111 protein-coding genes, 1 other RNA gene, 3 pseudogenes and 3 riboswitches (2 of these 118 running past the window's edge) are annotated in these 115,343 nt (G+C 39.6%); of the genes and pseudogenes, 38 read left to right on the forward strand and 77 right to left on the reverse strand.

What is annotated here, in order from left to right; genetic code table 11:
* Nucleotides 1–95, forward strand: the 3' portion of a protein-coding gene (gene ttcA / locus L5B83_RS08055; RefSeq protein ID WP_265778101.1) for a tRNA 2-thiocytidine(32) synthetase TtcA. Its footprint begins 856 nt before the window's first position; 95 of the gene's 951 nt are visible here — the last part of the coding sequence; its start codon lies beyond the left edge, outside the window; the stop codon is at nucleotides 93–95.
* Nucleotides 96–196: 101 nt separating this feature from the next.
* Here ttcA and L5B83_RS08060 read toward each other — a convergent pair whose 3' ends face one another.
* From L5B83_RS08060 to L5B83_RS08080, 5 genes are all read right to left on the reverse strand, one after another.
* Nucleotides 197–700: a C40 family peptidase gene (locus L5B83_RS08060; RefSeq protein WP_265778102.1), complete on the reverse strand. Its 504-nt coding sequence runs from the start codon at nucleotides 698–700 to the stop codon at nucleotides 197–199.
* 69 nt (nucleotides 701–769) lie between these two features.
* Nucleotides 770–1,066 carry an integration host factor subunit alpha gene (locus L5B83_RS08065; RefSeq protein ID WP_103855875.1) on the reverse strand — a complete coding sequence of 99 codons (297 nt, stop codon included), beginning with the start codon at nucleotides 1,064–1,066 and terminating at the stop codon, nucleotides 770–772.
* 4 nt (nucleotides 1,067–1,070) lie between these two features.
* Entirely contained in the window at nucleotides 1,071–3,458 is a 2,388-nt protein-coding gene (gene pheT, locus L5B83_RS08070) for a phenylalanine--tRNA ligase subunit beta (RefSeq protein ID WP_265778103.1), read from the reverse strand.
* Between the two features lie 31 nt (nucleotides 3,459–3,489).
* Nucleotides 3,490–4,479 carry a phenylalanine--tRNA ligase subunit alpha gene (pheS, locus tag L5B83_RS08075; RefSeq protein ID WP_250350258.1) on the reverse strand — a complete coding sequence of 330 codons (990 nt, stop codon included), beginning with the start codon at nucleotides 4,477–4,479 and terminating at the stop codon, nucleotides 3,490–3,492.
* A 75-nt stretch (nucleotides 4,480–4,554) separates the two neighbouring features.
* The gene (locus L5B83_RS08080) at nucleotides 4,555–5,253 is read right to left on the reverse strand and encodes a TIGR01621 family pseudouridine synthase (protein ID WP_265778104.1); all 699 of its coding nucleotides are present in this window, start codon (nucleotides 5,251–5,253) and stop codon (nucleotides 4,555–4,557) included.
* Between the two features lie 34 nt (nucleotides 5,254–5,287).
* Here L5B83_RS08080 and cls point away from each other — a divergent pair, with 34 nt between their 5' ends.
* Entirely contained in the window at nucleotides 5,288–6,751 is a 1,464-nt protein-coding gene (cls, locus tag L5B83_RS08085; RefSeq protein WP_250350260.1) for a cardiolipin synthase, read from the forward strand.
* A gap of 36 nt (nucleotides 6,752–6,787) precedes the next feature.
* Complete coding sequence (locus L5B83_RS08090; RefSeq protein ID WP_265778105.1) at nucleotides 6,788–7,441, forward strand: histidine phosphatase family protein; 654 nt, start codon at nucleotides 6,788–6,790, stop codon at nucleotides 7,439–7,441.
* A gap of 176 nt (nucleotides 7,442–7,617) precedes the next feature.
* Here L5B83_RS08090 and L5B83_RS08095 read toward each other — a convergent pair whose 3' ends face one another.
* The 7 genes from L5B83_RS08095 to rlmE all read right to left on the reverse strand — a co-directional run bounded on the left by L5B83_RS08095 (nucleotide 7,618) and on the right by rlmE (nucleotide 14,153).
* A complete protein-coding gene (locus L5B83_RS08095; protein WP_265778106.1) occupies nucleotides 7,618–7,776 on the reverse strand; it encodes a hypothetical protein in 159 nt (52 codons plus the stop codon).
* A 53-nt stretch (nucleotides 7,777–7,829) separates the two neighbouring features.
* Complete coding sequence (gene dapD / locus L5B83_RS08100) at nucleotides 7,830–8,657, reverse strand: 2,3,4,5-tetrahydropyridine-2,6-dicarboxylate N-succinyltransferase (protein WP_265778107.1); 828 nt, start codon at nucleotides 8,655–8,657, stop codon at nucleotides 7,830–7,832.
* Nucleotides 8,658–8,771: 114 nt separating this feature from the next.
* Nucleotides 8,772–9,626, reverse strand: a complete 855-nt coding sequence (kdsA, locus tag L5B83_RS08105; RefSeq protein ID WP_265778108.1) for a 3-deoxy-8-phosphooctulonate synthase — start codon at nucleotides 9,624–9,626, stop codon at nucleotides 8,772–8,774.
* A gap of 21 nt (nucleotides 9,627–9,647) precedes the next feature.
* Nucleotides 9,648–10,466: a SirB1 family protein gene (locus L5B83_RS08110; protein WP_250350190.1), complete on the reverse strand. Its 819-nt coding sequence runs from the start codon at nucleotides 10,464–10,466 to the stop codon at nucleotides 9,648–9,650.
* Complete coding sequence (gene prmC, locus L5B83_RS08115) at nucleotides 10,466–11,374, reverse strand: peptide chain release factor N(5)-glutamine methyltransferase (protein WP_265778109.1); 909 nt, start codon at nucleotides 11,372–11,374, stop codon at nucleotides 10,466–10,468. The genes L5B83_RS08110 and prmC overlap by 1 nt, the downstream gene beginning before the upstream one ends.
* Before the next feature lie 149 nt (nucleotides 11,375–11,523).
* The gene (ftsH, locus tag L5B83_RS08120; protein ID WP_265778407.1) at nucleotides 11,524–13,431 is read right to left on the reverse strand and encodes an ATP-dependent zinc metalloprotease FtsH; all 1,908 of its coding nucleotides are present in this window, start codon (nucleotides 13,429–13,431) and stop codon (nucleotides 11,524–11,526) included.
* A 92-nt stretch (nucleotides 13,432–13,523) separates the two neighbouring features.
* Complete coding sequence (gene rlmE, locus L5B83_RS08125) at nucleotides 13,524–14,153, reverse strand: 23S rRNA (uridine(2552)-2'-O)-methyltransferase RlmE (protein ID WP_250350188.1); 630 nt, start codon at nucleotides 14,151–14,153, stop codon at nucleotides 13,524–13,526.
* A 117-nt stretch (nucleotides 14,154–14,270) separates the two neighbouring features.
* Here rlmE and yhbY point away from each other — a divergent pair, with 117 nt between their 5' ends.
* On the forward strand, nucleotides 14,271–14,567 hold the full coding sequence (gene yhbY / locus L5B83_RS08130) for a ribosome assembly RNA-binding protein YhbY (protein WP_103852935.1): 297 nt from the start codon (nucleotides 14,271–14,273) through the stop codon (nucleotides 14,565–14,567).
* A gap of 31 nt (nucleotides 14,568–14,598) precedes the next feature.
* On the opposite strand, the gene greA is transcribed toward yhbY, so the two are convergent.
* The gene (gene greA, locus L5B83_RS08135; protein WP_265761879.1) at nucleotides 14,599–15,075 is read right to left on the reverse strand and encodes a transcription elongation factor GreA; all 477 of its coding nucleotides are present in this window, start codon (nucleotides 15,073–15,075) and stop codon (nucleotides 14,599–14,601) included.
* Between the two features lie 189 nt (nucleotides 15,076–15,264).
* Here greA and dacB point away from each other — a divergent pair, with 189 nt between their 5' ends.
* Nucleotides 15,265–16,707, forward strand: a complete 1,443-nt coding sequence (dacB, locus tag L5B83_RS08140) for a serine-type D-Ala-D-Ala carboxypeptidase (RefSeq protein WP_265778110.1) — start codon at nucleotides 15,265–15,267, stop codon at nucleotides 16,705–16,707.
* Nucleotides 16,708–16,710: 3 nt separating this feature from the next.
* Complete coding sequence (locus L5B83_RS08145) at nucleotides 16,711–17,505, forward strand: MOSC domain-containing protein (RefSeq protein WP_265778111.1); 795 nt, start codon at nucleotides 16,711–16,713, stop codon at nucleotides 17,503–17,505.
* Between the two features lie 74 nt (nucleotides 17,506–17,579).
* Here the strand turns inward: L5B83_RS08145 and L5B83_RS08150 are convergent, their stop codons facing one another.
* The 4 genes from L5B83_RS08150 to L5B83_RS08165 form a co-directional block, all read right to left on the reverse strand.
* Nucleotides 17,580–17,936, reverse strand: coding sequence for a type II toxin-antitoxin system PemK/MazF family toxin (locus L5B83_RS08150; RefSeq protein WP_265761876.1), 357 nt, complete (start codon nucleotides 17,934–17,936; stop codon nucleotides 17,580–17,582).
* Nucleotides 17,936–18,208 carry an AbrB/MazE/SpoVT family DNA-binding domain-containing protein gene (locus L5B83_RS08155; protein ID WP_265761875.1) on the reverse strand — a complete coding sequence of 91 codons (273 nt, stop codon included), beginning with the start codon at nucleotides 18,206–18,208 and terminating at the stop codon, nucleotides 17,936–17,938. The genes L5B83_RS08150 and L5B83_RS08155 overlap by 1 nt, the downstream gene beginning before the upstream one ends.
* Nucleotides 18,209–18,356: 148 nt before the next feature.
* The gene (locus L5B83_RS08160) at nucleotides 18,357–19,226 is read right to left on the reverse strand and encodes a pirin family protein (protein WP_265778112.1); all 870 of its coding nucleotides are present in this window, start codon (nucleotides 19,224–19,226) and stop codon (nucleotides 18,357–18,359) included.
* A gap of 69 nt (nucleotides 19,227–19,295) precedes the next feature.
* Nucleotides 19,296–19,535 (reverse strand): DUF896 domain-containing protein, encoded by a 240-nt coding sequence (locus L5B83_RS08165; protein WP_265778113.1) that lies wholly within the window; start codon nucleotides 19,533–19,535, stop codon nucleotides 19,296–19,298.
* Between the two features lie 151 nt (nucleotides 19,536–19,686).
* On the opposite strand from L5B83_RS08165, the gene L5B83_RS08170 reads away from it, so the two are divergent.
* Both L5B83_RS08170 and L5B83_RS08175 read left to right on the forward strand, forming a co-directional pair.
* Nucleotides 19,687–20,568 carry a LysR family transcriptional regulator gene (locus L5B83_RS08170; RefSeq protein WP_265778114.1) on the forward strand — a complete coding sequence of 294 codons (882 nt, stop codon included), beginning with the start codon at nucleotides 19,687–19,689 and terminating at the stop codon, nucleotides 20,566–20,568.
* 101 nt (nucleotides 20,569–20,669) lie between these two features.
* On the forward strand, nucleotides 20,670–21,620 hold the full coding sequence (locus L5B83_RS08175) for a lactate/malate family dehydrogenase (protein ID WP_265778115.1): 951 nt from the start codon (nucleotides 20,670–20,672) through the stop codon (nucleotides 21,618–21,620).
* 78 nt (nucleotides 21,621–21,698) lie between these two features.
* Here L5B83_RS08175 and ilvN read toward each other — a convergent pair whose 3' ends face one another.
* The 3 genes from ilvN to L5B83_RS08190 all read right to left on the reverse strand — a co-directional run bounded on the left by ilvN (nucleotide 21,699) and on the right by L5B83_RS08190 (nucleotide 25,698).
* Nucleotides 21,699–22,190, reverse strand: coding sequence for an acetolactate synthase small subunit (gene ilvN, locus L5B83_RS08180; protein ID WP_250350177.1), 492 nt, complete (start codon nucleotides 22,188–22,190; stop codon nucleotides 21,699–21,701).
* Complete coding sequence (locus L5B83_RS08185; protein ID WP_265778116.1) at nucleotides 22,190–23,908, reverse strand: acetolactate synthase 3 large subunit; 1,719 nt, start codon at nucleotides 23,906–23,908, stop codon at nucleotides 22,190–22,192. Before L5B83_RS08185 ends, ilvN begins: the two co-directional genes overlap by 1 nt.
* A 266-nt stretch (nucleotides 23,909–24,174) precedes the next feature.
* Nucleotides 24,175–25,698 carry a Na+/H+ antiporter NhaC family protein gene (locus L5B83_RS08190; protein WP_265761871.1) on the reverse strand — a complete coding sequence of 508 codons (1,524 nt, stop codon included), beginning with the start codon at nucleotides 25,696–25,698 and terminating at the stop codon, nucleotides 24,175–24,177.
* Between the two features lie 96 nt (nucleotides 25,699–25,794).
* Nucleotides 25,795–25,970: riboswitch (Lysine riboswitch) on the reverse strand.
* Between the two features lie 276 nt (nucleotides 25,971–26,246).
* Between L5B83_RS08190 and L5B83_RS08195 the strand changes: the two genes are divergently transcribed.
* Together L5B83_RS08195 and purU are read left to right on the forward strand one after the other, a co-directional pair.
* Complete coding sequence (locus L5B83_RS08195) at nucleotides 26,247–26,651, forward strand: H-NS family histone-like protein (protein WP_265778117.1); 405 nt, start codon at nucleotides 26,247–26,249, stop codon at nucleotides 26,649–26,651.
* A 75-nt stretch (nucleotides 26,652–26,726) separates the two neighbouring features.
* The gene (gene purU, locus L5B83_RS08200) at nucleotides 26,727–27,563 is read left to right on the forward strand and encodes a formyltetrahydrofolate deformylase (protein WP_265778408.1); all 837 of its coding nucleotides are present in this window, start codon (nucleotides 26,727–26,729) and stop codon (nucleotides 27,561–27,563) included.
* A gap of 42 nt (nucleotides 27,564–27,605) precedes the next feature.
* Here purU and L5B83_RS08205 read toward each other — a convergent pair whose 3' ends face one another.
* Nucleotides 27,606–29,720, reverse strand: coding sequence for a TonB-dependent receptor (locus L5B83_RS08205; protein ID WP_265778118.1), 2,115 nt, complete (start codon nucleotides 29,718–29,720; stop codon nucleotides 27,606–27,608).
* A gap of 146 nt (nucleotides 29,721–29,866) precedes the next feature.
* Here L5B83_RS08205 and L5B83_RS08210 point away from each other — a divergent pair, with 146 nt between their 5' ends.
* The gene (locus tag L5B83_RS08210; RefSeq protein WP_250350171.1) at nucleotides 29,867–30,379 is read left to right on the forward strand and encodes a PepSY-associated TM helix domain-containing protein; all 513 of its coding nucleotides are present in this window, start codon (nucleotides 29,867–29,869) and stop codon (nucleotides 30,377–30,379) included.
* Nucleotides 30,380–30,426: 47 nt separating this feature from the next.
* Here L5B83_RS08210 and hemA read toward each other — a convergent pair whose 3' ends face one another.
* The gene (gene hemA, locus L5B83_RS08215; protein ID WP_265778119.1) at nucleotides 30,427–31,731 is read right to left on the reverse strand and encodes a glutamyl-tRNA reductase; all 1,305 of its coding nucleotides are present in this window, start codon (nucleotides 31,729–31,731) and stop codon (nucleotides 30,427–30,429) included.
* Between the two features lie 145 nt (nucleotides 31,732–31,876).
* Nucleotides 31,877–32,578, reverse strand: coding sequence for a hydroxyacylglutathione hydrolase (gene gloB / locus L5B83_RS08220; RefSeq protein ID WP_265778120.1), 702 nt, complete (start codon nucleotides 32,576–32,578; stop codon nucleotides 31,877–31,879).
* Nucleotides 32,579–32,595: 17 nt separating this feature from the next.
* On the opposite strand from gloB, the gene L5B83_RS08225 reads away from it, so the two are divergent.
* The 4 genes from L5B83_RS08225 (at nucleotide 32,596) to nrdB (ending at nucleotide 37,053) form a co-directional block, all read left to right on the forward strand.
* A complete protein-coding gene (locus L5B83_RS08225) occupies nucleotides 32,596–33,333 on the forward strand; it encodes a class I SAM-dependent methyltransferase (protein WP_265778121.1) in 738 nt (245 codons plus the stop codon).
* A gap of 102 nt (nucleotides 33,334–33,435) precedes the next feature.
* Nucleotides 33,436–35,205, forward strand: a complete 1,770-nt coding sequence (gene ycaO / locus L5B83_RS08230) for a 30S ribosomal protein S12 methylthiotransferase accessory factor YcaO (RefSeq protein ID WP_265778122.1) — start codon at nucleotides 33,436–33,438, stop codon at nucleotides 35,203–35,205.
* Between the two features lie 135 nt (nucleotides 35,206–35,340).
* Nucleotides 35,341–35,772, forward strand: a complete 432-nt coding sequence (locus tag L5B83_RS08235; RefSeq protein ID WP_265778123.1) for a YhcB family protein — start codon at nucleotides 35,341–35,343, stop codon at nucleotides 35,770–35,772.
* 150 nt (nucleotides 35,773–35,922) lie between these two features.
* Nucleotides 35,923–37,053 carry a class Ia ribonucleoside-diphosphate reductase subunit beta gene (gene nrdB, locus L5B83_RS08240; RefSeq protein WP_265778124.1) on the forward strand — a complete coding sequence of 377 codons (1,131 nt, stop codon included), beginning with the start codon at nucleotides 35,923–35,925 and terminating at the stop codon, nucleotides 37,051–37,053.
* A 201-nt stretch (nucleotides 37,054–37,254) separates the two neighbouring features.
* On the opposite strand, the gene L5B83_RS08245 is transcribed toward nrdB, so the two are convergent.
* The 8 genes from L5B83_RS08245 to ribH all read right to left on the reverse strand — a co-directional run bounded on the left by L5B83_RS08245 (nucleotide 37,255) and on the right by ribH (nucleotide 41,923).
* The gene (locus tag L5B83_RS08245; protein WP_265761866.1) at nucleotides 37,255–37,479 is read right to left on the reverse strand and encodes a helix-turn-helix transcriptional regulator; all 225 of its coding nucleotides are present in this window, start codon (nucleotides 37,477–37,479) and stop codon (nucleotides 37,255–37,257) included.
* Between the two features lie 82 nt (nucleotides 37,480–37,561).
* On the reverse strand, nucleotides 37,562–37,810 hold the full coding sequence (gene yfaE, locus L5B83_RS08250; RefSeq protein ID WP_250350163.1) for a class I ribonucleotide reductase maintenance protein YfaE: 249 nt from the start codon (nucleotides 37,808–37,810) through the stop codon (nucleotides 37,562–37,564).
* Nucleotides 37,811–37,983: 173 nt separating this feature from the next.
* The gene (gene dapB / locus L5B83_RS08255) at nucleotides 37,984–38,796 is read right to left on the reverse strand and encodes a 4-hydroxy-tetrahydrodipicolinate reductase (protein ID WP_265778125.1); all 813 of its coding nucleotides are present in this window, start codon (nucleotides 38,794–38,796) and stop codon (nucleotides 37,984–37,986) included.
* 12 nt (nucleotides 38,797–38,808) lie between these two features.
* Entirely contained in the window at nucleotides 38,809–39,444 is a 636-nt protein-coding gene (locus L5B83_RS08260; protein WP_250363084.1) for a LysE family transporter, read from the reverse strand.
* Nucleotides 39,444–39,953, reverse strand: coding sequence for a phosphatidylglycerophosphatase A family protein (locus L5B83_RS08265; RefSeq protein WP_250350160.1), 510 nt, complete (start codon nucleotides 39,951–39,953; stop codon nucleotides 39,444–39,446). Before L5B83_RS08265 ends, L5B83_RS08260 begins: the two co-directional genes overlap by 1 nt.
* A gap of 6 nt (nucleotides 39,954–39,959) precedes the next feature.
* Nucleotides 39,960–40,985 carry a thiamine-phosphate kinase gene (thiL, locus tag L5B83_RS08270; RefSeq protein ID WP_265778126.1) on the reverse strand — a complete coding sequence of 342 codons (1,026 nt, stop codon included), beginning with the start codon at nucleotides 40,983–40,985 and terminating at the stop codon, nucleotides 39,960–39,962.
* A gap of 21 nt (nucleotides 40,986–41,006) precedes the next feature.
* Nucleotides 41,007–41,435, reverse strand: coding sequence for a transcription antitermination factor NusB (gene nusB, locus L5B83_RS08275; RefSeq protein WP_265778409.1), 429 nt, complete (start codon nucleotides 41,433–41,435; stop codon nucleotides 41,007–41,009).
* Between the two features lie 14 nt (nucleotides 41,436–41,449).
* Complete coding sequence (gene ribH / locus L5B83_RS08280; protein ID WP_265778127.1) at nucleotides 41,450–41,923, reverse strand: 6,7-dimethyl-8-ribityllumazine synthase; 474 nt, start codon at nucleotides 41,921–41,923, stop codon at nucleotides 41,450–41,452.
* Nucleotides 41,924–42,229: 306 nt separating this feature from the next.
* Between ribH and L5B83_RS08285 the strand changes: the two genes are divergently transcribed.
* Nucleotides 42,230–43,441 carry an aromatic amino acid transport family protein gene (locus L5B83_RS08285; RefSeq protein WP_250350485.1) on the forward strand — a complete coding sequence of 404 codons (1,212 nt, stop codon included), beginning with the start codon at nucleotides 42,230–42,232 and terminating at the stop codon, nucleotides 43,439–43,441.
* 188 nt (nucleotides 43,442–43,629) lie between these two features.
* Nucleotides 43,630–44,535, forward strand: a pseudogene (locus tag L5B83_RS08290) (bifunctional metallophosphatase/5'-nucleotidase); the annotation flags it as partial.
* Nucleotides 44,536–44,611: 76 nt separating this feature from the next.
* Here L5B83_RS08290 and L5B83_RS08295 read toward each other — a convergent pair.
* From L5B83_RS08295 to L5B83_RS08345, 11 genes and pseudogenes are all read right to left on the reverse strand, one after another.
* Nucleotides 44,612–44,894, reverse strand: a pseudogene (locus L5B83_RS08295) (IS1595 family transposase); the annotation flags it as partial.
* 62 nt (nucleotides 44,895–44,956) lie between these two features.
* Complete coding sequence (locus L5B83_RS08300; RefSeq protein WP_265778128.1) at nucleotides 44,957–46,414, reverse strand: aminoacyl-histidine dipeptidase; 1,458 nt, start codon at nucleotides 46,412–46,414, stop codon at nucleotides 44,957–44,959.
* 45 nt (nucleotides 46,415–46,459) lie between these two features.
* Complete coding sequence (locus L5B83_RS08305; RefSeq protein WP_265778129.1) at nucleotides 46,460–47,923, reverse strand: peptide MFS transporter; 1,464 nt, start codon at nucleotides 47,921–47,923, stop codon at nucleotides 46,460–46,462.
* A 278-nt stretch (nucleotides 47,924–48,201) separates the two neighbouring features.
* Nucleotides 48,202–48,969 carry an ABC transporter permease gene (locus tag L5B83_RS08310; protein WP_265778130.1) on the reverse strand — a complete coding sequence of 256 codons (768 nt, stop codon included), beginning with the start codon at nucleotides 48,967–48,969 and terminating at the stop codon, nucleotides 48,202–48,204.
* On the reverse strand, nucleotides 48,969–49,886 hold the full coding sequence (locus L5B83_RS08315; protein ID WP_265778131.1) for an ABC transporter ATP-binding protein: 918 nt from the start codon (nucleotides 49,884–49,886) through the stop codon (nucleotides 48,969–48,971). The genes L5B83_RS08310 and L5B83_RS08315 overlap by 1 nt, the downstream gene beginning before the upstream one ends.
* Nucleotides 49,887–49,986: 100 nt before the next feature.
* A complete protein-coding gene (locus tag L5B83_RS08320) occupies nucleotides 49,987–50,523 on the reverse strand; it encodes an elongation factor P hydroxylase (protein WP_265778132.1) in 537 nt (178 codons plus the stop codon).
* A gap of 370 nt (nucleotides 50,524–50,893) precedes the next feature.
* Nucleotides 50,894–51,760 (reverse strand): protease HtpX, encoded by an 867-nt coding sequence (gene htpX / locus L5B83_RS08325; RefSeq protein WP_265778133.1) that lies wholly within the window; start codon nucleotides 51,758–51,760, stop codon nucleotides 50,894–50,896.
* A gap of 93 nt (nucleotides 51,761–51,853) precedes the next feature.
* Nucleotides 51,854–52,504 carry an IS1595-like element ISHpa1 family transposase gene (locus L5B83_RS08330; protein ID WP_194752148.1) on the reverse strand — a complete coding sequence of 217 codons (651 nt, stop codon included), beginning with the start codon at nucleotides 52,502–52,504 and terminating at the stop codon, nucleotides 51,854–51,856.
* An 81-nt stretch (nucleotides 52,505–52,585) separates the two neighbouring features.
* Entirely contained in the window at nucleotides 52,586–53,650 is a 1,065-nt protein-coding gene (dinB, locus tag L5B83_RS08335; protein WP_265778134.1) for a DNA polymerase IV, read from the reverse strand.
* A gap of 128 nt (nucleotides 53,651–53,778) precedes the next feature.
* Nucleotides 53,779–55,089, reverse strand: coding sequence for an NCS2 family permease (locus tag L5B83_RS08340; protein WP_265778135.1), 1,311 nt, complete (start codon nucleotides 55,087–55,089; stop codon nucleotides 53,779–53,781).
* A 202-nt stretch (nucleotides 55,090–55,291) separates the two neighbouring features.
* The gene (locus tag L5B83_RS08345; RefSeq protein WP_265778137.1) at nucleotides 55,292–56,266 is read right to left on the reverse strand and encodes an oxidoreductase; all 975 of its coding nucleotides are present in this window, start codon (nucleotides 56,264–56,266) and stop codon (nucleotides 55,292–55,294) included.
* A 73-nt stretch (nucleotides 56,267–56,339) separates the two neighbouring features.
* Between L5B83_RS08345 and ybaK the strand changes: the two genes are divergently transcribed.
* Complete coding sequence (gene ybaK, locus L5B83_RS08350; protein WP_250363029.1) at nucleotides 56,340–56,822, forward strand: Cys-tRNA(Pro) deacylase; 483 nt, start codon at nucleotides 56,340–56,342, stop codon at nucleotides 56,820–56,822.
* 61 nt (nucleotides 56,823–56,883) lie between these two features.
* Here the strand turns inward: ybaK and fabA are convergent, their stop codons facing one another.
* The 4 genes from fabA to L5B83_RS08370 all read right to left on the reverse strand — a co-directional run bounded on the left by fabA (nucleotide 56,884) and on the right by L5B83_RS08370 (nucleotide 60,156).
* The gene (gene fabA, locus L5B83_RS08355) at nucleotides 56,884–57,417 is read right to left on the reverse strand and encodes a bifunctional 3-hydroxydecanoyl-ACP dehydratase/trans-2-decenoyl-ACP isomerase (RefSeq protein WP_250363030.1); all 534 of its coding nucleotides are present in this window, start codon (nucleotides 57,415–57,417) and stop codon (nucleotides 56,884–56,886) included.
* A 262-nt stretch (nucleotides 57,418–57,679) separates the two neighbouring features.
* Nucleotides 57,680–59,443, reverse strand: coding sequence for a Lon protease family protein (locus tag L5B83_RS08360; RefSeq protein WP_265761903.1), 1,764 nt, complete (start codon nucleotides 59,441–59,443; stop codon nucleotides 57,680–57,682).
* Nucleotides 59,444–59,708: 265 nt separating this feature from the next.
* Nucleotides 59,709–59,927 (reverse strand): hypothetical protein, encoded by a 219-nt coding sequence (locus L5B83_RS08365; RefSeq protein WP_265778138.1) that lies wholly within the window; start codon nucleotides 59,925–59,927, stop codon nucleotides 59,709–59,711.
* A gap of 4 nt (nucleotides 59,928–59,931) precedes the next feature.
* Nucleotides 59,932–60,156: a hypothetical protein gene (locus L5B83_RS08370; RefSeq protein ID WP_265778140.1), complete on the reverse strand. Its 225-nt coding sequence runs from the start codon at nucleotides 60,154–60,156 to the stop codon at nucleotides 59,932–59,934.
* Nucleotides 60,157–60,420: 264 nt separating this feature from the next.
* On the opposite strand from L5B83_RS08370, the gene matP reads away from it, so the two are divergent.
* Nucleotides 60,421–60,870: a macrodomain Ter protein MatP gene (gene matP, locus L5B83_RS08375; protein ID WP_250350231.1), complete on the forward strand. Its 450-nt coding sequence runs from the start codon at nucleotides 60,421–60,423 to the stop codon at nucleotides 60,868–60,870.
* Between the two features lie 50 nt (nucleotides 60,871–60,920).
* On the opposite strand, the gene rnpB is transcribed toward matP, so the two are convergent.
* Nucleotides 60,921–61,306, reverse strand: an RNA gene (rnpB, locus tag L5B83_RS08380) — RNase P RNA component class A.
* Between the two features lie 122 nt (nucleotides 61,307–61,428).
* Here rnpB and L5B83_RS08385 point away from each other — a divergent pair.
* Complete coding sequence (locus tag L5B83_RS08385) at nucleotides 61,429–62,364, forward strand: KpsF/GutQ family sugar isomerase (protein WP_250363033.1); 936 nt, start codon at nucleotides 61,429–61,431, stop codon at nucleotides 62,362–62,364.
* 4 nt (nucleotides 62,365–62,368) lie between these two features.
* The gene (locus L5B83_RS08390) at nucleotides 62,369–62,917 is read left to right on the forward strand and encodes a KdsC family phosphatase (RefSeq protein ID WP_250350229.1); all 549 of its coding nucleotides are present in this window, start codon (nucleotides 62,369–62,371) and stop codon (nucleotides 62,915–62,917) included.
* A 115-nt stretch (nucleotides 62,918–63,032) separates the two neighbouring features.
* Here the strand turns inward: L5B83_RS08390 and cdd are convergent, their stop codons facing one another.
* Nucleotides 63,033–63,941 carry a cytidine deaminase gene (cdd, locus tag L5B83_RS08395; RefSeq protein ID WP_265778141.1) on the reverse strand — a complete coding sequence of 303 codons (909 nt, stop codon included), beginning with the start codon at nucleotides 63,939–63,941 and terminating at the stop codon, nucleotides 63,033–63,035.
* A 242-nt stretch (nucleotides 63,942–64,183) separates the two neighbouring features.
* The gene (locus L5B83_RS08400; protein WP_265778142.1) at nucleotides 64,184–65,083 is read right to left on the reverse strand and encodes a LysR family transcriptional regulator; all 900 of its coding nucleotides are present in this window, start codon (nucleotides 65,081–65,083) and stop codon (nucleotides 64,184–64,186) included.
* Nucleotides 65,084–65,233: 150 nt separating this feature from the next.
* On the opposite strand from L5B83_RS08400, the gene L5B83_RS08405 reads away from it, so the two are divergent.
* Both L5B83_RS08405 and L5B83_RS08410 read left to right on the forward strand, forming a co-directional pair.
* Entirely contained in the window at nucleotides 65,234–66,301 is a 1,068-nt protein-coding gene (locus tag L5B83_RS08405; protein WP_265778144.1) for an alpha/beta hydrolase, read from the forward strand.
* Nucleotides 66,302–66,321: 20 nt separating this feature from the next.
* Complete coding sequence (locus L5B83_RS08410; protein WP_265778145.1) at nucleotides 66,322–67,179, forward strand: aldo/keto reductase; 858 nt, start codon at nucleotides 66,322–66,324, stop codon at nucleotides 67,177–67,179.
* Nucleotides 67,180–67,292: 113 nt separating this feature from the next.
* On the opposite strand, the gene L5B83_RS08415 is transcribed toward L5B83_RS08410, so the two are convergent.
* From L5B83_RS08415 to pepN, 7 genes are all read right to left on the reverse strand, one after another.
* Nucleotides 67,293–67,709 carry a MarR family winged helix-turn-helix transcriptional regulator gene (locus tag L5B83_RS08415; RefSeq protein ID WP_265778146.1) on the reverse strand — a complete coding sequence of 139 codons (417 nt, stop codon included), beginning with the start codon at nucleotides 67,707–67,709 and terminating at the stop codon, nucleotides 67,293–67,295.
* An 87-nt stretch (nucleotides 67,710–67,796) separates the two neighbouring features.
* Nucleotides 67,797–68,228: an organic hydroperoxide resistance protein gene (locus L5B83_RS08420; RefSeq protein WP_265778147.1), complete on the reverse strand. Its 432-nt coding sequence runs from the start codon at nucleotides 68,226–68,228 to the stop codon at nucleotides 67,797–67,799.
* A 364-nt stretch (nucleotides 68,229–68,592) separates the two neighbouring features.
* Nucleotides 68,593–69,717: a bifunctional chorismate mutase/prephenate dehydrogenase gene (tyrA, locus tag L5B83_RS08425; protein ID WP_265778148.1), complete on the reverse strand. Its 1,125-nt coding sequence runs from the start codon at nucleotides 69,715–69,717 to the stop codon at nucleotides 68,593–68,595.
* Nucleotides 69,718–69,735: 18 nt separating this feature from the next.
* Entirely contained in the window at nucleotides 69,736–70,812 is a 1,077-nt protein-coding gene (locus L5B83_RS08430; RefSeq protein ID WP_265778149.1) for a 3-deoxy-7-phosphoheptulonate synthase, read from the reverse strand.
* 104 nt (nucleotides 70,813–70,916) lie between these two features.
* On the reverse strand, nucleotides 70,917–71,753 hold the full coding sequence (gene rnm / locus L5B83_RS08435; RefSeq protein ID WP_265778150.1) for an RNase RNM: 837 nt from the start codon (nucleotides 71,751–71,753) through the stop codon (nucleotides 70,917–70,919).
* A gap of 152 nt (nucleotides 71,754–71,905) precedes the next feature.
* Nucleotides 71,906–72,922 carry a quinone-dependent dihydroorotate dehydrogenase gene (pyrD, locus tag L5B83_RS08440; RefSeq protein WP_265778152.1) on the reverse strand — a complete coding sequence of 339 codons (1,017 nt, stop codon included), beginning with the start codon at nucleotides 72,920–72,922 and terminating at the stop codon, nucleotides 71,906–71,908.
* Between the two features lie 73 nt (nucleotides 72,923–72,995).
* The gene (pepN, locus tag L5B83_RS08445) at nucleotides 72,996–75,605 is read right to left on the reverse strand and encodes an aminopeptidase N (RefSeq protein WP_265762012.1); all 2,610 of its coding nucleotides are present in this window, start codon (nucleotides 75,603–75,605) and stop codon (nucleotides 72,996–72,998) included.
* A gap of 252 nt (nucleotides 75,606–75,857) precedes the next feature.
* Between pepN and purE the strand changes: the two genes are divergently transcribed.
* On the forward strand, nucleotides 75,858–76,355 hold the full coding sequence (purE, locus tag L5B83_RS08450; protein WP_265762013.1) for a 5-(carboxyamino)imidazole ribonucleotide mutase: 498 nt from the start codon (nucleotides 75,858–75,860) through the stop codon (nucleotides 76,353–76,355).
* Nucleotides 76,356–76,534: 179 nt separating this feature from the next.
* Nucleotides 76,535–77,473 carry a 50S ribosomal protein L3 N(5)-glutamine methyltransferase gene (gene prmB, locus L5B83_RS08455; protein WP_265778153.1) on the forward strand — a complete coding sequence of 313 codons (939 nt, stop codon included), beginning with the start codon at nucleotides 76,535–76,537 and terminating at the stop codon, nucleotides 77,471–77,473.
* A 75-nt stretch (nucleotides 77,474–77,548) separates the two neighbouring features.
* Here the strand turns inward: prmB and prfA are convergent, their stop codons facing one another.
* From prfA to lrp, 7 genes are all read right to left on the reverse strand, one after another.
* Nucleotides 77,549–78,631 (reverse strand): peptide chain release factor 1, encoded by a 1,083-nt coding sequence (prfA, locus tag L5B83_RS08460; RefSeq protein ID WP_265778154.1) that lies wholly within the window; start codon nucleotides 78,629–78,631, stop codon nucleotides 77,549–77,551.
* A 129-nt stretch (nucleotides 78,632–78,760) separates the two neighbouring features.
* Nucleotides 78,761–79,759: an acyltransferase family protein gene (locus L5B83_RS08465; protein WP_265778155.1), complete on the reverse strand. Its 999-nt coding sequence runs from the start codon at nucleotides 79,757–79,759 to the stop codon at nucleotides 78,761–78,763.
* 102 nt (nucleotides 79,760–79,861) lie between these two features.
* Entirely contained in the window at nucleotides 79,862–81,151 is a 1,290-nt protein-coding gene (gene serS / locus L5B83_RS08470) for a serine--tRNA ligase (protein WP_265778156.1), read from the reverse strand.
* A 73-nt stretch (nucleotides 81,152–81,224) separates the two neighbouring features.
* A complete protein-coding gene (locus L5B83_RS08475; protein WP_250364487.1) occupies nucleotides 81,225–82,574 on the reverse strand; it encodes a replication-associated recombination protein A in 1,350 nt (449 codons plus the stop codon).
* 89 nt (nucleotides 82,575–82,663) lie between these two features.
* Nucleotides 82,664–83,284, reverse strand: a complete 621-nt coding sequence (gene lolA / locus L5B83_RS08480) for an outer membrane lipoprotein chaperone LolA (RefSeq protein ID WP_265778157.1) — start codon at nucleotides 83,282–83,284, stop codon at nucleotides 82,664–82,666.
* A gap of 102 nt (nucleotides 83,285–83,386) precedes the next feature.
* On the reverse strand, nucleotides 83,387–86,281 hold the full coding sequence (locus L5B83_RS08485) for a DNA translocase FtsK (protein ID WP_265778158.1): 2,895 nt from the start codon (nucleotides 86,279–86,281) through the stop codon (nucleotides 83,387–83,389).
* A gap of 1 nt (nucleotide 86,282) precedes the next feature.
* The gene (lrp, locus tag L5B83_RS08490) at nucleotides 86,283–86,762 is read right to left on the reverse strand and encodes a leucine-responsive transcriptional regulator Lrp (protein ID WP_103852795.1); all 480 of its coding nucleotides are present in this window, start codon (nucleotides 86,760–86,762) and stop codon (nucleotides 86,283–86,285) included.
* 236 nt (nucleotides 86,763–86,998) lie between these two features.
* Between lrp and L5B83_RS08495 the strand changes: the two genes are divergently transcribed.
* Nucleotides 86,999–87,334 carry a hypothetical protein gene (locus L5B83_RS08495; RefSeq protein WP_265778159.1) on the forward strand — a complete coding sequence of 112 codons (336 nt, stop codon included), beginning with the start codon at nucleotides 86,999–87,001 and terminating at the stop codon, nucleotides 87,332–87,334.
* Between the two features lie 14 nt (nucleotides 87,335–87,348).
* On the opposite strand, the gene L5B83_RS08500 is transcribed toward L5B83_RS08495, so the two are convergent.
* Genes L5B83_RS08500 through L5B83_RS08510 form a run of 3 tightly spaced genes read right to left on the reverse strand, consistent with a single transcriptional unit; the run spans nucleotide 87,349 to nucleotide 89,799 of the window.
* Nucleotides 87,349–88,701 carry an anti-phage deoxyguanosine triphosphatase gene (locus L5B83_RS08500; protein WP_265778160.1) on the reverse strand — a complete coding sequence of 451 codons (1,353 nt, stop codon included), beginning with the start codon at nucleotides 88,699–88,701 and terminating at the stop codon, nucleotides 87,349–87,351.
* 1 nt (nucleotide 88,702) lies between these two features.
* Nucleotides 88,703–89,389 (reverse strand): CidB/LrgB family autolysis modulator, encoded by a 687-nt coding sequence (locus tag L5B83_RS08505; RefSeq protein WP_250350404.1) that lies wholly within the window; start codon nucleotides 89,387–89,389, stop codon nucleotides 88,703–88,705.
* The gene (locus L5B83_RS08510) at nucleotides 89,386–89,799 is read right to left on the reverse strand and encodes a CidA/LrgA family protein (protein ID WP_265778161.1); all 414 of its coding nucleotides are present in this window, start codon (nucleotides 89,797–89,799) and stop codon (nucleotides 89,386–89,388) included. Before L5B83_RS08510 ends, L5B83_RS08505 begins: the two co-directional genes overlap by 4 nt.
* Before the next feature lie 123 nt (nucleotides 89,800–89,922).
* Between L5B83_RS08510 and L5B83_RS08515 the strand changes: the two genes are divergently transcribed.
* Genes L5B83_RS08515 through L5B83_RS08530 form a run of 4 tightly spaced genes read left to right on the forward strand, consistent with a single transcriptional unit; the run spans nucleotide 89,923 to nucleotide 92,706 of the window.
* On the forward strand, nucleotides 89,923–90,456 hold the full coding sequence (locus L5B83_RS08515) for a thermonuclease family protein (protein ID WP_265778162.1): 534 nt from the start codon (nucleotides 89,923–89,925) through the stop codon (nucleotides 90,454–90,456).
* On the forward strand, nucleotides 90,446–91,645 hold the full coding sequence (locus L5B83_RS08520; RefSeq protein ID WP_265778163.1) for an aminotransferase class V-fold PLP-dependent enzyme: 1,200 nt from the start codon (nucleotides 90,446–90,448) through the stop codon (nucleotides 91,643–91,645). The genes L5B83_RS08515 and L5B83_RS08520 overlap by 11 nt, the downstream gene beginning before the upstream one ends.
* A 4-nt stretch (nucleotides 91,646–91,649) precedes the next feature.
* On the forward strand, nucleotides 91,650–92,039 hold the full coding sequence (locus L5B83_RS08525; RefSeq protein WP_265778164.1) for a SufE family protein: 390 nt from the start codon (nucleotides 91,650–91,652) through the stop codon (nucleotides 92,037–92,039).
* 58 nt (nucleotides 92,040–92,097) lie between these two features.
* Nucleotides 92,098–92,706, forward strand: coding sequence for a hypothetical protein (locus tag L5B83_RS08530; RefSeq protein ID WP_265778165.1), 609 nt, complete (start codon nucleotides 92,098–92,100; stop codon nucleotides 92,704–92,706).
* Between the two features lie 56 nt (nucleotides 92,707–92,762).
* Here L5B83_RS08530 and torA read toward each other — a convergent pair whose 3' ends face one another.
* The 3 genes from torA to L5B83_RS08545 all read right to left on the reverse strand — a co-directional run bounded on the left by torA (nucleotide 92,763) and on the right by L5B83_RS08545 (nucleotide 98,530).
* On the reverse strand, nucleotides 92,763–95,237 hold the full coding sequence (gene torA, locus L5B83_RS08535) for a trimethylamine-N-oxide reductase TorA (protein ID WP_265778166.1): 2,475 nt from the start codon (nucleotides 95,235–95,237) through the stop codon (nucleotides 92,763–92,765).
* Nucleotides 95,238–95,322: 85 nt separating this feature from the next.
* A riboswitch (molybdenum cofactor riboswitch) is annotated at nucleotides 95,323–95,455 on the reverse strand.
* Nucleotides 95,456–95,560: 105 nt separating this feature from the next.
* The gene (locus L5B83_RS08540; RefSeq protein ID WP_265778167.1) at nucleotides 95,561–96,685 is read right to left on the reverse strand and encodes a NapC/NirT family cytochrome c; all 1,125 of its coding nucleotides are present in this window, start codon (nucleotides 96,683–96,685) and stop codon (nucleotides 95,561–95,563) included.
* A gap of 144 nt (nucleotides 96,686–96,829) precedes the next feature.
* Nucleotides 96,830–98,530: a LuxR C-terminal-related transcriptional regulator gene (locus L5B83_RS08545; protein WP_265778168.1), complete on the reverse strand. Its 1,701-nt coding sequence runs from the start codon at nucleotides 98,528–98,530 to the stop codon at nucleotides 96,830–96,832.
* Between the two features lie 189 nt (nucleotides 98,531–98,719).
* Between L5B83_RS08545 and xthA the strand changes: the two genes are divergently transcribed.
* Together xthA and L5B83_RS08555 are read left to right on the forward strand one after the other, a co-directional pair.
* Complete coding sequence (gene xthA, locus L5B83_RS08550; RefSeq protein WP_265778169.1) at nucleotides 98,720–99,523, forward strand: exodeoxyribonuclease III; 804 nt, start codon at nucleotides 98,720–98,722, stop codon at nucleotides 99,521–99,523.
* 212 nt (nucleotides 99,524–99,735) lie between these two features.
* Nucleotides 99,736–100,644, forward strand: a complete 909-nt coding sequence (locus L5B83_RS08555; RefSeq protein WP_265778170.1) for a hypothetical protein — start codon at nucleotides 99,736–99,738, stop codon at nucleotides 100,642–100,644.
* A 512-nt stretch (nucleotides 100,645–101,156) separates the two neighbouring features.
* Here L5B83_RS08555 and topA read toward each other — a convergent pair.
* On the reverse strand, nucleotides 101,157–103,760 hold the full coding sequence (gene topA, locus L5B83_RS08560) for a type I DNA topoisomerase (RefSeq protein WP_265778171.1): 2,604 nt from the start codon (nucleotides 103,758–103,760) through the stop codon (nucleotides 101,157–101,159).
* A 101-nt stretch (nucleotides 103,761–103,861) separates the two neighbouring features.
* Here topA and L5B83_RS08565 point away from each other — a divergent pair, with 101 nt between their 5' ends.
* The gene (locus tag L5B83_RS08565) at nucleotides 103,862–104,764 is read left to right on the forward strand and encodes a LysR family transcriptional regulator (protein WP_265778172.1); all 903 of its coding nucleotides are present in this window, start codon (nucleotides 103,862–103,864) and stop codon (nucleotides 104,762–104,764) included.
* Between the two features lie 89 nt (nucleotides 104,765–104,853).
* On the opposite strand, the gene sppA is transcribed toward L5B83_RS08565, so the two are convergent.
* Entirely contained in the window at nucleotides 104,854–106,719 is a 1,866-nt protein-coding gene (gene sppA / locus L5B83_RS08570) for a signal peptide peptidase SppA (RefSeq protein ID WP_265778173.1), read from the reverse strand.
* A gap of 197 nt (nucleotides 106,720–106,916) precedes the next feature.
* On the opposite strand from sppA, the gene L5B83_RS08575 reads away from it, so the two are divergent.
* Nucleotides 106,917–107,150 carry a hypothetical protein gene (locus tag L5B83_RS08575; RefSeq protein ID WP_250363046.1) on the forward strand — a complete coding sequence of 78 codons (234 nt, stop codon included), beginning with the start codon at nucleotides 106,917–106,919 and terminating at the stop codon, nucleotides 107,148–107,150.
* 221 nt (nucleotides 107,151–107,371) lie between these two features.
* Nucleotides 107,372–107,926 (forward strand): NAD(P)H nitroreductase, encoded by a 555-nt coding sequence (locus L5B83_RS08580; RefSeq protein WP_265761895.1) that lies wholly within the window; start codon nucleotides 107,372–107,374, stop codon nucleotides 107,924–107,926.
* A 110-nt stretch (nucleotides 107,927–108,036) separates the two neighbouring features.
* On the opposite strand, the gene moaE is transcribed toward L5B83_RS08580, so the two are convergent.
* The 4 genes from moaE to moaA all read right to left on the reverse strand — a co-directional run bounded on the left by moaE (nucleotide 108,037) and on the right by moaA (nucleotide 110,245).
* A complete protein-coding gene (gene moaE / locus L5B83_RS08585; RefSeq protein ID WP_265778174.1) occupies nucleotides 108,037–108,489 on the reverse strand; it encodes a molybdopterin synthase catalytic subunit MoaE in 453 nt (150 codons plus the stop codon).
* A gap of 1 nt (nucleotide 108,490) precedes the next feature.
* A complete protein-coding gene (moaD, locus tag L5B83_RS08590) occupies nucleotides 108,491–108,736 on the reverse strand; it encodes a molybdopterin synthase sulfur carrier subunit (RefSeq protein WP_265778175.1) in 246 nt (81 codons plus the stop codon).
* Complete coding sequence (gene moaC / locus L5B83_RS08595; protein ID WP_265778176.1) at nucleotides 108,733–109,218, reverse strand: cyclic pyranopterin monophosphate synthase MoaC; 486 nt, start codon at nucleotides 109,216–109,218, stop codon at nucleotides 108,733–108,735. Before moaC ends, moaD begins: the two co-directional genes overlap by 4 nt.
* 13 nt (nucleotides 109,219–109,231) lie before the next feature.
* Nucleotides 109,232–110,245, reverse strand: coding sequence for a GTP 3',8-cyclase MoaA (gene moaA / locus L5B83_RS08600; protein WP_250364461.1), 1,014 nt, complete (start codon nucleotides 110,243–110,245; stop codon nucleotides 109,232–109,234).
* A riboswitch (molybdenum cofactor riboswitch) is annotated at nucleotides 110,234–110,384 on the reverse strand. (Overlaps the previous gene by 12 nt.)
* Nucleotides 110,385–110,582: 198 nt before the next feature.
* Here moaA and L5B83_RS08605 point away from each other — a divergent pair.
* Nucleotides 110,583–111,515, forward strand: a complete 933-nt coding sequence (locus L5B83_RS08605; RefSeq protein WP_265778177.1) for a gluconeogenesis factor YvcK family protein — start codon at nucleotides 110,583–110,585, stop codon at nucleotides 111,513–111,515.
* 54 nt (nucleotides 111,516–111,569) lie between these two features.
* Here L5B83_RS08605 and folE read toward each other — a convergent pair whose 3' ends face one another.
* On the reverse strand, nucleotides 111,570–112,226 hold the full coding sequence (gene folE / locus L5B83_RS08610) for a GTP cyclohydrolase I FolE (RefSeq protein ID WP_250364459.1): 657 nt from the start codon (nucleotides 112,224–112,226) through the stop codon (nucleotides 111,570–111,572).
* Between the two features lie 133 nt (nucleotides 112,227–112,359).
* Here folE and moeA point away from each other — a divergent pair, with 133 nt between their 5' ends.
* Nucleotides 112,360–113,574, forward strand: a complete 1,215-nt coding sequence (gene moeA, locus L5B83_RS08615; protein ID WP_265778178.1) for a molybdopterin molybdotransferase MoeA — start codon at nucleotides 112,360–112,362, stop codon at nucleotides 113,572–113,574.
* A gap of 2 nt (nucleotides 113,575–113,576) precedes the next feature.
* Nucleotides 113,577–114,308 carry a molybdopterin-synthase adenylyltransferase MoeB gene (moeB, locus tag L5B83_RS08620; RefSeq protein ID WP_265778179.1) on the forward strand — a complete coding sequence of 244 codons (732 nt, stop codon included), beginning with the start codon at nucleotides 113,577–113,579 and terminating at the stop codon, nucleotides 114,306–114,308.
* Between the two features lie 114 nt (nucleotides 114,309–114,422).
* Here the strand turns inward: moeB and L5B83_RS08625 are convergent.
* Nucleotides 114,423–115,343 (reverse strand): annotated as a pseudogene (locus L5B83_RS08625) (DUF2813 domain-containing protein); it runs 634 nt beyond the window's last position.

The following is a 115,343-nucleotide window of genomic DNA, read 5'->3' on the forward strand; positions in this document are numbered from 1 at the left end:
AACAAGATCTACCTGCTACCCCATTATACCAAGATGAAGAAGAACAAACCGATTTTAGCCAAAATGAAATGATCGCGTTTAAGGAAGTGAATTAAACGTAAAGCGAATTAGAAAGTGGGTAAAAAATTAAGTGCGGTGAAAAAAATTAACATTTTCCACCGCACTTTTCTATGTCTCTATTTTTATAAATGCAATTTTACATTCTACGCGCTTGCCAATAAGTGCGCGTCCAGTAAGGGCTATTGAGGGAAGAATAAATCACTCCCCCTTTAGTTGATGCGTGCAGGAATTGGCCATCTTTAACATAAATCCCAACGTGGTAGCCATTAGGCCCTCGCCCTGTTTTAAAGAAGACTAAATCTCCTGTTTGAATTTGTGATTTTGGCACTTTTATACCATATTTCACTTGCTCTTTTGTCGTACGCGGAAGTTGAATATTAAAACGATCACGAAATGTTTTTTGCACAAATCCAGAGCAATCAATACCACGGCGACTTTGCCCGCCTAAACGATAAGGCGTGCCAGCCCATTCTCGTTGATGTTCACTTAATAAGGCGATTGTCATAATTGGATCATCAAGTCGTCCCTGATAAGAAATTTTTTCATCAGAATCTGAATGATTTACTGAATGTGGAGACCCTGAACAAGCTACTAAGACAGCAATACCAAGGGAAACTAAAATAAATTTAGCTAAACGCATTTTTTACCTACAAAATAAATAAAAGGAAAGCTATCCTAAAAAAAGATAGCTTTCTTATCACATAAATATTTAAGCCTTTGGCTTTGATTTTTCTACTCGAGAACGTAATTTTTGACCGGGTTTGAACACCACGACGCGACGTGCGGAAACAGGTACGCTTTCCCCTGTTTTAGGGTTGCGTCCCGGGCGTGAGGCTTTATCACGTAATTCAAAATTACCAAAACCCGATAATTTCACATCTTGCCCACTTTCCAACGCTACGCGAATTTCCTCAAAAAAACTTTCTACCAATAATTTGGCATCACGTTTATTTAGATTATGCTTTTCAATTAAGCTGTCAGCTAGTTCAACTTTGGTCAATGTCATAATATTAATCTCTCAAATAAGCATCAAATCGTTGTTTTAATGCGTCTAATACTGCTGAAATTACCGCATTAATTTCTTTCTCTTCAAGGGTTTTTTCCGTATCTTGAATTGTTAAGCTAATCGCTAAACTTTTCTTACCTTGTGGTAAATTTGCCCCTTGGTAAACATCAAATAAACTTAGGTTCACAAGCTGTTTTCCGCCTGCTTGACGACAAACTTCTAACACATCGCCAGCCGGTATTGCGCTATCCACGACAACGGCCAAATCACGTTTATTAGCTGGGAAGCGAGAAATTTCTTTGGCATTTGGCACAGATTTTTCTGCGATCGCCGCCCATTCAATTTCAAATACAATTGGTTTACCTGACAAACCAAGCTGTTGCACGACTTTTGGATGTACGGTACCAATATAACCGATTTCTTTATCGTCCAACATAATGGCAGCGGATTGTCCCGGGTGTAACGCTGGATATGATTTTGCAACAAAACGCAAACGATTTCCAGCCTTTGTTAGCGATAAAATGCGTTCTAAATCCCCTTTTAGATCAAAGAAATCCACATTTTCGCCTTTATGTTCCCAATGAACTGGACGTTTATCCCCTACAATCGCAGCGCCAATAACGTATTCTTGACGAACACCACTTTCTGCTTGGCTATCAGGAATAAAGCGTAATCCACCTTCAAAAATACGTACACGATTTTGCTGACGATTTTGGTTGTAAGCAATGGTGGTAAGTAAGCCCGGTAATAAAGAAACACGCATAGCAGACATTTCACGCGAAATTGGATTTGGTAAAATTAATGCCTCTTGTTGTGGGTATAATAATTGCTGAACTTCAGGATCAACAAAGCTATAAGATACAATTTCTTGATAATCACTATCTACAAATGCCGTGCGAACACGAACCAATTCTAATAAATGTTCAGGCATTGGTTTCATTTGTAAATGCGCTAATGGTGGATTATTCGGAATATTGTTATAACCGTAAATACGGGCGACTTCTTCGATCAAATCTTCTTCAATTTCAATATCAAAACGCCAGCTTGGTGAAATCGCTGTCCATAAACCGTCTTGATAACTCACTTGTAACCCTAAGCGTTGCAAAATATCAGTAACCGTTTCAGTTGGAATATAATGCCCTAGTAGATGATCTAATTTTTCACGGCGTAATTGAACCTGTTTCACTTTAGGTAAATGCACTTCACTTACCACCTCACAAATTTCGCCAGCTTGTCCACCACAGATTGCTAATAATAATGCGGTTGCTCGTTCCATTGCATCGCGTTGTAAATTAAAATCAACGCCGCGTTCAAAGCGGTGAGAAGCATCAGTATGCAAGCCATATTGTCTTGCACGCCCTGTAATAGCTAACGGAGCAAAGAATGCGGATTCAAGAATAACGTCTTTTGTTTCGCCATTTACTCCGCTTGCTTCACCACCAAAAATGCCAGCCATTGCTAATGGACCATTTTGATCGGCAATAAGAAGTGTATTGGGTTGAAGTTTGGCGGTTGTACCATCTAACAGGACTAATTCTTCCCCTTCTTTCGCCATACGTACTTGTACAGGCTGGCTCACTTTAGCCGCATCAAAGGCGTGCATTGGCTGCCCTAATTCAAGTAAAATGTAATTGCTAATGTCTACCACTGGATCAATAGAACGGATACCGCAACGGCGTAATTTTTCTTGCATCCAAATAGGCGTTTGCGCCTTAACGTTCACATTTTTTACCACACGCAATAAATAGCGTGGGCAAGCCTCTGGCGCTAACAGATCAATTTGTGCTTTATCAGTAATGGTTGCTACAACGGGCTGAATCTCAGGCGTATTGACTGTTTGCTTATTTACCACACCCACTTCACGGGCAATGCCCGCAATACTTAAACAGTCGGCACGGTTTGGCGTTAAGCTGATTTCTACACTGTTATCATTTAATTGTAAATATTCACGTAAATCCGTCCCAATCGGTGCATCGGCTGGTAATTCAATGATACCGTTATGATCGTCAGAAATGCCTAATTCACTAAATGAACATAGCATTCCTTCAGAAGGCTGACCACGCAATTTAGTTTTCTTAATTTTAAAATTACCCGGTAATACAGCACCATCTACAGCACAAGCTACTTTCAAGCCTTGGCGGCAATTTGGCGCACCGCATACAATGTCTAATAGACGTTCACCACCAACATTCACTTTGGTTACACGCAATTTATCAGCATCAGGGTGTTGAGCGCATTCCACCACTTCCCCAACAACAACGCCATTAAATTCACCAGCAACCGCTTCAATGCCATCGACTTCGAGTCCAAGCATTGTAATTTGATCACATAATTGTTCCGTGCTAACTTCAGGATTAACCCATTCACGCACCCATAATTCACTAAATTTCATATTCTTTCTCTACATTAAATTCGGTTTTCAATTACTTAAATTGTTTTAAGAAACGGAGATCATTTTCAAAGAATGAACGTAAATCTGTTACATTGTAACGTAGCATCGTTAAACGTTCTACGCCCATTCCCACCGCAAAGCCAGAATATTCTTCTGGATCAATACCAACATTACGCAACACATTTGGGTGAACCATTCCACAACCTAGCACTTCCAACCATTTGCCGTTTTTACCCATCACATCGACTTCTGCAGAAGGTTCTGTAAAAGGGAAATAGGACGGTCGGAAACGCACTTGTAAGTCTTCTTCAAAAAAGGCGCGTAAGAAATCGTGTAATAAGCCTTTTAATTCACTGAAGTTAGCGTGTTTATCCACATAAAGTAATTCAATTTGGTGGAACATTGGGGTGTGGGTTTGGTCATAATCATTACGGTATACACGTCCCGGTGCCATAATACGAATTGGCGGACGCATTTTTTCCATTGTACGAATTTGTACGCCAGAGGTTTGGGTACGCAATAAACGCTCTGCATCAAACCAGAACGTATCGTGATCGGCACGGGCTGGGTGATGAGCCGGAATATTTAGTGCATCAAAGTTGTAATAATCAGTTTCAATTTCAGGCCCAACTTCTACACTAAAACCTAAGTTAGAGAAAAATTTTACAACACGCTCAATGGTAATTGAAACAGGGTGTAAGCCACCTAATTCTGTTTTACGCCCCGGCAAACTGACATCAATACTCTCTTTCGCTAACTGTGCATTAAGGGCCTCTTCTTCCCATTGTGCTTTTTTGGTGTTTAATAAATCTAACACTTTTTGTTTCGCTTCATTGATTTTTGCCCCCATTGCAGGACGCTCTTCCGCCGCCACATCACGCAATCCTTGCATTAATTGGGTAAAATGCCCTTTTTTCCCAAAATATTCCACACGAATGGCATCTAGCGTTTCAAGGCTTTTATCGTGCAATTTTTCAATCGCTTCTTTTGCCTGTTCGGTAATTTCTTTAAGGTGTTGCATACCTATCCTCTAATAACAATATAACATCTGAAAAATTTCTTAATGATAATACTAACGCCTTAAAAAATCACGTTTTTATTGTGGCTTTTCGCAATTATTCTGCCTTTCCCATTGTTGAATTTTTTCTTGCACGGAAAGTGCGGTAAAAAATTCACCTGTTTTTGGTAAGGCTTTCACACAAATCTGCTGGTTTTCATAAGTAAATTCAAGCTGATAACAATGTAAATAAGTGCGGTCGGATTTTTGCTTATTTCCGCCATAGCGTTCATCACCTAAAATGGGACTTCCTAAACTTTTCATTGCCACTCGTAGCTGATGGGTTCTGCCTGTTTGCGGAAATAACATAAACAGGCGTAAATTGGGTTCACAGCTTAGCGAAGAAAAACGGGTGATGGCAGGATTTTCCTTGCTTTGGCATAATTTCCACGTCCCATTACGCGATTTTTGCATATCCCCGATGATCCGTCCTTGTTTTTTCTTCGGCTTTTCAGTGGATAGCGCCAGATAGGTTTTCGCGATGCGATGACTAGCAAATAACCCAGACAACGTTGCCGCAGCTTGCTTATTCAATGCTAAAATCAACAATCCTGATGTTGCTCTATCTAAGCGATGCACCAGCCAAACTTGGGGTAAATTTAATTGTTGAGCCATTAAGGTGGTTAGACCAACCTCTTGCTCATCTTTATGTACGGAAATGCCACAAGGCTTGTGAATAATGATAAAATCAGCGTGCTGAAAAACAATGTCAAACATTGGCGTTGTGATCTCTGGCATAATTAGACGTTTATAAAAGTGCGGTTAAAAATAAATGAATTTTACTTTTCAACAGATTATAGCATATCTCATCCCTGTTCTGATTTGGATTTTAACGATCTCCATTACAATGCGATTGGTGATTAAAAAACAATCCGTTTCAGCTACCCTTTCTTGGTTGATGATAATTTATCTCGTCCCCGTGGTAGGCATTATCGCCTATTTAGTATTTGGCGAAGTGAAATTAGGGACAAAACGTGCAAAGGCATTTCGTTTACTTGCACCGAAATTTAATCAATGGTTTGGCGATTTTTCACAATGCCCGCAATTAATCAATCACCATAATACTCTGCTTTATCGCCCAATTTTTGACTTAGCTAAAAGTCGCTTAAACATTCCTTGTGTGCTGGGTAATGAACTGCATATTTTAGAGACGCCAGAAAGTATCATAAAAAGCATTATTGATGATATTCATCAAGCCAAACATAGCATCAATATGGTGTTTTATATTTGGTGGAATGGCGGCCTAGTGGAAGACGTGCAACACGCGCTAATTGCCGCACAAAAGCGCGGTGTAACAGTGCGAATATTGCTTGATAGTGTAGGCAGTCGTCAATTTTTGAAAAGTAAACATTGCCGTGAAATGAAAGAAAGTGGCATTGAAATCACTGAAGCGCTACACGTTAATTTACTACGGATGTTTTTTAGTCGTATTGATTTACGCCAACACCGCAAAATTATAGTGATCGATAATCAAATTGCTTATACAGGCAGTATGAATATGGTCGATCCGAAATATTTCAAACAAGACAGCCACGTTGGGCAATGGGTGGATATTATGGTGCGTATTAATGGTGCGGTGTCAGCGGTGCTAAATGGGCTGTATGCGTGGGATTGGCAAATTGAAAGTGATAAAGAAATCCCATTGCAGTTGCCTAATTGCCCTTTATTACCCATAGAGAAGAACAATTCTCACGCCGTACAGATTCTTGCGACAGGCCCGGGATTTCCAGATGACTTAATGGCGCAATCCCTTTCTATTGCGATTTTCTCCGCGCGTAAAAGCATCACGATTACCTCGCCTTATTTTGTGCCAAGCCATAGCATTGCCGAAGCATTACGCATTGCGGCGTTACGCGGTATTGATGTGACGCTAATTCTTCCAAAGAAAAATGATTCTTTAATGGTTAGCTGGGCGAGCCGTACTTTCTTTGAAGATCTTCTTGCTGCTGGAGTAAAAATTTATCAATTTGAACAAGGGCTATTACATACCAAAAGTGTGTTGATTGATAACCGCCTTGTCTTAGTCGGAACGGTAAATATGGATATGCGCAGTTTTATGTTAAATTTTGAAGTCACAATGGTAGTGGAAGATCAAACTTTTGCTAATGAAGTTACCCTCTTGCAAGAAAATTACCGCCAAAGTTCTTCATTATTAACCTATAAAGATTGGGTAAAACGTCCTGTTTATCAACGCGTTATCGAACGTTTATTTTTCTTATTCAGCCCACTTTTATAAGTGCGGTATAAATTTTCAACGTTTTTAAGGATAGTAATGAAAAAACAGCTTACCTTTTATTTCGTCCGCCACGGACGTACCGTTTGGAACGAACAAGGTTTATTACAAGGACAAGGCGATTCACCACTGATCGCCGAAGGCATTGAAGGAGCAATGAAAACAGGCAAACACTTAGCCAATATTCCCTTTGTCGCAGCCTATTCAAGTGTGTTAAAACGCGCGATGGATACCGCAGAATACATTATTGGCGAACGAAATATTCCCTTTTTTCAACATAAAGGCTTAAATGAACATAGCTTTGGTTCTTGGGAAGGGGCATTAGTGAGCCACCTTCGTCAAAACGAAGAATATCAACAAATGACCAAAGATCCCGCCAATTTTCAGGCTAAAAGCAATCGTGGCGAAACCTTCGGCGAATTAGCTAAACGGGCAATGAAAGCCATTGATGAAATTATTCAAGTACATCATTCAGGCAATATTTTGGTGGTTTCTCACGGTCATACACTACATTTATTGCTCGCTTTATTTGACGGCTCAACTTGGCAAAACCACCGTGAAAACCCGCGAGTAACACGCTTGGCAAATACCTCTATTAGCATTGTGCGTTATGAACAAGCTGAAAACGAAAGTGCGGGGCGTTTTGTATTAGAAACGGTGAATAGCACAGAGCATTTGTCGTTATTCAGGTAAAAAAAGAGGAAGGCATTTTATTTTCTTAAATGCCTTTCCCCCACTTCCTTTGTTATTGGCTTCCTTTATTTAAGTATTCGGGCTGTAGTAGATTAACCCTAAATTCCACACCATTTTTACAAGATTTTAAGTTATTCTTTGATGTCCCTAAATTAATCCCAAAACAGCAACTTTTCCTACCGCTCTTCATCCGCATTTTTCCTTATGATGACCACCAAATAACTTTCATCTCGTTCAATTTTATCCTCAAAAATACCATTGGCTTCAAGGGATAAATTATAGCGTATGGTTTTTATAGCCAGTCTTTGGCTGACTATAAATAAAAAAATCTGCATAAATATTTTCACATTTATACAGATTTTTATTTTTGATCAATTAGTATTAAATATTACTCATCAATACTACGCAATAACTCGTTGATTCCTACTTTACCTAAGGTTTTCGCATCAACTTTTTTCACGATTACTGCACAATAGAGATTATATTTACCGCATTTTGAAGGAAGGCTACCTGAAACGACTACAGAACCTGCTGGTACGCGACCGTAATGAATTTCGCCAGTCTCGCGATCATAGATTTTAGTAGATTGACCGATGAATACGCCCATTGAGATTACACAGCCGTCTTCTACGATAACGCCTTCAACCACTTCAGAACGTGCGCCGATAAAGCAGTTGTCGCCGATAATGGTTGGGTTAGCTTGTAATGGCTCTAATACGCCACCGATACCTACACCACCTGAAAGGTGAACATTTTTACCAATTTGCGCACAAGAACCTACGGTTGCCCAAGTATCCACCATTGTACCTTCGCCAACGTAAGCACCAATGTTTACATAAGATGGCATTAATACGGCATTTTTTGCGATATATGCACCTTTACGCACAGTTGCTGAAGGCACAACACGGAAACCTTCTTGTTGGAAACGTGTTTCGTCATAGTCTGCAAATTTAAGGGCGACCTTGTCGTAATATTTGGTTTCTGCACCGTCAATCACTTGGTTGTCGTTAATGCGGAAAGAAAGCAATACCGCTTTTTTTAACCATTGGTGGGTAACCCATTCACCATCAATTTTTTCTGCAACACGGTATTTACCGCTGTCTAAACCTTCAATGACTTCTTCGATAGCCGCACGCGTTTCTGCATCTACCGTTTTAGGAGTGATTTCAGCACGGCGCTCAAACGCTGCTTCAATGATATTTTGCAAATTTGACATATTTTGTTTCCTATTCAAATGTAAAAATTAAAACAAGGTGGTATTTTTATCATATTTCTGCCTAAAACTCACCTGTTATTGTTTGTTTTTCTCTAATACTTAATCTTTAAACAACTAATTTGAGGTATCTAGCTCTTCAAAAGACTTCACTAAATCATCGACTGCTTTCATCTGGCTTACAAAGGCTTCTAATTTTGCTAATGGTAAAGCAGAAGGCCCATCGCATTTGGCATTTTGTGGATCAGGGTGCGCTTCTAGGAATAGACCTGCCAGCCCCACTGCTAGCCCTGAGCGCGCTAATTCTGTCACCTGTGCGCGGCGACCGCTTGATGCAGCCCCAAAAGGATCGCGACATTGTAAAGAATGGGTTACGTCAAAAATCACTGGGCAACCTTTGGAAACGGTCTTCATAACGCTAAAGCCAAGCATATCTACAATAAGATTATCATAACCAAAGTTTGTCCCGCGATCGCAAAGAATCACTTTATCGTTACCACATTCTTCGATTTTCTCTACGATATTTCCCATTTGTCCGGGACTTAAAAATTGGGGCTTTTTCACATTAATTACTGCACCGGTACGCGCCATTGCCTCAACAAGATCCGTTTGGCGAGCCAAAAATGCGGGGAGCTGAATCACATCAACCACTTCGGCGACAGGCTTACATTGATAGATTTCGTGAACATCAGTAATTAATTTAACCCCAAATGTGTCTTTCAATTCTTGGAAAATTTTCAACCCCTCTTCCATTCCCGGTCCACGGTAAGAATGGATTGATGAGCGGTTAGCCTTATCAAAAGAAGCTTTGAATACATAAGGTACGTTTAGTTTTTGGGTTACCTCAACATATTTTTCACACACTGCCATTGCTATATCACGGCTTTCTAACACATTCATTCCACCAAATAAAACAAATGGTTTATTGTTAGCAACTTCAATGTTCCCAATTTTAATGACTTTATTTTGCATAATTTTCTCTAATATATAAATTTAGTGAATTAATTCTTTTGCTGCTTTTTCTTGCGCTTCAATATCTTTCTCAATTAGCGGTAATTGTTCTTTAAACATTATTGAGAAAGAATCATCTGGTCTTTTTTCAACAAATTCTTTAAGATCTTTCAATGCCTCTGAAAGACGCCCAAGTTGCATTTTTAAAATACCACGATCACGAATTTCATCTAAGGTATCTGGATAACGTTCCAATACGTTCTCAACGTAAGTCAATGCTGGTTCGTATCGACTTTCTCGCATTAAGGAATTTTTCGCTAATTGCCCATAACGAAATTCTAATTCTTCTTCATCTTGCTCACCGAATAGGGGGACAGAAAATTCCACATCATCACCATAATGAAGCTTACAAATATATTCAATATATTTTTCTGAAGATTCTCTTCCTGTCCAAGGATCAAAATAAAGGTGCTTTCCATTAACATCCGCTTTAAGCATAATATTGACTGGAAATTCCATTGCATAAATCGGTAAGGCTAATTTTTCAGCGAGATACAATAAAATACCACCGACAGAAATAGCAACCCCACGGCGATTTGTTAAAACATCGGGTAGATAATAATTAGAATGATCAAAAGAATTATTAGAATCAATCAAAAAGCCCCAATCAACATAAATTAAATCGATCAACTTTCTAATTTTTGCTTCATCGTCTTTCTCTTGCTCAATGGTTTCTCTTGCTTGAGTTAAAAAACCATTCATAATTGAATGAATATTTCCTAGCTCGCGTTGCCCATCATTCCCTGTAAGCACATAAAAATTAAGCATTTCATTATAAATTGCATTGCGATTTGTATTCATCAATCATTCCCTCTTGTATTTAATTGAGCTAATGTTATACGTTCGTGTTGGTGATAATCCTTACGAGAAATAACGTTATGCCACAAATTCTTTTGAAAAAAAGACCGCACTTTTTCTCCTTGCTGCCAACCGTGTTCCAATAACAACCAGCCTTGTGGTTTTAGATGCGTTGGTGCATTAATAATAATGTGCCGTAAATCTGCATACCCCTGTTCTTTAGCGACTAAAGCAGTCAATGGCTCGAATCGCACATCGCCCAACTGCAAATGCGGATCATCTTTATCAATATAAGGCGGATTACTTACAATGATGTCAAAACGCTGATCTTGTAAATTTTCAAACCAATTGCTTTGATAAAAAAGAATATTATCAACATCATTACGTTTTGCATTGTCTTGCGCTAAGTTTACCGCATTATCAATCAGATCAACACCCACAACCGAAACTTTAAATGATTTTTTCGATCTAGATCGCAATTCTTGTGCAAGCGCTATTGCAATTGCCCCTGTACCTGTGCCTAAATCTAATATTTTCAGTTCTTCTCCAAACTGAGCTGATGAAATACGTTCTTCCGCACAAATTAACGCATTTTCTACTAAAATTTCCGTATCTGCTCTTGGAATAAGCGTATCTTCAGAGACCCTTAGATCAAGCGTCCAAAAAGGCTGCTGACCAAGAATATAAGCCATTGGCTCACAACTTACACGGCGTTGCAATAGTTTTTCAAGCTGCGCTAATTCTTGTGCTGAAAGTATGGTTTCGGAAAAGGCTAAAAGAGACGAACGAGAACGTCCGGTGACAAATTGTAATAATAGGTTAGCATCCACCTTGGGGTTAATAAAAGGATCTGTCTTTTTATTCCCCATCAGTTGCGTTTCTGCCCAAACGAGCCAATCTGCATAATTCATTCGGTTATTCTCAATCTCATTGATACAGTAAATTAAAATAAAAAATAAATTGAATTTATTATTTGAATTTACTTTATGTTAAAGCTTAAAAAAGAAAAAAGAAAGGACTGATTTCTTATAAAAATCAGTCCTTTAATAGGATTAAGTGGTTAGTTATGCTCAGATTTGTCTGAATTTTCCACCGCACTTTGATTTTGTGTAGGTGCAGTTTGTTCAGCATTTTTTTCTGAACTAGCTTTACCGCTGTCACTCCAACCTGAAGGTGGGGTAACTGGCTCACGATTCATCAGCTGTTTAATCTGCTCTTCTTCAATGGTCTCATATTTTACTAACGCATCTTTCATTGCGTGTAAAATATCCATATTGTCAATTAATAACTGTCTTGCACGATCGTAGTTTCGAGTAACAATAGCACGAACCTCTTCATCAATAACATGTGCCGTTTCATCTGACATATGTTTTGCTTTTGCCATTGAACGCCCTAAGAACACTTCACCTTCATCTTCAGAATAAAGAATTGGCCCTAATTTATCGGAAAAGCCCCATTGGGTTACCATATTACGCGCAATATTCGTGGCAACTTTAATGTCATTCGATGCGCCAGTAGAAATATTTTCTTCACCGTAAATTAACTCTTCCGCCAAACGTCCTGCATAAAGGGTGGAAAGTTTACTTTCTAACTGTTTCTGGCTAATGCTGACTTGATCTCCTTCTGGTAAAAAGAAGGTTACCCCTAAAGCACGTCCACGCGGAATAATGGTCACTTTATGCACGGGATCGTGTTCTGGTACAAGATAGCCCACAATGGCGTGTCCTGCTTCGTGATAAGCAGTCGATTCTTTCTGCTTATCGGTCATAATCATTGTGCGACGTTCAGGCCCCATATTGATTTTGTCTTTTGCTTTTTCAAACTCAAGCATTGAAACCAATGGCTTGTTCATTCGGGCAGCAAATAATGCGGCTTCATTAACAAGGTTCGCCAAGTCTGCACCTGAATAACCTGGTGTACCACGCGCGAGCGTCATTGCATTCACATCTGGGGCAACGGGTACTTTACGCATATGCACTTTTAAGATTTGCTCACGCCCTAAAACATCTGGCAAGCCCACCACTACTTGGCGGTCAAAACGCCCCGGGCGAGTTAACGCGGGATCAAGCACATCAGGACGGTTGGTTGCGGCGATCACAATCACTCCTTCATTACCTTCAAACCCATCCATTTCCACTAACATTTGGTTAAGGGTTTGCTCACGCTCATCATGTCCGCCACCAAGACCAGCACCACGTTGGCGACCTACGGCATCAATTTCATCAATAAAGATCAGGCAAGGTGCATTTTTCTTCGCTTGTTCAAACATATCACGCACACGAGAAGCCCCTACCCCAACAAACATTTCTACGAAGTCAGAACCTGAAATAGTAAAAAATGGCACTTTCGCTTCACCGGCAATGGCTTTAGCTAATAAAGTTTTACCTGTTCCTGGTGGGCCAACCATTAAAATCCCTTTTGGAATTTTACCGCCCAACTTTTGGAATTTACTTGGATCACGCAAGAAATCCACAATTTCGCCTACTTCTTCTTTGGCTTCATCGCAACCTGCAACATCTGCAAAGGTGGTTTTAATTTGCTCTTTTGTCAGCATTTTGGCACGGCTTTTTCCAAAGCTCATTGCTTTACCGCCACCACCTTGCATTTGTCGCATAAAGAAGAACCACACGCCAACAAGCAGTAGCATTGGGAACCAAGAAATCAAAATTTGTGCTAAAAAGCCACGTTTTTCTGGCAATGTTCCTTCTACTTTCACCTTTTTATTTAATAAATCATTGAGTAATTTATCATCATAAATTGGCATTACTGTTGAATATTTAGAACCATCTGATTTGGTAACCTGCAATTCATTATCATCAAATCTCACTTGACGAACTTGATCATTGCCTACATCAGTAATAAATGTGGTGTAATCAGTCATATTACTGCTTGAACCACCGCTAAAGCCCTGATATGCAGACATCATAACGACTGCAATAACAATCCATAGGACTAAGTTTTTGACCATATCTTTCAAGGTTTGACCTCGTTTTTCTAAGTTAATAATTTGTTACAAGATTACTACATTCATTCCAAAATGAGAAGTTATTGAATTTATAGTTAATATTTGTAACCCGTTGCCACAATATACACCTCGCGAGAGCGTCCGCGAGATGCTTCAGGTTTACGTACTTTAACAACGCTGAAAAGAGAACGAATCTCTTTTAAGTATTCATCAAAGCCCTCACCTTGGAAAACCTTTACAACGAAACTGCCTTTATGTGCCAACACTTGTTTGCACATATCTAAAGCCAGCTCGACTAAATACATTGCACGCGGAATATCTACTGATGGCATTCCGCTAAAATTAGGTGCCATATCAGACATCACTACATCTACTTTTGCTTCGCCAACTCGTTCAAGCAAGGCATTAAGCACATTCTCTTCACGAAAATCCCCTTGCAAGAAATCAACCCCGACAATAGGATCCATCTCTAAAATATCACAAGCAATGACTCGACCTTTACCGCCAATTTGACTCACCACATACTGAGACCACCCTCCAGGAGCGGCACCTAAATCCACGACGGTCATTCCGTGCTTAAAAAGACGATCTGTTTGTTGAATTTCATCAAGCTTAAAATAAGCTCGCGAACGCAACTTCTGCTTATGTGCCTTTTGGACAAATGGATCTTTAAAATGCTCATTTAACCAACGCGTTGAACTTGCTGAACGTTTTTTCTTTCCCATAATTTCTTAATTTTTGTGGTAGTTTCGTCAATATAAGGTTAAAATTTCCCAGTTCAAGGTGGTATTAGGAATTTCTCCATAAAAAACACCGCACTTTATAAACATAGGATTAAATTAATGCAGTTATCAACAAAACAAAAACAATTTTTAAAAGGGCTTGCACACCACTTAAGCCCTGTCGTTATGCTAGGTGGAAATGGCTTAACCGAAGGGGTTATCGCTGAAATTGATAATGCCCTCAATCATCACGAATTAATTAAAGTGAAAATTGCAGGAGCTGATCGCGAAACCAAACAACTGATTATCGATGCGATTGTCAGAGAAACGCAAGCTGCTGCGGTGCAAACTATCGGTCATATCCTTGTGCTTTATCGCCCAAGCGAAGAACATAAAATTTCCTTACCTAAAAAATAAGTAAAATGGGGCGTATTAAAACGCCCTCTTTTTATTTATATTCCACTTCAATAATATCAAACTCAACCGTTCCACCGGGAGTGGTAATAGTTACGCTATCGTCCACTTCTTTGCCAATTAAGCCACGAGCAATCGGTGAATTTACTGAAATCAAGCCTTGTTTAATATCCGCTTCATCGTCCCCCACGATTTGATAGGTTACTTCTTCCTCAGTATTCACATTCACTAACACGACCGTTGCACCAAAGATAACTTTGCCGTTATTTGGCATTTTGGTTACATCAATGATTTGACTATTCGCCAACTTTCCTTCAATTTCTTGAATACGCCCTTCACAAAAACCTTGTTGCTCGCGTGCCGCGTGATATTCCGCGTTTTCTTTTAAATCACCGTGTTCACGCGCTTCTGCAATGGCTTTAATGATTTCGGGACGGCGAGTATTTTTTAAAAAGTCCAATTCTTCTCTTAATTGTGCTGCACCGCGTACAGTCATTGGAATTTGTTGCATTGCTAAATCCTTATTCCTTTTTTAGTCAAAAATAAAACCACGGCAAAGCAATACTTTGCCGTAGCTCAAAAAATAATTTTAATGCAAATCGCATTATTACATCATTTATGCGAGAAATAATTTTACTCTCGCGAGATCCAGCACTATTATTGTGTTTCTGAAAAAAAATAGCAACCATCGCGATTATTTATGTACAAATTATCATCAAAATTATGGACTTTTGCATTAGGAATTTCCTTCGTTTTACCCCCCTCACTGAGCGCCGCTAAAGTGGACGTTGAAGAACTTCGTACACAACTTCCTACGGGAACAAGCCTTTCGTTCGTGGCGAAAAACTTAAAAACGCAAGAAATTCTCACCGCACTTAATCCACAAATCTTTATGCTCCCTGCAAGTACACAAAAAGTGTTTACTGCACTCTCTGCCAAACTGAGCCTTGGCGATGAATTTCATTTTGAAACGAGTTTATTACGAGACGGCAATATTGAAAATGGTGAGTTACAAGGTAACTTAATCATTAAATTCACTGGTGACCCTGATTTAACCAGCGATCAACTCTATCAGTTGCTTGTCCAATTAAAGCAACAAGGTATTCAACGCATCAAAGGGGATCTCATTTTAGATACGGCGGTATTTACTGGACACGACCGTGGCTTAGGTTGGATTTGGAACGACTTATCAATGTGCTTTAATTCACCACCAGCCGCTGTGAACATCAATCACAACTGTTTTTATGTAGATCTTGACGCTAACCTACCTACGGGCGAATTGGTGAAATTCAACGTGCCTACACAATATCCCGTTCAAGTATTTGGACAAGTTCGTGTCGCAAGCAAAGAAGAAGCACCTTATTGTCAGCTTGATGCGATACTACACGATAATAATCGCTATCAAATTAAAGGCTGCTTAGCGCGTCAAGCCAAACCTTTTGCACTCAGTTTTGCCGTGCAAGATCCTAATGCTTATGCCGCGGCAATTATTCAACACCAATTAAACCGCCTTGGCATTTCGTTTAACGGCAACATCCAACAACCTCACACAACCCAGCAAGGACAAATTTTAGCACAACATTTTTCTAAGCCATTGCCGGAACTGATCAAAAAAATGATGAAAAAATCGGACAACCAAATTGCCGATGCCCTATTTCGCACTATTGGTTATCACTATTACAAACGTCCTGCTTCATTTCAACTTTCCGCCAAAGCAATGCGCCAAATTTTGCAAACTAACGCAGGCATAAAATTTGATAATAGCATTATCGCCGATGGCTCAGGGCTTTCTCGTCACAACCTGATCTCTGCCAATATTATGCTGCAAGCCCTTGAATATATTGCAAATAACGAAGCACAATTGCATTTATTAGACAGCTTTCCCATTGCCGGGGTAGATGGTACACTAAGCGGACGCGGTTCAATGATTGCCCCACCTCTTGCGCAAAATATTTCGGCTAAAACAGGCGCATTAAAAGGGGTTTATAATCTGGCTGGCTTTATGCAAAATAGCAAAGGACAACGCATTGCATTCGTACAATTTATCAACGGCTATTCCACGGGCGATCTGGAAAATAAAACGAAACGCGCACCCTTAGTGCGTTTTGAAAATGCCCTATACAGCCAACTTTATGAGGATTAGACAATGAAATTACAGCATATTTACCTATACCCCATCAAATCAACACAAAGCTATGAAGTGGCGCAAGCGGTAGTTCAACCGCAAGGGCTTAATTTTGACCGCACCTTTATGCTTACCGAACCAGACGGCACCTTTATCACCGCACGCAAAGAGGCGGAACTTTATCATTTCCACGCGTTGCCGACACCGCTTGGCTTATATATTCAACATAAAGACGGTTCAGCAATTCAAGTTCAATATACGGATTTTCAACAAAGCCAAGCCTGTGAAGTGTGGGGGAATGAATTTAACTCGTTGCTTGCACCACAAGAAATTAATCAATGGTTTAGCGAGAAAATCGGTCGTGCTGTGCAACTGCGCTGGACAGGCGAACACACGCAACGCACAATCAAACGCTACCCCGATCAACCGCTCTCTTTTGCAGACGGCTACCCACTTTTACTCACAACTACCGCCTCATTTAATGCCTTACAGCAAGCTTGCCCAAGCCCAATTTTACCCCTTCAATTCCGCCCAAATGTAATCATTGATGGCATCATCCCCTTTGAAGAACAACAATGGGCTGAAATTCAAATTGGTGAAGTCAAATTCTTACACAGTAAACCTTGCGAACGCTGTGTGCTTACCACACGTAACCCAATCACTAACCAAACAGATCCTAAAATGGAACCTTTCCGCACACTGAAAAAACTTAACCGCAACGAACAAGGCGCACCACTTTTCGGTATTAATTTAATTCCATTAAATACTGGCGTTATTCGCGTGAATGATCAAGTGAACATTTTGGCATTGAAATAAATTGAAATAAAAAAGTGCGGTGGTTTTTAGAGAAATTTCTCTTAAAACCACCGCACTTTTATACATAACTCATTTTATTGAGGATCAATAAGATCAACTAATTTCATTACTACTTCGTCTATTAAATGAGGTTCTGCCACCGTAGCAAATTTTGCATTACGAGCGTTCAAATCAAGAGAACGTATTTGGTGACAAAGAATAACGCCAGTTACCGCTCCTGATTTAGTACTCGCACCATCTAATACTACGGTAACACTTTGCGAACGAGCCGCCTTTCCACCACTAGAGATAGGGCAACAAATTGCCACACCTAGCGCTTTATTTAATACTTGCTCCGAAATTACAATAAAATAATGAGGCTTGCGTAGCTCTCGCCCTAAGCTAGGATCGGGATCAACATACCAAATTTCTCCCTTTTTTGGCACGCGCATTACCATACTTCTTTACCTTGTGCTGAGCTTTCCATCATTTCTGCGACATCCTTGTTTAACGCTGTTATTTCTTGACTATCAATGCCTTCTAATAACTGAGCAAGATTTTTTCTCCCTTTAGGCTGACGCTTAACAGCACTTAACACGACGGTTTCATTTTTTGTTTCAATATTTAACACATTGCCCGCTTGCCAGCCCATTTGAACAGCAATTGAATTAGGTACCGTTAAAATAATCGCCCCACCTTGTTGTCTTAATCTACCTTGCATCATATTTTCCTTTGTTCGTGTTACTTTGTAACACATCATAAAGAAATTTTACTCACTCCACAATCAAATTCATTCTGAATCAAAATAAAAAGTGCGGTGGTTTTTAGAGAAATTTCTCTAAAAACCACCGCACTTATTCAGTGATTGAGGATTAATGAATATTACCAAACTCGCCTTTATTAAACGCGTTGAATTTTTCGATTAATTCTTCGCGGGTGTTCATTACAAACGGGCCATAGGCGGCAATTGGTTCATCAATTGGTACGCCACTGAGTAAAACCATTTTGACGTTTTCCTCACCTGCGGTGATTTTGACTTCACCGCTTTCGTGATTGAAAATCACCAATTCGGTTGGTGCAGCACGATCGCTATCATTAATCAGTGCCGTTCCACGCAATGCTACCAGCATTAAATGGTGGCTTTCTGGTACGTTAATGGTTACGCTGTGGTTCGCATTAATGTCCATTTCCCACATATTTAACTCGGTAAAGGTACGGGCAGGCCCTTCTACACCATCCAGCTCCCCTGCAATAATGCGTGCTGTACCCGCATTATCGGCAAAGTGATAAGTTGGAATATCTGCCGCTTTAATACTTTGATAGCCTGCTGGGGCATTTTTATCTTTCGCTGGCAAATTTACCCAAAGTTGTAACATTTCAAAAGTTCCGCCTGTTCGGCTGAAATTTTCGCTATGGAACTCTTGGTGAACAATCCCATTTCCTGCGGTCATCCATTGCACATCACCTGCTCCAATCACGCCACCGTTGCCATCGCTATCGCGGTGTTCTACTTCACCTTGCAACGCAATCGTAACGGTTTCAAATCCTGCGTGTGGATGTGCGCCTACGCCTCTTGGCGCGCCGTTATGAGGTTTAAATTCCATTGGCATTGCATAATCTAGCATTAAAAATGGGCTAGTGACTTTGTCTTGTTGGCTATGTGAGAATAATGGTGACACATAAAAACCATCGCCAACCCAGTGTTTTTGTGGTGCGGTATAAACTCGATTTACTGTACGCATAATTTTTTCTCCTAAATTTGATAAATTCTGTTTTTTGTGATGCCCTGAATATTCAGGGCGGTGAGTTCATTAATAAGTCGCTACTTGCATTCCATTACGTTGCGCTTCACGCAATTTAGTTGGGGTAACATCATTGCCCTCTGGATCAACCACACTGACAGTGGATAAAATATTAGTCAATTGTCCACGGATTGCGGCTAAATAACGCTGACGTAACGCACTACGCTCATTTACTTCAGCTTCAGAAAGTGCGGTAACTTTTGCTTTACGGGCTAATTCGTTAATTCTATCTAATTCTAAAATACGCATTTTCTTTCTCCTTGTTGTTAGGAGCTGTTGATAGTTCATTTTATATGTGAGTTATCAATAGCCTCTAAATGTTTGCTTATTTCTTGTGGCGTAGTTTATACTTGTTCCATACATCAAACAATAATCAAAAATAAAACCAAAGGTTCTATTTATGCAACAAATTGATCTCAATGATATGCGCTTTTTTGTGAGCGTGATCCAATCTGGTAGCTTGACCCAAGCTGCTGAACAATTAAATGTGCCAAAATCGCGTTTAAGCCGTCGTTTAACGGAGTTAGAAAATCAGCTCGGCAGCAAGCTACTTGATCGCAATCGCAATGGGGTACGATTAAATGATCTTGGTGAACATTTTTACCAACACGCCTTACTCGCTGTGGAAGCTGCCGAAAGTGCGGTAAATTCTGTGGCAAATTGTTTAGCCACGCCTCGTGGTTTACTACGCATTTCGGTTTCCAGTGAGATTTTACGTTATTGGCTCACCCCACATTTATCGCACTATTTACAGCAACACCCTGATGTTGAGCTGAACATTACAATGGAAAATCGCCGTGCTAATTTATTGCAAGAAGGGGTGGATATTGCCTTACGCATTGGGGATCTTGACCTTGATGACGTGGTAGCAAAGCATCTTTTTGATATTTCTTCTGGAATTTATGCCTCGCCAAATTATTTAAGTAAAAATGGCGTCCCACAAACACCACAAGAATTGAAAAGCCATCGCCTGCTGCATAAAAGTGATGGCAAAAATTGGCTGTTCAAGCAAGGCAATCAACGGGAGTTGATACAAGTGAAAAAAGCTTTGCAAGCCAATGATGCGGCGGTATTAGCCCAATTAGTGGAAGATGACTACGGTATTGCCCTGTTGCCTGAATTGCCCGATTTAATTCAACCCAATTGGCAAAAGTTATTACCTGCTTGGCAACTCGAATCAGCGCCTTTATATGCAATTTATTACAAAAATCGCGGGCTTGCGCCAACAGTGCGAACATTTGTTAATTTTTTAAGCGAAATCGCAAAAAATTGGCAAAAATAATACCGCACTTTTTATCCAACCATTGAGCAAGAGAAAGAGATAAAGTAAGATTAACGCCTTTTTGAAAACAACCTAACACATAATAAATACAGGAAAACACAATGAAAGTTTCAATTATTGGCGCAGGCGCAGTGGGCGTAGGCATTTGTAATTATCTTCTTACAATGGGTGAATGCCAAGAAGTGGTCTTGGTCGACCTGAATAAAGAACGTACCCGTGGCGAACAGTTGGATTTCAGCCATACCAGTGCGTTAACTTTCGCGAAAAATACCAAAATTATTGCGGGAGAATATGAAGACACGCGTGATAGCGACGTGGTGGTAATCACGGCGGGCGCGCAAATTAAAGTGGGACAAGATCGCTTAGAAATCGGTCATATTAATGCCAAAATCGCCGTGGATATTGCTCGCCAATTAGAACACTATACCCCAAACGCGATTCTCATTGTGGTGACCAATCCCTGTGATATTCTGACCCATTTTATTATTCGTAACACCAACTTCCCCGCACACCGTGTGATTAGTGCTGGTTGTGTAGTGGATACGGCGCGAATGATGAAAATTATTGCTGATAAAGTCAAAATCGATCCGAAAAACGTATTCGGTTATGTAATGGGGGAACACGGTGCAAATAGTTTTATTCCTTGGAGTATCGTGAATATTGCTGGGCAAAAAATTGATGATTTTTGTCAGCAAAATGATGTGCCAATGCTCGACCCTCAAGAACTGCTCAACGCAACCAAAGCCATTGGTTTGGAGGTATTCAGTTTAAAACTCAACACCAACCACGCCATTGCTGCTAGCGTGTTCCGTATTATTCGAGCGATTAGTATTAATGAATATTCTGTGTTGCCCGTTGGCACGATGCTCAATGGTGAATACGGTTTACAGGATGTGGTGATCAATGTGCCGATGGTTATTAGTAATAACGGTATAGAACACATTTTGAAATACAAACTTCCTGCCAATGAACTTGAGCAACTTCACCAATGTGCCAATGCTTTACGCCAAGTGGTCGAAAAAGTGGCTGAAAGCACAGGGTTGAATTGTTAATGATAGATCAAGAGGATTGATCAAAAAAGTGCGGAAAAAACCACCGCACTTTCTTTTTGTTGCTTTTTACTAGGTTTCCTATAAGCAATTTTTCTCGCCGCGAGATAGGCTAATCAACCCTGAGCGAACAATTTCAATCAATGCACTTTCTTCTTTTAATGCTTTCACGAAAGCATCAAGTTTATCTTTCGTTCCCACAAGTTGAATGGTGTAAGATTTGGTGGTAACGTCCACAATTTGTCCACGGAAGATTTCCGCTAAACGTTTTAACTCATCACGGGAACTGCCTTGCGCACGCACTTTCACCAACATTACTTCACGCTCAACGTGTTCGCAATCACTTAGGCTTATCACTTTAAACACGTCCACCAATTTATGCAGTTGCTTTTCAATTTGCTCCAGCACTTGCTCATCGCCGTAAGCCTCAATGGTCATACGAGAAAGAGTGGGATCATCAGTAGGTGCAACAGTCAAACTTTCAATATTAAAGGCTCGTTGAGAAAACAAGCCAACCACGCGGGATAACGCCCCCGATTCATTTTCTAATAATACTGATAAAATTCTACGCATTAGGCTTTCTCCGGTTTGGTTAAAATCATTTCGTTCATTGCGCCACCACGCACTTGCATTGGATAAACGTGTTCGGTTTCATCGACTTTAATATCAACAAACACTAATTTATCTTTAATGGCAAAGGCTTGTGTCAATTTCTCTTCCAATTCTTCAGGCTGATCAATTTGGATACCGACGTGTCCGTAAGATTCTGCCAACTTCACGAAATCAGGCAACGAATTCATATAAGATTGTGAATGGCGACCTGAATAAATTAAATCTTGCCATTGTTTCACCATACCTAAAAAGCGGTTGTTTAAGCTGATAATTACCACCGAAATGCCATATTGTTGTGCGGTGGAAAGCTCTTGAATATTCATTTGAATACTGCCATCTCCGGTTACGCAAACCACCGTTGCTTCTGGATGAGCCAATTTCACGCCTAATGCCGCAGGTAAGCCAAAGCCCATTGTGCCAAGCCCACCAGAGTTGATCCAATGACGAGGTTCATCAAAAGGATAATGCAGGGCGGCAAACATTTGGTGTTGTCCCACATCAGACGCCACATAAGCCTCCCCCTTAGTTAAGCGATAGACGGTTTCAATCACTTGCTGTGGTTTAATCACGCCACTATGACGATCAAAATCTAAGCACTTCACCGCTTTCCACTCATCAATTTGTTTCCACCAATCAGTTAGATCGGCTTGAGATTTCGCTAAATTATCTTCTTCCAATAAGGCTAATATTTCCTGTAATACATTTTCTGCACTACCTACAATGGGAATCGCGGCGGGAACATTTTTAGAAATAGACGTTGGATCAATGTCAATATGCACAACTTTTGCATTCGGGCAATATTTCGCCAGATTATTGGTGGTACGGTCATCAAAACGTACGCCAATAGCAAAAATCAAATCACTGTGATGCATCGCATTATTCGCTTCGTATGTACCGTGCATTCCTAGCATACCTAAGAATTGTTTATCTGTACTTGGAAATGCGCCTAATCCCATTAAAGAAGAGGTAACCGGCAAATTCAACTGTTTAGCAAATTGAGTAATTTGTTCACTGCAATTTGCGGTGATCGCCCCGCCACCAAGGAAAAGCACTGGTTTTTTTGCAACAAGTAAGGCTTTCAAGGCTTTTTTAATCTGCCCTTTATGCCCTTGTACCGTAGGATTATAAGAACGCAAGTGAATTTCTTGCGGATAAGTATAAGTATATTTATTTGCAGGGTTTACCACATCTTTCGGTAAATCAATCACCACAGGACCGGGGCGACCTGTGGAAGCAATATAAAAGGCTTTTTTAATAATTTCAGGCAAATCTTCTGCACGTTTAACTAAAAAACTATGTTTCACCACAGGGCGTGAGATCCCAACCATATCGCATTCTTGGAAAGCATCACTCCCGATCAAACCTGACATCACTTGTCCTGAGATCACCACCAAAGGCACTGAATCCATATACGCGGTTGCAATGCCTGTAATCGCATTGGTTGCGCCCGGACCTGATGTTACTAACACGCACCCCACTTCCCCTGTGGAACGTGCATAGCCGTCTGCCATATGCACCGCGGCTTGTTCGTGACGAACCAAAATATGCTCAATGCCACCTAGCGTGTGAATGGCATCATAAATATCTAACACCGAGCCACCGGGGTAGCCAAACACAAATTTTACGCCCTGATCACGCAAGGATTGCACAACCATTTCCGCACCTGATAATTTCTTCATTGTTACCTCGCAAAAATTTACGGAATTTCCACCGCACTTCTGTTTTTCATTAACGATGATTATTTGTAACGGATTGAGAATGGCTTGTCTAGCAAGATTTTAGTGGGTAATCAGAAATAGAAAAGAATAAAACGCCAAAAATTTCAAAATTACAATATTTTATAAAATAAAACTCAACAAAAAATAAAAAAATGCGACAATATGCCGCATTTTATAAAATAGACGAAATAAAATTTTATTTCTTATTTTGTGATCGAGATCACATTTTAACGTCTTTTAAATAAGAAGATTAATGCCACCAAGGTGATTGCTGTCGCAATAAAACCAAAGATCCCTGATGCGGTATAACCCACCACAAGATAGCCCACAATGGTTGCAGCGGCTAAGGTTAAAGCATAAGGTAACTGCGTCGTAACGTGATCCATATGGTTACATTTTGCCCCAGTGGAAGACAAAATTGTGGTATCCGAAACAGGCGAACAGTGATCACCGCAGACTGCACCAGCCATTACGGCTGAAAGGCAAGGCAACATTAATTCTGGCGCTGCATTTGCAGCAATCGCGGCAGCAATTGGCAACATAATTCCGAATGTTCCCCAACTTGTTCCCGTTGAAAATGCCATTACAGAACCTAATATGAATAATAATGCGGGCAACACTGCCACAGGTAAGTTACCCGAAACAAGGCTAGATAAATAGGTCCCCGTTTTCATATCGCCAACAACATTGTTGATTGTCCAAGCGAAGAATAAAATTAAAATCGCACCAAGCATTGATTTCACCCCAACGACCCAAGATTTTGCGTATTCCGCAACACTCACTTGGCGATCAATCAAAATGCAAAGCGTCGCAACAATGACCGAAGCACAGCCGCCAACCACAAGAGAAATCCCTACGGTGGTATTTTCAAACGCTCCTAACAAGGAAAACGGTTTTCCTTCTGCGGCAAGAGCTTCATTTCCTGTGTGCAACATCATAAATACTGTCGCACCAATTAACGTAATAATTGGTAAGATCAAGTTACGAACGTGGCCTTTTACCCCCACTTGCTCATCTTGCTCTTCTTCTACTCTCTCAAGAGCGAGCTTTTCGTGCCTTGCCATTGAGCCAATATCAAAGGAAAAATACGCGACAAAGAACACCATTAAAATGGAGAAAATCGCATAGAAATTCATCGCGCTCATTGCCATAAATGCCCCAATTGGTGTGTAATCGGTAATCGCATAGGTCGCCAACAAGCCAGAAATTAAGGTAATGATATAAGCCCCCCAACTTGAAACAGGCATAATCACACACATTGGCGCAGCCGTGGAATCCAAGATATACGCCAATTTCGCACGAGAAACATTAAATTTATCCGTAACAGGACGAGCAATCGCGCCCACCGCCAGGCTATGGAAATAATCGTCAATAAAGGTAACAAACACCAAGGAGGCGGCCATTAATTTTGCACCTCGACGATTTTTAATCCGCTTTTGCGCCCATTCAGCAAAAGCACGGTTACTGCCTGACACCGTTAAGAGTGCGGTTAAAATGCCTAATAGTAATAAGAATAAAATGATGTTGATGGTATCAAAATTCCACCCATCATCACCATACACTAAAGATTGCACCGTATTCTTTAAATAAATGGCTGCGTTTGTAATGTTGAAATCTGCCAACATTAACGAGCCAATTAAGATACCAATGCTTAAAGATAAAATGACTTTACGCGTAAAAATCGCCAATAATAAGGCTAACAGGGGCGGGACAACCGACCAAATTGATGTGGAATAATCTAACAGTTCCATTATTGTTCTACCTAAGAATAAGGGAGAACCACTGAAGTTTACTATTTTAAAGAAAGGTAAAAATTTAAAATAAAAAGGCAGGCACAATTGCCCAACCTAACCAGTAGCGCTCCATAGTGATAAAAAAGACTATGACAGTAACGTTTCTTTCGAAAACGTTCCCAACCAATTAAAACGACTTTTAATTGATTTCGGCAACTATTCCTTTCCTTTTTCCTCATCGTTATCCACTCAGAAAAAATACTTATAATAGTTGCTCCTCTACATAAGTAGGATCTCGCAAAGATTACAATAAGCAACAAAAAATGCAAGCATTATCCATAAAAAAGCGATCACTTTTTCACTAACTCCCACTTAATACGACGCAAAGGATTGCGTTATAAAAAAATGAAATTGAGACAAAAAATTTGGAAAAATAATACCGCACTTTTATAAAGGGAATAAAGCACATTCAATATTAAATAACATTCTCTATTTACCTAGAATAATATTTTCGTTATTATATCGGCGTTCTTATTAATTTAATATTATGATTTAGGAGAAGTAAAATGAGTGATTTATTAAAATCATTAAGAAATATTCGTAGTTTACGCGCTGTTGCAAAAAATCTAAATGTAGAACATTTAGAAGAAATCTTAGAAAAAGTGAAAACAGTTCTTGAAGAAAAACGTCAAGAAGTCGCACAAGTTGCACAGCAAGAAGCAGAAAGACTAAAAGCACTTGCAGAAGTACATCAATTTTTAAAAGAAAAAGGGATTGCGCCTGAAGATTTAATTACAGAGCAAACTGCTACCCCGAAAGCCGTACGTCAAAAACGTCCTACTCGTCCAGCTAAATATCAATATACTGACGAGAATGGCAATGTAAAAACTTGGACAGGTCAAGGCAGAACACCTTCTGTTATTCAACGTGCCTTAGATGCTGGAAAATCATTATCTGATTTTGAACTTTAATTTATAAAAAAGTAAAGCTTATTGGCTTTACTTTTTTTTCATCTCAAAAACCTGATCCCATACAATATTATGATTATGCGAGAAAATAAAATTCTGCTAACTGATTGCCCTGATGATAAAGGGCTTATTTCAAAAATAACCAATATTTGTTATAAACATCAACTCAACATTATTCATAACAATGAGTTTGTGGATTTTGAAACAAAACATTTCTTTATGCGTACCGAATTGGAAGGTATTTTCAATGATGAAACCTTGCTTGCCGATTTAACCTTTAATCTGCCAGCGGGAACAAATTGTCAATTAATAAGTAAAAAAAGAAAACGTATTGTTATTTTAGTGACCAAAGAAGCCCATTGTCTTGGTGATCTTTTAATGAAAAATTACTACGGTGGTTTAGATGTTGAAATTGCCGCTGTAATTGGCAACCACGATAACTTAAAACATTTAGTAGAACGTTTTGATATTCCTTTCCATTGTATTAGCCACGAAGGATTAACACGCGTTGAACACGATAAATTATTAGCGGAAAAAATCGATCAATATTCGCCAGATTATATTGTGTTAGCGAAATATATGCGGGTATTAAACCCTGAATTTGTCGCCCGTTATCCAAACCGAGTGATTAATATCCACCACTCTTTCTTGCCGGCATTTATTGGCGCAAGACCTTATCATCAAGCTTATGCACGTGGCGTAAAAATCATTGGAGCAACCGCGCATTTCATCAATAATGAATTAGATGAAGGTCCAATTATTATGCAAAATGTCATTAACGTGGATCATACATACAGCGCCGAAGCAATGATGCACGCGGGGCGTGATGTAGAAAAAACTGTCCTCACCAAAGCCTTAGAGCTTGCCTTACAAGATCGGATTTTTGTTTATAAAAATAAAACAATTATTCTCTAAAAATAATGCGGTGAGCCATCAGCACCGCATTGATTTGATTAATTAAAAGGTATAAGTCAAACGTAAATTAAAAGAACGCGGATTACCGGGCATTGCATCGGAACGCCAATAAGCTTTATTAAATAAATTCGACACAGCCAAGGTAATATTGACAGGATTCAAATTATACCCCACCATCGCATCAACACGAGTAAAACTTGGTAGAATAGTTTGTTTATTGTTATTGAAATAATAGCGTTTTCCTAAGTGCGTTATCCCTGTTTCTAAATAGAATTTTTCTGTTGGCACATAACGCACAAATAGGTTACTCGTAAAATTGCCGGTATTATTCAAAGTGCGGTTGTTATTTTGCGGATGTTGTTTATCTTCCTTAATTTTTGCTACCATCCAGCCTACTGAAGAACGGATATACCATTTCGGTGCAAGCTGCCCTAATAGGCTTAATTCCACACCTTTAGATTGATCTTTTCCACGCACAGCCCAAACATCAAGAACATCTTTATTAGGACGATAACGAATATTACGGCGTTCTAATTGATAAGCAGATAAGGTTGTACTTAAGGTTTTATCAAACCAATCGCTCTTAATGCCCACCTCATATTGTTGATTATATTCTGGTGAGGCATTAAATACGTCTTTTTGATCCGTGCTAATCCCTAAATAACCACGCCCTCCATAAGGTGAGAAACTGCGATTAAACGATGCGTAAAGCGTATGTTCTGGTGTAACCTCCCATACAACGCCTACATTCGGGCTGAAAGAATGCCCTTTTGTATCACGGCGTTCTTGCTTAATATTTATAGAGTTAAAACGATAAAAATCGTAACGCCCGCCTAGTAGCACTTTTAAGTTATCGGTTAATAAAATTAAATCCTGTACAAAAATACCTGTACTATACGCTTTATGGCGATTATCTACCGTAGCGTTTGGGTGCTGACGAGCCGGCCATTGATGTCGGCTGAGAAAAGGATCAATTTCTTGATTGCGCAAAACAGCCAAAATAGGGTGGCGTTCTTCCTGACTATAATCTAGCCCAATTGTTAGTTTATGTTTAAGACTAGCCATATCAAATTCACCATTAAAGGTAACATTATTGGTGAATGTTTTATTACGTGTTTTTTGCCATGCATAGCTTTGCTTTAATTTTTTATCTGTTGCCGAATAAGTTCCTGCAAAATAATGATCAAAATCCTGATCTGCTTGACGATAAGCAAGCTGCCAATTTACTAGCCACTGATCATTAATAAAATATTTGAGATCCGAACGCCAAACTTGCAATTTATCATCGACATAATCCCCATCACGGAAAAAGCTATTTCGATAGCCTATTCCCATTTCATCATAAACAGATTTAGCCGGATTGCGATCTGGAATACGCCATTGATAATCGTAGGTATATTGCCCAACCCATTGCAGACGCCCATCATCACTTTGTAGGCTAATGCTTGGGGAAAACATTCTCCCTTTATTTCTTACCTCATAGCGATAAGCCTCTGCGGCAGACAGCTCACTAGTTAAACGCACTGCAACATTTTCATTAATTTTTTGGTTCACATCTAAATTTAAACTACGACTATTCCAAGAACCATAGGTTACACCAATATTTCTGCGGGTTGTAAAATTAGCAAATTTACTGACCATATTGATCACGCCACCACCATTACTACGTCCATATAAAATTGACGATGGGCCTTTTAAAATCTCAACCCGTTCAATATTAGCAGTACTACGGCGAACTTGCCCGCTCTCACGAATCCCGTCACGATAAATATCACTCGCATCAGCCTGAAAACCACGCAAGTAAATATTTTCACCACGCATATCATAGGTGGCATCAATCCCTGAATTTCCCTCCAAAATAGAACTCAAATCATTAGTTCCATAATTTTTGTTTTTCTGAATGTTAATCACATCAACGGTCTGTGGCATTTCTTTGATCGTAAGAAGATTGCGTGTTGCCTGTGCTTCTTCATACCCCACATATCCCTTTGTGTTGGCAGTTTCCTGTGTGGTAACAACATCAATCGTTGGTAACACGGCCATATACTCTGTCGATGAAAAGATTTGCTCCGCATATAACACCTTGCTAGAACAAACACTTATAAATAAAAGTGCGGTAGTTTTTAAAGGAAAACTTAGAGGGCAAGCTGATTTCATAAATTAGAACTCCTTATCTATTGAACAACAGCCACCTATTTTATTGATAATAATTATTAATTCAATAAATAATAATTATTTTCATTTACATAGTGAAGAAAATTTCTATATAATCACCGCATCTTTAACTTCCATCTAACATACAAATGAGCAAAACAACAGCAAAATGGATGCGGATTTTGCACCGCTATTTTGGATTTTTATTATTAGTGATAATGTCGATTTATGCGTTTACTGGTATCGTTTTAATCTATCGAGATACCAACATTTTCAAACGTTCAGTCTATATAGAAAAAACCATTTCCCCTCAACTCAATGCGCAACAACTTGGGCAGAAATTACGTATAAAAAATTTATCAATAACTGAAAAAAAAGGTGATGTGTTCTATTTTCAGCAAGGGGAATATCACCTCGAAACGGGTGAGGTAAAATATCACTCAATGGAATATCCAAGCTGGCTTGCTGAGCTTAATCGTCTACACTTAAGCAATTCACAATATCCCTATTCTTGGCTCACTACCCTCTTTGGCATTTCCCTACTTTTTTTCTGTGTGAGTTCTCTGTGGCTTATTCCGGGTTCAAGGAAAATGCTAAAACGTAGCTTATGGTTTATTCTGAGCGGGGCAATAATGGCGCTGGTTGTGATTTTGACTGATTAAAAAAGCAGGAAAACAACGTGCGGTGCAAAATAAGGCAATGCTTCGCCTTATTCTTGTTTTGCTTGGATTTCTTGAGAAAATGCTTGTAAGCCTTGCACGTTGCCTGATTTCACCATTGCTTGCATTGCTTGGGTTGGTGTGTGAATGAGTTTATTTGTGAGTTTATAGCTTAATTCTTGCAAAATTTGCTCCGCACTTTCTCCTTGCTGTAACGCACTCAACGCTTTTTCTAGCATTTCTTGGCGAGTTTGCTCCGCTTCTTCACGGTAGCGACGGATTAAATTCGAAAATTGATGCACCTTGAGCCATTCAAAAAAAGCGTGGTTTTCTTCATCAATAATTTGCTCAGCCTCGGCAGAAGCTTGTTCACGCTGGCTGAGATTGCGCTGAATGATATTTTGCAGATCATCCACCGTATAATGATAAACGCTTTCCACTTCCGCTGCGCTTTCCTCTACATCACGTGGCACGGCAATATCCACAATCAACATTGGATTATAACAACGCTTTTTCTGCGCTTGTTGTACCATTGCTTGGCTGATTAAGATCGTTGGACTACCCGTTGAGCTAATCACAATATCAGCTTGATCTAATCCTGCTTGAAGTTCATCTAACGCTAACACACGGATTTTCTGCGCGGACTCAAGTTTTTCCACCAGTTTTTCGGCACGAACAAGAGTACGGTTGGCAATGGTTAGGCTTTTCACACCGTGGCGTAATAGATGACGGGCGACTAATTCAATGGTTTCCCCTGCCCCCACAAGCAAAATGTTGAGCTGACGTAGGTTATCAAAAATTTGACGGGCTAACGTGCAAGCAGTGTATGCCACAGACACGGCATTTTCACCGATACGCGTTTCCGTACGTACACGCTTTGCCGTTGAAAAGGTCTTCTGGAATAAACGCGAAAACTGGCCAGAAATCGCCCCCTGATGCTGTTGATAGTAGTCTTCACTCAGCTGATAGGCTTGTTTCACTTGACCTAAAATTTGTGGTTCACCCAACACAAGGGAATCTAACCCGCACGCCACACGCATTAAATGTTGCGTAGCAAATTGGTTTTGTTTGACATAAAGGCAATGGCTAAGCTCTTCTTTGTCGATCTGATGAATTTCGCTAAACCAATCAATACATTGGCGTTGCCATTGCGCATCATTTTGTGGGGAAATGGCTTTATTATGAAAATACACTTCTGTGCGGTTACAGGTGGATAAAATCACCGCACTGTCTGCTAAGGCTGATTGCTCAATTTGTTGCAATGCCTGCTGACGTTTTTCATCAGAAAAGGCGACTTTCTCACGCAATGCGACAGAAGCGGTTTTATGGTTTATGCCTAAAACAAGAATTGTCATAAATTAATTGAAATTTGACCGCACTTGCGGTCAAGCCCCCACAAAATAAAAAAGAAAAATAAAAACTTGCCCATTCTAAGCAATTATTTGCCGTTGAGCAAATAGGATCACGCTTTCATAGCAAAAAGGAAAATCTTTGTTTAATTTAATCCTGATCTTTTAATTTTCGCCATTGGGTAAATTGAGTCAAATTTTCCGCTTGCAAGAAAGGATTAATCTGTTTTTCTCGTGCTAATGTGGTTGGTAAGGTTGGCTGATGCCGTTCACGCAAGGCAGACATTTTCAGCGCATAATCCGTCAAAAATACCGATTTTGGCAATACTTTCTGGGCAAAATGTAAATTGCTCAACGTATATTCGTGCGCTGGGCAAACTATGGTGCTATCAGGAAGCGCTTTGAGGCGTTGGAGAGAATCAAACATTTGCGCATAATCACCAGTAAATACCCGTCCGCAACCACCAGAAAATAACGTGTCGCCACAGAATAAATGCCCGTCCAGCAAAAAACTCACGTGATTTTCCGTATGTCCCGCAGAAGGCAAAACTTGGATTTGATAATGCGCGGTGTGAATTTCTCCTTCATTAATAATTTGTGTAGCCCCTAACTGTGCGGTTTCTGTTGGGCCAAACACAGGCACATTCGGATAATGTTGTTTAAACTCGGCTAAACCACCCACGTGATCGCTATGTTTATGGGTAAGTAGCACCGCTTCTACCTCAAGCTGATGTTGCTGTAAATAAGCAAGCAAAGGCGCACTTTCTGCGATGTCGATCACAATTACAGGCAAATTCTCTCGTGCATACAGCCAAATATAGTTATCATTAAGTGCAGGAATGGGAACTAACATATTGATCCTTATTAAAAATGAACTGGAATATCCCTTGTAACACAACACATCCGTGCCAAATACCACTGAGCTGGCAACAAGTGCCACAAGGTGCGCGTTATTGTAGCCTAATTCAGCAATATTTAACAAAGCACTTTGCACAAATTACGGGGGATTATTGCCTGAAATTAGGGGCGTTAAGTGCGGAAGTGGCTTATTATCCTTGTGATCAACACATTATCGTGGACGAAAAAATTCCGCAAAATTTGACCGCACTTTCGCAATGCCCGCATATTGAGTTAGTCCAAGCTCGCCCCACTGCTTTGCCTTTTGTTGAAGGGCATTTTTCTGCCTGTTTGTTCGCACACGGTTTACATTTTACTGCCAATCCGCACCAAGTATTACGCGAAATTACTCGCACACTAAATCAAGAAGGGATCTTATTCCTTTCATTATTTAATCCATTCAGTGTCTTTTCACTTAAACAATATTTTCCGTTTAGTAAAAATACCGTGTTTTTTAAACCTTATTTCGTTACTCGAATTGTGGATTGGCTGAGCCTACTTAATTTTGAGTTACTCGATCAGCAATGTTTGTCCTTACAAGGTCAATCCCGTTATTTTGGTGATATTATGATGATCGTGGCACAGAAACGGACTTTGCCAATGACCTTGAATGCGCAAAGATCCCCCTTTTCCCCAACATTAACCCCTACCAATGCCTTTCAACAAGCAACGAAAACAGAAACGATCATTAAGACCAACTCATTGAAATAGTGAGCAGTTCTTGATTGATGGCAAGATTTTTCCTTGCTGAATAAGTAAAACTTGCCTATTATGCACGGTTCAATCTTACTTGCTCTAATTGGAGAATACGAAATGACCGAACAAACTTTTATTCCCGGTAAAGATGCCGCTCTTGAAGATAGTATTGCAAAATTTCAACAAAAATTGACCGCACTTGGTTTTCATATTGAAGAAGCCTCGTGGCTCAATCCGGTGCCGAATGTTTGGTCTGTACATATTCGTGATAAAGATTGTCCACAATGCTTTACTAACGGTAAAGGCGCAAGTAAAAAAGCGGCGCTTGCCTCTGCCTTAGGTGAATATTTTGAACGTCTTTCCACCAATTATTTCTTTGCCGATTATTACCTTGGGAAAGATCTTGCCAATGCCCCTTTTGTACATTATCCCAATGAAAAATGGTTCAACATTGAAAATGAAGATCGCCTTCCTGAAGGCATTCTTGATGACAATTTATTGGCTTATTATGATCCGAATGGCGAACTGACGCCCGATTTATTGATCGATCTGCAATCTGGCAATGGGGAACGCGGTATTGTGGCAATGCCTTATGTGCGTCAATCAGATAACCAAACGGTGTATATTCCACAAAGCATCATCGCAAATCTTTATGTTTCCAATGGAATGTCCGCAGGAAACAGTTTGTTTGAAGCTCGTGTACAAGGACTATCAGAAGTGTTTGAGCGCTATGTAAAAAACAAAATTATTGCCGAGGCGATTAGCTTACCCCTCATTCCACAGGCGGTAATGAATCGCTACCCGGCGGTGCAAGAAGCCATTGCTACACTTGAGCAAGAAGGATTTCCAATTCTTGCTTATGATGCCTCCTTAGGCGGAGCGTTCCCTGTAATTTGTGTGGTACTGCTCAATCCCCAAAATGGGACTTGCTTCGCCTCTTTTGGCGCACACCCTAATTTTGGCGTGGCATTAGAACGCACAGTGACCGAATTATTACAGGGGCGTAGTTTGAAAGATCTTGATGTATTCACGCCCCCTTCTTTCAATAATGATGATGTTGCAGAACACGCCAATTTGGAAACCCATTTTATTGATTCAAGCGGTTTAATTTCTTGGGATTTATTCAAGCAAGAAAGTGATTATCCTTTTGTGGACTGGGATTTTTCTGGCACAACAGAACAAGAATATCAAAATCTGATGACAATTTTCCAAGTGCGCAAGCAAGAAGTCTATATTATGGATTATCATCATTTAGGTGTGTACGCTTGTCGGATTATCGTACCGGGAATGTCGGATATTTATCCAGCAGACGATTTAATTTATGCCAATAACAATATGGGAATGGATTGGCGTGAGATCTTGCTTGATCTCCCTCATTTCCACCACGCTCAAGACACTTATCAAGAATTGCTTGATGAATTAGATGAACAAGGCATTGATGATGCTACCCGTGTGCGTGAATTTATCGGTATTGTGCCACCGCCAAAATCTGGCTGGGCAACCTTGCGTATTGGTGAACTCAAAGCAATGCTCTATCTTGCCACTCAAGATCGAGAAAATGCCTTAGATTGGGCAAGCTGGACACTAAATATGAATCAATCGATATTTACCTCTGAACGGGCAAATTATTACCGCTGTTTAATAAACAGTCTTGAATTATTCCTTGATGAACAGCGCGATCCTGCTCAGTATCGTACTGTATTTGAGAAAATGTATGGTAAAAGTGCGGTAGAATTTGCTTGGAATGCGATTCAAGGTGGTAATCCATTTTATGATCTTTTAGCAGATGATGAACATTTACAACAATTCGACGCCCACCAAAAATTACTTAATGCCTATCATAACTTGCAAAAAGCCAAAACAGCCTATTGGCAAAATGCGGTTTAAGATAACATAGCAACATAAGGCGTGCGATTGCCGCCTTATTTCGCCAATGTATTTTTTTGTGATCTGCGCCAAAGAAATACATTGAAATTAAGGTTATGATACAAAAGGTTCTTTTCTTATCATAAGGAGTTTTTTATGCAAAATTGGACACCTGAAATGTGGCAACCTGCCCTAATTGGTTTAGTTGTAGGTTTTGTCCTCGCTTATCTATTATTACGTTTCACTAAGGATTCCGTGAAGAAACAAGTGAAAACGGAAACTGAATTACAAAAAGTAAAATCAGAATTAGATCAACAAAAACAGCATTTAGAAAAACATTTTTCTGAAAGTGCAGATTTATTGAAAACCCTTGCGCAGGATTATCAAAAACTGTATCAACATTTAGCCACCTCTTCCGTGCAACTCTTGCCTCAATTAGAAGGCAAACCACTCTTTAAAAACCAGCTTGAACAGAAAAAAACAACAGAAGAAACTGCAACGAAAGGAGAATCAGAAAATCGTACAGAAGAAAATGCCCCAAGAGATTATTCTGAAGGGTCTTCTGGCATCTTAAAAGCAGAAAAATAGCCTTTAAGATTTTCTAACCCTTTGAAAAACGGTGAGTTTTAAAATAATTCACCGTTTTTATTGTGCGTTCATATAAAACCCATTAAACGAATCAAGTTTTTGATGTAAAATACGAGTTATTCTCAATTAAAAAGATGTAAGGACATTTCTATGGCATACACCACTTTCTCACAAACTAAAAATGATCAGCTCAAAGAGCCGATGTTCTTCGGGCAAAACGTCAATGTTGCCCGTTACGACCAACAAAAATATGAAACCTTTGAAAAACTAATTGAAAAACAACTTTCATTCTTCTGGCGTCCAGAAGAAGTAGATGTGTCGCAAGATCGCATTGACTATGCCGCATTACCTGAACACGAAAAACATATTTTTATCAGTAACTTAAAATACCAAACTCTGTTGGATTCCATTCAAGGACGTAGCCCAAATGTGGCGTTGTTACCGCTGGTTTCCATTCCTGAACTAGAAACTTGGATTGAAACTTGGACATTCTCTGAAACCATTCATAGCCGTTCATATACCCATATTATTCGTAATATCGTTAATGATCCGTCTATTGTTTTTGATGATATTGTTACCAATGAAGAAATCATCAAACGCGCAAAAGATATTTCTGCCTATTACGATGATTTAATCCGCGATAGCCAGCTTTACGGCCTTTATGGTGAAGGCACTTACACCGTAGATGGCAAAGAATGCGTGGTTACCTTGCGTAATTTGAAAAAACAACTTTACCTTTGCCTAATGAGCGTAAACGCCTTAGAAGCGATTCGTTTCTATGTCTCTTTCGCCTGCTCTTTCGCCTTTGCGGAACGCAAACTGATGGAAGGAAATGCCAAAATCATTAAATTTATCGCACGTGATGAGGCCTTACATTTAACAGGCACACAGCACATTCTAAACATTATGGCAGCTGGACAAGATGATCCTGAAATGGCTGAAATCGCTGAGGAATGTAAACAAGAGGCTTATGAATTATTCCTCGCTGCCGCCGAACAAGAAAAAGAATGGGCTGATTATTTATTTAAAGACGGCTCAATGATCGGCTTAAATAAAGATATTTTAGTGCAATATGTGGAATATATTACCAATATTCGTATGCAAGCCGTTGGCTTACCCTTACCTTTTGAGGCGCGCTCCAATCCAATCCCTTGGATCAATGCGTGGTTGGTGTCTGACAATGTACAAGTTGCTCCACAAGAAGTGGAAGTAAGCTCTTATCTCGTGGGTCAAATTGATGCTAAGGTTGATACCAGCGATTTTGGTGATTTTGATTTATAAGGATTTTGCAAAAATCTAGGGCTAATCTAGGGTATGTCGCTATTTGCATAATCTGGCTAAACATAGACAAAATCCCCACAAAACAAGACAAACTGTACAGAGAATAGCTAGAATATTCTCAAACCAATTAAAAAAGTTTTGTAAGATTTGGGGATTTTGGCCTATTAAACCGTTAGCAACATACCCTAATATAGCCTTTTCTTATGATCTCATTTTAGTGAGTAAATCTTTAGAAATCGGCACTAATCCCAATTCAAATCCAAAAGGTTTGAATACTTGATTAATGGTTTCAACGCTGTAATTTCCTTTATCATTTTCTATATTAGAAAGAGTTTGTCGTGAAACCTTCACCATCTTCATATATTGTTGTTGATTCACCCCAAGCATTTCTATACGTAATTTACGCAATGCTTGCCCTTGTGTCATTTCACCTAATAACAATGCCTTGATAATTTCATTTTTAACATTAAGTCTTTTGGCAAATAAATAAGCAAAAAAACACCGCACTTTATAACTCTAGCTCTAAATCGCTTTCTACTTGGCAGCAGCAAAGTAATACTTCATCTTCATTCACAAAAGCAAGTGGCGGTTCATTATAATGGACGTTACCCTTCTTTATTTTTGTACGACAAGCCCCGCAATAACCAGAACGGCATTGATATTCAGGATAAATGCCATTAATTTCTAGCTTTTGTAAGAGTGGCATTTCATTATGATGTTCAAGAATGATTTTTTGTTTTAATAGGGTAATTTTCATTTCTTATCAAAGAAGAATATTAGAATCATATTTCAAAATCAGCGTGGGCTTTACTGGACGGTATTTTTAACCATTTTTATCGCCATTTAGATAATGACATCAGGATAAAATAAAGTGCGGTATCTTTTTCAAAAATTTAGAAAATTCTCACCGCACTTTTAAATCAACGAGAATTAAAGTTCATTCAGACTAAGCACATCTGTCATATCAAACAAGCCCTGTTCTTTACCTACAAGCCATTTTGCGGCGCGCACTGCTCCATTAGCAAAAGTCATTCGGCTTGAGGCTTTGTGAGAAATTTCTACACGTTCACCAATATCTGCAAACCACACACTATGTTCACCGACAACATCACTGGCACGAATTGTAGAAAAGCCGATTTCATCACGTTTACGCTCACCCGTAATCCCTTCACGGCAAAATACCCCGTGAGTTTTGAGATCACGCCCCAAGGTTTTCGCAATATGTTCCCCCATTGATAACGCTGTGCCTGATGGTGCGTCCACTTTGTGGCGGTGGTGGGCTTCAATAATTTCAATATCACAATAATCGCCCATCACTTTGGCGGCTTTTTCAAGTAATTTAAACACTAAATTAACCCCGACACTATAATTAGAGGCAAAGACAATCGCAATTTGCTCCGCGGCTTTGTTAATAGCCTGTTTCCCTGCATCGTCAAATCCTGTCGTTCCAATCACCATTTTTTTCTGATGAGCAAGGCAAAACGCAAGATGCTCTAAGGTTCCTTCTGGGCGTGTAAAGTCAATCATCACATCAAAATGATCTTTTTCTGCATTTAAATCATCAGATACTTTCACGCCAAGTTGTCCAATTCCCGCCAATTCACCCGCATCAGTTCCGACTAATGATGAACCTTTGCGTTCAAACGCTGCACCTAATTCTACGCCTTCTGCGTTATGTACGGCCTGAATTAATTGGCGTCCCATACGGCCACCAGCCCCTACCACGGCAATTTTTAATGTCATTTTCTACTCCTGTTACGAGGTGATTTCAATAATGGTGGTTAAGCCCGAATAAATCAGTTCACCACCGAAAAAGAGGAAAACAATTCCCGCAAAATTGTCAATATAGCGATTGTAGCGATTATAAAAATCACGAACGATTTTACGCGAAAAGAAAAATGCAATTAAGATAAAATAAAGCACACTTTCCAAGGCTAATAGGAGAATAATCAACATAATTTCTGTATTATTTGATATGCTTGCCATAAAGCCTGACATCACACTACTAAAAAAAACGATCACTTTAGCATTGCTCAGATTGATCAATAATCCTTTCATAATTTCACGTGAAATAGGGTGATGTATTTCTTGATGTGGTTTTAGCGTAGCTAGCTGTGCATTTTTCGTTACTTGCAACATCTTGATACCACAATAAGCTAAATAACCTCCTCCTAAACACATAATAATATACTGTACGAGGTAATTGGTTCGATTAATTATAGCTAGCCCAAAAATAACTAAAGTCGCCCAAAATAAAATACCGAATCCAATACCTATTGCGCCTGCAATCGCATTACGCTGACTTTCACTGGCCGCTTTGCGACTTACATAAAAGAAATCTGGCCCTGGGCTAAGTAAACCAACAAGATTAACGAATAATACGGTCCACATTAAATAAGACTCCCCATAACAACAGATAAACAAAGATGTATTGCGATAATGCTATAAATTGCTGCCAGTACATCATCAATCATAATGCCAAAGCCGCTTTGCAACTTACGATCAAAATAGCGGATAGGATAAGGTTTTAAAATATCGAAAACACGAAATACGGCAAAACCTATTGTACACCATAGCACATTGATTTCTGGTAACACAGCAAGCACCATAAAAATACCAACAAATTCGTCCCATACTATCGCACCGTGATCGTGTACGCCCATATCATCAGCAGTTTTCTGGCAAATAACGCAACCTGCAATAAAACACAGTGCGGTGAAAAAAAGAAAGATTTTTAACGGCATTACCTGCAAAAGTGCCGCACCGATTAATGTGGCGGCTAAACTTCCCCAAGTTCCGGGGGCGGGACGAAGCAAACCTGAACCAAACCCAACGGCAAGCAAGTGAATTGGGTTCGTTAATCGCAGAGAATGACGCGGATCTTGTTGAATTTTTTGCATAATCTTTTATTTAAAATGATCGAAACCTAAGCTCTGTGGCATTGCCACTTCTACGCCATGGCGTAGAAGTTGAATGGATTTTTTGTTAGCCGAACGCAAAGCACGTAATTGTCCAATGCAAGTGTAATTCACGCCAATATGACTTAAGTGTTGATCTAATTTTGCACGCAAATCATCTGGCACAGTAAAACAGAGTTCATAATCTTCCCCCCCAGTTAAGGCAAATTGCTCCGCTTTAGTTAAACCAAACGTATTAATTAATGCTTCAGACAAAGGAAGTTTATCCACATTGATCACCGCACTACATTGACTACGCGCTAAAATATGCCCAAGATCAGCGATCAAACCGTCAGAAATATCAATAGCTGAACTCGCAAGCGATGATACCGCCAATTCTAATCCAAGTAACACTCTTGGTGTGGGACGAAGATGACGCTTAATTAAATAATCCTGTTCAGAATTAGACAAATTTTGCACCGCACTTTGATTTCTCACCGCATTAGGCGAATTGAGTAATAATGATAACCCACCAGCACTATCACCAAGTGTACCTGATACATAAATCCAATCACCCACATTGGCACTATGGCGACATAATGCTTTCCCTTTGGGAATAATCCCTTGTGCGGTAATGCTAATCACGTGTAAAGCACCTTTGGTGGTATCACCACCGATCAGATCAACATTATAATGATCAAGGATTTCAAAGAAACTTTGGCTAAATGCCTGTAACCACGAATGATTAATATGAGGGAGTGTTAATGCAAGAGAAAACCAAGCTGGTTCAGCGCCCATTGCCGCCAAATCACTCAAATTTGTTGCGACAGCTTTATAGGCAAGATCAGCGGGAGAGATAGAGGGCAGAAAATGGGTATTTTCTACCATCGTATCCGTTGTAATGGCAATACGTTGATTTTGCCGATGTTCAGTAATGGCACAATCATCGCCAATAGCCAGAATGACATCTTTACGAGAAGGGCGCTTAGAGGCTGTAAAATAACGCTTAATTAAGTCAAATTCACCTTCACTCATTACAACCCTTCCATGAAATAATTATTTACGTGATAACGCTGGGGCGACTTTATCCAATACCCCATTCACATAGCGGTGGCTATCATCCGCACCAAAAACTTTTGCTACTTCAATTGCCTCATTAATCACCACTTTATAAGGCACATCTCGTTCAAATTTCAGCTCATACACGGCTAAACGCAAAATAGCACGCTCAATAGGATCTAATTCCTCAAGGCTACGATCCAAATAAGCCGTCATTGAGGCTTCCACCGTATCAATATTTTCGGCTGTTTGACGTAATAATTTGCGGAAATAAGGCATATCCACGCCTTGCATATCCTGTTCGGTAACAAAAGCTAATTCCACTTCATCAATAGGATTTTGTGAAATATCCCAAGAATATAATGCTTGTACGGCACATTCTCTTGCGCGACGACGTTGGCTTGGTTTCTTTACTTTATCATTCATCACAAATTCAGCCATTATGCGTTATCAATTTGAGCCAATAGATTCACCATCTCTAAAGCAACTAAAGCCGATTCTGCACCTTTATTACCCGCTTTAGTACCTGCGCGTTCAATGGCTTGTTCAATATTTTCCGTTGTTAAAACCCCGAACGCAACAGGGATCTCTGCCTGCATAGCTACTTGTCCTAGCCCACTGCTCGCTTCACCTGCAACATATTCAAAATGTGCTGTACCACCACGAATCACAGTACCTAATGCAACAATCGCATCATATTTTTTGCTTTCTGCTAAGCGACGAGCAACTAAAGGTAATTCATAAGCACCGGGAGCGCGCACTAAAGTGATATTGTCATCTTTGACTTGACCAATACGTTTTAACGCATCTAATGCGCCTTCTAATAAACTTTCGTTAATAAAACTGTTAAAACGTGCAATTACCACCGCAACTTTCGCATTTGGTGCGGCAATCGTGCCTTCTAATACTTTCATAATCTATCCTATTGTTTAATGTTATGGGAAATAGGCGCGGATTTTATCATAAAATTTGGTAACTAGGCGGATTTTGTAGGGAAATATTTTGTCTTTTTACACCGCACTTTGTGTATATTGGAAATATTGGCTCACTACAATCATCATTTTAGTCGAATGAATTTGGCGCATTGAGTCAATTCGTTATCAATCCCAAATAAAATAACTTGTAAAGAAATAAAAACACTATGTAAAAATATAATTACATTTCAATAAAAATACGATAAAATCTACCGCACTTTTACTAAACTTAATCAGGAAAATATTATGAAAAATAAGACATTTGGCAGTGCCTTACTTGTCGCAGGAACAACAATAGGCGCCGGAATGCTAGCAATGCCTCTCACCTCGGCGGAGATGGGCTTTAGTTATACCCTTGCATTATTATTCGCACTTTGGATTTTACTTTCTTACAGCGCATTATTATTTGTTGAAGTGTATCAAAAAGCGGAACGCAAAGATGCAGGGATCGCCACATTGGCTGAACAATATTTCGGTATCGCTGGGCGTGTACTTGCTACCCTTTCCCTTGTTATTTTTATGTATGCTATTCTTTCCGCTTATGTTACAGGCGGTGGTTCATTACTTGCTGGACTAATGCCATTTTTAGGGGATAACGCCACTTCTGTATCCATCGTTTTATTTACGCTGGTATTAGGTGTCTTTATCGTGATTAGTACAGGCGCAGTTGACGCGCTAACACGCTTACTCTTCTTAATTAAACTTGCGGCATTTTTACTTGTATTAGGTATGATGTTACCGCTAGTTACAACGGATAACTTGCTTGCAATGCCATTAAAAGATTTCTTAATCATTTCTGCAAGCCCTGTATTTTTCACCTCATTTGGTTTCCACGTGATTATCCCAAGCATAAACAAATACTTAGATGGTGATATTCGCCGTTTACGTATTGCCATTATTGGAGGGACAGCAATCCCATTAGTGGCTTATATTTTGTGGCAAATGGCAACGCACGGCGTTTTTCCGCAATCTGAATTTGTACAAATTGTAAATAATGATCCGACACTAAATGGGTTAATCAACGCCACCTTCCAAGCGACGGGGAGTTCATTAATTAGCGGTGCGGTAAGAACATTCTCAACCCTTGCATTAGTTACCTCTTTCCTTGGCGTGGCATTATCACTGTTTGACTGCTTAGACGATTTATTAAAACGTGTAAACATTAAAGCAAATCGCATCCAACTCGGTTTACTGACCTTTATTCCACCACTTGCTTTTGCTTTATTCTATCCAGATGGCTTTATTGCGGCCTTAGGTTATGCAGGACAAATGTTTACTTTCTATGGTTTAGTGTTACCCGTTGGAATGGCTTGGCAAGCACGGAAACGCTATCCTGATATGCCATACCGTGTACTAGGTGGAAATATAAGCTTATTTATTGCCTTGTTATTAGGATTATTAATTATGAATGTACCATTCTTAATCCAAGCGGGTTATTTACCGAAAGTAATTGGTTAATTTAACCGAAAATTTTATCTAAGCCGATCATAAGATCGGCTTTTCCTTAAAAGTAGCGATTGACTTTCACACGAGCAATCCCCTCCAAACTTTGTCCTTACCAACTAATAAAATATTTAACCTATTGATAATCTTCTATGTTTTTGCCAAAATTTAGTCAGCTTTTATTCATATTACTAGGAGACACGATGAAAAAACTTCTCACCACTATTCTTACTCTTTCTTCTATAAGTATTGCCGTTGCGAAAGAGGTAAATATCAAAATTTTAGGTACTTCAGATGTACATGGTAGAGTTGTACCTTGGAGTTATGGCGCAGATATTGCCGACTATTCAGGTTCTTATGCTCAAATTTCCACTTATGTAAATGAAGTCCGCAAAAAAAATCCTAATGTTATTCTGGTAGATATTGGTGATGCGATTCAAGATAATCAAGTAGAAGTATTCGCAAAAACACCTGAATATTATAAAAATCACCCTATTCCTAAAATACTTAATCAAATGAAATATGATATTTTCATTCTAGGCAATCACGAATTCAATTTTGGTATGACCGCATTAGATGAAATCCTAAAAGATATAAGGGCGCAAAAGCTAACGGCAAATTTTTACTATAAAAATGGTCACCGTTATCTTACACCAACGACGATAATTGAAAAAGATGGGGTAAAAATAGGTGTAATTGGATTGACTACGCCAATGTCTGCCACTTTTGAGCTAGACACAGGCTATCTCGATCAAATGATTTTTACTTCCCCAATTGAAGAAACCAAAAAACAAATTACCCAATTAAAACAGAAAGGGGTTGATGCGATTGTGGTTTTAGCTCATATGGGCATTGAAAATGAAAATAACATTCCAGATACGGGGGTTGCTGATCTTGTCAATGCAGTAGATGGCATTGATGTGATTATTGCAGGACATATGCATAAAAATATTCCTCGCGTAACTATTAAGGATACATTGATTACAGAACCTCATCGTTATGGCACTGTCGTTTCAGAAGTAGATCTTACCTTTGACATTAAGAACGCTCACGTAAAGCTGATAAATAAAACAGCAAAAACAGTGCCAGTAAAAGATTTCCAAGCTGATGAAAATAATAGGTGTTGTAGTAGAGATGCATTAAATTTCACACCATTTTCTTATTCTTTTGGTGCCCCCCCAATTACCCCAAAATAGCGACTTTTCCTACCGTTCCTCGCTCACATTTTTTCTTACGATAACCACCTAAATAATTTTCATCTCGTTCAATCTTACCCTCAAAAATATCATCGGCTTCAAGGGATAAATAGTAGTCAATCACAACCCATAACCTTATAGTAAAATAGGGTAACTGTATTAGGTTGAATAGCCAACAAATTTGCCACTGTTCTTGTGATAACTTCTACAACAAAAAAATCAAGCCGTTTTTTTTGTATAGATTTCTTTAGTTTACAATTAGTTATCTTCATTTTGGTAGCCTAGCATAAGTGCTAATCTATTTCAGCTCCTAAAATATAGTAATAATTCAATATTATGCTTTCTCTGGTATTTGTGCAAGAATCTGAGTTAATAATGACCAATAAATATTTACTGCTGGAATATGTACTTTTTCATCTGGTGAATGAGCATTACGGATAGTTGGACCAATAGATACTATATCGATATCTGGATAAATTTTCTTAATCAATCCACATTCAAGTCCAGCATGAATGACCTTAATTTTAGCTTCATACCCTAATATTCGATCATAAATCTGTTTTGTCAGAACAGTAATAGGCGATTGAAGCGCAGGACGCCAACCAGGCGTACTACCAGAAAAAGTAATCTTTGCATCTATTAATTCAGCTAATGGAATTAACATAGTTCTAACTGTTTTTTTACCCTCTTCAACGAGTGAACGGACTAAAATATTTAATTCAATATGATCGTTATCCGTAACTAAAACCCCCACATTCAGTGAAGTTTCAACCACATCCTTTAATTCATCACTATAGCGTATAACACCATTAGGCAGAATTTTAAGACACTGAATTATTTTGTTTGTTGTTACAACATCAAAAATTTGAGGGTTAACAGTCTCATTTTCAATGATAAAATATAAATTTGGTTCATCGAGAGATAATTCCAATTGTAGCTTTTGTGTAATATTTTCAATGCAACTGAGAACAATTTCTTTATTTCTAATAGAAAAAGAAAATATAACGCTAGACTCACGCGGAATTGCATTACTAACTGAACCACCATTAATATATCCCAGTTGAAAATGAACCTCTTTTTTAAGTTCAACTAATAAACGCCCCAGTAACTTAATAGCATTAACTCTATTAGTGTGAATATCACCACCTGAGTGGCCTCCTTTTAAACCTTTAATACTGATTTTTATGCTACTATCAAAAGAATTTTTTTCAAAATGAATAGGGACGCTAAAGGTAACATCTTCCCCACCAGCACAACCAATATAAATTTCACCATTTTCTTCAGCATCGGTATTAATCATTAATCTAGACTTAAACCAATTTGGACGTAATTTCAATGCTCCTTTCATACCAGACTCTTCCGTTACAGTTAATAAAACTTCCAATTCAGGATGAGGTATATCACTGGATTCCAATATAGCTAAGCTAGATGCTATACCAATTCCATTATCTGCCCCTAATGTAGTCCCTTTAGCTTTTACCCATTCACCATCAATATAAGGATGAATAGAATCCTTTTGAAAGTTATGAATATATCCTTCCTTAGATTGGGGGACCATATCAAGGTGAGCTTGAAGAATAATACCTTGACGATTTTCCATCCCTTTTGTTGCTGGCTTACGAATTAAAATATTACCTATTTCATCTCTTTCAACAAAAAATTTCTTTTCTTTTGCCCAATGGGTAATAAATTTAGCAAGAATATTCTCATGAAAAGAAGGATGTGGAATCATACAAATTTTATCAAACCATCCCCATAAAGACATTGGTTGTAAATATCTAATTTTAGACATAATGCTCACCTTTAGGTTAAATTATGAAATATTCAAGAATTAAAATTAATTCAAGCCTTCTTTAATCTTACGATTAGTCCATGGTGATAATATAAGTAAAATGACTGTGAAAATAGCACCTATACTTGCAAAAAAGATAAAATTATTTGCCATACTAAGTTTTACATTTGCAAATACAATACCAGCAACAGCTTGTCCAAAGGCACTTGCCATTAACCATAGCGCTAGTCCTTGTGATTTAAATGCTTTAGGTGAGAGTAATGTAGCTGCAGAATAGCCTACAGGTGATGAGCAAAGCTCTCCAATAGTCATGATAAGATAAGCAACAAATAATACCCACCAAGGTGCAAGGGTATTTTTTTCAGCATAAGATTGAGCTGTAAAACCAAGATAATAAAAAGCTACAACAACCAAACCTAAACCAATTGCTAATTTAATAGGAATCGATGGTTTTCCATTTAATTTCACCCATAAGAAAGCAAATAATCCAGTTAATAAAATAATAGCAAGTGGATTAACAGAATTATACCATTCAGGGCTAATCTGAATAAAACCAAGATCTAATTGAGTTCCATATATAGCAAATTCAATTAATGAAGAACCACCTTGCTCAAATAACATAGAATAAGCAGCAGTTGTCATAAAAATAGGGATTAATGCAAGTAAACGAGAGCGCTCAGCTTTTGTAACCTGACTCGATCGAAACATCATAATAAAGTATCCAATAGGGACAATTAAAGAAAGTAAGTTCAAAGTATTTGTTATAGATGCAACCAATGTATTTCCAACCCCATAGCGAAATACTGTCCAAAATAAAATGAGTGTAATAAATAATAATCCTACTTTTTTCAGTAACGTTGTTCTTTCAGTTATTGTAATTGGATTTGGAACTTTATCTGATTCCTTGCTAAATCCACCTTTGCCTCTAAGATAAAAATATAAAGCAATAGCCATACCTATTGCAGCAATAATAAATCCAGCATGGTAGCCTCCTACATTACGAAAATAAGAAACAACAAGTGGTGCAAGTAACGCTCCAATATTAATTCCCATATAAAATATTGAAAATCCAGCATCTCGTCGTTTATCATTATCTTCATATAACCCCCCTACCATTGTTGCTATATTAGGTTTCAGCATTCCTGTACCAATAGCAATAAGGATAATTCCTACATAAGCTGTTTCAGAAAGAGGGATTGAAAGGACAATATGCCCAGAAATAATTACAAAACCACCATATAATGTTGCTCTTAGAGGCCCCCAGAGTCTATCTGCAGCCCATCCTCCTAAAATAGATAACATAAAGGCTGACGCTGAATAAGTCGCAACAATCGCTTTAGCTGATTGCATATCCAAGCCCATTCCTTGATTAATGATAGAATCTGAGAGAAAGAGTAATAAAATGGCTCGCATACCATAATAACTAAAACGTTCCCATAATTCTGTTTGAAATAAAGTAAATAGACCAGCGGGATGTCCCAAAATGGAATGTGTGTTATGACTAGACATATGACAATACTCCTAATAGTTTAAGTAAAAAATGTACTGCTTTATCCATTATTGTTAATTTAGTAAACACAAATCCAAAATGCTATTTAGATATTTTGTTTTCTTATAATGTTTTTTTACTTTTTAGAAGTAACTCACATTTTTGATCGTTAATTTTAATTTAAAGTAAATATAATTTTATGTACTTTACGATCTTTACCTTTTAATAGTTTTTATCAACAACAAGATATTTATCTTTAAAATCTTTAGAAATATAACATTCTTATTATTTTTTTAGATTAACTTCTCAACCCTACTCCACGGCTGATCAGATAATAAGCAATGGCATAAAGTGTGGTGATAAAAAGCCCTAATACTGTAAAAGTATAAATTATGCTTACATCTTGAATGCCAAGAAAACCGTAGCGGAAACCACTTATCATATAGACAATGGGATTAAATTTAGACACTACTTGCCAGAAAGGTGGAAGTAAGGAGATAGAATAAAATACACCACCTAAATAAGTTAAAGGGGTTAATACAAAGGTGGGAATAATGCTAATGTCGTCAAATGATCGAGCGAAAACGGCATTAATCAAGCCTCCCAATGCAAAGCTTGCTGTGGTAAGTAATAAGGTCGCAAGAATGACCGTCCAAGAATAAATCTGTAATGGGACGAAAAATAGCGAAACTAAGGTAACCAGAATACCAACACTCAATCCACGTGCCATTCCTCCTGCCATATAGCCTAAAATAATAATGTGCGGTGAAGTGGGAGAAATCAGCAGCTCTTCCACATTGCGAGCAAATTTCGTGCTATAAAAAGATGAGGCAACATTGGCGAAAGAATGGGTTAAGGCGGACATCATAATCAGCCCCGGTACGATAAATTGCATATAGCTAAAACCGTGCATTTCACCAATACGGTTGCCAATAAGCTGGCCGAAAATCACAAAATATAACGTCATTGTAATCACCGGTGGCACAAGCGTTTGCACCCAAATTCGGGTAAAACGGCGAACTTCTTTAATAAAAATGGTTTGGAAGGCAACCCAAGCTAAACTCATTATTTCACTCCTTTATTCAGTGCCATTGAAACAAAAAGCTCTTCCAAGCGGTTAGCTTTATTACGCATACTCAATACTTGTACGCCTTGCTTATCAAGCTGTGAAAACAACTGATTTAAGCCCTGCTCTCTTTTTACCTCGACTTCAAGCGTATTATTATCCAACCAAGTTACGTTGTAACCTATTATCTCTGGTTTATCCACTTGAGTGGCTAAATCAAACACAAAGGTTTCTGTTTCTAGTTTTGCTAATAACGCTTTCATTGGCATATTCACCACCAAACGTCCTTGCTGAATAATGCCAATATGACGACAAAGCATTTCGGCTTCTTCCAAATAATGGGTGGTGAGAATAATTGTTGTTCCTTGCTGATTTAACTCACGTAAGAACGCCCACATTGTACGGCGAAGCTCAATATCTACACCTGCGGTAGGTTCGTCAAGAATAAGCAATTTAGGGTGATGCATTAAGGCACGAGCAATCATTAAACGGCGTTTCATTCCTCCTGAAAGTTGGCGTGATTGCTGCTCGCGTTTATCCCATAAATCTAACTTTTTCAGCCATACTTCCGCGCGTGCCAACGCGTCTTTACGTGGAATACCATAATAACCTGCTTGATTAATTAAAATATCAATCACCCGTTCAAATTGGTTAAAATTAAATTCTTGCGGGACTAAACCGATATTCTGTTTTAGCTGACTTGGATTATGATCTAAATCTGCACCAAACACCTTCACTTCACCAGCAGTTTTATTAACCAAAGAACAAATAATCCCAATGGTAGTGGATTTCCCCGCCCCATTATGACCAAGTAAGGCGTAAAAATCTCCCGCTTCAACACTGAGATCAATGCCATACAAGGCTTTCACGCCGTTTTTATATTCTTTCGTTAATCCTTTGATTTCTAATGCTAACATTCAACGTTCCGTATAAAATTTATCGAAATTTTGCCCCGCACTTTTGAAATAAAAGGTAAACAAAGTGCGGTATAAATTTCGCGGATTTCTATCCGTATTTTTAAATTCTACTGACATCAAATAAATCGAGGTTGATATTATCTGGTGTACCATAAAATTTGGCGAGTGCTTTACGCAAAATTTCTGCGCGTTTTGGTAAGCCTTTTTTGGCGTAGGTTTTTACTTGTTCATACACTGCTTGTTTAAATGGTTGTGTATCGCCGGGATCACCGCTTAAATTATCACTGCTGGCAATATAACGAAAACCTGCGGCAGTGGCTAAAATCCATTCTAACGCTTGTGGTTTCACCTCCACTTGCTCGAACTCACGCTGACGTTGTTCAGAACGCCCATCGGGTTCATACCAATAACCAAAATCTTCTAATTTACGCCGTGCTTTGCCAGCAATTAACCAGTGAGAAATTTCGTGCAAAGCGCTACTATAAAAGCCTCGAGCAAAATAAATCGCATTGTAAGGACAATATTCATTGGCGGGCAGATAAAGTGGCTCATCGCCCCCTTTGACCAATTTGGTATTATATTCTTGCTCAAAGCATTGATTAAAAATGGCAATAATGTCTTCTAAACGATGCTCCATCACAACTCCAAAAAATAATAAGGCACAAAGTCTGTGCCTGAAAATTTGAAAACGCCCTATTTTAACATTTATGGCGGTTTAGTCACATTCATTATTTTAAAGGGCGAACACATCGGTTCGCCCCTACACCAGTATCAATGAATGATAACTGATTATAATTAAATGAATTTTCGTAGGGGCAGAGCTATGTGTCTGCCCAAAAAAGCGTTTATTTTAAGCCATCACTTCTTTATTGCAACGCTTCAACACGTCTTGCTAATAGTAACAATTTAAAGGGCGGACCCCCTACACCAGTATAAATGAATGGTAACTGATTATAATTAAATGAATTTTTGTATAGGCAGAGCTATGTGTCTGCCCAAAAAAGCGTTTATTTTAAACTATCACTTTTTTGAAGTGCCTCAATACGCTTTTCCAACGGTGGATGGCTTAAAAATAATGAAGCTAATCCACCTCTTTTACCATTAATGGCAAAAGCAGCAAATTGCCCTTCCATTTGTTGTGGCTCGTGAAGTTGCTGTAAGCGGCGTAATGCAGCAATCATTTTTTGTTTTCCGACTAAATGAGCTGAACCTGCATCTGCACGATATTCACGGTAACGAGAAAACCACATTGCGATCATACTTGCCAAGAAGCCGAATACCACTTCTAGCACCATTGAAACTAAGAAATAAATGCCACTGCTGCTTTCACCGTTGTCGTTACGATTGCTCGCCACCACATTGGCAATAAGGCGAGAAATAAAAATCACAAACGTATTTAACACTCCTTGCAACAAGGTCATTGTGACCATATCGCCATTTTGAATATGGCTGATTTCGTGGGCTAGCACTGCTTCTGCTTCATCTTTGGTCATTGCATTAAGCAATCCTGTACTTACGGCAACCAACGAATTGTTTTTACTTGCCCCAGTGGCAAAGGCATTGACATCAGCAGAATGATAAATCGCTACCGTTGGCATCGGGATATTCGCATCACGTGCTTGAATAGAAACGGTATTCAATAACCAGCGTTCTTGCTCCGTGCGTGGCTGTTCAATCACCTGCCCATTCACTGATCTTAATGCCATTGTTCTAGATAAAAATAAGGAAATCAATGAGCCACTGAAACCGAATAGCGCTGCCATAATTAATAATCCGCTAGCATCTTGCGCACGGATACCCGTTAGGCTCAAAATAATATTGAAAACAATTAGCACGGCCATATTGGTGGCTAAAAAAAGTAAAATTCGCATCATAGAAAGTTCCTCATTGTAAGTATGTGATTGATTATCCAATAAATGATTAAAGGAATAACCAATATAATTATAAATTGGGGCTGTCCTAGATAACTAGGCTAAACTCCCTTTAACCAATTGTTTTAAAATAGAAATTTGACTTTTTATGTTGCTGTAATTAAAACGCCATTCACATTCCTTTAAATAAAGCTCAAAATGCGCTTTTGGGATACCATTAAATTTGCGTAAATGGCGTTTTGCTTGGCTCCAAAAATTCTCAATTCCGTTAATGTGGTTATGATTTTCAGCAAAATGTGTGCTGTGATTGATACGAAAATGACTAAATTCACTCACATCAAGCACGTCATAACTACGATAATTATCGGTGTAAACAATACTATCAGGCTTTACCTGCTCCCGAATAATGGGTAACAAGGTGGCAGATTGCGTATTTGGAACCGCAACGGTATAAACCTTGCCATTGCGCTTGAGAAGCCCGAATACCGCAATTTTCCCTGCCGCACCACGACCACGTTTGCCTTTGCGAGCACCGCCAAAATAACTTTCATCGGCTTCAATTTCACCTTCAAACATCTCTAAGTGAAGGCTGTTTTGATAGATGAGTTGGCGTAAACGATGAAAGTAATATGCGGCAGTCGTTTTGTTTACATTGACTAACTCTGCTGCTGTCCTTGCAGTAACACCTGCAACAAATAGCTCAATGAGTTTATTTTGTTTGTGCTGACTTAGACGACTTTTTCTCATTGGTTCATTCTAACCTAAATAAATTTTTTAGTGTTATCTAGGACAGCCCCTATAAATTTTGTAATTTCAAGATTTAACGGATCAGTTTTCCCATAAACTCATCTGTTTTTCTTCTTGTTGCTCGGGTAAATTAACCTGTAAGCCAATTAATCGAATGGATTTATTTTGACGGCGCTGCCAAATTTGCGATAACAATGCACGAAAATTTTCGTACTGAAAACTGACCGCACTTTTTTCTAGCGTGGTAATTTGAAAATCCTCAAATTTGAGTTTAATCCCGATTTTATTGAGTTTTTCCAAAGAAATATGCGGACAAGCCCGCTGCACACGCTCTATTAATTGCGGGTAGAGGTGATCTAAAACCGCCTCGCCGTCACGTAGCTCAGTGATATTTTGCAATAATGTTGTTTCCACCCCAACAGATTTGCGTAACCGTTCAGGTTGCACTTTTCGTTCATCGATTCCGTGGCTAAACGACCAAATACGCTGCCCCACTTTACCTAATTGATTTAACAATAGATGTTGTTCAAAACCTTGCACGTCAGCACAGGTTTTCAGCCCCATTTCTAACAAACGTTGCGTTGTCACTTTTCCAACACCGGGAATAGCACTTAATGGTAACTTTTTCACAAACTCCGCCACTTCATCGGGGTGAATCACAAACTGCCCATTAGGCTTATTTTTATCCGAGGCAGTTTTGGCTAAAAATTTCAACGGTGCAACGCCCGCTGATGCAGTCAGTTGGGTTTCCTGCCAAATTTTTTGACGGATTTCTTGAGCTATCCAAGTGGCTGAGCCTGAGCATTTATCGCAATCTGTAACATCTAAATAGGCTTCATCAAGAGATAACGGCTCAACCAAGTGTGTATAACGATAAAAAATTTGCTGAATTTGTTGCGATACCTGTTTATACAACGGCATATTCACCGGTAATAAAATCAAATTTGGGCAACGTTTTAGGGCTTGTGCTGTTGGCATTGCACTATGCAAACCAAATTTCCTCGCTTCATAATTGCAAGTGCTTAACACGCCACGTTGCTCAGATGAACCGCCCACCGCCACAGGTTTGCCTTTAAGATGCGGTTTATCACGCAGCTCAATAGAAGCATAAAAGCAATCCATATCAATATGAATGATTTTTCGCATAAGCAGTATGAGAGAAAAATAAAGTGCGGTGCAAAATTGGCAATATTTTACCTGTTTTTAAGGCAAATCGAAAATAACAAAAGTGCGGTAAAAAATTAGGGCGAATTTTTCGCCCTAATTAAAAAGAGTTAGCCAACCCAAACGAATTTGGCAATAAAGAGTAAGGCAACCACCCAAACTGGTGCATTGACTTCTTTCCAACGCCCTGTGCAAACTTTCATCACGCAATAGCTAATAAAGCCAAAAGCAATGCCTTCTGTGATGGAATACGTGAATGGCATCATTGCCGCGGTGATAAAGGCAGGTGTGGCTTCGGTTAAATCTTCCCATTGAACACGAATTAAGCTTGAAGCCATTAAAATCCCCACATAAACCAAGGCGCCTGCGGTGGCATAAGGTGGCACAACGCTCGCTAATGGCGAGAAGAAAATGGTTAATAAGAACAGCACGCCAACTACAACTGCCGTCATTCCCGTGCGTCCACCCACGGAAACACCAGCGCCACTTTCAATGTAAGTACTGATTGCAGATGTGCCGATGTACGATCCCGCCACAGCGCTCACGCTATCCACATAAAGAGCTTGTTTCATTTTCGGGAAACGTCCTTTCTCATCGCTGATTCCTGCTTTATCTGTTACACCCAACAAAGTGCCTGAAGAATCGAATAAATTCACCAATAAGAAAGAGAAAATAATGCCGAGCAAGGCGGTATCTAATGCGCCGACAATATCCACTTTGCCCACGACTGGCGCAAGACTCGGTGGCATTGAAATAACCCCGTGAAAGACGACACTTTCATCAAAAATTAATGCCAACGTGGTAACCACAGCAATTGAAATGAGTACACCTGAATAAATATTACGCGCGGCTAATACCACAATGATAAAGAAGCCTAAAATGCCCATTAATACTTGTGGATTATGTAACTCGCCCAATGCCACTAAGGTTGCTGGATTTGCGACAACTAACCCCATATTTTTAAAGCCAATGAGCGAAATAAAAAAGCCAATCCCAGCACCAATTCCAACGCGTAAACTCAAAGGAATAGATGCCATTAACCAATAGCGAATTTGGAATAAGGTTAAGATAAACAACCCAACGGAACCCCAAAAGATCGCCCCCATTCCCACTTCCCAAGAATACCCTAATTTCCCTACTACGACATAAGCAAAAAAGGCATTCAATCCCATTGCGGGGGCAAGTGCGATAGGCAGATTGCTAAATAATCCCATTGCAATCGTACCAAATGCGGCGATTAAACAGGTTGTAACGAAGACCACTTGCTTATCCATCCCCGCATCACCAAGCACAGAAGGATTAACAAACACAATATAAACCATCGTGAAAAAGGTGGTGATCCCTGCGATGATCTCTGTTTTTGCGGTGGTATTTTTTTGATTTAATTTAAAAAGTTTTTGTAGAAAAGACTGATTTTCCATTTTTTAATCCGATTTAGTTGATAAAAAAGATGAAAAACGCAACTTAAAAGAGAGGTGTTTTTCTTGCCAATTTTAGCAGAACGAAAACGATTACGCGATAGTTTTTTTTAGGATATAGCTGTCATTTATTTAAAATAAGTATAAGCAAAGTGCGGTAGAAAAAACGTAAATTTTTCCACCGCACTTTATCTTTGAAAGAAAATTAATAACCCGCCTGATAAACCAATTCCGTCAATTTTACCGCCATTAAAGCAAGGTTAAAGCGTTGTTCGTCTGCCACCGACCAAAATTCAATGCCATTTTCCACCGCACTTTGCTGTTGGTTAAGGTTGCTAATGTGCAGTTTTACCTCACTTTCACCATTTTCATTTTCGCCGTTTATCACAGGGGTGATCAAGGTATCAGAATGATAGCTGAGTAATGCATTTTGCTGCCAACTTTGCACTACCCTTTCTGGTTCTACGTCATAATCAAAAAAGGCACTGACTTGTTGTGCTAACCCATAGAAGACGGGAACCTGTACTTGGTGAAAAATCACATTATCAAGTTGAGGGAAAATTTTCTGCACTTGAGCGCTCAAATTAGCACGTTGCACTGGAAAGACGTCGAAAGCAAGGCGTTGTGCTTGTTCCTCTAAAGGAATACCATTTAATAGTTTTGCGGTTTGTCCAGCAAGCTGTGCCACTTTTTCATCTCCCATATAGGAAGCAGGTAATAATGATGTAATAAGTACCTGTTTTAGTGGATATTGTTGCAATAAATCAGCAAGTGGCAAGAGGCTTTGGGTTACTTGTGGATTAGGTAAAGCAACAATATTGCGCTGACGTAATTCCATAACTTGCTGATCATTTACGGTAGGAAGAACAAGCGGAACATCAGGTAAACTGGCGCAAATCCCAAACAAATCTATCACCACGCAGCCTGCATCTGCTGCTTTTGCTAAATGGCTTGCCGCTGACACTTCGCCTGCGAACAAGACATAATTGAAAGTTGTCCAATCCACCTCATCTGGCACTATTTGCACCACCGCTTTATTGTTAAAACGAATCCCCTGTTCTTCATTAAATGGAAAAATTTCCACGACGGATAAGTGGTCAATTTCAAGCTGGCTTTGTTCTAAACATTCAGCCAGTTTTTCGGCTAATTCAAATTCTGCGGCAATGGCGATCTTTAACATTTTTTCTCCCTTAATTTTAATAATCGGCGTAAAATAAGCCCTGCATTTTACCGAATTCTGATAGGAAAAGAAAATGACACCAGCCATTGATTTATTAAAAAAGCATAAAATCCCTTTTGTGTTGCATAGTTATGATCACGACCCAAACAACCTCCATTTTGGTGATGAAGCTGCAGAAAAATTAGGCATTCCGCCCGAACAATCTTTCAAAACTTTACTTGTGGCTGAAAATGGCGATCAGAAAAAACTCGCTTGTTTTGTGCTTCCTACGGCAAATAAGCTGAATTTGAAGAAAGCAGCAAAAGCTATCGGCGTGAAAAAAGTGGAAATGGCAGATAAAGAGGCAGCCCAAAAAAGCTCGGGGTATTTAGTCGGAGGCATTAGTCCGCTAGGGCAAAAAAGAAAAGTGAAAACAGTGATTGCACAATCTGCGCTAAATTTTGAGCATATCTACGTATCAGGTGGAAAGCGAGGGTTAAGTGTGGAACTGTCTCCTCAGCATTTAGCCGAGATTTTGCAAGCAAATTTTGCTGATATTGTTGATGACATAGAATAAAAAAGGCTCAAATGGGAAAAGGGGTAACATTTGAGCCAATAGGGAAAATTAAGTCATTTATCTAGAAGGCGGAAGTATCTTGGAATAAACCTACTTTTAGATCTGTTGCTGTATAAATCACTCTGCCATCGACTTCGACTTCACCATCAGCTAATCCCATCACTAGCTTACGGTTTACCACACGCTTCATATTAATGCGGTAAATCACTTTTTTCGCCGTTGGTAAAATTTGTCCTGTAAATTTCACTTCACCAACACCTAAGGCTCTGCCTTTACCTTTGCCACCAATCCAACCAAGATAGAAACCAACAAGCTGCCACATGGCATCTAACCCTAAACAGCCCGGCATTACTGGATCACCAATAAAATGGCAAGCAAAGAAAGGCAACTCAGGGTGAATATCTAGTTCTGCTTCAATATATCCCTTACCAAAGGTTCCCCCTGTTTCATTCATTTCTACAATGCGATCCATCATTAACATTGTTGGGGCTGGGAGCTGTGGGCCTTGTTCGCCAAATAATTCACCACGCCCTGATGCCAATAAATCTTCATAGTTGTAGCTACTTTTTTTATTTGGTGTACAAGTGTTTGTCATTTTTATGTCCTCTAATATGTGATGATACTGAATGTATCAATTCGGCAGCTATTCTATCAGGCTTTCGATGAAATAGATACAGCTAACACTTGTTCGCTAAACTTGTCCGATCAGTGGGTAAATAAGTGAATTTTAATAAAGAAAAAGGCGAACATTGCTGCTCGCCTAAAAAATTGGAAAAATCTCACCGCTCTTTTAACGAGACTTAATTCTTCCTCAGTTTTTTGCTCTGGTTTGGTAGAAAAGTGCGGTGTAAAAAATGTTAATTTTTTCTCCCCAATAACCAATACCAAAAACCACTTTTTTGTTGCTCAGAATGGGCGTTTAAACGTTGATTAATAAGCTCACTGAGTGGCTGATTTTGTTCATTATACGTGCTATCTTCCTCGGCTAATAAATGGCGTTTAAACAAAATCTCACAGGCTTGAAAAACATCATCAACCGCCCAAATTGAAAATTGCTGATTTTTCACCGCATTGATTACCTGTTCCGATAAACTCAGCTGATTTAACACTGCAGAAGGCACAATCACGCCTTGATTCCCCGTTAGCCCTCGTTTTTCACAAATGGCAAAAAAGCCTTCAATTTTTTGATTTACTCCACCGACAGAATGAACAAGTCCAAACTGGTCAATCGCCCCTGTAATTGCGATGGACTGAGGTAACGGTTGCAATGCTAAGGCACTGGCTAACACACAGAAACAGGCAAGCGATGCACTGTCGCCATCAATTTCACTATAAGATTGCTCAAAAACGATAGAGGCAGAAAACGGCAGTTGAGTCGGTAAATCCAAAATATTCGCTAAACAGACTTCAGCAATCATTGTGCCTTTACTATGAATATTGCCTGCCAGCTCATTTTTACGTTCAACATCAATCACTTCTCCCTCACCAAGCTGAACAATACAGCTAATCCGTGAAGGTTCACCAAAGGATATTGGGCTACCGGGATACTCAATCACCGAAAGCCCATTAATTTGCCCGACTGCCTCACCTTGAGTGGCAACATAAATTTGTTCGCGCAGAATATCGGCATAGGTTTGCTGTTGTAAAAAGCCTTGTTGCTGCTGTTTTGCTTGAAAATATTGCTCAAATTGCACCGCACTTAATTCATCGGATTGTGCTAAGGTTCGGGTGTTGCTCAGCATTTCTTTTAGCTTTAACGGTGAAATATTAATACAATGGCGATCTTCACTTTCTCGCACTAAAAGCTGATATAACCTATTTATTCCCTCAATGCTAAGCTGTATGCCAAGCTGTTTGGCATAAGACTGCACATAATTTTGCCATTGTCGCTGTGTTTGCTCATCATCAAGAGAAAAATAGCTTTCAATTTCGCCATAATCGGCAAGTTGGTAAAGATTTTCGTCTAATTCTTCTAATAAAGCGAGTTGCGTGCGATCGCCCAATAAAATCACTTTTAATGCCAGATCGTAACTTGGAATCTCACAAGGCAATGGTTTATAAGGGTGTAAAGACTGCCAATGAAAATGCTGTTCGCTCAAAAGCTGTTTTAATCGTTCCCATAAGCCTACTTGTGTTAATAAAGGCTCTACGCTTAAAATCAGTACCCCACCATTGAGTTGATGGACCAAGCCACTTTGTAAATCAATCTGTTGTGCGTTTTCTCGTACATTACCAAATAATCGCTGGTGATCATAATAGATCGCACTTGCCACTTGTTTTTTTGCTGCAAAATTATCTTCCAAGCTAGTCGCATTTTGTAAGGTGATAGTAGGCAATAGTTGCTCAGAACCTTGTTCAATATGATAACGCACACCTTGCAACGGCAAATGTTGTGGTTGGAACTTACTGATGTATTTTTCCAGTAATACCGCATATTCCCCTTGCTGATCGGCTTTTAACACGAGCAAAGTGCGGTCAGAATTTTGTAAGAATTGCGCAATGCTAGCACGAGCGCGAGATTGTAAATCAAAAAAATCAATAGATTGTGAAAAATCTGCTCGTCCGGCTAATTCAGGACGCAAATTCTGCCAAGATAAAACTTGATTAAATAACGCAGGCAAAGTATGTGGCTCTCTTTAGGTAATGGTTGAAAAAGTGGATTATCGCATAATCTGCTAAGCTTGAATATCCCACAAGTAGCGACTAAATTTAAATAAACGAGAAAAATCTCAATAAGAATTATTAGGCGGATTTTTGAATAACTTGAGTAAGAAGCTCTTTGATCGCAGTTATCTCACTTGAATATGAAATGAGAAAAACAATAAATGCAATAATTGCTGTTGATGCTGCAATGACAAAACCCGCAGCTGCCTTATACCACTTACGCTATTCAACAACTTTATCAAGTTTATTATTAATTTCAATTAATGTTTTTTCCATTATTTTGAAGTTTGCTTTGAGTTCTCCAATATCTTCTTTTATTTCACTTATTTTTCCCTCAATAGAGACAAGCTCCTCCTGTCTGCCTTTCAATTCAGTATAAGTTGAGGTATAAGTAGTAACAACAGTACCAATAACTGATGATAACTCATAATTCTTTTTCATTGCCTTATTCCTCCATTTTATGAAGTCTATCCTGCAACATCTTTATCATTTCATTCGTGCTTGCAAAAATATCTTTTTGATGTTCAGGTGCAATGCTATCAGAAGTAATCATTTGATTCTTTACATTTTCTAATAACTGAACAATATCCTGTATAACTTGCGTAGAATTTTGTTCAGTAGTAGATAATGGTAAAACGATTCCTCGTAAAACGAGATCTAACCCTAACACTCGGTTAAACAGAGAGAGATAGCTTCCTCATTATAACGAGTAAATCGCTCAAACTCCGCTCTAGAAATGTAATCAGACATATGATTCTCCTTGATAATTCATCGCATTTTGCAATAAATAACATAGATTGTAAAGGATAATGAGCTGACCTATTTAACAAAACAAATCCCATTAATAGAGGCAAATGAATAAAATTTACTAGCGAAAAAAATCAGAACAGCGTAAACTTATAGAGTTACCCCGTAACGGACTTGAGGAAATACGATGAAATACCAAAAGCTAGAAAATCAAGAAGCGCACTGGAAATGGCTCTATTTAACCAAAAAAGCCCGTGAAGGGGAGCAAATTACACGCTATGAAGAGCGTAGTTTACAGCAAGAAATGGTACGCCGTTTGATCGCTGTGCAAAATAATGCTGTACAAATAGAAGAATGGGTGAAAATGCATCTTTCACCTAATTTAGTCGTGAAATTAGATCAAGCGATTCGCGCGCGGCGTAAACGTTTTTTCAATGCGGAAAAGCAAACCACCAAGAAAAAATCAATTGATTTAGAATATTCTGTATGGTTAAGGCTATCAAGATATGCTAAGAAAATGAAAATGACGCTTTCTGAAACCATCACTTATATGATTGATGAACGGGAAAGTAAAGCGGCTTATGAACACCAAATGTCGGCAATGAAAGAAGGGTTAAAAGATTTATTGAAAAAATAGACCGCACTTTTAAGATAAGATAAAGCCTCCAAAAATGGAGGCTATTTTATTCTTTGAGTTAGTCGATAAGCCGGGTTCTGTCGTTGAACAATCATTCATCTAGGCGTTTATTCACACAAACGCTCAAGCAACCTACCCGAACTCTGAGCGGGCCACCCATTGAGTTCCTATTTGGTCTTGCTACGAGTGGAGTTTACCCTGCTGTGAAATGTTACCACTCACACGGTGCGCTCTTACCGCACCCTTTCACCCTTACCTGTGCTAAAAAGCCATCGGCGGTCTGCTCTCTGCTGCACTTGTCGTAGGCTTTCGCCTCCCAGACGTTATCTGGCACTCTGCCCTATGTAGCCCGGACTTTCCTCTCGTCTATTTGTCCCACTAGGTCGTTATAAACGGTTTAGGGCTTCAATAAACCAGCGATTGTTTGGCTAACTCGGAGCAAGAGTATAGCGCAATATCAAGGAAATGCAAGAAAAGCACAATAAAATATCTTGCTAGAGTTCATAAAAAACTTGCGCTAAAATAACCGCACTTTTGCTTAATATGAAAGAGGCAACAATGGATTATCTTAAAATCGCACAAGACACCCTCGCGGTGGAACAAAAGGCCTTACTACAGCTAAGCCAGCGTTTAGATGAGCAATTCAACCAAGTGGTAGAATTAATTCTAAATTGCGAAGGGCGCTTAGTTGTCGGTGGAATTGGTAAGTCAGGGCTGATCGGCAAAAAAATGGTAGCAACCTTTGCTTCCACAGGGACGCCCAGTTTTTTCCTTCACCCCACAGAAGCCTTTCACGGCGATTTAGGTATGCTCAAGCCCATTGATATTGTAATGCTAATTTCCTACAGCGGTGAAACCGATGATGTAAATAAACTTATTCCAAGTTTAAAAAATTTTGGTAATAAAATCATTGCATTAACCAGCAATAAACAATCCACCTTGGCAAAACACGCAGACTATGTGCTAGATATTACGGTGGAGCGTGAGGTTTGCCCGAATAATCTTGCACCGACCACTTCTGCCTTGGTTACACTCGCCTTGAGTGATGCCCTTGCCGTTGCATTAATTACCGCAAGAAACTTCCAACCTGAAGATTTTGCCAAATATCATCCGGGAGGAAGTTTAGGTAAACGCTTGTTATCCCGAGTGAAAGATCAGATGCAAACTAAATTACCTATTGCACAGCTTTCCACCTCATTTACCGATTGTTTAAGCATTATGAATGAAGGACGTATGGGGGTGGCAATTGTAATGCAAGGCAATGAATTAAAAGGCATTATTACCGATGGTGATATTCGCCGAACGCTCACACGCAATGGTGCGGAAGCCTTAAGTAAAACCGCACAAGAACTGATGACCTCACAACCTAAAACCATCAATGCCAATTGCTATTTAGCAGAAGCAGAAAATGTGATGAAAGAACACAAAATTCATTCATTAATTGTGTTAGATGACGCTAAAAACGTGGTAGGTTTAATTGAATTTTCGAGCTAATACTATGATTTCAAACGAACAATTACAAAATATCAAACTCGTGATCACCGATGTAGACGGCGTACTCACAGACGGTTTACTCCACTATGATGCCAACGGTGAAGCCTTTAAAAGTTTCCACGTTCGCGATGGTTTAGGCATTCGTATGTTAATGGAAAATGGCGTACAGGTTGCCGTACTTTCTGGGCGAGACTCCCCTATTTTACGCAAACGCATTGCTGATCTTGGTATTAACCTGTTCTTTTTAGGCAAATTAGAAAAAGAAAGCGCCTGTTTTGAATTAATCAAACAAGCTGGCGTAACCCCAGAAGAAACGGCATTTATTGGCGATGATAGCGTAGATCTCCCAGCTTTTGCAGTATGTGGATTATCCTTTGCGGTAGGTGATGCGATGGATTATGTACAAGATTGTGCCGATTACGTGCTACAACGTCACGGTGGTCAAGGCGCATTTCGTGAAATGTCAGATATGATTATGCGTGCGCAAGGAAAAAGTGATGCTTTTGCCACCGCACAAGGCTTTCTCAAAACCGTAGAAAATATGGCACAGTAAAACAATCAAAAAGAAAAGTGCGGTCAAAATCTTCATCAAATTTTTGACCGCACTTTATTGCAAAATAACTTTTATTTCCAACGCCAAAATACTGGAAATAAAAGATCTTTAACCTTTACAACATAATATACTCCAACGGCACATCAGCTAAATAAGCCAATAATTCTTCTGCCATTTTACGATAAGAAAGATTGAGAGGTTGTTCCACCATCACAACCCGTTGGATCGTTTCTGTTTCTGCGCCACTTAATAACAAATAATTCAATGCTACTTGCATTGCCGGTAATGCAGGGTTAAATGCGGCATTTTCAGCATAACTTCCACAGAAAATTTGATGATCTTGCAACTGAATTGCAATCCCCGAATAGCTTTGCGAATAAGGGGCATGAGCTTGGTTAGCGGCATTTAAAGCGGCCAAAATAACAGGATCTTCTGTGCTATAACTTAAACCATTATGATGTTCATCAAATAATCGACAAGAAATAGCCAAATCTTTTGGACCAAACGAATCAGGCAAATAGTGATGCAGCAAATTATTTTGGCTATGAGGCAAGTGAATATGCAACGTTTCAGCACTGTTTAATTCATTCATAAACTGGCGACAATGTCCGCAAGGTGTATAGTTTACCGTTACGTCCGTTAATTTTCGCTCTCCTCGCATCCAAGCGTGGGAAATGGCACTTTGCTCTGCGTGAATAGTTTGCTGAATATGCGTGGTGCAAAACTCTTGATTTGCACCGAAATAGAGATTGCCACTTTCCCCCATTACAACAGCCCCAACGCTAAAATGAGAAATCGTTGGATTTGCATAACACGCACTAATAGGCAGTAAGACTAATGCCAATTGTTTGGCGGTCAGATGATATTTTTCACATAAATGATTAACCGTAAAATACGGGAGAAAACCTTGAAAATGCTGTTCTGCAAGGATATTCCAAAGATCTAAAGCCAAAGATGGATGACTTAACTCAGGAAGTGATTGCCGAATTCTCTCTGAAATATGTTGTTGAAGATGATTATTCATTTCGCACTCTCCTTTACATCACGATAAAACATTGTGAATCATAAAGTAGAATGCGATAAAGATCTTGCGAAAGACATCAATTTTGTGAGCTAGCTCAAAAATCCCATTTTTAATTGCATAAAATCTAGCTAACCTATTCATCTATCAGTAAAAAATAAACAAAATAATGACCGCACTTTACTAACGGCTCAAATGCATATTTTCTATTTTAGCTTCTATCAACTAATGAATTGAATATAAGCCTATTTGCCAATTTCCGCCGCCACAAGCATCTGCACCAGTGCATTAAAAACTGGGCTTTCTCTACGGCTTGGGTAATAAAGGTGAAAGCCTTCATAGCGCACCGCATCATCTTTGAGGACGGCGACCAGCTCACCTTGTGGACTTTCTTGTTTTAAGACAAATTCAGGCAGCCAAATCAGCCCTTCGCCTGCTTTAGCTGCGGCAAAAAGCAGGTCAAAATCATTGGTAATCAATGGGCTTTGGCTTGGGGTGATGGAAAAAGTGCGGCCATTTTTATCGCAAAATTCCCACGCCATCAGGTTATCAAGGCTTGGCAGGCGGTAAAGCAGGCAGCTGTGGCTGTGCAGTTCGTCTACCGTTCGGGGCGTGCCGTGGCGCTCAAGATAGCTTGGGCTTGCTGCCACCACCATGGTTAAATCAGGACTGATTCGCCGTGCAATCATATCTTTCGCCAAAAATCCGCCCAAGCGGATACCTGCATCAAAGCGTTCGTGAATGATGTCGGTAAAGCGTACATCGCTGTGCAGCTCAAGGCAGACGTTGGGATAGGCACGGCGAAATGCGGCAAGCGGTTTTTGCAAAAGATAACGAAAAACGAGCGGCGAACCCGTCAGCCGAATACGGCTTTGCGGTTCATGGGCAAATTCCTGCACCAGTTCGGTGCTGTTTTGCACGGCACGCAGCAGCGGTTTTAGCTCATCGTATAGCCGCTGCCCTGCTTCGGTGAGGGCTAGGCTTCTCGTGTTACGCTGCACAAGCCGCACGCCAAGCGAGGTTTCTAACTGTTTTAGGCTGTAACTTAGGGTCGATTGGGCAATGCCAAGCTGGGCAGCCGCTTTGGTGAAACTGCCCGCGTCAATAATGGCGGTGAACAAATGTAGGCGGTCGAGACTTTCCATGTTTTTATCCGTAGATTGTTTGAAAATTAAACGGCAAAAAAAACGATTATGCGTATTTTTCGATAAAGCATATCGGAAATGATGGGCTAATCACAGCCATTTTTTTCGTCTATACTGATGCCTCTAGATAAAAAATGAAAGGATAAATTCATGATTTCATATAAAAAAGCCATCTCGGCTGGTATATTATCGCTATTTCTTATCGGTGGTGCCAATGCTATGGATTACCGTCAAAATCCTTATGGTTTGACTTACGAGAATGCCATAACCGCCAATATTGCAGGCAAGGTTCAAATTCACCCCGTGCATTACAAACAGATAGAAACGGGGATTGATATCGCCGCCAATGTTTATACACCAGCAGATTTTAACCCTACTAAAAAATATCCTGCCATTGTTATTGCTCACCCTAATGGCGGTGTAAAAGAGCAAGTGGCAGGACTGTATGCCCAGCGTCTTGCCGAACAGGGCTATATCACCATTGCCGCAGATGCCGCTTTTCAAGGGCAAAGCGGTGGCAGCCCCCGCAATGTTGATAAACCCTTTTATCGCACCAACGACATTCACGCCATGATTGATTTCATCAGCACCTATCAAGGCGTAGATAGCAGCCGCATTGCAGCACTGGGCATCTGTGGCGGAGGTGGCTACACGCTTAAAGCCGCTCAAACCGACAAACGCATTGCCGCAGCGGCAACCATCAGCATGTTTAACACAGGTCTTATACGCCGTGAAGGTTTAGCGGGCAGTCTGCGTTCAAGTCTGCCAGAGCGACTGCAAAAAGCCGCCGCTGCACGAGAAAAACTCATTCGTACTGGCGAAGTGGACTATGAAGCCAATGCCAATCCCAGCCAAGTTACCGACGCCATTCTTGCCCAACTACCAGCAGGATTGTATCGAGACGGGGCTGTTTACTATGGAAAAACCCATTATCACCCCAACGCCAGCCCACGTTACACCACCGAAAGCCTAATTGATTTAATCGCCTTTGATGCCACCGACCAAATTGAGCTCATCAACCAGCCTTTACTCATGATTGCTGGCGACAAAGCCGATACCGCCTATATGACCCAAGATGCCTTTAAGCAAGCCACTGGCAGCCAAAACAAGCAACTGCACCTTATTAAAGGTGCAAGCCACATTGAAACCTACTGGAAACCCGAGTATGTACAAGATGCCCTAAACAAGCTTACCGAATTTTTTAACAAAAACCTTTAAATTTCAAAAGAGAGAAAAAAATGAACAACCCAACTTTAACCCTAAAAAACGGCGTATCTATGCCCAAAATCGGCTTTGGTGTTTTCCAAATGAACGATGCCAAAGAATGCGAACAAGCGGTACTTGGTGCCATTGAATCGGGCTACCGCCTGATAGACACCGCTGCCAGCTACCAAAACGAATGTGAAGTCGGCAACGCCATCAAACAAAGCGGTATCGCAAGAGATGAACTCTTCATCACCACCAAACTTTGGCTGCAAGATGCAAGCTATGAGGGTGCCAAAGCCCAATTTGAGCGTTCTTTAAACCGCTTGCAGCTTGACTATGTGGATTTGTATTTGATTCATCAGCCTTATGGCGATGTGCATGGGGCGTGGCGGGCGATGGAAGAGCTGTATGAAGCAGGCAAAATCAAAGCTATTGGCGTAAGCAATTTCCACCCCGACCGTGTGGCGGATTTGATGGCGTTCAACCGCATTGCCCCGATGGTTAATCAAATTGAAGTCAATCCGTTTCACCAGCGGCTGCATGATGTGCCTTGGCTGCAAACGAACGGCGTGGTTGCCGAAGCGTGGGCGCCCTTTGCAGAAGGCAAAAACGGCTTATTTACCCACCCTGCACTCACGCAAATCGGCGAAAAATACGGCAAAACGGTCGGACAAGTGGTGCTTCGCTGGCTGTATCAGCGTGAAATCGTCTCGCTTGCCAAGACCGTGCGTCAAGAACGTATGCAAGAAAACCGCAATATTTTTGACTTTGCCCTAAGCCAAGAAGATATGCTTGCCATCACCGCCCTTGATACTCAAACCTCTGCCTTTTTCTCACACCGCGACCCTGCCATGGTGGCGTGGCTGGCGAGCAGAAAGCTTGAGGTATAAACGGCGTTTCAAAATAGCTGCAAGCAAACGCCAAAAGGCGACCTAAAAACGAAAATGAAGTTTCAGGTCGCCTTTCTTGGCAAAATACCGTCTAAAACAGTAAGATTAAGCGGTTAGCCAGCTAGCTTTCCCACAATTTTACGCAACAATGCCACTTCACTTGCCTCTAAATTTAAGCACTGTGCCATCTGCTCGGGGATAGTGCAGGCTTCATCAGCCAAATCTTTGCCCGATGGCGTGAGAAAAACCTGCACCACACGTTCATCTTCTTGACTGCGTTCACGTTTTATCAGCTCTTTGGCTTGCAAGCGTTTAAGCAGAGGCGTGAGCGTGCCACTGTCCAAATGCAATTTCGCCCCAATCTGATTCACCGTCTGACCATCGCACTCCCACAGCACCAGCATTACCAGATACTGCGGATAAGTCAAATCCAGTTTTGCCAAAAAAGGCGTGTATCGGCGCGTGATTTCTTTGGATAAGGCATAAAGCGGAAAACAGATTTGATGGTCTAATTTAAGCTGTTCATACATTTTCAGGCAGCCTCTCTGCGATATTCATTCATAAAATGGTGTGCAATAGAATCATCAAAAATAACCGCCTGAAAACGGCTTGCCCTCTTACAAATCAAAGGTTTCAATCACTTTAACGTGCAGGCGGACAGGCACATTGCCACGGGTGGCATTGGAATAAGGGCAAACTTCGTGGGCTTTTTGAATCCATTTTTTTGCCTCGTCCACGCTCACGCCCTCAACAGTAACCGTGATGTCAATATCCAAGCCAAACGCCTCGTCCTCTTTTTGCCCGATACCAATGGCAACCTTGGTGCTTGATTGTACGGGTTTAAGCCCTAAGCTCGGAGCAACGTGGTTCATCGCACTGTCAAAACAGGCGGCATAGCCCATGGCAAAAAGCTGTTCGGGATTGGTGCCGACCTTGCCGCTTTGATTTTGAAAACTGACCAAGTCAAAGCCGATAGAGCCGTCATCAACCTGTGTATGTCCATCGCGTCCGCCTGTGGCCGTGGCTGAAGTGTGATAAAAAATTTTCATGCTATGTTCCTTATGTGGAGGTTAAAAAGTTTTGCTTCTGATGGCAAATATCATAGCTTAAAATTAAATTGTGAACAATATAATTTTTTAAAATTTTTTCTACTTGGTTTGGGGCGGACTGAAGATTTTGGGATTTTTGGCAAATGCTTTTAAATGGTGATTTTTGGGATACCCATTTTCACCCGAGTTATTAGAAAAAGGGTTTAAAGATAAAAGCGAAATAATTCATCAAATCAGAACAAAAACTTGGTGGTTTTACACCGCACTTTTTTAATCGACTTTTCCAATAAAATGCTACCTGAAAGCAAAAGTCAGTAATACTCAAGTAATACTCAAAGCCGATAATGCGATGTAAATCTGTAATTTACTGATGTCGATAGTCATTCGCTTGTTGTAATAATTGACGACTTTCTTTAAGAAATTGTTCTGAATAATCGCCAAACCAATCACGCACTTTTTCAAATGCGTTGATAAAACCTTGTTTATCGCCGTTTTCAAAAAAAGTGAGGCTTTCTTCATAACTTTGTTTTAGGCTTTCGATCACTTCAAGGTTTTCGGGTTTATCCATAATAATATCGGCATATAATGCCCCATCTTGAGCGAATAGACGCCCGATCATGGCTAATTCTAAGCGGTAAATGGGGGAAGATAATGCTAATAATTTGGCTAATTCCACGGGTTGTTTGGATAAATGTAGCCCGTTGGCGAAGGTAGCAAAATGGCGTAAAGCTTGAATATAAGTCATACTTTGATCGTGTTCTGCCGCATCCACTTGATAAATCTTCGCGCCCCAAATACTGATTTGATCTAACAGCCATTGATAGCGCTCAGGATAACGCCCATCACAACGCACAACAACTTGTTTTGCCATACTTGCAATATCTGGCCCGAACATTGGATGCAAGCCCACTACTGCCCCCTTATGCACTTCTAGCATTTTAGCTAGCGGGGCTTTTTTCACCGATGTGAGATCGGTGAGTAGCATATTTTCGGTTAAATAAGGGGCAAGGCGTTCGATGGTTTCTACTGTGTTTACGATGGGTACAGAAACAATGACTACATCTGCGCCCGATAGAATCTCATCTGCTTGGTCCCAATCATTTCGCCCTAAATTTTCAACTTGATAGCCAGAAAGTTGTAGATAACGCCCGAATAATCCGCCTAGCTTTCCATTTCCGCCAACAATAACAATTTTTTTAATGTTTGGATTAACGGTTTTAAAACCAAATTGATTTTCTCTGGTATAAGATTCTCGCATTAAACGACGTAGTACATCTTCGATTAAATCAGGCGGTACACCAAGTTTTTCTGCTTCTTGTCGTCTTGCTTGCAACATTTCTGCTTCACGATTTGGTACATAAATAGGTAAACCTTGTTGATGTTTTATTTCTCCCACTTTTTTTACCAATGCCAACCGTTTTGCGAATAATTGCAATAATTCTTGATCTAGTGTATCAATTTCTGTACGCAGTGCTTTTAGGGCGTCCACATTGTTGTCCTTATTTCTTTACAGTTTGGTTATTTTCTTGCTCAAGGCTTGTGCCATTTGGCGTAATAATTTTTCACTCGTTTCCCAATCAATACAAGCATCGGTAATGGATACGCCGTATCGCATTTCACTTATCGGCTGTTCCGCACTTTGATTACCTGCGTTGATATGGCTTTCTAGCATCACGCCTATAATTGATTGGTTGCCATTGACAATTTGCTGCGTAACGTCTTGAGCTACAATTGGCTGACGACGATAATCTTTATTGGAATTACCGTGGCTACAATCCACCATAATTGCCGGTGCTAAGCCAGCTTTTTGCAATTCTTGTTCGGCTTGTTGAATAAATTCGGCTTGATAATTTGGCACTTTACCGCCACGCAGAATAATATGTCCGTTTGGATTGCCTGCCGTGTTGAGCAAATTTACCTGCCCTTGTTGGTTGATTCCAATAAAACTATGCCCCATTGCCGAAGCCTTCATTGCATTAATAGCTGTTGCAATGCTACCATCTGTGCCATTTTTGAAACCTACCGCCATTGACAAGCCTGATGCCAATTCACGGTGTGTTTGTGATTCCGTGGTTCTTGCCCCAATAGCTGACCAACTAAATAAATCCGCCATATATTGGGGTGTGATAGGATCAAGAGCTTCAGTAGCAAGCGGTAAGCCCATTTCTGCCAGTTCTAACAATAATTGGCGTGCAATATGCAATCCGTGTTCCACATCAAAACTACCGTCAATTTTCGGATCATTGATTAATCCTTTCCAGCCGACTGTCGTACGTGGTTTTTCAAAATACACTCGCATCACAATGTAAAGCTGATCTTTTAATTCATCTGACAAGGCTTTCAATCGTTTTGCGTAATCCAAGGCAGAAAGAGGATCGTGAATGGAACAGGGGCCGATCACCACTAATAAACGATTATCTTTTTTATGAATAATATTCGCAATATCCGCCCGCGATTGCTCAATTTGATGAGATAAATGTTGCGGTAATGGCAATTTTTCTTTCAGTTCGTGTGGTGTAATTAGCACTTTTTCATTAACAATATTCACATTATGAATGCTATCTTTGTGATTTACGTGGTTCATTTTTCTTTCCTACTCACCCTCAGGATGTAAATTTTTATATACAACATATGTAACGCATAAATTACACTTAAACTAAGAGAAATTCAACTTGTTTTACACGGAATTTACAAAATGGTGCGAAATTTCTGCCAAATGGGTGGTACATTTTCTGGCAATTCAAGAGATCGTCCTAATTCAATCCAGCCACAAGGAAAATGGAAATCTGACCCAACAGAGCCAAGTAAACCTTGTTCAAGCGCCCAACGCGCCAGCAATAATCGTTGATCTTTCGTTTGCCCACAACCCGAAACCTCAATTGCATCACCGCCGCTTTGGGCAAAATCTGTAATCAGTTTTTTGAGCCATTTGGTGGTTAAGGTATAGCGCAATGGGTGCGCTAACACCGCCACACCGCCTGCTTGGTGAATAATGTCAATCGCGCTAGGAATATCCACCCATTCCGCTTTTACATAAGCTGACTTCCCTTGCCCTAGATAACGTTTGAAAGCCTGATTAATATTAGAAACCTTGCCGATTTCCACTAAATAGCGCGCATAGTGCGCGCGGGTTACTTCGCCTTGAGTGAAGCGCTTTGCCCCTTCAAAAGCATTTTCTATTCCTAATTTTGCTAATTTCTCGCCAATTTCCATTGCTCTTGCTAAGCGTTTTTCTGCTTGCTGTTGCAAAAGTGCGGTCATTTTTTCGTGATTTTTATCAAAATCCAATCCCACAATATGAATAGCGCGATTTTCCCATTGCGTCGAAATTTCCACCCCATTAATCAGCGTAATACCTAATAAATCAGCCTGTTCTTGTGCCTCCGTTAAACCTGCAACGCTATCGTGATCAGTTAATGCCAACACGGAAACCTGATTGTCATAAGCGCGTTGCACGACCTCTTTGGGGCTTAATACCCCATCAGATGCCGTGCTATGACAATGTAAATCGTAAATCTTTTGCATTGTTGTTCCTAAATAAAAAAGTGCGGTACTTTTTTTGTAATTTTTCCGCTTTAAGTTAAAAAAATAAAGACGGACATTCGCCCGCCCTTATCTCTGTTTCATTTATTGCTATTTCAAGGCTGCTTCTCAAGCCTTTTCTGGTTATATATCCATTAAAAATGGGTTACTAGCTCTTTGATTAATCTAGGGCCTTGATAAATCAAGCCTGAATACACCTGCAATAATTGCGCACCTGCCGCTATTTTTTCTTGCGCGCTAGCAACACTGTTTATGCCACCACTGCCGATTATCGGAATATCATCTTTTAATTCTTGATATAAATGAGCGATGATTTGGGTGCTTTTTTGCTGTAATGGCTTTCCACTTAACCCACCAATTTCATTGGCATTTTTTGAACCTTGCACGCTGTCGCGAGCAATGGTGGTATTCGTTGCAATAACCCCATCAATCTTGTGACGTCGTAACGCATCTGCAATTTGTACCAATTCAGATTCAGTTAAATCTGGTGCAATTTTTACCGCAATTGGTACATATTTATTATATTGGTTCGCCAAAATATACTGACGGGCTTTAATACTTTGCAATAAATCGTCTAACGCTTCACCATATTGTAACTGGCGTAAATCTGGCGTGTTGGGCGAGGAAATATTCACCGTAATATAGTCGGCATAATTATAGGCTTTATTCAAACAATAAAGATAATCTTCTTTACCGCGTTCAATGGGGGTGCGTTTATTTTTGCCAATATTAATCCCGATCACGCCATCAAAACGCGCTTTCTTGACATTTTCAATCACCGCATCAATGCCCTGATTATTAAAGCCGTTACGATTAATAATGCCCTCTTCCTCAATTAAGCGAAATTGACGAGGTTTAGGATTGCCCTCTTGCCCTAAAGGGGTAACAGTGCCGACTTCAATAAAACCAAATCCCATTGCACCAAAGCCATCAATGGCTTCAGCATTTTTATCTGCGCCAGCGGCTAGCCCAATAGGATTTTTAAATTTAATCCCCATAACCGTTTTTTCATTACCTTGTGGGTAAGCGAACAACGCTTTAACCAGCGGATATAAGGCAGGTTTACCAGCAAGTTTTAATAGCTGGATCGTTAAATTGTGGGCATTTTCAGCATCAAGGCTGAAAAGTGCTTTTCGGATTAAAGGATACATATTCACTCGTTTATCTCACTGGATAGTTAAACTGTAAAAAAGTGCGGTCATTTTTAACCGCACTTTGGTTGGATTATTGTAAAGCTTTTTCGATTTTTTCAAATAAATCCTTAGAGAGGTTTTCCACTTCGCTCAAGCGTTCTAAGGCGCGTTTCATCAAGGTTTGACGCTGTGCATCATAACGTTTAAAGCGAATCAATGGCTCAATTAATCTTGAGGCAACTTGTGGATTGGTGTCGTTTAAACGAATTAAAATATCCGTTAAGAAACGATAACCTGCCCCATCTGCAGCATGGAAAGCACGTGGATTTTGTCCTGCAAAACTGCCCACTAAAGCACGCACACGATTTGGATTATTAAAGTTAAAACTTGGATGATCCATTAGTTGCACCACAATTTGTAGCACATCAGTATCAGGTCGTGTTGCTTGCAAGGCAAACCATTTATCCATCACTAAGCCATCGTGCTGCCATTTTTGTTCAAAATCAGCCAATAACTCATCACGGCAAGGTAGCTGTGCTTTCGTTGCTACTGATAACGCCGCCAAACAATCTGTCATATTATTTGCATTCACATAGTGCTTATACACCAAATTATTGCCTAAATGGGTATATGCCAAATAATTTAGGCAGAGATTACGCAAAGCACGCAAGGCAATGTCTTGCTGAACCACACGATAATCTTCCAAATGAATATGCTGATAAATGCGGAATAACTCTGACTTCAAATATTCTGCTAAGGTACGTAGCATAAACTCACGCACTACGGCAATGCCTTCAGGATCAATGGTTTTAAACAGCTCGGCAAATTCGGTTTCTTTCGGTAAGGTAAGAATTAACGTGGTTAATTCTGGATCTTTCTGATGGTTTTCTAATACTTGACCTAGTGCGGTAAGAATTTCTTCTGAAAATTCAAGTGGTTGCCCTTGCTGATATTGTGATAAGTTACGACGTAACTCGTTACTAAACAACATTTGCGCTGCATCCCAACGGATAAAATCATTTTTCGCAAACTTCAATAAGGTAATCAACTGTTTGGTGCTGTAATCATAATCTAAACGCACTGGCGCAGAAAAATCACATAATAAGGCAGGCACAGGGCGTGAATAAATATTATGAAATTCAAAGGTTTGCGTCTGTTCTGTGACATCTAACACATCACTCACGACTTCACCATAATATTGCAAAGATTGGGCAATTCCTTGCTCATCATAAAGGGCGATTTTCAATGGAATATGTAAATTCACTTTATCCATTTGATCGGCGGTTGCTGGCGTATGTTGTGATACTTGCAAACGATAGGTATGCGAACGTTCATCATAGCTATCACTAATAGTGAGTTCTGGCGTGCCTGATTGACTATACCAACGGCGGAACTGACTGAGATCGATGCCATTCGCTTTTTCCATTGCCTGCACAAAATCTTCACAAGTCGCCGCTTTGCCATCATTTTGTGAAATATATTCTCGCATTCCTGCTTGGAAACCTTGTTCCCCTAGCAAAGTATGCAACATACGAATCACTTCTGCCCCTTTTTCATAGACGGTTACCGTATAGAAATTATTCATTTCAATCACTTTTTCTGGGCGAATTGGATGCGACATAGGGCTTGCATCTTCAGCAAATTGCACGGTACGCAAGAATTTCACATTATTAATCCGATTTACCGCCCGAGAGCCGGTATCAGAGGAAAATTCTTGATCACGAAATACCGTTAAACCTTCTTTTAAGCTAAGCTGAAACCAATCACGACAAGTAACACGGTTGCCCGTCCAGTTATGGAAATATTCGTGAGCAATCACGCTTTCAATGGCTAAATAATCTTCATCGGTCGCGGTTTGTGGATTGGCCAATACAAATTTATCATTGAAAATATTCAAGCCTTTGTTTTCCATTGCCCCCATATTGAAGAAATCTACCGCAACGATCATATAAATATCTAAATCGTACTCTAGCCCGAAACGCTCTTCATCCCATTTCATTGATTTTTTCAGGCTTTGCATTGCCCAATCGGCACGGTTTAAATTGCCCCGATCCACATAAAGCTCAAGTTTCACTTCGCGTCCGCTTTGTGTGGTAAAGGTATCTTGCAAAACATCAAAATCCCCTGCCACTAAGGCAAATAAATAGCTCGGTTTAGGGAAAGGATCTTGCCATTCCACCCAATGGAAACCATTATCTAGCTCACCGCTGGCAATACGATTACCATTAGATAATAAATAAGGGTATTTTGCTTTCTCGGCAGTGATTTTGGTAGTATAACGCGCTAGCACATCAGGACGATCGAGCATATAGGTAATTTGACGAAATCCTTCAGCCTCGCATTGCGTACAAAGGGCATTTCCTGACTGATATAAGCCCTGTAAAGAAGTGTTTTCCGCTGGATTAAGATAGGTAATAATTTCTAATTCAAATTGCTCAACGTTAAGATGCGTCAGATCTAAGCTTAACCCTTCACTATCTTGCTGATATTTCTTAAAATCTTCACCATTTAAACGAATTTCTGCAAATTGAAAACTATGCCCGTCTAAACGTAATTGTGTTGCCGCCGAATTTAGTCGCTGATATTGGCTTTTCGCTGTTACCACAGTTTTTTCTGGATCTAATTGAAAATCCAAGAAAATATCCGTTACGGTAAAATCTGGCGTGCGATAATCTTTTCTGTATTTAGCTTTTGTCTGCATATATGACACCTAGTATGCTTGTTTTTAAGAAGGTTATCCAATATGAAATCTTTATTAAGATTAGGGTAGAAAAATTGTTGCTAGGATAAGATTTTTAGCCCAAAGTTGCAAGGAAAACAAGCCACGCTATGTTCACTTAATCAGGTTATCTTGCTAATTTTTGGTCAATCAAGCAAACAAGGCAATCGTTTGCTTATAAAGCGTAAGCTATGCTATCCTAGTTCAGTTAATTTTTTATGAATAGGAAAAACTATGCCAAACCAAATCGCTGAAATTGCAATTGTAATGGGATCAAAAAGTGATTGGGCGACAATGCAAGAAGCCGCTCAAATTCTCACAGAGCTTAACGTGCCTCATCATATTGAAATTGTTTCAGCTCACCGTACCCCAGATAGATTATTTCAATTTGCTGAAAACGCCGAAAAGGATGGTTACAAAGTGATTATTGCGGGGGCTGGCGGTGCGGCTCATTTGCCGGGAATGATCGCCGCCAAAACCCTTGTTCCCGTGTTGGGCGTTCCAGTAAAAAGTGCAACCTTAAATGGCGTGGATAGTCTTTACTCTATCGTGCAAATGCCAAAAGGCATTCCTGTTGGGACATTAGCCATTGGTGCGGCGGGGGCAGCGAATGCTGGGTTATTAGCGGCACAAATCTTAGCCCGTTTTAACCCTGAACTTGCCACACGCTTACAGCAATTCCGTCAAAATCAAACACAAACCGTGTTGGATAACCCCGATCCGCGCGGTTAAGATGCAAAAAAAGTGCGGTCAAAATTTTGCGCGTTTTTAATCAAAAACAAACTGAAATCCCACCGCACTTTATTACTGTCACGCCGTCTATTTTCTTTGCTCTCTTCAGCTGACTTAGCTCATTGATTAATGTATCATTAACCACTTTAAATTTATTCTTTTTGAATTGGAAAACATTGATGACAGCCTTTAACCAAGAACTCATTCAACAAATTCTTGCAGATAACGTGACACATTCACTTCACACTCTAAAAGATTTCCTACGTTGGACATACAGTACCTTTAATCGCTCTGATTTATATTATGGACACGGTTATGACAACGCCTGGGACGAAGCACAGCAACTCGTATTAACCACATTACAGCTTCCGCCTGATTTACCTACGGAGCTTTATGACAGCCGTTTAACACAAAGCGAAAAAGCAAATTTGTTAGAACTGATTTTGGCACGCATTGAGCAACGTATTCCTGTTGCCTATTTAACCAACCGCGCGTGGTTTTGCGGATTAGAATTTTATGTGGATGAACGCGTGATCGTACCTCGCTCCCCTATTAGCGCTTTAATTGAAGAACGCTTTACAGGGTTACTCACCAAAGCCCCACAACGAATTTTGGATATGTGTACAGGCAGTGGCTGTATTGCGATTGCCTGCGCAAACCAATTCCCAGAGGCGGAAGTCGATGCGATTGATCTTTCCACTGATGCCTTAGATGTGGCGGAAATCAATATTATGCACCACAATCTCAGTGATCGCGTCTTCCCAATTCAATCCGATCTGTTTACTCATCTTCCTCAAGATAAATACGATCTTATCGTGACCAACCCACCTTATGTGGATAAAGAAGATCTTGATGAAATGCCTGAAGAATATCATCACGAACCAGAAATGGCGCTAGGCTCTGGCGTTGATGGATTAGAGATTACTAAACAAATTTTAAAATCTGCCGCTGATTATCTGGCAGATGACGGGGTATTAGTGTGTGAGGTGGGAAATAGTATGATCCATTTAATTGAGCAATTCCCTCACGCACCATTCCAGTGGTTAGCGCTAAAAAATGGCGGATTAGGCGTTTTCGCATTAACAAAAAAACAACTGGTTGAATTAAATCGCGCTTAATTATTTCGTAAAAAAATAAGTGCGGTGGAAAAAATAGCCATTTCCCACCTCACTTGTATTTTCTTGCTTCGCTAGTTAGCCTTGATCTGACAATGCTGCAAGCTGATCGGCTTGATATTCGGTAATAATTGGTTGAATCAATTCATCAATTTTTCCATTCATCACTTCATCTAAACGATAAATCGTCAGGTTAATACGGTGATCCGTAACACGACCTTGCGGGTAGTTATAGGTACGGATTTTATCGGAACGATCTCCTGAACCTAATAAATTACGCCTTGTATCCGCTTGTTCTGCAGCTAATTTTTCTTGTTCCACTTGAACAATACGAGAAGCAAGCACCGACATTGCTTTGGCTTTGTTTTTATGCTGTGAACGCTCGTCTTGGCACTCCACCACGATACCTGTTGGAATATGGGTGATTCGCACGGCAGAATCCGTCGTATTGACGTGCTGTCCTCCAGCCCCTGATGAACGATAAGTATCAATACGTAAATCCGCTGGGTTAATTTCTGGCAATTCACTTTCTGGCAATTCTGGCATTACTGCCACTGTACAAGCAGAGGTATGAATTCGACCTTGTGATTCGGTTTTCGGTACACGTTGTACACGATGCCCACCAGATTCAAATTTAAGCTGACCATACACGTTTTCGCCACTGATTTTTACGATCACTTCTTTATAACCGCCCTGTTCGCTTTCATTTGCACTGAGCATTTCCACACGCCAACGTTTACTTTCTGCATAGCGGCTATACATACGGAATAAATCACCCGCAAAGATCCCAGCTTCATCGCCCCCTGTTCCTGCGCGAATTTCTAAATAGCAGTTGTATTCATCGTTCGGATCTTTTGGTAGTAATAAAATTTGCAATTGCGCTTCTACTTGCTCAATTTCAGCTTGGCATTCTTCAATTTCTTCTTGTGCCATTTCACGCATACTTGGATCATCAAGCAATAATTCTGCGTCTTCTATATTGCTGTTTAACTGTTTCCAACGTGCAAAGCATTTCACCACATCTTCGAGTTGTGCATATTCTTTAGAATAAGCACGAAATTTTTCTTGATCACTAATTACTGAGGCATCGCCAAGCAAAGCTTCTAACTCTTCGTGGCGTTCATTTAAACTATCTAATTTACTGATAATAGAAGATTTCATGAAATTTGACCTAAATATTAATTACATTAAACTAGCCTATAGTTTACCATAAAAGTTGTTAAAATAATATTTCCATAAAAAAATAAAGCGAGGTCAAAAAAACCGCACTTTGATTTTATTATATAAAACTCATCTAACGCTTAGCAACTTATTCTTTAAATCTATTTTAACAAAAAATGAAACAATATACTGATCAATTTTTGATAGAATTGTTGCTGCTAAATATGTGATAACTAATAAATTCAGTAAAACTAATATTGTGTATTTAGGATAATAGATAATTTTTGCTAAAAAATGATAAGCAAAAAAGGAATGAACTAGCCACATATAAATGCATTTATTACCAAAAGAAAATAACATTTTGTTTATTCCGGGTATATATTTGGTAACTTCAAATAAAGAAAGGAAAATATAGATAACAAAAGGGACGAGAAATACCATACTCTCTACCCCAAAATATCGATATCCAATTTCGGTAAAGTAATAGTATACTATTACAAATAATATTTTGAATAAAATATTATTTGTTCGTATTATAACATAATCCTTTAATATTCCAAAGGAAAAACCTATTACATACGCAGGAAACCAATAAAGTGCTTCGCCCCATAATCCTGATGCTGAAACATTGTGTAAAACAAAAGCTAATCCAATAAGAGATAATACCTTATTTCTTAGAGATTGTAGAAGTGGTGTAATTGCAACAAATAATAGGTAGGGTAATAAAAACCACCATTCTCCATTATATGAACTAGAAAAGCCAAAAAAATTCAGAAAGATCTCTTTGCCACCTAAATTAATATTCCAAGATTTGAAATAAATATCCAAAGGAATACAAATAATAAAAACTATCCAAGCTACACGATAAGTTGAAAAAATTTTATTAAAATAATAACTATTATTTTTATGATTTGTTACTGCAAATCCATAACCACTAATAAATAAAAAAATAGAAACACAGTATTTACTTAGTGCTCCTATATGAAATTCTATCCCAAGATCTGGAAATAAATATAAAAACATTCCTTCTGGAGCCCTATTTGGAAAACCAAATACATGATGAATAAACATTAATACCACAGCCCAACCTTTTATATACTGAGACTGTTCTTTAGAAATATTAAACATTACAAATTACCTTGATAAAGTTATTAAAAGACACGTATGCCACCAATAAAAAATGCCCAATTTCTCTATATGAAATGGGCATTACATTAAAAAATAAATAAATTAGACCTCGATTACATCTAATCCGCCCATATATGGACGTAACACTTCTGGCACAGTGATGCTGCCATCAGCATTTTGGTAGTTTTCTAGCACAGCAACAAGAGTACGACCAACAGCTAAGCCTGAACCATTTAGGGTGTGAACAAGACGTGGCTTTTTCTCCCCTTTCACACGATAACGCGCTTGCATACGGCGTGCTTGGAAATCCCACATATTTGAGCAAGAAGAAATTTCACGGTAGGTGTTTTGGGCTGGTACCCAAACCTCTAAATCATAGGTTTTTGCTGAGCCAAAGCCCATATCACCAGTACATAATAAAACTTTACGATAAGGTAGATTTAACAACTGCAACACTTTTTCAGCATGGCTGGTGAGTTCTTCTAAGGCTTCCATTGATTTTTCAGGCTCAACAATTTGCACCATTTCTACTTTGTCAAATTGATGCATACGGATCAAACCGCGTGTATCACGCCCGTAAGATCCCGCTTCAGAACGGAAGCAAGGGGTATGAGCCGTCATTTTAATGGGTAATTGGGCTTGTTCTAAAATCTTATCACGTACTAGATTGGTTACTGGCACTTCGGCGGTTGGAATTAAGGCGTAAGGTTGCTCCCCTTCTAGTGGGTTGGTATGGAATAAATCTTCACCAAATTTTGGCAACTGCCCGGTGCCATAGAGGGTGGCGTGATTCACTAAATAAGGCACATAGGTTTCGCTATAACCGTGTTGTTCCGTGTGTAAATCCAGCATAAATTGCGCTAACGCACGGTGCATTTTGGCGATTTGTCCTTTCATCACCACAAAGCGCGCCCCGCTTAATTTTACTCCCGCTGCAAAATCTAGCCCTTGTAAACGTTCACCTAAGGTAACGTGATCTTTCACTTCAAAATCAAAGGTTCTTGGCTCACCCCAGCGAGCAATTTCCACATTATCATTTTCATCCTGACCAAGTGGTACTTCATCGGCTGGAATATTGGGAATGCTGAGGGCAATTTCTTGTAGATCTGCTTGCACGTCATCAAGTTGGCTTTTTGCCATACTTAATTCAATGCCCATATTATCCACTTCCGCCAACAATGGCTCAATGTCTTCACCACGAGCTTTGGCTGCTCCAATGGCTTTTGAACGGGCATTACGCTCCGCTTGTAAAGTTTCGGTTTTAACCTGCAAGGCTTTGCGTTGCTCTTCTAATTCTGTAATACGTGCAACGTCTAACTCAAAACTACGTCTTAGTTTTAATTTTTCAGCCACTTCGGCAAGATTATTGCGTAATAAATTTGCATCGATCATTTTGTTACCTTTAGAAAATAAATATGCTCAAAAAACGGTTCTATTTTAGATCGGATAAGAAAAATAAACTAGGCTACTTACTCGATTTATAACGGATATTTGTACTTTGTTGATCTAATTGACGTAATCGTGCCAATTTTTCTCCAATTTGGATTTCCATTCCTCTTGCCACTGGGAAATAATACTGGGTATCTTTTAACGGTTCAGGGAAATAGTTTTCACCTGCCGCATAAGCATTTTCTTCATTATGCGCATAGCGATATTCTGCCCCATAGCCTAGCGTTTTCATCAAATGGGTGGGCGCGTTGCGTAGATGTTCTGGCACATCATAATCAGGGCTTTCTAAGGCGTGCTTTTTGGCTGCTTTGAAAGCTTGATACACGGCATTACTTTTCGGCGCTACGGCTAAATAGACAATCGCTTGAGCAATGGCTCTTTCACCTTCCGCAGCACCAACACGCGTGAAGCAATCCCACGCAGCAATTGCCACTTGCATTGCACGAGGATCAGCATTGCCGATATCTTCAGAGGCAATGGCAAGTAAACGTCTTGCAACATATAGCGGATCACCACCTGCGGTTAAAATCCGTGCGAACCAATACAACGCCGCATCAGGTGCGGAACCTCGCACAGATTTATGCAATGCCGAAATCAGATCATAGAAACGATCGCCTTGTTTATCAAAACGGGCTTGGCGTTCGCCCAACACTTCCGTTAATAAAGTGCGGTGTAAAAATTTGCTATTTTTTTCTTCTTCCGCCATATCCACCATTAATTCAAGGCTATTGAGTGCAAGGCGAGCATCACCATTGACATAATCTGCCAACATTGACAACAAATTTTCTTCTAAGGTTAAATGCAAATTGCCCAGCCCTTTTTCTTTATCCTCAATGGCACGCTGTAAAACCGCTACAATTTCTTGTGAGGTTAATGATTTCAGCACATACACGCGCGCCCTTGAAAGCAAGGCATTATTGAGTTCAAAAGAGGGATTTTCTGTGGTTGCACCAATAAAAATTACCGTACCATCTTCAATGTAAGGCAGAAAAGCATCTTGCTGGCTTTTATTGAAACGATGTACTTCGTCCACAAATAAAATCGTGCGTTGCCCAGCTAGGCGATTTTGCTTCGCCCGTTCAATCGACTCGCGAATTTCCTTCACCCCACCCGTTACCGCAGAAATACGCTCCACTTCCGCATTAATTCGCTGTGCGATAATTTCTGCTAAGGTGGTTTTGCCTGTGCCGGGAGGTCCCCATAAAATCATTGAGTGAATATGCCCTGCTTCAATGGCTTTACGTAATGGCTTACCCGCACCAACTAAGTGGCTTTGTCCGTAATACTCGTCTAAGTGAGTGGGACGCATTCTCGCAGCAAGAGGACGGAAATCATTTTCAGCAAAATCAAAAGCAAGATTCGACATTGGTATATTCTCAGCTAAATAATATTGGGTTTTCAATGAGTTAAAAAAGAATAAGGCTAAATCGAAATTTAGCCTTGAATAAAGTGCGGTTATTTTTTCTTACGTTGATCGTCTAATTCTGCCCCTTTCGGCACAGTAAATTTAAACAAATTATCCGCTAACGGTTGATTGGTGATATTACGCAATAAGTATAAATTGGTTTGCCCATCACGCTCTGTCGTACTGAAATTTTTCAGCACGCCATCAGTATCAATGCGAATAGTGAATTGCTTAATATTGCTTTTCGCTGATTTCGGTCTAAGGGTAAAGGTATCTGCAGATTGCGCCACCGTATATTTTTTCCATTGCCCCTGATCATTGCTAGTAAGCAACACAAATGGCGTATTATTCACTGCATCAGACACCCAATTTGCAGTAACCTGTTGCACAAAAGGATCGTAGAACCACAGGGTTTTGCCGTCTGATACAATCTGGCTTTCTTGCGGAGATTGATTATCCATTCTAAATAAATTTGGGCGTTTAATACGAAGTTTGCCTTGCCCTTGTTGAATTTCTTTGCCTTTCGCATCACTCACTTTCTGTACATAATCGGCACTTAACACATCCACTTTGTTAAGACGCATTTGTAATTCACTCACCGCATCTGCCCAAGCCAATTGGCTTAATCCTAAACACATAAGTGCGGTCATTTTTGCTGCCATTTTTTTCATAAATGTTCCTTACATTCTAAAATAATGGGAAATCATTGTGTTAATCAGACAATCAAATGTCCCATTTGTTGCATTTTTTACGTCATTTTCTGAAAGATTAAACTAATAATCTGAGCGACGAGCTAAAATTTCACGTTTTCCATTTTGCAATGGTGATACGATGCCCTGTTCTTCAAGCTGATCCATAATGCGTGCGGCACGGTTAAAGCCGACACGGAAACGACGTTGAATTGATGATGCAGAGGTTGTGCCTGTTTCGATCACAAAATTCATCACTTCATCAAAAAGATCATCAAGCTCGCCCTCATCACCACTGCGAGTGACTTCCCCTTCTTCCTCATCAGCACTGTCTAAAATGCCATCAATATAATCAGGTTTGCCCCTTGCTCGCCAATCATCAGCCACTCGAGCCACTTCATCATCACTCATAAAGGCACCGTGTACACGAACTAAATCCGACGACCCTTGCCCTGAATAAAGCATATCTCCTCGACCTAACAGCGTTTCAGCTCCGCCTTGATCAAGAATGGTACGAGAGTCAATTTTACTTGCCACGGTAAAGGCAATACGACTTGGAATATTGGCTTTAATTAAGCCCGTAATGACATCCACTGAAGGACGTTGCGTAGCCAAAATTAAATGAATTCCAATAGCACGGGCTTTTTGTGCAAGGCGAGCAATAAGCTCCTCAATTTGTTTTCCTGCTACCATCATAAGATCGGCAAACTCATCCACAATCACCACAATATAGCTGAGTTTTTCTAAGGCTGGCGGCATTGTATCCATCGTATCACCCGGACGCCAAATTGGATTTGGAATAGGCATTCCCATTGCGTTATATTCGTCAATTTTTTCGTTATAGCCCTCAATATTACGCACTCGCAAAGCGGATAATAATTGATAGCGACGTTCCATTTCATCTACGCACCAACGCAATGCATTCGCTGCTTTTTTCATATCGGTAACGACTTCGGTAAGCAAGTGAGGAATGTCATTATAAATAGAAAGCTCCACTACTTTGGGGTCAATCATAATAAATTTTACTTCTTCAGGTTTCACTCTAAAGAGTAAACTTAAAATCATCGTATTCACCCCAACGGATTTCCCTGACCCCGTTGAACCGGCAACCAATAAATGAGGCATTTTTGCTAAATCGACAATCACTGGATTGCCACTGATGTCTTTTCCTAATGCCATTGAAAGCAAGGATTTTGATTCACGGAAAGCCGGGCTATCTAGCACATCACGCAGTGGCACCATTTGGCGGTGTAAATTCGGGGTTTCAATGCCGATATAAGGTTTACCTGGGATCACTTCAGCAACACGAATTGAGCGGAACATTAACGCACGAGCTAAATCCGTATCAATATTGGTCACTTTTGAGGCCTTTACTCCGGGCTGCAATTCCAATTCATAGCGCGTTACCACGGGGCCTACCAACACATCTTTTACACTTGCTTTCACATTAAAATTGCGCAATTGTTGTTCAATTCGTTGTGAGGTTTCCAAAATTTCCTCACGGGTGATATTTTGCTCTTCCACTTCACGCTTATCTAATAAATCTAAACTTGGCAGTGGTGTGGTCGGTTTTTCCGCTTTTTTCACTTGTTGTTGAAAAGCAGGGTGAATTAATGAATCCCCATAAGGTTTGTAAGTGGGCTGGCTGATCTCTGATTTACTCTCCGTCGGCTGAGTATGCGTTGTTGGTAATTTTTCGGTAAGAATATGCGTTAGGGCTTCTTCTGCATTGATTTCCTTTGCGCGCTGTTCCATCTCCGCTAAACGTTGTTGTTCTTGTTCTGCAAATTGACGTGCCAATTCATCCATTTCATTCTCTTGCTCTGCCCAATTTTCTGTTTCTGAATGGTTTTCTGAAGAATAATCAGGAATGGATACCTTTAATTCAGGTTCTTGCGTTATTGCAGAAAATTCAGTGGAAAAATCCACCGCACTTGGTAAATCAGCCACATTTGGTAAATCTGTCTGCACCGCTGAATTCTTCTGTGCTACAACAGGTTGAACAGGCTCAACCATTATCTGTTCTGTGCTTACGCCAATTTGTGTAGCTGGGCTTGTTACTGTGCTTGCTTGAGGAAGACGCACATTCGGCAATGGCTCTTCTTGCCCTACATCATAATTGGAAAGGGATTCCATTTGGCGCGGATCAAAAAGTTCTTGGTTATTGGAAACGGCTTGGCTTTGATTATGTGTAAGTGGCACTTCTGGCTGAACAAATTCTTGTAAGCCACTAATTTGAATAAAGGTTTGGTTATCTTTATTTTGCTCTTCGCTTGCTTCGCTTTGCTCTGCATTTTCATTTTGTAATGACGAAATTGGCACTGGCTTTTGGATAATAATTTCTTCTAAAGGCTCAGATTCGCTGTCTGCTTGCGGCTCAGTTGGCATTGCCATCGCAGGGGTTTTATCTTCATTCATTGTAAGCCAATAGTAAAATCTGATGAAAAGCTGTATCAGCGCCTTACCAGAACACAAAATAAACCCAGCGATTGCAGACAATAAGGCACATAAAATCACGCCCGCTTTACCCAAAAGAGGATAAAGCGCAACCACTAAGCTTCCACCCAACACCCCACCAGCCAGATAAGCGCTGGTATTAGAGAGCAATAACGTCGCTAATGCAGTTAAGCCACTAAAGAGTAAAACACCCCCGAAAGTGCGAAGAATGGTTTTAATCCAGGTGATCTGAGTGAATTTTTTCGTTTTGAATAAATAAATAGGCACAAAGCATAAAATAAAAGGAATTAAATTGCCGATATGTCCAAACAAGGTGAAAAATAAGCCGATGAGCCAAGCACCCAACGCCCCTGCTTTATTGAGGGTTTCAGGCTGCGAGGAAGACACCGCCCACGTATTATCAAAAGGGCTGTAACTTGACCAAGCAATAATCAAATACAAACCAAATAAAGAAATGACACCTAAACACAATTCTGCAATATATTGTTTTGGTGTGAGTTTTGCTGTAATTCGTTTAATCATCTTATTTTAATTGTAAAAAATTGGTCTGTTTCACTTCTTCCATTACCACATAGGTACGGGTATCATTCACGCCGGGCAAACGCAATAAGGTTGTGCCAAGCAATTTGCGGTATGCTGCCATATCCGCTACACGCGTTTTGAGTAAATAGTCAAAATCACCCGATACCAAATGGCATTCTTGAATTTCATCAAGCTGTTGCACCGCTTCATTAAACTCTTCAAACACATCGGGTTTTCCGCGTACGAGGGTAATTTCTACAATCACCAACAAGGGCGAGTCCAATAATTCAGGGTTAAGCAACGCACGATACCCCATAATCACGCCTTGTTTTTCTAAGCGTTTTACACGCTCTAAACAAGGGGTTGGCGATAATCCGACTTTCTTAGAAAGGTCAATATTAGAAATTTTACCATTACGTTGTAATTCGTTAAGAATTTTTATATCAATGGCATCAAGGGCTTTAGGTAATTTTTTTTCCATAAAATTTTCCACCGTAAACGACGGTAAAATACCGCTTAAAATAGAAATAACGACTAATTTTACACTATTCTATAAAATTTTATAGGGAAACTTCAGACTTTAAAAACAAAAAATCGTTCAAAATCACACCGCACTTTCACATAATGCCCTTATAAAAATAAGGTGAATTGGGTATTCGGCTTTGTTTTAATTGGATCAATAATTCAATCACTGATTGATGACAACTCATACTTACTATGGAAAATCCATTCATTGCGCGTTGGAGTACGCAAGGCAATACCCTTTGTTTAGGGCATTGGGAAATTTTTTATCAAGACAAGCCTCTTAAAATCCCAGAACAAAAACGCGAACACGATATGGGAACAAGGGGAATTTATAATTTCATTGATCCTACCGACGAACTTTACTTAGAGGGGCTTGATGAAGATGATTGGATTCTTGCTAATATTGAATGGTTAAGTGATGTGTTTATTGCTGCGGATATTCCGTTAGAAGAACATTATATGCGCTGGTTTTATCAAGCGGTAAATAAAGACGATTGGCGTTGCGGAAGTTGTGGAGGCTGTATTTAGCCTCCCTTATTGAATTAAAGCTGTTGATACACTTTGATGGCATAAGCATCTGACATTCCCGCGATATAATCACAAATAATCCGTTTTTTCTGATTCGGCGCAGCATTTTTCCAACGCGCAGCCGTATTACGGGGTAACAGGCGTTCAGGATCGCTCTCAAAAATTTGAAACATTTCTGTTAACATCCGCTGCCCTTTATATTCAATGCGTTGCGTATTGACATCACGAATCACATATCGCCACACAAAATCAGTAAACACTTTCAACACGCTAATTACATCTTCTGGCAATTCCGCATTATAACGTAATAACGGGTCATCAAACTCAGGATGAATTTTCCACCGCACATTGGTAATAAAATAATTTACCAATGCCCCAATGGCATTTTTACGTTCATAATGGTGTGCTGAAAACAGTTTTGCACTCAGGCTTTCAATATTCGCCTTAATCCATTGAGAAGGGCTATTTTTAAGCTGCAACAATGCGTCTTGCCATTGATGTAAATGAATCACCCCAACCACAATGGCATCTTCCAAATCGTGGACGCCATAAGCAATATCGTCCGCCAATTCCATAATGCTACAATCTAAAGATTTATAGCAGGTTTTTAGTGTTTGCTGCGGCATTGTTCTTGGTTTGCTAAATTGCTGAAAAAGCTGGCGATCTTTTTCACTTAATGGTGCTAATAGCCAGTGAAACATTTCAACATCATCGCGAAATATCCCTTTTCCCGGCTTCCAATCCGCAATTTTGGCATACAAGGGATTTTCACTCCCTTGCGGCAAAATTTCGCCATACTGTGGTGAAGAACAATCTAAAATGGCAGGATATTTCACCACACCAAGTAAGGTTCGGCGGGTTAAATTCATTCCTGCATTTGCAGTATAAGGCTCTAACTTGGTTAATAAGCGGAAAGTTTGTGCATTGCCTTCAAAACCACCGTGATCTCGCATCATATAATTTAATGCCACTTCACCACCGTGTCCAAAAGGCGGATGCCCTATATCGTGAGCAAAGCATAGGCTTTCAATCAGATCATTAGAAGGTAATAAAGGCTTTAACTGTTTTTGTAAAAGGCTTTTGTCTATCTTTAATTGCTCGGACAAATGAGCGAATGCTTCGGTAAATTTAAGCTGTGCGACCAAGCTGCTACCAATTTGCGCCACTTCCAAAGAATGGGTTAAACGTGTGCGGTAAAAATCATTTTCACCCACCGCGTGAATTTGCGTTTTGGCTTGTAAGCAGCGAAAGGCTGCACTGTGTAAAATACGTCCACGATCTCGACGAAATGGTGGACGATGATCTTTTTCTCGCGGGTTATCTGGGATATAACGTTCGTGCCAAAGGCTATTCACTACATTTTTCATTCTACACAACCCAAAAATAAATGAATTTGAATACAAAAGGGGCAAAAATGGAACTTAGAATACCACAAAGCACTAAGGCGATTGAGCTATAATTCCCCGCTTTAGGATCGACTTCCATACAGCTCACTGTACCTAAAACGTGCGAAACAGCACCAATGGAAAGCCCAATGGATTCCGCATATTTTATTTTCATTACTTTCAAAATTAAATAACCAAACATTGAGCCTTGTAGTCCTGCAATCAATACGGCTGCCGCGGCAACGGCAGGAATACCACCAATATTTTGTGCGATTTCCATTGCAATGGGCGTGGTAACTGATTTCGGTAAAATGGTCGCGACAATTTCCGGTTCTGCCCCTAATAACAAGGCGAGTAGCGCGCCCACTAGCATAGAGAATAGCGAAGAAAGTGCGGTGATAAATAAGATCGTTTTCCAATATTCTTTAATTTGGCGAAATTGTTCATATAAGGGCAAGGCTAAGGCAACCACACTCACGCCTAATAAATGATTTAGCGGCGCATTACCTGCCATATAATCGGTATAAGGTACATCAAACATAACTACAATACTGATCAACATTGCCACGGTAAGGATAAAACTATTAAAAATAATTGATTTCAAACGCTTACTAATTTGTAATGCAACACTAAACACCACAAGGGTGAGCAAAGTATAGGCGTAAATCATCTACTCTCCTTAGCCCGTTTTTTCAAGACTTTTTTGCGTAATCCAGCAAAAGACTGTTGGGAAAAAAGATAATCCGCCAAAATGCCACTTAGCACTAATGTCAAAATTGTCGCAACCACATTAGGAATTAATAGCACCTTGGCCTGACGGAGTAAAAGATCAGAATATTGAATAATCCCGACACTTACTGGTACAAACAGCACCGCCATATAACGCATTAATAGGCTTGCACCTGCAAAAATCCAATGCACTTTAATCACTTGTAACATTAAGCAGGTGAATAATAAAAGCAATCCCCAAATACTCCCCGGTATGCCAATAGGAATAAAACGAGCGATTTGCTCACCGAGAAAAAGCATTAAAAAAAGAATAGCAAAAGAACGTAATAACTGAAAAATCTTCTGGGTCATACCGCTACAAATTTGTTAATTGATTAAAATCACAATAATTCTACTCTTATTTTATTCGTTTTGTTATGGCTTTTCGTTACAATAAGGAAAATTTCAAAAGTTTTTAAAATCAATGTGATCAGAATGTTAAAAAAGCGTTTCTTGTTCTTTATTATGATACTATTTTGGCTTCCCCAAGCCAATGCGACACGCATCATCCCTTGCCGTGTGGTTGCGATTTCTGATGGCGATACATTCCGTTGCTTGCTTGAAAATAACAAACAAATCAAAGTCCGTTTAGACAGCATTGATGCCCCAGAAAAGAAACAACCTTTTGGTAATAAATCGCGTCAAACGTTAGCAAACCTGATTTATAAACAATTTGTTCAGCTTCAAATTACAGGCTATGACCGCTATCAACGTACCCTCGCGACGGTGTTCAACCAACAAGGTCAAAATGTAAATCTTATGATGATAAAGCAAGGAATGGCGTGGGTGTATGCTCGTTATGCAAAAGATCAACACTATTTTACCGCCCAACAGCTGGCACGCTCACAACGCATCGGCTTATGGCAAGATCCGCAACCCATTCCACCTGAACAATGGCGAAAAATACAAAGTGAACAGCGTAAACAAAAACGCCAACAAAAAGAGAAAGGATTATTCTATGGCTTTTAATCCCGCAGAATTTAGGAAAAATTTCCCTTATTTTCAACAACCTAACGCAGCCGTTTATTTCGACAGCGCAGCCACCAGCTTAAAACCGCAAGCCCTGATTGATGCGACGGTTGCTTTCTATCAATCCGCCGGCTCGGTACATCGCAGCCAATATGATGAACAACAAACCACGCGCTATGAACAGGCTCGTTCTAGAGTGAAAAAACTGCTCAATGCGGAAAGTGAACAAAGCATTATTTGGACATCAGGCACCACGCACGCGATTAATTTGGTGGCTAACGGCTTATTACCACAGCTTACGCCACAAAATGAAATCATCATCAGCGAAGCGGAACACCACGCCAATTTTGTTAGCTGGCAACAGTTAAGCCAAAAAACAGGCGCGAAACTAATCGTCCTCCCATTGCAGACTAACGGCGTTATTGATGATCGTGCATTAAAAAGTGCGGTGCAAAAAACCTGCAAAATTGTGGCATTAAATATGATGTCGAATGTAACAGGTGTGGTACAGCCTTTAGCCGATCTCATCCCTATTATTCGCCGCCAAAGTAACGCGTTAATCTTAGCTGATGCAGCACAAGCCATTCATCATCTCCCGATTGATTTACAACAGCTTGATGTGGATTTTCTCACCTTTTCGGCACATAAAATCTATGGCCCCACAGGGCTTGGCGTTTTAGCCGGAAAATTGACCGCACTTAACCGACTTCAGCCTTTGCTATTCGGTGGAAAAATGGTTCAGAACGTCAGCCCACAGCATACCGAATTTGCTGAACTACCTTATAAACTAGAGGCTGGCACGCCCAATATTGCTGGGGTAATCGGCTTTAATGCGGTGCTAGAATGGCTAGAAAAATGGGATAAAAATGCCGTGCATCAGTATGTGGCTCAATTAAGTGAAAAAATCATCGTGCGCTTGCAACAATATCCCACTTGTCAGCTTTTTGCTTATCACGATCACAGCCCAATTATTAGCTTTTTATTTAAGCATATTGATCTTTCTGATCTCGCTACCCTTTTAGCCGAACAAAATATTGCCTTACGCGCAGGCGAACACTGCGCACAACCTTATTTGGCAAGGCTTGGACAACGTGGTACATTACGCCTTTCTCTTGCCCCTTATAATAATGAGCAAGATATTGAACACTTTTTTAACGCCTTGAATAAGGCTTTAGCACTGTTAGATTAATGCAATGAGAACAAAAATAAAAAACGCCCAAAACTGGGAAGATCGCTATCGTTTCATCATTCAAAGCGGAAAAATGCTCTCTCGCCCAGATGAACAAACCCTTGCTCAAATGCAACCTATTTCTGGCTGTGAAGCCAAGGTTTGGTTCAAATTTGAAGAAAAAAACGACCGCACTTTTCTATTTAATGCCTTCAGCGAAGCACGCATTATTAACGGCTTGCTTTGGCTGATTTTGCAAGAAATTAACGGCAAAACAGCGGCACAATTACAATCTTTTGATTTAACCGCTTATTTTGATGAACTTGGGATCGCACAACGATTAAGCCACTCTCGCTTAAATGGTTTAAAACAAATTGAACAAATTGTGCGAAATTTAGCAACTTGTACAAATTAAATCTGTCGAAAATAAAAAACTTGCTATAATCGCCACAAGCAATTTATCAGGAAAAAGAATGAAAAAGAAACTTGTCGCATTTTTAATTTCTACCTTATTTTCCAGCGCCCTTTGGGCAGATTGGAAAATGGTGGGCAATGCTGATTATAACTGGGGGCCGTTTCAAATTTACACCTTAAGCCTCTATTCTGAAACAGGTCATTATCAAGAAAATCAACGCCCGTTAATGCTCTCGTTCAATTTTGATAAACCCGTGGAAGGCAAAAGTTTCGCCATTAGTTTAATCAAAGAAATCAATGCCCTCAAGATAGAAGGGGATACGGATAATTGGCTCGCGGAATTGCAAAAAATCTTTCCCGATTTCTCCCCTAATGATGTATTAAGCTACATTGCCTTGCCAAACAAGGGCTATTTTATTTTAAACGACACCGTGCTAGACAAAGAATTTGGTGATGCCTTTAACCGTGCTTTTATCACCAGCGCTTTATCACCAAAAGGCAGTTACAGCAAAATTTTACCACAGCTAATCGGCAAGGAAAAAAGTACTCACAGTAAAGAAGAACCTTTACTTAATACCCCAGATGTCGAAAAAATTGATGAAGATGAATTAAAACCCCAACTTCCTCCACAATTTGAATTTCAACAACAAACACGGGAAGACAGTTAGATAACAAATAAAAAAATCAGCCCCTAGAGGCTGATTTTCATTTTCGCTTAGCAATTTTAAGCTGATTGTTTTGGTTGTTTAAAGACTGTAACCGCTGGAGCTTCACCAGTGAATTTTTCCACTTGTACAATACAGGTATTTGGTGAATTACCCTGTGCCAGTTTTGATGTGCCTTCATCTCGAGTCAGTACATTTGGGCAACCATTTTTACATAATGGTTTATCCGATTGTCCAAGATCCGCTGGATCGTACCAAGCCCCTTCATGTAAGGCGACTGTACCTTTGATGATACCATCAGTAACAACAGCACCAGCAAGCACTTGTCCGCGTTGATTATAAATACGAACGATATCGCCATCAGCAATGCCACGTGCTGCCGCATCATCTTTATGAATTAGCACGGGTTCGCGATCATTCACCGCATATTTTTGGCGTAATGATGTGTGAGCAAGCTGGCTATGCAAGCGGTAGTATGGATGTGGTGTAACCAAAGCAAGGGGTGCTTCTGGTGTTGTGTTGCCCGCAAATTCGGCTGGCTCCATCCAACTTGGGTAGCCTTTACAATCATCATAATTCATTTTGGCGATCACATCAGAATAAATTTCAATTTTACCTGATGGTGTGCCGAGTGGATTAAGTAAGGGATCATTGCGGAAATTTTCATAACGAACCCATTTCTTAGCTTTTTCACTTGCTTTAAAGGTAATCGGTTTATTTTCTTCCCAGAATTTTTCAAATTTAGGCATTAATACACGGTTTTTGCGTGCCGCATCAAATGCGGTTTGGTAGAAGCCTTTTAACCAATCCATTTCCGATTTATTTTCGGTAAATTGTGCTTCTACACCGGCACGTTTCGCTAATTCCGTAAAAATATCATAATCATTTTTCGCTTCAAATTGCGGAGAGACAACTTGTTTCATTGGATAAATATTCATCATTGAATAGTCGCCTGACATTGTTAAGTCGTTACGCTCATAGCTTGTGGTAACAGGCAATACAATATCCGCCATACGTGCTGTTGGTGTCCAATTGACTTCATTAACAATGAAGGTTTCCGGTTTATAAAACGCCTTAACCAATGTGTTAGTATCTTGGTGATGTACGAATGGGTTTCCACCTGCCCAATAAACCAATTTAATATCAGGATAGGTAATTTCTGTGCCATTATATTGGATTGTTTTTCCGGGATTTAATAAGGCATCAGCGACACGCGCTACTGGGAAAGACATTTTTGATGTTTCATCTAACCACGTTTTTTCTCCAGCTTGCACAGATGGATTTGCGGTAATCGAACCGATAATACCGCCTGTTGCCGTTGGCGCGCCACCATTTGCATAATGATAACTGAAACCAAAGCCACCACCCGGTAAGCCAATTTGTCCGAGCATAGAGGCAAGGGTAACCATCATCCAATGGCTCTGTTCACCATGACGCTGGCGTTGCATTCCCCATCCGCCCATAAGCATTGTTCTCTTAGTGGAGAAATCAGTGGCTAATTGCTTAATGACTTCAACAGGAACACTCGTTAATTTGCTTGCCCAAGCGGCATCTTTTGGCTGTCCATCGGCTTTGCCTAACAAATATGCCTCAAATTTATCATAGCCTGCCGTATATTTTTGTAAAAAGGCTTTATCGTGTTTATTTTCGCTAACCAATGTATGGGCGATACCTAACATTAATGGCACATCTGTTGCGGTATTGATTGGGATCCATTCCGCACCTAAGAATTCACAACTTTCACTTCGTACAGGATCAATACAAATAATACGTTTCCCACTTTCTTTTAATTTCTTAAAGTATTCAATACCTTGCTGATCGGTGGAGGTCCACGCAATACGCAATGTGGTAAGTGGGTTTGCCGACCATAATACGACAATTTCAGAACTTTCTAAAATGACATCCCAACTTGTTTGCTGTTCATAAACTTCTATCGTGCCTAAAACGTGTGGCATAATCACTTGTGCTGCCCCAGTAGAATAATCCCCTTTTGAACCAACAAAGCCACCCGTTACATTTAAATAACGGTGTAATAATGTTCTTGCCGCATGCAACGCACCAGAGCTATACCACCCATAAGACCCCGCATAAATGCCAGTTGGGCCATAACTATCTCGCACGCGTTTCATTTCATTTGCGACAAGTTCAAATGCCTTATCCCAAGAAATTCGTACCCATTCATCTCTACCACGTAATGTCGTATCTTTATTTCCTTCTAGGTATCCTTTGCGCACCATAGGATATTTTACGCGTGTTTCACTATAAAGTTGATCCGCAACAACAGTTTGTAATTCATTAACAAGTGGAGAAGGAATGGCTGGCCCAGATTTAACCACTTTACCGTCTTCTAACACAACGCCTAATGGCCCCCAGTGAGCGGCTGTAACAACCGTTGTTTGTTCGGCTGCAAGGGCTGGCTGAGAGGTAACTAAAGAGCCAACAACACCGCCCGTTAAAGATGTTCCTGCAAGGCCAAGCGAAGAATGTTTAATGAAATCGCGACGACTTGCATTAATATTGTCTTGTTTTTTCATTTTTTAACCCTAGTAATGACGATCCACAAATCTATTTACTCAGAAAAATTACTTCAATTTCTACCGCACTTGTAATTAGATAGTGGGTATTAAAATTACGACACCTTTCTAAAACGAGTGGCATAATCATTTCTAACTATACCATTGTGCAAACAGGTTGCAGGCATTGCTTCCATATCTTTCGACTTAGGTTCACAAGCTCGGAGTCAGCCTAATACTAACGAAAGTGGTTAGTATTTATTCCTATTAGGAAACTATTTATGGTGGATTAAAATGACAATAATGGGTATTCGCTTGCCTGATTTTAATCCACTATTATGATACTAATGCGATAAGTTAGCCATATCTTTACCATTACGCTGCAAATAAATTGTTAATGTGCGTACATCGTCATCAGATAACGAGGTGCGATCTTTCATTGAATTGACCACACCAATCCATTGATTTGCTGTGTAATGATCGGCAGAAATAGGCGCATGACAACCACTACAATAGGTTTCATTTAAGTTCTTACCAAACTGATTCAGTGCGGTTAAATCTGCGGTTAAATTTGATTTTGGTACAACAATAGGTAAACGAATTTCTTTCCAATTCGCTGCAGTGACTTCATCATAAACAGAACGAATCACTTGAATCTTCTCTTGGGCAACATTTTCTAATAATGCCACCATAATACGTTTGCCCAAATCCATATATACAACACTTTCTGCCCCTTCTTGTTGCCAACCGCTTAATGTGGCTTTAACTTGTTCATCAGCCGTATTCCAATCAGTTAATTCAGCATAAGGCATTAAACGAATCGTTCCCCCTTCTTGCAATGTTGCATTTGCCATCGCTAAGCTATATAGGGTTTTATCTTCTGTCGAAAATTGCCCACTGTGTTTTGCCAATTCACTGTTTGCTTCATTGTTATCCACTTCCATTTCAGGCATAAAATGGACAATTCCTTTATGGCAATCAATACAGGTTTGATTGGTTTCCTGTGCAATTTTATGCATTTTCTGAGCTGCCTCAGATTGTTCGGATAACACCATTGCCTCTTGATTATGGCAGCTTTTACACGTAACCGAATCGCTTGCTTTCATCTCTGCCCAAACTGATTTTGCCATTGCTAAACGATGGGTTTCATAAGCGTCTTGATCGGGTAATTTATCCACCACAAAGGTATTCCACACATCTTTTAATGCCATCACTTTCGTTTTTACATAATGGAATGCGGAATCCTGTGGAATATGACAATTGGCACATTCCGCTCTTACGCCTTTGCGGTTTGAAAAATGCACACTTCCTTCCCATTCTTGTTTGGGAATTTCCATTGAATGGCAGCTCACACAAAATTCTGTGCTACTGGTTGCTTTCATTGCGTATTGCGATCCAGCAAACACGCCAACACCAAGCAATATGCCAAATAAACCGCCTAATACAAATTTCTTATTTAATTTTGCCATAGCCCCCCCACATAAAATTGATACATCAAAATAGGTAGAATAATGAAAGGAATTATAAGATGGGTATCGAAGTACTCAATACGTAAAGTTACGTATTTACCTCTTAAGGATTAGTAAAATTTGATATAACACAAAAAAGAACCGTTAAATACGGAACCAATGAGGCAATCTAAATACCGATTCAGCAAAAACATCGGGCGCAATTACGGTACTTTTTCCTTGCTGAATTTGGAATAATAAATGAGGCTGGCTAATTGAAAGATCTTTTGTATTATCAGGATAGGTAAGCCCAGCTTGAACTTCACCACCAAAATAATAAGTACCGTTTACCCCAGTATACGCTAAGGATCGAATGCCATTAATGACTTCTCTAAAGGCTCTTGGCGAGGTGCTATGTCGCCAAACATTCGCGAGAATTTGAATTTGATCATAAGCCACGCTGGCTTGTGAATAACTCGGTTGGTGGTGAAATAATTGCTGATAGTGTTGGCGGAATTTTTGTCCTGCATAATTCATACTTAATCCCGTTGTACTTGCCCATAACACATCTTCACATTGCTTTTCTTGTGGTAAAAATACAGAGGGAGCATAGATACTATAAATAATCGCATTAATTGGATTCTGTATAAAACATTGATAAAAAGCAAGAATATCTTCAGCAAAATAAGAGGCGAACACAATTAAAGTGGGATCAATATGATGAACCTGTTTCATTAATACATTGAAAACATCAGATGATTTTTCTAATGCAAGCACTTCCACATACCAATGTGCGTTACGCAGTTGAATAATCAGATTTTCAATACCAATATCAATTTTTTGCCACGTTACTGTAACCACTAAAATCCTTTTATTTTTCACAACTTGCGGATAATGATATTGATAAGCCTGAATAAAACGCGCGACACCTGCGCCATAATTAATATCACTTGCACAGGCTTGAAAAATATTTTTAATTTGCTTATGTTGCGACTTTCCTAAATCACTATGAGTGGCAAGATGAATATACGGAATTCCCTTGCTTGCAATCCATTCGTGTAAATCAGGGGAATAGCAAGCATAGCTTGCCGAAATCGCATCCACTTCTTTATCAAACAATGTTTGGTAAGCTTGTTGGATACTTTTGGGATCATCAACACGAAATCCGACAGTTTCTAACCGCACTTGTCGCCCCTGAATTCCCCCTTGTTGGTTGATCATTTCGACCGCTAACTGTGAACCGTTGCATAATTCCTGTGTATCCCATTGCCCAATACCTTGCTCCACATAAGGCACGCCAATGGTGATAGGACGAGAAATGGCGGAATGAATAAAGTGCGGTGTTTTTTTCGACAGTTTTTTACCCTTAGCTAGCCCTTCAATTTCATAGGTTGCTAAAAGAGATTGGGGCAAATCCCCCGGGGTTGGCAAACAGCACAGATTTTCTGTGATAGCAAACACCGCTAAACTCGTCCGATTGTCAATCTGTGTTTTTTGAAAAAGATGTTCAACGTGTTTGGCAACAGTACGCTCACTAATAAAAAGCTGTTGAGAAATTTCCGCATTGCTTAACCCACTACTGAGCAAGGTTAAAATTTCAAGTTCTCGTTTACTCAGCTCAAAAGGCAATGGCATTTGTTGCGCAGTAAGTAAGGTAAACCTTTGCTTATAACGTTGTAAACTGACATTAAACCATCGCTGATCAGCTTGATAATAGAAATGCACGTTATCGCGTTTGGAAGCCAGCAACGCCTGTGCATAATCAATAAGTTGGGGGTAATTTTCAAGATATGCCTTTCCTTGATGATTTTCCCATTCAATTAATTCTTTCTGCTCATTGACTAAACAAGACCATACTACTGTCATTTGCTTCCCTGTTATTGACGAATAAACTCGTCTATCATAAAGAAATTTCGCGCCATATTTAATGATATAAATCAACAGATTGCCGAACAAAGTAAAGTGCGGTAAAAAATATTATCATTTTTTAAATGAGCTAAACCTTAGTATAATGCCAGCTTAATTTTTTAAAATGTACAACTAGGAATAAATGAAATGAAAGTAATGTCTTTTAATATCAATGGGCTACGAGCAAGACCACACCAATTAGAAGCCATCATAGCACAGTATCAACCTGATATTTTAGGCTTGCAGGAAATTAAAGTGGCGGATGAAGATTTCCCCTATGCCTTAGTCGAACACCTTGGTTATCACGTTTACCATCACGGACAAAAAGGACATTATGGTGTGGCTTTTTTATTAAAACAAGCACCGAAAGCCATTCACAAAGGCTTCCCAACTGATGAAGCAGATGCACAAAAACGCATTATTATGGCGGAGATGGAAACAAAATTTGGTTTGCTTACTGTAATCAATGGGTATTTTCCACAAGGAGAAAGCCGTAATCACGAAACAAAATTCCCCGCGAAAGAAAAATTCTATGCGGATTTACAACGTTATTTAGAACAAGATCATAATAAAGAAAATCCAATTATTATTATGGGAGATATGAATATCAGCCCAAGTGATTTAGATATTGGTATTGGTGAAGAAAACCGTAAACGCTGGTTACGCACAGGAAAATGTTCGTTCTTACCAGAAGAAAGAGAGTGGTATAACCGTTTATACACCTATGGCTTAACAGACACTTTCCGCCACCTAAATCCAACGACAAATGATAAATTCTCGTGGTTTGATTATCGTTCCAAAGGCTTTGATGATAACCGTGGCTTACGTATCGATCATATTTTAGCAAGTAATAATTTGATCGACCGCTGTACCGATACAGGCATCGCTTTAGATATTCGTGCAATGGAAAAACCGTCTGATCACGCACCGATTTGGGCAGTGTTTGAATAAAATAAAAAGTGCGGTATAAATTTTCGGAAAATTTTAAAATTTTGTACCGCACTTAATAAGCCAATATCTTCTCTCATATTTCTATCTATTCAATATCGCTTTATATAAATCTTAAGTTTTATCTAACAAATACCATTCAAATTTTTATATATTGATTATCTTTATCGCGTTATTCATAATTCACACCTCTCATCAATAAAAAGGAAATCATTATGAAGATATTATCTGATGAAATCGCTACGAATTTATGCACATTATGTATTTACAGCAATGATAAAGATGATAATAAAGAATATATTGTCTGTTCAATAAACGATTGGATTATAATTTTTACAATAATTCTTAATATTGTGGTAATGCGATATTTCTCATTCTACTTTAACATAGAACAACTCACCCGTTTTTTTAACCCAATAACTGGAATACTGTCGTTAAGCATCATTAATGTACTAGTGGCACTTTGGATTATACGAGAAAATAAAAGTATCACTTTATTTATTCGTAAGAATCAGCTTATCGTTTCTGCGATCACTGCATTATTTACTACACTATTCTATATAATAAAGCCAACATTAATGTCCACGTATTATTCTGCGATAGAACAAGCAACATCAGAATTAACACTTAATTCAACACAGCAATACCCAATATTTCGTGAATTATTTCTCTCAATAACGATAGAGACAGTCTATTTCGTCAGTGCCATAACTGTTGCCTTTGAAATTACTACTTTTCTGCTCTCATCTATACCCTATAATAAAGAAAATAATACAAAAAAAACCTTTCACTTCCCACTTTTCAGCCTACTCATCATCTTCTTTTTTTCTGCAACACATATTCCTTATTTAATACATACACTGAAAAAAGTATTAACAAACCAAAATATTAGCTATTTAATTGTTAAATATGAATACTATTCACTCGGTGAAAAATGTAACAACCCCAAATTAATTGAGCTAAGTCAAACAAATCAATATCGGTTTAAGTTTATTTCTCATAATAAAGTAATTTATGTTGAGAGAATGTGGGATAAGGATATAAACAAGGAAGAGTGGACATCTAAGAATATTACTAAATATAACTTCTATCCCGATAAAGAAGAATGTATCAAATTTGAATGATTTTTTCGTGAGCTGTATAGTTACTTAAAATAACAACAAGACAATAATGCATCATTGAATTAAAAATAATCAGGTAATCCAGTCGTTTGATATTTTCCCATAGATGTTCGATTGGATTAGATCGATTTGTTTACCGCTGTTTCTGTAAAACAAACTGTTGCGTAATATCACGTAAATAGGTAGCTGAATGTTGTTGTACATATTGATCTAATTTTTGTCTATCCAATTTGGTTGCATTTTAACCTTTCACTGAATAATTAAGGCGACCTGTTTGTTTTTTTAAACAGGTTGTCTTTCTTGATAAATTAAAAATCGTTGAGACTTGGCTGATATTTCTGCATTATTTATAATAGCTTAATGCGTTATATCGTCAATCCACCGAATATGCCATATTCTCTCAACCTTGAGGTTCAGGTATTGTACTATTTTATTTTTAAATGACGATAACAAAAAAAGATAGCCCGAAATCGAACTATCGTCTTTTTACATCAAAATAACCTTTATATTAAACGCTATTTCCCATTCTCAACCCATTTTCCCTCAATATAATCAACACGCCATTTTGTGGCTTTACCATTTTTTTCTGACGTAACATATTGACGTTTTTCTTTTCGGCTAAAACGTACAATCGCTTCATTACCTTTAGGATCTTTCTGTGGTGCATCGGCCAAATATTGTAACTTCTCAGGTAAACGATCACGATATTGTGCTAATTCAGCCACTTTTGCTGCACGAGTTTCACGTGATTTTGGAAAATTATGCGCAGACATAAACACGCCACTTGCCCCATCACGCAAAACAAAATAAGCATCTGAATTTTCACATTTTAACTCTGGGAAATGTACAGGCTCTTCTTTAGGTGGCGCAACTTCACCATTTTTTAAGATTTTACGCGTGTTATCACATTGGGTACAGGCCATATATTTACCAAAGCGCCCTAATTTTAAGTGCATATCCGCACCGCACTTATCACATTCAACAATCGGACCATCATAGCCTTTAATTTTAAACTCACCTTGCTCCACGACGTAGCCATCACAATTTGGATTATTCCCACAGACATAAAGTTTACGTTGCGGATCAATAATATAGCTATCCATTGCCGTGCCACATTTCGGGCAACGTTTGCGTTCCATCAGCGCTTTCGTTTCGGAAGCTTCGTCCAGAACGTTTAATAATTCAGCTTCAGGAATTAAATTTATCGTGGTTTTACACCGCTCTTTTACTGGTAAGGCATAGCCTGAACAGCCTAAAAATACCCCCGTACTGGCAGTGCGAATTGCCATTGGGCGGCCACAAGTTGGGCATTTAATATCGGTTAGCACAAGGCTATTTGGCTTCATTCCGCCTTCTAGTTCATCTAATTCGGCTTGACTAAGTTGTGCAGAAAAATCTTTAAAGAATTGATTTAATTCTGTTTTCCAATTTTTTTCTCCGCTAGCAATTTGATCCAGCACATCTTCCATATTCGCGGTAAAATCATAGTTCATTAAATCAGCAAAAGATTGATTAAGCCGATCTGTCACAATTTCGCCCATTTTTTCTGCATAAAAACGACGGTTTTCTACACGTACGTAGCCACGTTCTTGAATGGTTGAAATAATTGCTGCGTAAGTAGAAGGACGACCAATACCACGCTTCTCTAGCTCCTTGACTAATGCCGCTTCGCTAAAACGTGCTGGTGGCTTGGTGAAATGTTGCTGTGGAATCACCTCGTTTAAATTTAGCTGATCGTTCACCGCAACATCGGGTAACACTTGATCTTCGGCGCTTTTACTCATTGCTGGTAACACCTTTGTCCAACCATCAAAACGCAAAATACGCCCTTTTGCTTTCAAGCTATAATCCCCGGCGGTTACCGTCAGCGTTGAGCTATCATATTGTGCTGCTGGCATTTGACAAGCAACAAATTGGCGCCAAATAAGATCATATAAACGCACCGCATCTTTTTCCATTCCTTGTACATCTGCTGCTAATATACGGACATCAGAAGGACGAATGGCTTCGTGTGCTTCTTGGGCATTTTCCTTGCTAGAATAAAAATTTGGCTTAGCCGGTAAATAGGTCTCACCATAATGGGAGGCAATATAATCACGCACCATATTTAACGCATCTTTACTCAAATTTGTGCTATCGGTACGCATATAAGTGATATAACCGGCCTCGTATAAACGTTGCGCTAGCATCATCGTTTTTTTCACGCCAAAATTTAGGCGAGTGCTTGCTGTTTGTTGCAAGGTTGAAGTGATAAAGGGCGCTTTCGGTTTGGAGCTGGTTGGTTTGGTTTCTAAATCAGAAACGATATAGTCAGATTTTTGTAAAAAATCCACCGCACTTTGTGCTTGTTGCGCATTCTTCGGCTCAAATTTTTTACCTTTAAAACTGGTTACATCAAGGCGTAAGCCAATTTTCTGTGCGGTTTCCGTTTGCACCGCAACTTCCCAATATTCTTCAGGTTGAAATGCTTTGATTTCTCGTTCACGCTCAACTAACAGCTTTACTGCCACGGACTGCACTCGCCCAGCGGATAAGCCACGGGCGACTTTTTTCCATAACAGTGGCGATACCATAAAGCCCACCACGCGGTCAAGAAAACGACGTGTTTGTTGTGCATTAACACGATCAATATTTAAATGTTCTGGATGCTCAAAGGCTTGCTTAATGGCATTTTTCGTGATTTCATTAAATACCACTCGACTAAAGCGCTTATCATCACCACCAATCACTTCGCGCAAATGCCACGCAATCGCTTCTCCCTCTCTATCCAAATCGGTAGCAAGGTAAATATGATCCGCTTTTTTAGCGAGAGATTTCAGTTCTGCAACCACTTTTTCTTTTCCCGGTAAAATCTGATAGTTTGCTTTCCAACCGTGATAAGGATCAATCCCCATTCGTTTTACTAAGGCATTACGTTCTTTTTCTTGCTTGATAGCTTGTTTTTCTTCCGTGCTTAATCCTTTGGTGGAAATTGGTTTGGCTTTCTCTCCCGTACTTCCCGCTGTTGGCAAATCACGAATATGTCCCACACTGGATTTTACAATATAATCTTTTCCTAAATACTTATTAATGGTCTTCGCTTTGGCTGGCGACTCCACTATCACTAAAGATTTACTCATCTTTTTCTTTACCTAATTTCTGCTAACTTGTGTAAAATTGCCCGATATATTGCGGACTATCTTATGTAAGGTCAATCATTTTTTTAAAAAAGGAAGCATAAATGGATAAACTCAATGCAATTTCTGTCTTTTGTAAAGTGGTAGAAACGCAAAGTTTTACCCAAACAGCAATTCAACAAAATATCTCTGTTGCGATGGCAAGTAAGCTGGTTTCCCAACTGGAAGAACAGCTTAAAACGCGCCTGTTACAACGCACGACAAGAAAGATCGTTCCCACTGAAGCTGGGCTACTTTATTATCAACGTTGTTTGCCGATTCTGGAAGACTTACAAGATGCGGAAGCAAGTATCAGTAATCTCGCGACTACATTGCAAGGTAAGTTGCATATTTCTGTGCCACGTGATTTTGGCTTGCGTTTTATTGCCCCCAATTTGGGGTTATTTCTGCACGCCCACCCTAATCTTGAAGTTGATATTGAATTTAACGATCGTTTAGTGGATTTAATTACCGAAGGATTTGATCTCGCCTTACGCATTGGCAATTTGCAAGATAGCTCATTGGTGGCAAAAAAAATTGCTCGTTCAACAATGCATATCGTAGGTTCGCCAGATTATTTCGCAAAAAACGGCGTGCCACAGACCCCAGAAGAATTATATCAGCACAAAATAATGCTGTATAAATCCAACAATAATCAAATATTTTGGGAATTTATTAATGGAACAAGAATTGACCGTTTACGCATTCAGTCTGATGTAATGTGTAACAGTGGCTTGGCATTGGCTGAATTAGCGAAATCAGGACTAGGCATTGTGAATTCACCGCGTTTTCTGATTGAAAATGAATTAACTTCGGGAGAATTAGTTGAAGTCCTTGCAGATTACCCACAGCATCAGATTGATTTAAACATTGTCTATCCTCACCGCCGTCATCTTGCGGCTAAAGTAAAAGCGTTTATTGATTTTTTAAGCCAACTTGGTTTATGCCAAGAAAATATTGCAAAATAGAACGATCTCTCAGCAATAACGAAATAAAAAGTGCGGTATTATTTTTAAAAAATTTCCCCTTCTATTTACATAAAAGGGGAAACACATTTTTAATGCAACGTTCCGCAATTAATACAGTATAAATACTGCCCTTTTGGATCGTTAAATTGACTCAATTGGTTAAGTTGTTGTTTTACTTCACCGAATGGTTTTGCTAAGCCAAGGGAGCTGAATAATTGTTGTTGTACGCCTTTGCCAAAGCCTTTCATCAATGTATCGAATAGAGAATCATTACGTTCGATTAACCATTCTACACTAAATTCTTCGGCAGGTTGCTCGCCTTGTTTTGCCTGAGCTAATTCTGTTGCCTTCGCTACCGCACGATCAAAATCGCCCAGTTCGTCCACCAATTTATTTTGCAATGCCTCCGCTCCTAACCACACTTGACCTTGTGCAATTTTATCCACCTCAGGTTTAGCCAACTGGCGACCTTGGCTCACAAGAGAAAGGAATTTATCGTAGCCGTGTTCAATTTCAAGTTGATAAATATCACCTTTTACTTTTGAAATACCACGAAAAGAAGACTGCTGGCTTAAAGGCGAGGTTGCCACGCCATCGGCATTCACGCCAATTTCTGCTACCGCTTTCTCAAAAGTAGGAACAATTGAAAAAATACCGATTGATCCCGTAATGGTATCCGCATCAGCGAAAATATAATCAGCAGTACTCGCAATCCAATAACCGCCTGAAGCAGCCATAGCCCCCATTGATACCACCACTGGCTTCCCAGCTTGTTGTAAATGGACAATTTCCTGACGAATAATTTCCGAAGCAAAGGCGCTTCCACCGGGGCTATTAATACGCAAAATCACCGCTTTAATTTTTTCATCTTCATAAGCCTGACGTAACAACGTCGCAATAGTATCACCACCAACGCCATTTTCATCAGTTTCACCATCAATAATAGCCCCTTCAACATTAACTACTGCAATACGATTTTCCCCCTCGCCGTCTATGCGATCAGGTAACGCAGCCAAATAGCGATCAAATGGCAATAGCTTTGCTTCCCCTTCTTCATTTTTACCAAAAAGTGCGGTGAGTTTTTTCGCTAACGTAAAACGATCAGCGAGTTGCGTAACGAATTTTTGCTGTTGAGCATACGCGGTGAGATCACCATTTAACGCTTTCAAATGGGCAAAATATTGCTCTGCTTCAGGTAATATGTCAGCGACAGGAATTTGACGATTGTCCGCAATCAGCGTTTTATAATCTGTCCACATCGCACTTAACCAACGCTGCATATTGGCTTTTGCTTCTGGCGACATATCATTACGCAAAAATGGTTCAACGGCAGATTTATAAGTCCCGACACGAAAAATATGTGGCGTAATTTTCAACTTATCAAGCAAATCTTTGTAATACAGATTGTCCACTGCCAAGCCTTGAATTTCCACCGCACCAATTGGGTTGAGATAGATTTCATCCGCATAACTTGCTAGCACATATTGTTTTTGTGAATAACTATCTGCATAAGCAATCACAGGCTTACCACTTTGTTTAAATTCATTAATCGCATTGCCCACATATTTGATCGCGGGTAAATCTGCTCCTTCAAAGCGGTTTAGATCTAACACCAAACCTTTAATGCGTGGATCATTGATCGCAGATCGAATGCTATATACCAAATCAAATGTTGAAATTTGACGTGGTACATATTGGGAATCCACTTCTTTCAGCAAATCTTGCAAAGAGTGAATTTCTTCTCGGTTATCCGCTAAATACCCCTCTAAATTAAGTAATAATGCCCCTTCATCTGCACCAAGTGGGGCTTGTGTTTCTTTATTTGCATTTGTCAGCAAACCTACCATTGCAAAAACAAAGAGTACAAAAACAAGGAAGACTAAATTCATCACAACATTACGAATAAAATTTAATCCTCGCCATAGCATTGAGCCTAATTTCATCAGCGACTTCATAAATTTCCTTATTATTTAACGTTATTTAAGAAAGCGTATCATAAACAGATTAACCAGCAAATGCGACTAATTCTTTATCACGCTGCTATTTTTATCAGCACAAGTTTATTTTCTCGATCAGGATCGTAAAACTTGCCAAAAAATCACCGCACTTAACATAATTTTGCTATGGTTGTTCTCAATATAAGGAGATGGTAATGCTGAATTTATTTAAACGCCCAATTGAAATAGAAACCTTGGAAGCTTGGGCTAAAATGTCAGAGGATATGGCCAAAGTTGCGATACTTGCTGTGCCTATGATAATATTCGGGCAAAATGGAACGCTATTTAAGATTATAAGTAGTTTCACATTAGTATTTATTGCTTATGCTACACTTGCGGTAGGAAAACAGCTTCGCAAACTTAAACCTAAACTATCAAAGGAGGATTAAATGGAACTGACGATTGGATTGCTTGTTCTATTAGGCATAGTTTTAGCTTTTGGTGCCGGCATTAATCACGCTGCAAAACAAGCGGAAAAAGAAGATAAAAAAAACTGATTCTATCAGCCCCTAATACTAAGGGGCTTTTTTACTACACGAATATAATACAAAAATTTATGCGATAATCCATCGCATATTTCATAACAAGAATAATCATAAAAGGACTGATTATGGATGCTTTAACCCTACTCACTTCACGCCGTTCTAATAAAAAGCTCTTTGCACCGGCACCAAGCAAAGCACAACTTGAACAGATTTTCCAAGCGGCATTACACGTCCCCGATCACGGAAAGTTACAGCCTTATCGCTTTGTGGTGATCGAAAAAGAGGGATTAACTCAATTAGGCGATTTACTAAAAAATGCGGTACAAGAATTTAATTTAGGTGAAGAGCGGTTGAAAAAAGCAGAAAATTTACCAAATCGTGCGCCAATGATCATTGCAGTGATCGCCAAAATTCAAAAAGATATTGCCAAAGTACCCGCTTGGGAACAAATGCTGACCGCTGGCTGTGCAACTTATGCAATGCAACTAGCGGCTAATGCACAAGGCTTTGACAATGTTTGGGTAACCGGCCCTTGGGTTGATGGTTCAGACTTGCGCCAAGCCTTTCATTGTGAAAATTCAGACAAAATTGTTGCATTCATTATGCTTGGCACTGCTGAAGAAAAAATCAACCGAGAATCCAAACAGATCAATTTGGAACAATTCGTCAGCTATTTATAGCATATGAAAAAGTAACAAAAAATCACCGCACTTAGAAAATGCGGTGATTTTTTTATTGGGTAAATATAAGTAATAAGACGTTATATAGATAATATACATATCATTGCAAATTACCATCTCTCTAATGCCTGCTGATCACTCTCTCGATGTTCAATCCACCGTTCGCCCTTATCTGTCTGCTCTTTTTTCCAAAAAGGCGCTTTGCTTTTCAGAAAATCCATAATAAATTCATTTGCTTGGTAGGCTTCACCACGGTGAGGGGAACTGACCGCAACAAGCACGATTTCATTACCCGTATGCAATAAACCAACACGATGAATGACAGCCACGCGCAATAACTGCCAACGGGAACAGGCTTCTTCCACGATTTCACGTAACGCTTTTTCGGTCATTGCAGGATAATGCTCTAGAAACAAACTGGATACATTATCTCCTAAATTCATTTCTCGCACTTTTCCTACAAAAATCACGGCTGCCCCAACATTATTCGGCGCAGATACCCAACGATAAACCGCATTTTGATCAAAATGTGCAGTTTGTACAGCTATTTGGATTTCTGCCATCTTATCCTCCTGTAACTGGTGGGAAAAAGGCAATTTCATCACCATTTTGTACCGCACTTTCAAGATTAGACAATGTTTGGTTAATAGCAACTAAAAGTTTTTCTTTATCTAATGCTAATGCCCATTTACCCCCTTTAGCACTTAAATGTTGGCGTAATGCTTCTGCATTGGCAAATTGTCCTGTTACTTCGATCTCATCAACACCAATTAACTCTCGTGTTTGGGCGAAAAATAATACTTTAATCATTCTGTTTTTCCTGCTAAAAAATGGCCAGATTTTCCACCGCACTTTTCTAAAAGGCGAATATTTTCAATCACGATATCTTTTTGCACCGCTTTACACATATCATAAATGGTTAAGGCCGCCACGCTTACTGCGGTAAGCGCTTCCATTTCCACGCCTGTTTTGCCCGTTAATTTACATAGGCTTTCAATACGCACTTGGTTGCGCTCAGGTAAGGCAGTTAAAGAGACTTCCACTTTTGAAAGTAATAAAGGATGACATAATGGAATTAAATCCCAAGTCCGTTTTGCCGCTTGTATCCCCGCAATACGCGCGGTGGCAAAAACATCACCTTTGTGGTGTTGGCCTGACAAAATCATTTGCAAGGTAGAGGGTGACATTGTCACTAAAGCTTCTGCTCTTGCTTCACGAACTGTTTCTTGTTTGCCCGAAACGTCCACCATATTGGCTTCGCCATTGTTATTAATATGAGTAAATGTGGTCATCGTTATTCCTTTATTAACCGCCAATGCTGGCAAGATGATTACGCACTCCGCTATCACCATTATGTAAAAAATGATGTTCCCGTTTTCCTTGTAAGGCGGAAAATATACGTGCTTCTAATTGTGGCTGTTGCTCGTCATACTGTAATAAATCACGTAATTCAATGCCCTCCTCACCAAATAAACATAAATGCAATTTACCTTTTGCGGACACTCGTAATCGGTTGCAACTTGTACAGAAATTCTTTTCATAAGGCATAATTAAACCGATTTCCCCTTGATAGTCGGGGTGTTTGAACACTTTAGCAGGGCCATCTAAATAACCACGCGGTTGTAATTGCCAACCGGACTCAAGTAATTGATCAGCTAAAATTTGCCCAGATAGATGATAGCGTTGAAAAAATTGATCCATTTCGCCCGTCTGCATTAATTCAATAAATCGCATTTGAATGGGGCGATCTTTAATCCAATTGAGAAACGCCCCAAATTCTTGGGTATTCAGATTTTTCATTAATACAGCATTTACCTTTACCTTACGGTATCCCACCTCAAAAGCACGATCAATGCCTTGCATAATTTCAGCAAATTTATCTACCCCGGTAATACGTTGAAACATTTTAGCATCAAGGCTATCGACACTCACATTTATGGAGGTAATTCCTGCTTGTTTCCAAGCTGATACCTCTTTTGCCATACGATAACCATTTGTTGTGAGCGCAATTTGCTTAATATGTTCAACTTGCTGAATGTGTTCCACGATTGAGAGGAAATCTCTGCGTAAGGTCGGCTCACCGCCCGTGATACGAATTTTTTCCGTACCAAGATGAGCAAAAGCACGCACCAAGCGAACAATTTCACTTTGAGTAAGAAAGCTCGGTTTATTTGGCTCTGGCTGATAACCATTGGGTAAACAATAGTTACAACGAAAATTGCACATATCTGTAATAGATAAGCGCAGATAATAATATTGGCGAGCAAACCCATCTATAAGACGCGTTTCTCCCACCTGCTTTATGGGAATTGTTTGCATTAGACACCTTTCTAAAATGAGAGAGGATAAGCCGTTTCCAACGTATCCCTGAGTAATACAACATTGTATTACTGGCATTGCTACCTTATTTCATCGTTAAATAAAACGTAGGCAAACAAGCTCGGAGTTATGCGAAAATTTTCTTTATTCTAAAGGTTTAAGCGAATTTAAGCTATACCTAGAATGAGATCTATATCAAAAAAGGGGATATTTTTTACTTATAAATCAATTATATAATATTTTATACAACGAAAATTTATAAAATTTACACCGCACTTTTGTTTAAATTTGTTTATACTTAACATCCGTCTCACCCTCACCTATTTAAGGAAAAATAATGAGTGATTTAACACCACATAGCCGTCATGAAAACTTAGATAAAATAAATAAAATTGTGGCTATTGGCGGAGGACACGGACTTGGACGCGTAATGTCTGCCTTGAGTTTTATGAAAGAACGCCTTACCGGTATCGTTACCACCACAGATAATGGCAGTTCGACAGGAAGAATTCGGCGGCAGCAAGGCGGGATTGCTTGGGGTGATCTGCGTAATTGTTTAAATCAAATTATCACAGAACCTAGCACTGCTTCTGCATTATTTGAATATCGCTTTTCAGGAAGTGGGGAATTAGCAGGTCATAATCTCGGCAACTTAATGCTTAAAGCGTTAGAAAATATGCATATTCGCCCAACTGAAGGGGTGAATTTAATCCGCGATCTCTTACATGTAAAATCATTCATTATCCCTATGTCTGAAACCCCTGTACACCTCGCGGCTTCGCTTCCCTCTGGCTCAAGCGTAGTCGGTGAAGTCGAAATTGATGATTTAACTGAAATCCCCAATTCTATTTTTCTTGTTCCCCTTGTCAGTGCGACGCCCGAAGCGATACAAGCTATTCAACAGGCTGAAATTATTTTATTTGGACCGGGGAGTTTTCTCACTAGCATAATGCCACCGATTTTATTACCTGAAATCATCAATGCATTGAGAAACAGCCAAGCTAAGAAAATTTTCATTGATAATCTTGGGATTGAGCATAGCCCTTCTGCGGCATTGTCGTTACAAGATCGGATAAATTGGATTAACGAAACGGTAGGGAAAAATATTATTGATGGCGCAATTGTTCAAAATGGCTTAGAACCAGCACAGAAAAATGAAGGTTTAACCCTTATTGCAAGACGATTACGTGCAGACGATGTCACCTACCGCCACGATCGCACATTATTATGCAAAGCCATTGATGATTTGATTGAAGAATTAATAAGATAAGTCATTGTACTTAAAAATAGGACGAAATCCTTTCGCCCTATTTTTTTTCTAAAATTATTTATTAATTAAACTCAAAAACTCTTTCCTTGTTTCTCGATCATCAAGGAATACGCCACCAAATGCAGAGGTAACAGTATAACTATTGGTATCTTTAATACCTCGACATTTCACGCAAAAATGAGTGGCTTTAACATACACTGCCACATCTTCTGTTTCTAAAATGGTTTGGAAAGCCAGTAAGATTTGTTCAGTTAGGCGTTCTTGTACTTGTGGGCGTTGGGCAAAAAATGCCACAACACGATTAATTTTTGATAACCCAATTACCCATTTTTTCGGATAGTACGCAACGGACACCATTCCATCAATGGTGACAAAATGATGTTCACAAGTGCTAGTTAGTGTAACGTCATTTACCAACACCATTTCGCTCACTTTCATTCGATTTTCAATATTGGTGATTTTCGGGAAATTGGCGTAATCCAAGCCACTAAAAATTTCATCAATGAACATTTTGGCTAAACGAACGGGGGTTTCCTCAAGGCTATCATCACGCAAATCCAGACCGATCAATTTCATTACCTCACGCATATGTTGCTCAATGCCTTCTCGACGTTGAGATTTTGTAAGTTGTGTGGTAATCATCGGGGTTTCTATCCCTTTGCTCACTAATGCCTGACGAACTTTCTCTGCCTCAGGTGAAATTTTATTCATTGACTACTCTCCAAATTTTAAATTGGGCTATTCTATCAAAGTCTAAAACAATAATAAAATGAGAATAATAGTTAATTTATATGAAAAAAATGAGTAGAATGAGAAAATATTTAAGCAGACAAAAGGACAATTTATGCTTAGCCTTGAACAAGCGCTAACACAGATGTTAGATCAACTTCCTTTACCACAACAATGTGAAACGCTCCCTTTATCACAAGCAAGCCAACGCATTTGTGCGGACGATATTATCTCTCCAATTAACGTGCCTTCTTTTGATAACTCTGCAATGGATGGTTATGCGGTGCGTCTTGCGGATCTTGCACAATCACATACGTTAAACGTTGCAGGCAAAGCCTTTGCGGGTACCCCTTTTAATGGTGAGTGGTTGCCACAAAGTGCAATACGAATTATGACAGGCGCAATGATCCCAGCGGGTACCGATGCCGTGGTCATGCAAGAAAATGTGCAACTTAATGAAGACGGCACGGTAACCTTTAATGAAATCCCCAAATTAGGGCAAAATATTCGCCGTGCTGGTGAAGATGTGAAAAAAGGCGATGTGGTACTAAAAACAGGCGAAAAACTCACCGCACTTTCCTTACCCTTACTTGCTTCTTTAGGTATTGCTGAAGTGCCTGTATTTGCACGTTTAAAAGTCGCTATTCTTTCTACGGGTGATGAATTAGTGCCAGTAGGTGAACCATTAGGTACAGGTAAAATTTATGATACCAACCGCTTTACGGTGAAATTATTGCTCGAAAAATTGCCTTGTGAAATTTTAGATTTCGGCATTTTGCCTGATGATGAAGCATTATTTGAAAAAGCCTTTTTACAAGCACAAGAGCAAGCAGATTTAGTCATTACCAGCGGTGGGGTTTCTGTCGGTGAAGCAGATTTCACGAAAAATATTTTAGAAAAACTTGGCACGGTCAATTTCTGGAAAATCGCAATGAAACCCGGCAAACCTTTTGCATTCGGTAAACTCGAAAAAGCGTGGTTTTGTGGCTTACCGGGAAATCCCGTTTCGGCATTCGTTACGTTTTATCAGTTAGTACAGCCTGCTATCGCAAAACTCAGTGGATATAGCCAATGGCAAGCGCCACAACAACTCAGGGCGATAGCCAGTGAAAATCTGAAAAAGGGCATCGGTCGCAAAGATTTTCAACGCGGTTTTTATTGGCTCAATGAACAAGGACAACTTGAAGTCAAAGCCGTTGGTTTTCAAGGTTCTCATCTCTTTAGTGCGTTTATTGAAAGCAACTGTTTTATTGTATTAGAAGCAGAACGAGGCAATGTGCAAGCCGGTGAAATGGTTACCATTGAACCCTTTAATGAATTGTTGGGCTAATTATGATCGAACTCACTGCGGAAGAAGAACTGCGTTACAATCGCCAAATTGTACTGAAATCCATTGATTTTGATGGTCAAGAAACATTAAAAGATAGCACAATGCTTGTTATGGGCTTGGGGGGCTTAGGCTGTGCTGCAAGCCAATATTTAACTGTAGCGGGCGTTGGCAAATTAATTTTAGTGGATTTTGATCGCGTCTCTTTGTCTAACTTACAACGCCAAGTGCTACACGATGATAGCCGTCTTGCAATGCCCAAAGTGGAATCCGCTAAGCTCAGTTTACAATGCTTAAATCCACACGTGCATCTTGACGCAATCAATCAACAATTAACGGATGACGCGCTCCTTGCGTTATTACAAAATGTCGATGTGGTGCTAGATTGTACCGATAACGTGGAAACACGGAATCAGCTAGATCGTTGTTGTGAGCAAAGCAAAACGCCACTTATTTCGGGGGCAGCAATCCGTATGGAAGGACAAATTTCCGTTTTCACCTATGAAGAAAACACGCCGACTTATCGACAACTCAGCCAACTTTTTGGCAATGCACCACTAAGTTGTGTGGAAACCGGCGTGCTTGCTCCGATGGTGGGGATTATTGGCTCAATGCAAGCTCTTGAAGCAATCAAAGTGCGGTTGAAAATTGGCGAGAATTTATGTGGACGATTATTGCTAATTGATGGCTTTACGATGAAAGTGAGGGAAATTAAGCTTCCCGCTTCGCATAAATAAGTGAAATATCGCGGCATTCATTGCCGTGTATTTTTTCTCTCCTTTTTTCTCCCCGTTTTCTCTCTACTTTTATTTCTCCACTTAACTTATTTGCTTGCCATTTTTACCTATTCCTCAAGATGAACGTGCTAAAATTAATACACGCGTGAAAAGCTGTTTAAACAAACGAGGAATGGATTCCACACCACGTTGCTTAATCTCATCAGATAACGCCACGGCAAGATCGGGCTTTGATGTGCGTTGTATGGCTCGTTGAATGATACGATGAACCAAATATTTCTGTGAACTTTCCTGCCAATGCGCTAATCGAATAAACACTCGCTCAAACCCTGCATAATAGAAAAAAATGTTCAATATCTTGTTTCGGTAAATAAGTCAGTCGCATTGCGGGTGATTCATTCTCATTCAAGAGACTTTTCGTGGTTGCTGAATATTTTTTACCGGCCTCATCCCCATCGGTTAGCACATACCATTCAATTCCCATCGCTTTGGCATAATGAATCAAAGCACGCAATCCACACTGCGCAAATTCTACGATCCTGATGCCTTCCATCGCAAGATCAATACCAAGTAGATCAGCCAATTCTGTTAAAATCCAAACTTCCGTTTCTCCCTCCACTAACAGCCACATTCGCGAAAATAATGCGAGACTACGGTTATGGCGAATATGAAAGCTTAAACGGCGTAATTCCTCTTTATTTAATTGATGTGAAAGCTGAAAAGCTTGTGTGCGTTCACTGCCTCTCACTAAACGGCAAATCGCCTGCAAAGGGATTTGTGAGAGCAATTCCACAGAATTTGTAGTGGTAATACGTTGAATGGGTAAATAACTGACTAATTCCCATATAATCGCCACCATTCTAGGATGCAAACGGGCGTCTGGATCTTCAAATAAAATAATTGGCCGTAAGCGGTGAAGATCGCGTAATTCATTAGCAGAAACAAATAATTGGCTTAATTGTTGAAATAAAATATGGCGTAATGAATGGTGCTGTTTTTCGCGTAATTTCAGGCAAAGCGATTTCACATCATTCC

It is taken from the genome of Avibacterium sp. 21-599 (assembly GCF_026226765.1).
GTDB lineage: Bacteria > Pseudomonadota > Gammaproteobacteria > Enterobacterales > Pasteurellaceae > Avibacterium.

Bases quoted from the DNA above. Each gene is read 5' to 3' on its own strand.
- L5B83_RS08060 (WP_265778102.1), bottom strand. From the start codon at position 700: ATGCGTTTAGCTAAATTTATTTTAGTTTCCCTTGGTATTGCTGTCTTA.
- L5B83_RS08065 (WP_103855875.1), bottom strand. From the start codon at position 1,066: ATGACATTGACCAAAGTTGAACTAGCTGACAGCTTAATTGAAAAGCAT.
- pheT (WP_265778103.1), bottom strand. From the start codon at position 3,458: ATGAAATTTAGTGAATTATGGGTGCGTGAATGGGTTAATCCTGAAGTT.
- pheS (WP_250350258.1), bottom strand. From the start codon at position 4,479: ATGCAACACCTTAAAGAAATTACCGAACAGGCAAAAGAAGCGATTGAA.
- L5B83_RS08080 (WP_265778104.1), bottom strand. From the start codon at position 5,253: ATGCCAGAGATCACAACGCCAATGTTTGACATTGTTTTTCAGCACGCT.
- cls (WP_250350260.1), top strand. From the start codon at position 5,288: ATGAATTTTACTTTTCAACAGATTATAGCATATCTCATCCCTGTTCTG.
- L5B83_RS08090 (WP_265778105.1), top strand. From the start codon at position 6,788: ATGAAAAAACAGCTTACCTTTTATTTCGTCCGCCACGGACGTACCGTT.
- L5B83_RS08095 (WP_265778106.1), bottom strand. From the start codon at position 7,776: ATGCAGATTTTTTTATTTATAGTCAGCCAAAGACTGGCTATAAAAACC.
- dapD (WP_265778107.1), bottom strand. From the start codon at position 8,657: ATGTCAAATTTGCAAAATATCATTGAAGCAGCGTTTGAGCGCCGTGCT.
- kdsA (WP_265778108.1), bottom strand. From the start codon at position 9,626: ATGCAAAATAAAGTCATTAAAATTGGGAACATTGAAGTTGCTAACAAT.
- L5B83_RS08110 (WP_250350190.1), bottom strand. From the start codon at position 10,466: ATGAATACAAATCGCAATGCAATTTATAATGAAATGCTTAATTTTTAT.
- prmC (WP_265778109.1), bottom strand. From the start codon at position 11,374: ATGAATTATGCAGATTGGCTCGTTTGGGCAGAAACGCAACTGATGGGG.
- ftsH (WP_265778407.1), bottom strand. From the start codon at position 13,431: ATGGTCAAAAACTTAGTCCTATGGATTGTTATTGCAGTCGTTATGATG.
- rlmE (WP_250350188.1), bottom strand. From the start codon at position 14,153: ATGGGAAAGAAAAAACGTTCAGCAAGTTCAACGCGTTGGTTAAATGAG.
- yhbY (WP_103852935.1), top strand. From the start codon at position 14,271: ATGCAGTTATCAACAAAACAAAAACAATTTTTAAAAGGGCTTGCACAC.
- greA (WP_265761879.1), bottom strand. From the start codon at position 15,075: ATGCAACAAATTCCAATGACTGTACGCGGTGCAGCACAATTAAGAGAA.
- dacB (WP_265778110.1), top strand. From the start codon at position 15,265: ATGTACAAATTATCATCAAAATTATGGACTTTTGCATTAGGAATTTCC.
- L5B83_RS08145 (WP_265778111.1), top strand. From the start codon at position 16,711: ATGAAATTACAGCATATTTACCTATACCCCATCAAATCAACACAAAGC.
- L5B83_RS08150 (WP_265761876.1), bottom strand. From the start codon at position 17,936: ATGCGCGTGCCAAAAAAGGGAGAAATTTGGTATGTTGATCCCGATCCT.
- L5B83_RS08155 (WP_265761875.1), bottom strand. From the start codon at position 18,208: ATGATGCAAGGTAGATTAAGACAACAAGGTGGGGCGATTATTTTAACG.
- L5B83_RS08160 (WP_265778112.1), bottom strand. From the start codon at position 19,226: ATGCGTACAGTAAATCGAGTTTATACCGCACCACAAAAACACTGGGTT.
- L5B83_RS08165 (WP_265778113.1), bottom strand. From the start codon at position 19,535: ATGCGTATTTTAGAATTAGATAGAATTAACGAATTAGCCCGTAAAGCA.
- L5B83_RS08170 (WP_265778114.1), top strand. From the start codon at position 19,687: ATGCAACAAATTGATCTCAATGATATGCGCTTTTTTGTGAGCGTGATC.
- L5B83_RS08175 (WP_265778115.1), top strand. From the start codon at position 20,670: ATGAAAGTTTCAATTATTGGCGCAGGCGCAGTGGGCGTAGGCATTTGT.
- ilvN (WP_250350177.1), bottom strand. From the start codon at position 22,190: ATGCGTAGAATTTTATCAGTATTATTAGAAAATGAATCGGGGGCGTTA.
- L5B83_RS08185 (WP_265778116.1), bottom strand. From the start codon at position 23,908: ATGAAGAAATTATCAGGTGCGGAAATGGTTGTGCAATCCTTGCGTGAT.
- L5B83_RS08190 (WP_265761871.1), bottom strand. From the start codon at position 25,698: ATGGAACTGTTAGATTATTCCACATCAATTTGGTCGGTTGTCCCGCCC.
- L5B83_RS08195 (WP_265778117.1), top strand. From the start codon at position 26,247: ATGAGTGATTTATTAAAATCATTAAGAAATATTCGTAGTTTACGCGCT.
- purU (WP_265778408.1), top strand. From the start codon at position 26,727: ATGCGAGAAAATAAAATTCTGCTAACTGATTGCCCTGATGATAAAGGG.
- L5B83_RS08205 (WP_265778118.1), bottom strand. From the start codon at position 29,720: ATGAAATCAGCTTGCCCTCTAAGTTTTCCTTTAAAAACTACCGCACTT.
- L5B83_RS08210 (WP_250350171.1), top strand. From the start codon at position 29,867: ATGAGCAAAACAACAGCAAAATGGATGCGGATTTTGCACCGCTATTTT.
- hemA (WP_265778119.1), bottom strand. From the start codon at position 31,731: ATGACAATTCTTGTTTTAGGCATAAACCATAAAACCGCTTCTGTCGCA.
- gloB (WP_265778120.1), bottom strand. From the start codon at position 32,578: ATGTTAGTTCCCATTCCTGCACTTAATGATAACTATATTTGGCTGTAT.
- L5B83_RS08225 (WP_265778121.1), top strand. From the start codon at position 32,596: ATGAACTGGAATATCCCTTGTAACACAACACATCCGTGCCAAATACCA.
- ycaO (WP_265778122.1), top strand. From the start codon at position 33,436: ATGACCGAACAAACTTTTATTCCCGGTAAAGATGCCGCTCTTGAAGAT.
- L5B83_RS08235 (WP_265778123.1), top strand. From the start codon at position 35,341: ATGCAAAATTGGACACCTGAAATGTGGCAACCTGCCCTAATTGGTTTA.
- nrdB (WP_265778124.1), top strand. From the start codon at position 35,923: ATGGCATACACCACTTTCTCACAAACTAAAAATGATCAGCTCAAAGAG.
- L5B83_RS08245 (WP_265761866.1), bottom strand. From the start codon at position 37,479: ATGACACAAGGGCAAGCATTGCGTAAATTACGTATAGAAATGCTTGGG.
- yfaE (WP_250350163.1), bottom strand. From the start codon at position 37,810: ATGAAAATTACCCTATTAAAACAAAAAATCATTCTTGAACATCATAAT.
- dapB (WP_265778125.1), bottom strand. From the start codon at position 38,796: ATGACATTAAAAATTGCCGTGGTAGGGGCTGGTGGCCGTATGGGACGC.
- L5B83_RS08260 (WP_250363084.1), bottom strand. From the start codon at position 39,444: ATGTGGACCGTATTATTCGTTAATCTTGTTGGTTTACTTAGCCCAGGG.
- L5B83_RS08265 (WP_250350160.1), bottom strand. From the start codon at position 39,953: ATGCAAAAAATTCAACAAGATCCGCGTCATTCTCTGCGATTAACGAAC.
- thiL (WP_265778126.1), bottom strand. From the start codon at position 40,985: ATGAGTGAAGGTGAATTTGACTTAATTAAGCGTTATTTTACAGCCTCT.
- nusB (WP_265778409.1), bottom strand. From the start codon at position 41,435: ATGAATGATAAAGTAAAGAAACCAAGCCAACGTCGTCGCGCAAGAGAA.
- ribH (WP_265778127.1), bottom strand. From the start codon at position 41,923: ATGAAAGTATTAGAAGGCACGATTGCCGCACCAAATGCGAAAGTTGCG.
- L5B83_RS08285 (WP_250350485.1), top strand. From the start codon at position 42,230: ATGAAAAATAAGACATTTGGCAGTGCCTTACTTGTCGCAGGAACAACA.
- L5B83_RS08300 (WP_265778128.1), bottom strand. From the start codon at position 46,414: ATGTCTAAAATTAGATATTTACAACCAATGTCTTTATGGGGATGGTTT.
- L5B83_RS08305 (WP_265778129.1), bottom strand. From the start codon at position 47,923: ATGTCTAGTCATAACACACATTCCATTTTGGGACATCCCGCTGGTCTA.
- L5B83_RS08310 (WP_265778130.1), bottom strand. From the start codon at position 48,969: ATGAGTTTAGCTTGGGTTGCCTTCCAAACCATTTTTATTAAAGAAGTT.
- L5B83_RS08315 (WP_265778131.1), bottom strand. From the start codon at position 49,886: ATGTTAGCATTAGAAATCAAAGGATTAACGAAAGAATATAAAAACGGC.
- L5B83_RS08320 (WP_265778132.1), bottom strand. From the start codon at position 50,523: ATGGAGCATCGTTTAGAAGACATTATTGCCATTTTTAATCAATGCTTT.
- htpX (WP_265778133.1), bottom strand. From the start codon at position 51,760: ATGATGCGAATTTTACTTTTTTTAGCCACCAATATGGCCGTGCTAATT.
- L5B83_RS08330 (WP_194752148.1), bottom strand. From the start codon at position 52,504: ATGAGAAAAAGTCGTCTAAGTCAGCACAAACAAAATAAACTCATTGAG.
- dinB (WP_265778134.1), bottom strand. From the start codon at position 53,650: ATGCGAAAAATCATTCATATTGATATGGATTGCTTTTATGCTTCTATT.
- L5B83_RS08340 (WP_265778135.1), bottom strand. From the start codon at position 55,089: ATGGAAAATCAGTCTTTTCTACAAAAACTTTTTAAATTAAATCAAAAA.
- L5B83_RS08345 (WP_265778137.1), bottom strand. From the start codon at position 56,266: ATGTTAAAGATCGCCATTGCCGCAGAATTTGAATTAGCCGAAAAACTG.
- ybaK (WP_250363029.1), top strand. From the start codon at position 56,340: ATGACACCAGCCATTGATTTATTAAAAAAGCATAAAATCCCTTTTGTG.
- fabA (WP_250363030.1), bottom strand. From the start codon at position 57,417: ATGACAAACACTTGTACACCAAATAAAAAAAGTAGCTACAACTATGAA.
- L5B83_RS08365 (WP_265778138.1), bottom strand. From the start codon at position 59,927: ATGAAAAAGAATTATGAGTTATCATCAGTTATTGGTACTGTTGTTACT.
- matP (WP_250350231.1), top strand. From the start codon at position 60,421: ATGAAATACCAAAAGCTAGAAAATCAAGAAGCGCACTGGAAATGGCTC.
- L5B83_RS08385 (WP_250363033.1), top strand. From the start codon at position 61,429: ATGGATTATCTTAAAATCGCACAAGACACCCTCGCGGTGGAACAAAAG.
- L5B83_RS08390 (WP_250350229.1), top strand. From the start codon at position 62,369: ATGATTTCAAACGAACAATTACAAAATATCAAACTCGTGATCACCGAT.
- cdd (WP_265778141.1), bottom strand. From the start codon at position 63,941: ATGAATAATCATCTTCAACAACATATTTCAGAGAGAATTCGGCAATCA.
- L5B83_RS08400 (WP_265778142.1), bottom strand. From the start codon at position 65,083: ATGGAAAGTCTCGACCGCCTACATTTGTTCACCGCCATTATTGACGCG.
- L5B83_RS08405 (WP_265778144.1), top strand. From the start codon at position 65,234: ATGATTTCATATAAAAAAGCCATCTCGGCTGGTATATTATCGCTATTT.
- L5B83_RS08410 (WP_265778145.1), top strand. From the start codon at position 66,322: ATGAACAACCCAACTTTAACCCTAAAAAACGGCGTATCTATGCCCAAA.
- L5B83_RS08415 (WP_265778146.1), bottom strand. From the start codon at position 67,709: ATGTATGAACAGCTTAAATTAGACCATCAAATCTGTTTTCCGCTTTAT.
- L5B83_RS08420 (WP_265778147.1), bottom strand. From the start codon at position 68,228: ATGAAAATTTTTTATCACACTTCAGCCACGGCCACAGGCGGACGCGAT.
- L5B83_RS08430 (WP_265778149.1), bottom strand. From the start codon at position 70,812: ATGAACCACGTAAATCACAAAGATAGCATTCATAATGTGAATATTGTT.
- rnm (WP_265778150.1), bottom strand. From the start codon at position 71,753: ATGCAAAAGATTTACGATTTACATTGTCATAGCACGGCATCTGATGGG.
- pyrD (WP_265778152.1), bottom strand. From the start codon at position 72,922: ATGTATCCTTTAATCCGAAAAGCACTTTTCAGCCTTGATGCTGAAAAT.
- pepN (WP_265762012.1), bottom strand. From the start codon at position 75,605: ATGCAGACAAAAGCTAAATACAGAAAAGATTATCGCACGCCAGATTTT.
- purE (WP_265762013.1), top strand. From the start codon at position 75,858: ATGCCAAACCAAATCGCTGAAATTGCAATTGTAATGGGATCAAAAAGT.
- prmB (WP_265778153.1), top strand. From the start codon at position 76,535: ATGACAGCCTTTAACCAAGAACTCATTCAACAAATTCTTGCAGATAAC.
- prfA (WP_265778154.1), bottom strand. From the start codon at position 78,631: ATGAAATCTTCTATTATCAGTAAATTAGATAGTTTAAATGAACGCCAC.
- L5B83_RS08465 (WP_265778155.1), bottom strand. From the start codon at position 79,759: ATGTTTAATATTTCTAAAGAACAGTCTCAGTATATAAAAGGTTGGGCT.
- serS (WP_265778156.1), bottom strand. From the start codon at position 81,151: ATGATCGATGCAAATTTATTACGCAATAATCTTGCCGAAGTGGCTGAA.
- L5B83_RS08475 (WP_250364487.1), bottom strand. From the start codon at position 82,574: ATGTCGAATCTTGCTTTTGATTTTGCTGAAAATGATTTCCGTCCTCTT.
- lolA (WP_265778157.1), bottom strand. From the start codon at position 83,284: ATGAAAAAAATGGCAGCAAAAATGACCGCACTTATGTGTTTAGGATTA.
- L5B83_RS08485 (WP_265778158.1), bottom strand. From the start codon at position 86,281: ATGATTAAACGAATTACAGCAAAACTCACACCAAAACAATATATTGCA.
- lrp (WP_103852795.1), bottom strand. From the start codon at position 86,762: ATGGAAAAAAAATTACCTAAAGCCCTTGATGCCATTGATATAAAAATT.
- L5B83_RS08495 (WP_265778159.1), top strand. From the start codon at position 86,999: ATGGAAAATCCATTCATTGCGCGTTGGAGTACGCAAGGCAATACCCTT.
- L5B83_RS08500 (WP_265778160.1), bottom strand. From the start codon at position 88,701: ATGAAAAATGTAGTGAATAGCCTTTGGCACGAACGTTATATCCCAGAT.
- L5B83_RS08505 (WP_250350404.1), bottom strand. From the start codon at position 89,389: ATGATTTACGCCTATACTTTGCTCACCCTTGTGGTGTTTAGTGTTGCA.
- L5B83_RS08510 (WP_265778161.1), bottom strand. From the start codon at position 89,799: ATGACCCAGAAGATTTTTCAGTTATTACGTTCTTTTGCTATTCTTTTT.
- L5B83_RS08515 (WP_265778162.1), top strand. From the start codon at position 89,923: ATGTTAAAAAAGCGTTTCTTGTTCTTTATTATGATACTATTTTGGCTT.
- L5B83_RS08520 (WP_265778163.1), top strand. From the start codon at position 90,446: ATGGCTTTTAATCCCGCAGAATTTAGGAAAAATTTCCCTTATTTTCAA.
- L5B83_RS08525 (WP_265778164.1), top strand. From the start codon at position 91,650: ATGAGAACAAAAATAAAAAACGCCCAAAACTGGGAAGATCGCTATCGT.
- L5B83_RS08530 (WP_265778165.1), top strand. From the start codon at position 92,098: ATGAAAAAGAAACTTGTCGCATTTTTAATTTCTACCTTATTTTCCAGC.
- torA (WP_265778166.1), bottom strand. From the start codon at position 95,237: ATGAAAAAACAAGACAATATTAATGCAAGTCGTCGCGATTTCATTAAA.
- L5B83_RS08540 (WP_265778167.1), bottom strand. From the start codon at position 96,685: ATGGCAAAATTAAATAAGAAATTTGTATTAGGCGGTTTATTTGGCATA.
- L5B83_RS08545 (WP_265778168.1), bottom strand. From the start codon at position 98,530: ATGACAGTAGTATGGTCTTGTTTAGTCAATGAGCAGAAAGAATTAATT.
- xthA (WP_265778169.1), top strand. From the start codon at position 98,720: ATGAAAGTAATGTCTTTTAATATCAATGGGCTACGAGCAAGACCACAC.
- L5B83_RS08555 (WP_265778170.1), top strand. From the start codon at position 99,736: ATGAAGATATTATCTGATGAAATCGCTACGAATTTATGCACATTATGT.
- topA (WP_265778171.1), bottom strand. From the start codon at position 103,760: ATGAGTAAATCTTTAGTGATAGTGGAGTCGCCAGCCAAAGCGAAGACC.
- L5B83_RS08565 (WP_265778172.1), top strand. From the start codon at position 103,862: ATGGATAAACTCAATGCAATTTCTGTCTTTTGTAAAGTGGTAGAAACG.
- sppA (WP_265778173.1), bottom strand. From the start codon at position 106,719: ATGAAGTCGCTGATGAAATTAGGCTCAATGCTATGGCGAGGATTAAAT.
- L5B83_RS08575 (WP_250363046.1), top strand. From the start codon at position 106,917: ATGCTGAATTTATTTAAACGCCCAATTGAAATAGAAACCTTGGAAGCT.
- L5B83_RS08580 (WP_265761895.1), top strand. From the start codon at position 107,372: ATGGATGCTTTAACCCTACTCACTTCACGCCGTTCTAATAAAAAGCTC.
- moaE (WP_265778174.1), bottom strand. From the start codon at position 108,489: ATGGCAGAAATCCAAATAGCTGTACAAACTGCACATTTTGATCAAAAT.
- moaD (WP_265778175.1), bottom strand. From the start codon at position 108,736: ATGATTAAAGTATTATTTTTCGCCCAAACACGAGAGTTAATTGGTGTT.
- moaC (WP_265778176.1), bottom strand. From the start codon at position 109,218: ATGACCACATTTACTCATATTAATAACAATGGCGAAGCCAATATGGTG.
- moaA (WP_250364461.1), bottom strand. From the start codon at position 110,245: ATGCAAACAATTCCCATAAAGCAGGTGGGAGAAACGCGTCTTATAGAT.
- L5B83_RS08605 (WP_265778177.1), top strand. From the start codon at position 110,583: ATGAGTGATTTAACACCACATAGCCGTCATGAAAACTTAGATAAAATA.
- folE (WP_250364459.1), bottom strand. From the start codon at position 112,226: ATGAATAAAATTTCACCTGAGGCAGAGAAAGTTCGTCAGGCATTAGTG.
- moeA (WP_265778178.1), top strand. From the start codon at position 112,360: ATGCTTAGCCTTGAACAAGCGCTAACACAGATGTTAGATCAACTTCCT.
- moeB (WP_265778179.1), top strand. From the start codon at position 113,577: ATGATCGAACTCACTGCGGAAGAAGAACTGCGTTACAATCGCCAAATT.